The 115,343-nt window shown below is 62.8% G+C and carries 98 protein-coding genes, 3 tRNA genes, 1 pseudogene and 1 riboswitch (1 of these 103 cut by a window edge); of the genes and pseudogenes, 49 read left to right on the top strand and 53 right to left on the bottom strand.

Annotation, left to right across the window (positions count from 1 at the left end; genetic code table 11):
* A protein-coding gene (locus ACYG97_RS27635) for a quinone oxidoreductase family protein (protein WP_023732421.1) crosses the window boundary here: on the bottom strand, positions 1-45 show its start. 927 nt of this gene lie to the left of the window's left edge; 45 of the gene's 972 nt are visible here — the first part of the coding sequence; the start codon lies at positions 43-45; its stop codon lies off the left edge, out of view.
* A 95-nt stretch (positions 46-140) separates the two neighbouring features.
* Here ACYG97_RS27635 and ACYG97_RS27640 point away from each other — a divergent pair, with 95 nt between their 5' ends.
* On the top strand, positions 141-1,019 hold the full coding sequence (locus ACYG97_RS27640) for a LysR substrate-binding domain-containing protein (protein ID WP_023732420.1): 879 nt from the start codon (positions 141-143) through the stop codon (positions 1,017-1,019).
* A gap of 12 nt (positions 1,020-1,031) precedes the next feature.
* On the opposite strand, the gene ACYG97_RS27645 is transcribed toward ACYG97_RS27640, so the two are convergent.
* The 3 genes from ACYG97_RS27645 to ACYG97_RS27655 are packed head-to-tail and all read right to left on the bottom strand — an operon-like array spanning position 1,032 to position 5,629.
* Entirely contained in the window at positions 1,032-1,970 is a 939-nt protein-coding gene (locus ACYG97_RS27645; protein ID WP_023732419.1) for a dimethyl sulfoxide reductase anchor subunit family protein, read from the bottom strand.
* 3 nt (positions 1,971-1,973) lie between these two features.
* A complete protein-coding gene (locus tag ACYG97_RS27650; RefSeq protein ID WP_023681970.1) occupies positions 1,974-2,702 on the bottom strand; it encodes a 4Fe-4S dicluster domain-containing protein in 729 nt (242 codons plus the stop codon).
* Positions 2,699-5,629 carry a molybdopterin oxidoreductase family protein gene (locus tag ACYG97_RS27655; RefSeq protein ID WP_023732418.1) on the bottom strand — a complete coding sequence of 977 codons (2,931 nt, stop codon included), beginning with the start codon at positions 5,627-5,629 and terminating at the stop codon, positions 2,699-2,701. The genes ACYG97_RS27650 and ACYG97_RS27655 overlap by 4 nt, the downstream gene beginning before the upstream one ends.
* Before the next feature lie 278 nt (positions 5,630-5,907).
* Here ACYG97_RS27655 and ACYG97_RS27660 point away from each other — a divergent pair, with 278 nt between their 5' ends.
* The gene (locus ACYG97_RS27660) at positions 5,908-6,816 is read left to right on the top strand and encodes a LysR family transcriptional regulator (RefSeq protein WP_023732417.1); all 909 of its coding nucleotides are present in this window, start codon (positions 5,908-5,910) and stop codon (positions 6,814-6,816) included.
* Here ACYG97_RS27660 and ACYG97_RS27665 read toward each other — a convergent pair.
* The 4 genes from ACYG97_RS27665 to ACYG97_RS27680 form a co-directional block, all read right to left on the bottom strand.
* Complete coding sequence (locus ACYG97_RS27665) at positions 6,809-8,065, bottom strand: Hsp70 family protein (RefSeq protein ID WP_352913324.1); 1,257 nt, start codon at positions 8,063-8,065, stop codon at positions 6,809-6,811. The two genes, ACYG97_RS27660 and ACYG97_RS27665, sit on opposite strands and share 8 nt — an antisense overlap.
* A gap of 175 nt (positions 8,066-8,240) precedes the next feature.
* Positions 8,241-9,032 (bottom strand): TIGR02186 family protein, encoded by a 792-nt coding sequence (locus tag ACYG97_RS27670; RefSeq protein WP_023732416.1) that lies wholly within the window; start codon positions 9,030-9,032, stop codon positions 8,241-8,243.
* Complete coding sequence (locus ACYG97_RS27675; RefSeq protein WP_023669608.1) at positions 9,032-9,955, bottom strand: sulfite exporter TauE/SafE family protein; 924 nt, start codon at positions 9,953-9,955, stop codon at positions 9,032-9,034. Before ACYG97_RS27675 ends, ACYG97_RS27670 begins: the two co-directional genes overlap by 1 nt.
* A gap of 193 nt (positions 9,956-10,148) precedes the next feature.
* Positions 10,149-14,159, bottom strand: coding sequence for a peptidoglycan-binding protein (locus ACYG97_RS27680; protein WP_023732415.1), 4,011 nt, complete (start codon positions 14,157-14,159; stop codon positions 10,149-10,151).
* A gap of 480 nt (positions 14,160-14,639) precedes the next feature.
* Here ACYG97_RS27680 and ACYG97_RS27685 point away from each other — a divergent pair, with 480 nt between their 5' ends.
* The 8 genes and pseudogenes from ACYG97_RS27685 to ACYG97_RS27720 all read left to right on the top strand — a co-directional run bounded on the left by ACYG97_RS27685 (position 14,640) and on the right by ACYG97_RS27720 (position 24,077).
* The gene (locus ACYG97_RS27685; RefSeq protein WP_023669610.1) at positions 14,640-15,098 is read left to right on the top strand and encodes a MerR family transcriptional regulator; all 459 of its coding nucleotides are present in this window, start codon (positions 14,640-14,642) and stop codon (positions 15,096-15,098) included.
* 274 nt (positions 15,099-15,372) lie between these two features.
* On the top strand, positions 15,373-17,181 hold the full coding sequence (locus ACYG97_RS27690; protein WP_023715326.1) for an acyl-CoA dehydrogenase: 1,809 nt from the start codon (positions 15,373-15,375) through the stop codon (positions 17,179-17,181).
* A gap of 232 nt (positions 17,182-17,413) precedes the next feature.
* A complete protein-coding gene (locus ACYG97_RS27695; protein WP_023681961.1) occupies positions 17,414-18,583 on the top strand; it encodes an acyl-CoA dehydrogenase family protein in 1,170 nt (389 codons plus the stop codon).
* Between the two features lie 31 nt (positions 18,584-18,614).
* Positions 18,615-19,823 carry an acetyl-CoA C-acetyltransferase gene (locus ACYG97_RS27700; RefSeq protein ID WP_023669613.1) on the top strand — a complete coding sequence of 403 codons (1,209 nt, stop codon included), beginning with the start codon at positions 18,615-18,617 and terminating at the stop codon, positions 19,821-19,823.
* 23 nt (positions 19,824-19,846) lie between these two features.
* Positions 19,847-22,066 (top strand): 3-hydroxyacyl-CoA dehydrogenase NAD-binding domain-containing protein, encoded by a 2,220-nt coding sequence (locus ACYG97_RS27705; protein ID WP_023732414.1) that lies wholly within the window; start codon positions 19,847-19,849, stop codon positions 22,064-22,066.
* A 41-nt stretch (positions 22,067-22,107) separates the two neighbouring features.
* Positions 22,108-22,235 (top strand): annotated as a pseudogene (locus ACYG97_RS27710) (thioesterase family protein); the annotation flags it as partial.
* Between the two features lie 310 nt (positions 22,236-22,545).
* Positions 22,546-23,196, top strand: coding sequence for a S24 family peptidase (locus tag ACYG97_RS27715; protein ID WP_023715330.1), 651 nt, complete (start codon positions 22,546-22,548; stop codon positions 23,194-23,196).
* 8 nt (positions 23,197-23,204) lie between these two features.
* A complete protein-coding gene (locus ACYG97_RS27720; RefSeq protein ID WP_023732413.1) occupies positions 23,205-24,077 on the top strand; it encodes a thermonuclease family protein in 873 nt (290 codons plus the stop codon).
* On the opposite strand, the gene ACYG97_RS27725 is transcribed toward ACYG97_RS27720, so the two are convergent.
* Positions 24,040-25,689, bottom strand: coding sequence for a lysine--tRNA ligase (locus tag ACYG97_RS27725; RefSeq protein WP_023732412.1), 1,650 nt, complete (start codon positions 25,687-25,689; stop codon positions 24,040-24,042). The two genes, ACYG97_RS27720 and ACYG97_RS27725, sit on opposite strands and share 38 nt — an antisense overlap.
* Before the next feature lie 156 nt (positions 25,690-25,845).
* Here ACYG97_RS27725 and ACYG97_RS27730 point away from each other — a divergent pair, with 156 nt between their 5' ends.
* Positions 25,846-26,259: a tellurite resistance TerB family protein gene (locus ACYG97_RS27730; protein ID WP_023703444.1), complete on the top strand. Its 414-nt coding sequence runs from the start codon at positions 25,846-25,848 to the stop codon at positions 26,257-26,259.
* A gap of 60 nt (positions 26,260-26,319) precedes the next feature.
* Here the strand turns inward: ACYG97_RS27730 and ACYG97_RS27735 are convergent, their stop codons facing one another.
* Positions 26,320-27,135 carry a transporter substrate-binding domain-containing protein gene (locus tag ACYG97_RS27735; RefSeq protein WP_050590359.1) on the bottom strand — a complete coding sequence of 272 codons (816 nt, stop codon included), beginning with the start codon at positions 27,133-27,135 and terminating at the stop codon, positions 26,320-26,322.
* A gap of 296 nt (positions 27,136-27,431) precedes the next feature.
* On the opposite strand from ACYG97_RS27735, the gene ACYG97_RS27740 reads away from it, so the two are divergent.
* On the top strand, positions 27,432-28,163 hold the full coding sequence (locus tag ACYG97_RS27740; RefSeq protein WP_023669621.1) for a helix-turn-helix transcriptional regulator: 732 nt from the start codon (positions 27,432-27,434) through the stop codon (positions 28,161-28,163).
* 275 nt (positions 28,164-28,438) lie between these two features.
* Positions 28,439-29,077 (top strand): acyl-homoserine-lactone synthase, encoded by a 639-nt coding sequence (locus ACYG97_RS27745; RefSeq protein ID WP_023681954.1) that lies wholly within the window; start codon positions 28,439-28,441, stop codon positions 29,075-29,077.
* Between the two features lie 201 nt (positions 29,078-29,278).
* On the opposite strand, the gene ppk2 is transcribed toward ACYG97_RS27745, so the two are convergent.
* Entirely contained in the window at positions 29,279-30,184 is a 906-nt protein-coding gene (ppk2, locus tag ACYG97_RS27750; protein ID WP_023732411.1) for a polyphosphate kinase 2, read from the bottom strand.
* A gap of 102 nt (positions 30,185-30,286) precedes the next feature.
* On the opposite strand from ppk2, the gene ACYG97_RS27755 reads away from it, so the two are divergent.
* The 3 genes from ACYG97_RS27755 (at position 30,287) to ACYG97_RS27765 (ending at position 33,493) form a co-directional block, all read left to right on the top strand.
* Complete coding sequence (locus tag ACYG97_RS27755; RefSeq protein ID WP_023732410.1) at positions 30,287-31,552, top strand: ATP-binding protein; 1,266 nt, start codon at positions 30,287-30,289, stop codon at positions 31,550-31,552.
* Positions 31,553-31,667: 115 nt separating this feature from the next.
* Positions 31,668-32,390: a phosphate signaling complex protein PhoU gene (gene phoU, locus ACYG97_RS27760; RefSeq protein ID WP_023692535.1), complete on the top strand. Its 723-nt coding sequence runs from the start codon at positions 31,668-31,670 to the stop codon at positions 32,388-32,390.
* 95 nt (positions 32,391-32,485) lie between these two features.
* On the top strand, positions 32,486-33,493 hold the full coding sequence (locus ACYG97_RS27765; RefSeq protein WP_023669626.1) for a magnesium and cobalt transport protein CorA: 1,008 nt from the start codon (positions 32,486-32,488) through the stop codon (positions 33,491-33,493).
* 144 nt (positions 33,494-33,637) lie between these two features.
* On the opposite strand, the gene ACYG97_RS27770 is transcribed toward ACYG97_RS27765, so the two are convergent.
* Positions 33,638-34,156, bottom strand: a complete 519-nt coding sequence (locus tag ACYG97_RS27770; RefSeq protein ID WP_023669627.1) for a GcrA family cell cycle regulator — start codon at positions 34,154-34,156, stop codon at positions 33,638-33,640.
* A 358-nt stretch (positions 34,157-34,514) separates the two neighbouring features.
* Between ACYG97_RS27770 and ACYG97_RS27775 the strand changes: the two genes are divergently transcribed.
* From ACYG97_RS27775 to ACYG97_RS27785, 3 genes are all read left to right on the top strand, one after another.
* On the top strand, positions 34,515-35,714 hold the full coding sequence (locus ACYG97_RS27775; protein ID WP_023681950.1) for an aspartate aminotransferase family protein: 1,200 nt from the start codon (positions 34,515-34,517) through the stop codon (positions 35,712-35,714).
* A gap of 18 nt (positions 35,715-35,732) precedes the next feature.
* A complete protein-coding gene (gene argF / locus ACYG97_RS27780; RefSeq protein ID WP_023669629.1) occupies positions 35,733-36,644 on the top strand; it encodes an ornithine carbamoyltransferase in 912 nt (303 codons plus the stop codon).
* A 108-nt stretch (positions 36,645-36,752) separates the two neighbouring features.
* Positions 36,753-37,784, top strand: a complete 1,032-nt coding sequence (locus ACYG97_RS27785; RefSeq protein WP_031261895.1) for an Hsp33 family molecular chaperone — start codon at positions 36,753-36,755, stop codon at positions 37,782-37,784.
* 186 nt (positions 37,785-37,970) lie between these two features.
* Here the strand turns inward: ACYG97_RS27785 and apaG are convergent, their stop codons facing one another.
* The gene (gene apaG / locus ACYG97_RS27790) at positions 37,971-38,363 is read right to left on the bottom strand and encodes a Co2+/Mg2+ efflux protein ApaG (protein WP_023681948.1); all 393 of its coding nucleotides are present in this window, start codon (positions 38,361-38,363) and stop codon (positions 37,971-37,973) included.
* Positions 38,364-38,584: 221 nt separating this feature from the next.
* On the opposite strand from apaG, the gene ACYG97_RS27795 reads away from it, so the two are divergent.
* The gene (locus ACYG97_RS27795) at positions 38,585-39,736 is read left to right on the top strand and encodes a ceramide glucosyltransferase (RefSeq protein ID WP_023732407.1); all 1,152 of its coding nucleotides are present in this window, start codon (positions 38,585-38,587) and stop codon (positions 39,734-39,736) included.
* Positions 39,737-39,747: 11 nt separating this feature from the next.
* Here ACYG97_RS27795 and ACYG97_RS27800 read toward each other — a convergent pair whose 3' ends face one another.
* Positions 39,748-40,938, bottom strand: coding sequence for an O-succinylhomoserine sulfhydrylase (locus ACYG97_RS27800; protein WP_023669633.1), 1,191 nt, complete (start codon positions 40,936-40,938; stop codon positions 39,748-39,750).
* Between the two features lie 57 nt (positions 40,939-40,995).
* Positions 40,996-41,073, bottom strand: a riboswitch (SAM riboswitch).
* A 140-nt stretch (positions 41,074-41,213) separates the two neighbouring features.
* Here ACYG97_RS27800 and ACYG97_RS27805 point away from each other — a divergent pair.
* Positions 41,214-42,308: a 2'-deoxycytidine 5'-triphosphate deaminase gene (locus ACYG97_RS27805; RefSeq protein ID WP_023699517.1), complete on the top strand. Its 1,095-nt coding sequence runs from the start codon at positions 41,214-41,216 to the stop codon at positions 42,306-42,308.
* Positions 42,309-42,409: 101 nt separating this feature from the next.
* Entirely contained in the window at positions 42,410-43,180 is a 771-nt protein-coding gene (locus ACYG97_RS27810) for an ABC transporter substrate-binding protein (RefSeq protein ID WP_023681945.1), read from the top strand.
* Positions 43,181-43,197: 17 nt separating this feature from the next.
* Here the strand turns inward: ACYG97_RS27810 and ACYG97_RS27815 are convergent, their stop codons facing one another.
* From ACYG97_RS27815 to chvE, 5 genes are all read right to left on the bottom strand, one after another.
* A complete protein-coding gene (locus ACYG97_RS27815) occupies positions 43,198-43,647 on the bottom strand; it encodes a hypothetical protein (protein ID WP_031195624.1) in 450 nt (149 codons plus the stop codon).
* A gap of 25 nt (positions 43,648-43,672) precedes the next feature.
* On the bottom strand, positions 43,673-44,668 hold the full coding sequence (gene araD1 / locus ACYG97_RS27820) for an AraD1 family protein (RefSeq protein ID WP_023669636.1): 996 nt from the start codon (positions 44,666-44,668) through the stop codon (positions 43,673-43,675).
* A gap of 202 nt (positions 44,669-44,870) precedes the next feature.
* Positions 44,871-46,157: a multiple monosaccharide ABC transporter permease gene (mmsB, locus tag ACYG97_RS27825; RefSeq protein WP_023669637.1), complete on the bottom strand. Its 1,287-nt coding sequence runs from the start codon at positions 46,155-46,157 to the stop codon at positions 44,871-44,873.
* Positions 46,154-47,686, bottom strand: a complete 1,533-nt coding sequence (gene mmsA, locus ACYG97_RS27830) for a multiple monosaccharide ABC transporter ATP-binding protein (protein ID WP_023696689.1) — start codon at positions 47,684-47,686, stop codon at positions 46,154-46,156. Before mmsA ends, mmsB begins: the two co-directional genes overlap by 4 nt.
* Before the next feature lie 122 nt (positions 47,687-47,808).
* Entirely contained in the window at positions 47,809-48,879 is a 1,071-nt protein-coding gene (gene chvE / locus ACYG97_RS27835; RefSeq protein WP_023681943.1) for a multiple monosaccharide ABC transporter substrate-binding protein, read from the bottom strand.
* Positions 48,880-49,168: 289 nt separating this feature from the next.
* On the opposite strand from chvE, the gene ACYG97_RS27840 reads away from it, so the two are divergent.
* A complete protein-coding gene (locus ACYG97_RS27840) occupies positions 49,169-50,176 on the top strand; it encodes a LysR family transcriptional regulator (RefSeq protein ID WP_023681942.1) in 1,008 nt (335 codons plus the stop codon).
* A 4-nt stretch (positions 50,177-50,180) separates the two neighbouring features.
* Here ACYG97_RS27840 and ACYG97_RS27845 read toward each other — a convergent pair.
* A tRNA-Gly gene (locus ACYG97_RS27845) sits at positions 50,181-50,254 on the bottom strand.
* Positions 50,255-50,434: 180 nt separating this feature from the next.
* Here ACYG97_RS27845 and ACYG97_RS27850 point away from each other — a divergent pair.
* On the top strand, positions 50,435-50,698 hold the full coding sequence (locus ACYG97_RS27850; protein ID WP_023696688.1) for a DUF6460 domain-containing protein: 264 nt from the start codon (positions 50,435-50,437) through the stop codon (positions 50,696-50,698).
* Positions 50,699-50,766: 68 nt separating this feature from the next.
* On the opposite strand, the gene ACYG97_RS27855 is transcribed toward ACYG97_RS27850, so the two are convergent.
* A complete protein-coding gene (locus ACYG97_RS27855; RefSeq protein WP_023732406.1) occupies positions 50,767-51,669 on the bottom strand; it encodes a histone deacetylase family protein in 903 nt (300 codons plus the stop codon).
* Positions 51,670-51,884: 215 nt separating this feature from the next.
* Here ACYG97_RS27855 and ACYG97_RS27860 point away from each other — a divergent pair, with 215 nt between their 5' ends.
* Positions 51,885-53,222, top strand: coding sequence for an MATE family efflux transporter (locus ACYG97_RS27860; protein ID WP_023732405.1), 1,338 nt, complete (start codon positions 51,885-51,887; stop codon positions 53,220-53,222).
* Here the strand turns inward: ACYG97_RS27860 and ACYG97_RS27865 are convergent.
* Positions 53,219-54,289 carry a quinone-dependent dihydroorotate dehydrogenase gene (locus ACYG97_RS27865; protein ID WP_023732404.1) on the bottom strand — a complete coding sequence of 357 codons (1,071 nt, stop codon included), beginning with the start codon at positions 54,287-54,289 and terminating at the stop codon, positions 53,219-53,221. The genes ACYG97_RS27860 and ACYG97_RS27865 overlap by 4 nt on opposite strands.
* On the bottom strand, positions 54,286-54,636 hold the full coding sequence (locus tag ACYG97_RS27870) for a DUF952 domain-containing protein (RefSeq protein ID WP_023732403.1): 351 nt from the start codon (positions 54,634-54,636) through the stop codon (positions 54,286-54,288). Before ACYG97_RS27870 ends, ACYG97_RS27865 begins: the two co-directional genes overlap by 4 nt.
* A 105-nt stretch (positions 54,637-54,741) precedes the next feature.
* Here ACYG97_RS27870 and ACYG97_RS27875 point away from each other — a divergent pair, with 105 nt between their 5' ends.
* Both ACYG97_RS27875 and ACYG97_RS27880 read left to right on the top strand, forming a co-directional pair.
* Complete coding sequence (locus ACYG97_RS27875) at positions 54,742-55,176, top strand: hypothetical protein (protein ID WP_023732402.1); 435 nt, start codon at positions 54,742-54,744, stop codon at positions 55,174-55,176.
* A 133-nt stretch (positions 55,177-55,309) separates the two neighbouring features.
* Positions 55,310-55,969 carry a response regulator transcription factor gene (locus ACYG97_RS27880; protein WP_023688678.1) on the top strand — a complete coding sequence of 220 codons (660 nt, stop codon included), beginning with the start codon at positions 55,310-55,312 and terminating at the stop codon, positions 55,967-55,969.
* Positions 55,970-56,035: 66 nt separating this feature from the next.
* Here the strand turns inward: ACYG97_RS27880 and ACYG97_RS27885 are convergent, their stop codons facing one another.
* Positions 56,036-59,539 carry a PAS domain-containing hybrid sensor histidine kinase/response regulator gene (locus tag ACYG97_RS27885; protein WP_023730979.1) on the bottom strand — a complete coding sequence of 1,168 codons (3,504 nt, stop codon included), beginning with the start codon at positions 59,537-59,539 and terminating at the stop codon, positions 56,036-56,038.
* 252 nt (positions 59,540-59,791) lie between these two features.
* Between ACYG97_RS27885 and mscL the strand changes: the two genes are divergently transcribed.
* Positions 59,792-60,211, top strand: coding sequence for a large conductance mechanosensitive channel protein MscL (gene mscL / locus ACYG97_RS27890; RefSeq protein WP_023681933.1), 420 nt, complete (start codon positions 59,792-59,794; stop codon positions 60,209-60,211).
* Positions 60,212-60,368: 157 nt separating this feature from the next.
* Complete coding sequence (locus ACYG97_RS27895) at positions 60,369-61,535, top strand: pyridoxal phosphate-dependent aminotransferase (RefSeq protein ID WP_023696681.1); 1,167 nt, start codon at positions 60,369-60,371, stop codon at positions 61,533-61,535.
* An 18-nt stretch (positions 61,536-61,553) separates the two neighbouring features.
* Here the strand turns inward: ACYG97_RS27895 and hemA are convergent, their stop codons facing one another.
* A complete protein-coding gene (hemA, locus tag ACYG97_RS27900; protein ID WP_023732401.1) occupies positions 61,554-62,831 on the bottom strand; it encodes a 5-aminolevulinate synthase in 1,278 nt (425 codons plus the stop codon).
* Between the two features lie 279 nt (positions 62,832-63,110).
* Here hemA and galE point away from each other — a divergent pair, with 279 nt between their 5' ends.
* The 3 genes from galE (at position 63,111) to ACYG97_RS27915 (ending at position 67,285) form a co-directional block, all read left to right on the top strand.
* Entirely contained in the window at positions 63,111-64,106 is a 996-nt protein-coding gene (galE, locus tag ACYG97_RS27905; protein WP_023688672.1) for a UDP-glucose 4-epimerase GalE, read from the top strand.
* A gap of 98 nt (positions 64,107-64,204) precedes the next feature.
* Complete coding sequence (locus ACYG97_RS27910; RefSeq protein ID WP_023696678.1) at positions 64,205-65,455, top strand: D-amino acid dehydrogenase; 1,251 nt, start codon at positions 64,205-64,207, stop codon at positions 65,453-65,455.
* A 3-nt stretch (positions 65,456-65,458) separates the two neighbouring features.
* Positions 65,459-67,285 carry an alanine racemase gene (locus tag ACYG97_RS27915; RefSeq protein WP_023732400.1) on the top strand — a complete coding sequence of 609 codons (1,827 nt, stop codon included), beginning with the start codon at positions 65,459-65,461 and terminating at the stop codon, positions 67,283-67,285.
* Here ACYG97_RS27915 and ACYG97_RS27920 read toward each other — a convergent pair whose 3' ends face one another.
* From ACYG97_RS27920 to ACYG97_RS27950, 7 genes are all read right to left on the bottom strand, one after another.
* Complete coding sequence (locus ACYG97_RS27920) at positions 67,286-68,662, bottom strand: FGGY-family carbohydrate kinase (protein WP_023732399.1); 1,377 nt, start codon at positions 68,660-68,662, stop codon at positions 67,286-67,288.
* Entirely contained in the window at positions 68,659-68,976 is a 318-nt protein-coding gene (rhaM, locus tag ACYG97_RS27925; RefSeq protein WP_023681927.1) for an L-rhamnose mutarotase, read from the bottom strand. Before rhaM ends, ACYG97_RS27920 begins: the two co-directional genes overlap by 4 nt.
* Complete coding sequence (locus tag ACYG97_RS27930) at positions 68,976-69,971, bottom strand: ABC transporter permease (protein ID WP_023699530.1); 996 nt, start codon at positions 69,969-69,971, stop codon at positions 68,976-68,978. The genes rhaM and ACYG97_RS27930 overlap by 1 nt, the downstream gene beginning before the upstream one ends.
* Entirely contained in the window at positions 69,968-70,945 is a 978-nt protein-coding gene (locus tag ACYG97_RS27935; RefSeq protein WP_023699531.1) for an ABC transporter permease, read from the bottom strand. The genes ACYG97_RS27930 and ACYG97_RS27935 overlap by 4 nt, the downstream gene beginning before the upstream one ends.
* Entirely contained in the window at positions 70,942-72,483 is a 1,542-nt protein-coding gene (locus tag ACYG97_RS27940; RefSeq protein ID WP_023732398.1) for a sugar ABC transporter ATP-binding protein, read from the bottom strand. Before ACYG97_RS27940 ends, ACYG97_RS27935 begins: the two co-directional genes overlap by 4 nt.
* A gap of 84 nt (positions 72,484-72,567) precedes the next feature.
* Complete coding sequence (gene rhaS / locus ACYG97_RS27945) at positions 72,568-73,563, bottom strand: rhamnose ABC transporter substrate-binding protein (protein ID WP_023669661.1); 996 nt, start codon at positions 73,561-73,563, stop codon at positions 72,568-72,570.
* Positions 73,564-73,611: 48 nt separating this feature from the next.
* On the bottom strand, positions 73,612-74,415 hold the full coding sequence (locus ACYG97_RS27950) for a DeoR/GlpR family DNA-binding transcription regulator (RefSeq protein WP_023669662.1): 804 nt from the start codon (positions 74,413-74,415) through the stop codon (positions 73,612-73,614).
* Positions 74,416-74,598: 183 nt separating this feature from the next.
* Here ACYG97_RS27950 and ACYG97_RS27955 point away from each other — a divergent pair, with 183 nt between their 5' ends.
* The 3 genes from ACYG97_RS27955 to ggt all read left to right on the top strand — a co-directional run bounded on the left by ACYG97_RS27955 (position 74,599) and on the right by ggt (position 79,979).
* Complete coding sequence (locus ACYG97_RS27955) at positions 74,599-76,701, top strand: bifunctional rhamnulose-1-phosphate aldolase/short-chain dehydrogenase (RefSeq protein WP_023732397.1); 2,103 nt, start codon at positions 74,599-74,601, stop codon at positions 76,699-76,701.
* A 107-nt stretch (positions 76,702-76,808) separates the two neighbouring features.
* The gene (gene rhaI, locus ACYG97_RS27960) at positions 76,809-78,101 is read left to right on the top strand and encodes an L-rhamnose catabolism isomerase (RefSeq protein ID WP_023669664.1); all 1,293 of its coding nucleotides are present in this window, start codon (positions 76,809-76,811) and stop codon (positions 78,099-78,101) included.
* A 138-nt stretch (positions 78,102-78,239) separates the two neighbouring features.
* Entirely contained in the window at positions 78,240-79,979 is a 1,740-nt protein-coding gene (gene ggt, locus ACYG97_RS27965; protein ID WP_023711389.1) for a gamma-glutamyltransferase, read from the top strand.
* 17 nt (positions 79,980-79,996) lie between these two features.
* Here the strand turns inward: ggt and ACYG97_RS27970 are convergent, their stop codons facing one another.
* The 3 genes from ACYG97_RS27970 to ACYG97_RS27980 form a co-directional block, all read right to left on the bottom strand.
* Complete coding sequence (locus tag ACYG97_RS27970; RefSeq protein ID WP_032885862.1) at positions 79,997-80,344, bottom strand: hypothetical protein; 348 nt, start codon at positions 80,342-80,344, stop codon at positions 79,997-79,999.
* A gap of 185 nt (positions 80,345-80,529) precedes the next feature.
* On the bottom strand, positions 80,530-81,879 hold the full coding sequence (locus ACYG97_RS27975; RefSeq protein WP_023732396.1) for a sigma-54-dependent transcriptional regulator: 1,350 nt from the start codon (positions 81,877-81,879) through the stop codon (positions 80,530-80,532).
* Entirely contained in the window at positions 81,876-83,735 is a 1,860-nt protein-coding gene (locus tag ACYG97_RS27980; RefSeq protein ID WP_023732395.1) for a sensor histidine kinase, read from the bottom strand. Before ACYG97_RS27980 ends, ACYG97_RS27975 begins: the two co-directional genes overlap by 4 nt.
* Before the next feature lie 230 nt (positions 83,736-83,965).
* Between ACYG97_RS27980 and ACYG97_RS27985 the strand changes: the two genes are divergently transcribed.
* Both ACYG97_RS27985 and ACYG97_RS27990 read left to right on the top strand, forming a co-directional pair.
* On the top strand, positions 83,966-85,300 hold the full coding sequence (locus ACYG97_RS27985) for a dicarboxylate/amino acid:cation symporter (RefSeq protein ID WP_023732394.1): 1,335 nt from the start codon (positions 83,966-83,968) through the stop codon (positions 85,298-85,300).
* Between the two features lie 138 nt (positions 85,301-85,438).
* Positions 85,439-86,020 carry a histidine phosphatase family protein gene (locus ACYG97_RS27990; RefSeq protein ID WP_023703410.1) on the top strand — a complete coding sequence of 194 codons (582 nt, stop codon included), beginning with the start codon at positions 85,439-85,441 and terminating at the stop codon, positions 86,018-86,020.
* Positions 86,021-86,042: 22 nt separating this feature from the next.
* Here the strand turns inward: ACYG97_RS27990 and ACYG97_RS27995 are convergent, their stop codons facing one another.
* Positions 86,043-86,795 (bottom strand): pseudouridine synthase, encoded by a 753-nt coding sequence (locus tag ACYG97_RS27995; protein ID WP_023732393.1) that lies wholly within the window; start codon positions 86,793-86,795, stop codon positions 86,043-86,045.
* Positions 86,796-86,943: 148 nt separating this feature from the next.
* Between ACYG97_RS27995 and ACYG97_RS28000 the strand changes: the two genes are divergently transcribed.
* Together ACYG97_RS28000 and ACYG97_RS28005 are read left to right on the top strand one after the other, a co-directional pair.
* Entirely contained in the window at positions 86,944-87,105 is a 162-nt protein-coding gene (locus ACYG97_RS28000) for a hypothetical protein (RefSeq protein WP_023669672.1), read from the top strand.
* A 28-nt stretch (positions 87,106-87,133) separates the two neighbouring features.
* Positions 87,134-87,343, top strand: coding sequence for a DUF768 domain-containing protein (locus ACYG97_RS28005; protein ID WP_023732392.1), 210 nt, complete (start codon positions 87,134-87,136; stop codon positions 87,341-87,343).
* A 104-nt stretch (positions 87,344-87,447) separates the two neighbouring features.
* Here the strand turns inward: ACYG97_RS28005 and ACYG97_RS28010 are convergent, their stop codons facing one another.
* Positions 87,448-87,906 (bottom strand): hypothetical protein, encoded by a 459-nt coding sequence (locus ACYG97_RS28010; RefSeq protein WP_023696662.1) that lies wholly within the window; start codon positions 87,904-87,906, stop codon positions 87,448-87,450.
* Positions 87,907-88,096: 190 nt separating this feature from the next.
* On the opposite strand from ACYG97_RS28010, the gene ACYG97_RS28015 reads away from it, so the two are divergent.
* The gene (locus tag ACYG97_RS28015) at positions 88,097-88,360 is read left to right on the top strand and encodes a DUF982 domain-containing protein (RefSeq protein WP_023681913.1); all 264 of its coding nucleotides are present in this window, start codon (positions 88,097-88,099) and stop codon (positions 88,358-88,360) included.
* A gap of 60 nt (positions 88,361-88,420) precedes the next feature.
* Positions 88,421-89,020: an SOS response-associated peptidase gene (locus tag ACYG97_RS28020; RefSeq protein WP_023732391.1), complete on the top strand. Its 600-nt coding sequence runs from the start codon at positions 88,421-88,423 to the stop codon at positions 89,018-89,020.
* Between the two features lie 97 nt (positions 89,021-89,117).
* On the opposite strand, the gene ACYG97_RS28025 is transcribed toward ACYG97_RS28020, so the two are convergent.
* From ACYG97_RS28025 to ACYG97_RS28070, 10 genes are all read right to left on the bottom strand, one after another.
* Positions 89,118-89,193, bottom strand: a tRNA-Phe gene (locus ACYG97_RS28025).
* A 214-nt stretch (positions 89,194-89,407) separates the two neighbouring features.
* On the bottom strand, positions 89,408-89,599 hold the full coding sequence (gene yacG, locus ACYG97_RS28030) for a DNA gyrase inhibitor YacG (protein WP_023669280.1): 192 nt from the start codon (positions 89,597-89,599) through the stop codon (positions 89,408-89,410).
* Positions 89,596-90,222 (bottom strand): Maf-like protein, encoded by a 627-nt coding sequence (locus tag ACYG97_RS28035; protein ID WP_023681911.1) that lies wholly within the window; start codon positions 90,220-90,222, stop codon positions 89,596-89,598. Before ACYG97_RS28035 ends, yacG begins: the two co-directional genes overlap by 4 nt.
* Positions 90,223-90,241: 19 nt before the next feature.
* Positions 90,242-90,460 carry a translation initiation factor IF-1 gene (gene infA, locus ACYG97_RS28040; protein ID WP_006200926.1) on the bottom strand — a complete coding sequence of 73 codons (219 nt, stop codon included), beginning with the start codon at positions 90,458-90,460 and terminating at the stop codon, positions 90,242-90,244.
* Positions 90,461-90,645: 185 nt separating this feature from the next.
* Entirely contained in the window at positions 90,646-91,110 is a 465-nt protein-coding gene (locus ACYG97_RS28045; protein ID WP_084023671.1) for an arsenate-mycothiol transferase ArsC, read from the bottom strand.
* A complete protein-coding gene (locus tag ACYG97_RS28050) occupies positions 91,098-91,583 on the bottom strand; it encodes a UPF0262 family protein (protein ID WP_023669283.1) in 486 nt (161 codons plus the stop codon). Before ACYG97_RS28050 ends, ACYG97_RS28045 begins: the two co-directional genes overlap by 13 nt.
* A 6-nt stretch (positions 91,584-91,589) precedes the next feature.
* A complete protein-coding gene (hisD, locus tag ACYG97_RS28055) occupies positions 91,590-92,882 on the bottom strand; it encodes a histidinol dehydrogenase (protein ID WP_023732390.1) in 1,293 nt (430 codons plus the stop codon).
* A gap of 134 nt (positions 92,883-93,016) precedes the next feature.
* On the bottom strand, positions 93,017-93,451 hold the full coding sequence (locus ACYG97_RS28060) for a DUF2948 family protein (protein ID WP_023732389.1): 435 nt from the start codon (positions 93,449-93,451) through the stop codon (positions 93,017-93,019).
* A gap of 167 nt (positions 93,452-93,618) precedes the next feature.
* A complete protein-coding gene (gene murA, locus ACYG97_RS28065) occupies positions 93,619-94,911 on the bottom strand; it encodes a UDP-N-acetylglucosamine 1-carboxyvinyltransferase (protein ID WP_023732388.1) in 1,293 nt (430 codons plus the stop codon).
* 135 nt (positions 94,912-95,046) lie between these two features.
* Positions 95,047-95,241, bottom strand: coding sequence for a hypothetical protein (locus ACYG97_RS28070; RefSeq protein WP_023732387.1), 195 nt, complete (start codon positions 95,239-95,241; stop codon positions 95,047-95,049).
* A 150-nt stretch (positions 95,242-95,391) separates the two neighbouring features.
* Between ACYG97_RS28070 and ACYG97_RS28075 the strand changes: the two genes are divergently transcribed.
* Together ACYG97_RS28075 and ACYG97_RS28080 are read left to right on the top strand one after the other, a co-directional pair.
* Positions 95,392-95,466: transfer RNA gene (locus ACYG97_RS28075), tRNA-Thr, on the top strand.
* A 79-nt stretch (positions 95,467-95,545) separates the two neighbouring features.
* Positions 95,546-97,219, top strand: a complete 1,674-nt coding sequence (locus ACYG97_RS28080) for a DUF6538 domain-containing protein (protein ID WP_023732386.1) — start codon at positions 95,546-95,548, stop codon at positions 97,217-97,219.
* 24 nt (positions 97,220-97,243) lie between these two features.
* On the opposite strand, the gene ACYG97_RS28085 is transcribed toward ACYG97_RS28080, so the two are convergent.
* From ACYG97_RS28085 to ACYG97_RS28110, 6 genes are all read right to left on the bottom strand, one after another.
* Positions 97,244-100,465 carry a type I restriction endonuclease subunit R gene (locus tag ACYG97_RS28085; RefSeq protein ID WP_023732385.1) on the bottom strand — a complete coding sequence of 1,074 codons (3,222 nt, stop codon included), beginning with the start codon at positions 100,463-100,465 and terminating at the stop codon, positions 97,244-97,246.
* Complete coding sequence (locus tag ACYG97_RS28090) at positions 100,462-101,454, bottom strand: DUF4268 domain-containing protein (protein ID WP_023732384.1); 993 nt, start codon at positions 101,452-101,454, stop codon at positions 100,462-100,464. The genes ACYG97_RS28085 and ACYG97_RS28090 overlap by 4 nt, the downstream gene beginning before the upstream one ends.
* A complete protein-coding gene (locus tag ACYG97_RS28095) occupies positions 101,451-102,665 on the bottom strand; it encodes a restriction endonuclease subunit S (RefSeq protein WP_023732383.1) in 1,215 nt (404 codons plus the stop codon). The genes ACYG97_RS28090 and ACYG97_RS28095 overlap by 4 nt, the downstream gene beginning before the upstream one ends.
* A complete protein-coding gene (locus ACYG97_RS28100) occupies positions 102,662-104,233 on the bottom strand; it encodes a type I restriction-modification system subunit M (RefSeq protein WP_023732382.1) in 1,572 nt (523 codons plus the stop codon). The genes ACYG97_RS28095 and ACYG97_RS28100 overlap by 4 nt, the downstream gene beginning before the upstream one ends.
* Positions 104,234-104,315: 82 nt before the next feature.
* Positions 104,316-104,537, bottom strand: a complete 222-nt coding sequence (locus ACYG97_RS28105; RefSeq protein WP_023732381.1) for a hypothetical protein — start codon at positions 104,535-104,537, stop codon at positions 104,316-104,318.
* A gap of 97 nt (positions 104,538-104,634) precedes the next feature.
* Positions 104,635-105,156, bottom strand: coding sequence for a hypothetical protein (locus tag ACYG97_RS28110; protein ID WP_023732380.1), 522 nt, complete (start codon positions 105,154-105,156; stop codon positions 104,635-104,637).
* A 239-nt stretch (positions 105,157-105,395) separates the two neighbouring features.
* Here ACYG97_RS28110 and ACYG97_RS28115 point away from each other — a divergent pair, with 239 nt between their 5' ends.
* The 6 genes from ACYG97_RS28115 to ACYG97_RS28140 all read left to right on the top strand — a co-directional run bounded on the left by ACYG97_RS28115 (position 105,396) and on the right by ACYG97_RS28140 (position 115,210).
* Complete coding sequence (locus tag ACYG97_RS28115; protein WP_023732379.1) at positions 105,396-105,971, top strand: recombinase family protein; 576 nt, start codon at positions 105,396-105,398, stop codon at positions 105,969-105,971.
* 98 nt (positions 105,972-106,069) lie between these two features.
* Positions 106,070-107,380 (top strand): hypothetical protein, encoded by a 1,311-nt coding sequence (locus ACYG97_RS28120; RefSeq protein WP_023732378.1) that lies wholly within the window; start codon positions 106,070-106,072, stop codon positions 107,378-107,380.
* Positions 107,381-107,498: 118 nt separating this feature from the next.
* Positions 107,499-108,167, top strand: a complete 669-nt coding sequence (locus ACYG97_RS28125; protein ID WP_023732377.1) for a hypothetical protein — start codon at positions 107,499-107,501, stop codon at positions 108,165-108,167.
* A gap of 262 nt (positions 108,168-108,429) precedes the next feature.
* A complete protein-coding gene (locus tag ACYG97_RS28130) occupies positions 108,430-109,275 on the top strand; it encodes an Nmad3 family putative nucleotide modification protein (protein ID WP_198029669.1) in 846 nt (281 codons plus the stop codon).
* Between the two features lie 521 nt (positions 109,276-109,796).
* Positions 109,797-113,633, top strand: a complete 3,837-nt coding sequence (locus ACYG97_RS28135) for a caspase family protein (RefSeq protein WP_050590353.1) — start codon at positions 109,797-109,799, stop codon at positions 113,631-113,633.
* A 182-nt stretch (positions 113,634-113,815) separates the two neighbouring features.
* On the top strand, positions 113,816-115,210 hold the full coding sequence (locus ACYG97_RS28140) for a multicopper oxidase family protein (RefSeq protein WP_460221619.1): 1,395 nt from the start codon (positions 113,816-113,818) through the stop codon (positions 115,208-115,210).
* Positions 115,211-115,343 lie beyond the last annotated feature (133 nt).

Raw genomic sequence — 115,343 nt, forward strand, 5'->3', positions numbered from 1 at the left:
GAGCATATCTGGCCCGCCATGGCGGTGAACACGGATCGCTTTCATGGTTTTCTTCCCTGCGCTGTTTCTCTTGAGTGTGAGATAGCGCGTGGCGGGATATCATTGTAGACTGATACCGATGACATCAGAGTTCAAACAAAATGATATCTGAACAGATCGGCCTCGACCTTCTCCGCACCTATGTCGCGGTCTGCCGGCAAGGTAGCCTGAGCAGGGTCGCCGCGCAGACCGGCAAGACCCAATCGGCGCTAAGCATGCAGATGCGCCGGCTGGAGGGCCTGCTCCAACGGCACTTGTTCCAGCGCACCGGCCGCGGTGTCGTACCGACTGCGGCGGGAGAGCTCTTTCTGGGATACGCGACCCGCATCCTCGCTCTCGGCGATGAAGCAGTGGCGCGTCTGCAGCAGGCTAGCATTGGCGGCGGCGTGCGTATTGGTCTTGCCGAAGAGGTCACCACGGCCGCGCTTTCGGCCGCGCTTGGGCGGCTGCATCGCACCTATCCCGACATCAGCCTCGACGCGATGGTCGAGCACAGCGTCGCGCTGGGACGGCTGTGGAGCGAGGATGCGCTGGATGTCATGATTGCCCCGACATCCGTCGTCGCGGCCGATGCCGTGACGACATGGAACGTCGAACTGCAGTGGGTCTGCGCCCAGGACTATGTGCTGGACCATGACCGGCCACTCGATCTCGCCGCCTTCGGCGCAACCTGCCCTTGGCGCAGGCGGATGATCGAGGCGCTGGTCGCCGCCGGCCGGGAGCACCGGATCGTCCTGTCGTGCCAGAGCGTCACCGGCCTTCAGGCCGCGATCGAGAACGGACTGGGCGTTGGACTGCTTCCGCCCGAATCCGTGCGCACCGCTTCGATGCGGGTGCTGAAGACGTCAGCCGGCCTGCCCGAGCCGCTCACGGTCCAATACGGCCTTTACGCGCACGACCGCAGGACAGCTGTAATCGATGCCGCGATCGAAATCCTGCTTAAGGATTTGCCGGCGGCGCCACGAGCACGGGCCGCCTGACGGCGGGACGCTCTACCGGCCGTAATAGAGGGTGACGGTGTGCTTGGCCTCGGCGAAGAACAGCCAGCGCTCGACCAGCATGCCGGCGAACTGGACGATTGCCGCAAGCACCGACAGCACCGCTGCGAATGGCCAGGGCAAAGCGAATAAGACAGAAAGCAGCAGCAGGGCAGGCAAGGCGAAAGCCAGCAACTGCGTGATCAGCCGCAGCTTTGCGCCATGCTTGCGCGCAATCCGAAAACCCATTTCCTTGAGCAGGTAGTTCTCCTCGGTGTGCGGCCATTCCAGCGAGCGCACCGTCCCTCCGGCGAGGCCTGTCGCCGTGTTGGCGGTGGTCGCGATCTCCAGCGCGTCATTGTATCGCCACGTCGCCAGCTTCCAGCCCCAGCCGAGCAAGGTCAGCAGCAGGGCGGCTACCGCAACGGCGGTCGGGCTGATAGCGAAAGCCTGCAGCAGCGCGTTCAACAGCACGCTGCCGGTCATCGCCGAAAAGATGAGATAGCTCGGCAGCGTATACGGGCTATGCCACTGCGCGATCGGCTTCAGCGAGGCATAGATCATGCCGGTGGTGCAGACGGTGACGATTGCGCCGATAGTTGCGAGAAACCCGGCGATGGCCATCCAGCCTCCGGTGCGGCCAAAAAACACCCAGCCGATGCCGAACAGCCCGGCGGGAATGAAGGTTGCGACCGACGATACACCCTCGCGTGACAGCCAGGAGCTACGCCATTGCGAAAAGGCGCGCCAGGCGCGTTCGGGCCGGCCGAGATGGCCGGTCGACGACAAAAGGCCGGCGGCAATCAGGCCAAGCGCCAGCCCCATGCCGATAAGGCCGAGCCAGAAATGGGCCGGGATAAAACCCAGTCCGCCAAGCACGCCGAGCAGCGCCAGCAGTCCGTAGCCCGCTCCTGTAGCAGTGGTGAAGAAAACGACGGAAAAGGCTGGATGCATTGGTCAGTTCGAAAGCATGCGGTCGATCCAGCCAAGAAAACCGCCTTCGACCGTGACTGGCTCGAGCCTTGGCGCCGGCACCGATGCGGCGCGCTGGGCGCGCGGCGGCAGATATTTGTTGGTCGGCTTGTAACCCATCTCCGGCATCAGGTCGACGCCGCCACGCTCCGCCACCAGTTGCGATACCGCCGAGGTGGGATCGCCGAGGTCGCCGAAATGCCGGGCGCTGGTCGGGCAGGCGGCAACGCAGGCCGGCACGCGGTCTTCCTCGGCCAGATTGTCGTTGTAGATACGGTCGACGCACAGCGTGCATTTCTTCATCACGCCGACGTCGGTATCGAATTCGCGCGCGCCATAGGGGCAGGCCCAACTGCACAGTTTGCAGCCGATGCATTTGCTTTCGTCGATCAGCACGATGCCGTCCGACGCCCGCTTGTAGGACGCGCCGGTCGGGCAGACAGTGACGCAGGCAGGCGTCTCGCAATGCAGGCAGGAGCGCGGAAAGTTGACCGTGCGCCCGCCCGCCTCGGTCGTGTGCTCGTAGCTGTGCACGCGGTTGAACCAGACGCCGTCGACACGGCCGCCATAGGGGTCGATGTCGGTCAGTGGCGCCATGTGGCCGCCGGTGTTCCACTCCTTGCAGGCGGTGACGCAGGCCTGGCAGCCGACGCAGGTGTCGAGGTCGATGACTAGGCCAAGCTTCTTGTCTGTATGGGCGGGAAGGCAGGTCATTCCACGGCTTCCCTATGGACGCGGAACTCGGCGCCGAAGCGAAGGATGTCGGGCGAAGGCTCGACATTTGGCGGCTGGCTGAAACGCTCGAATTGCGGTTCGGTAAAGCCGGCTTCCTCATCAGAGCATTTGACAATGCGTACCCTGAGGTCGAACCACGCCGCCTGGCCGGTCACCGGATCGGAATTCGAATAGCGTTTGCCTTTCGCGTCAGCCGATGTCTGGTCGCCGATAATGTGGTTGAGCAGGAAGCCGCGGTTGCTCTCGGCAGCGTTGTCCTTCAGACCCCAGGCGCCGCGCCTTTTGCCGATGGCGTTCCAAGTCCAGACCGTATCCGCATTGACCCCGTCGACCAGCTTGATCTGTCCCTTCACTCGGCCGTTGATGCTTTCGATCCACACCCAGTCGTCGTCGGCCAGGTCGAGAACTGCCGCGGTCTGGTGGTGCACGAACAGGCGGTTCTGGCTGGTGATTTGCCGCAGCCACGCATTCTGCGAGCCCCAGGAATGATACATGTGCATAGGCCGCTGCGTCAGCGCATGCAGCGGGTATTTCTGCGGATCGACCGCGGCCTCTTCGAACGGGGTAAACCAGAACGGCAGCGGATCCATATAGGTCTCGATGCGCCGGCGTTCGCTCTCGGGCGGCTGGACGCGACCATGACCGCGCGCGGCGAGGCGAAAGCGCTGCATCGGTTCGCAATAGAGCTGGAACACGATCGGCTCGGCCTTGGGGATGAACCCCATCTGCTCTGCGAAGTCGAGATAGGAGCGGTTGGCCATCTTGTAATAGCGCTGGTCCTCAGCAAAATCCTGGTGCCAGAAGCCGCCATTGCCGATGTAGCGCTGCAACTGGTCGGGATTGACTTCGCCCTTGCCGACGGAAGTGCCGTCCTTGCCGCGCCAGCCGGCCAGCGGGCCGATGCCGGGCGTGCGTTCGTGATTGACGATGTAGTCGGCATAGTCGGCATATCTGGCCGAGCCATCGTCCTCGACGAAGCCGGGCAGGCCAAGCCGAGCGCCAAGTTCGATCAGCACCGATTGGAACGGCCTGACATCTCGGTCCGGTTCGACCACCGGATGGCGGATCGCGTCGCCCGGCCCGTCGGCATGGCTGATCGGCCGGTCGAGCAGGCTGATGCAGTCGTGACGTTCGAGATAGGTGGTGTCGGGCAGCACCAGGTCGGCGAACGGCACCGTCTCGGAATAATAGGCGTCGGAATAGATGATGAAGGGGATCTTGTAGTTACCCGCTTCGTCATGGTCGGTGAGCATGGCAATGGTCTCGACGGTGTTCATCGAGGAATTCCACGCCATGTTCGACATGTACATCATCAGCGTGTCGATTGGGTACGGGTCACCGGCCCACGCATTGCGGATGACCGTATGCATCAGCCCATGCGCGGCGAGCGGCGCATCCCAGGAATAAGCCTTGTCGATGCGCAAAGGCGTGCCGGCCTCGTCGACCAGGAGATCGTCCGGCCCGCAGACGAAGCCGAGCGGCATGCCGTCGAGCGGCGTCATCGGCCTGACCACCTTGCCGGCCGGCTTCGGTCCCGGCGGCGCCGAGCGCGGGTAGGGGGGCTTGAAACGGAAGCCGCCGGGCACGTCCACCGTGCCGAGCAGCACCTGCAGCAGGTGGATGGCACGGCAGGAGTGAAAGCCGTTGGAGTGGGCCGAGATGCCGCGCATGGCATGCATCGACACCGGCCGTCCCTTGATCGTCTCGTGCCGCCGTCCGGCCCAGTCGGTCCACGCAACCGGCAGTTCGATCGTCTGTTCGAAGGCGACGTGGGCGAGTTCGGCGGCGATCCGGCGGATGGTGTCGGCCGGAATGCCGCATCGTGCCGCGACCGCATCGGGTGCGTAGCTGTCGTCCATGTAGCGGTCGGCGATGAGCTGGAACACCGGCACACAGCGGCGACCGGCGAACGTGAAGCTGCCCGTCAGCGCCGGCTTCGCATCCGCATCGGCTCCGTTGACGGTTGTCTTCGCCACTCTGTCCCACGCGAGAAGATTGTTGTCGCTGTCGCGCAGGAACAGCCCGTCATCGGCCGCGCCCGGCTCCTGGATGACCAGCACATAGGCGTTGGTGTAGCGGAGCAGATAATCGAGATCGATGCGGCCTGCCTTGAGCAGTTCGTGGATGAGGGCGAAGACGAAGAGGCCGTCGGTGCCGGGCCGGATCCCGATCCAGTCGTCGGCAATCGCGTTGTAGCCCGTGCGGCACGGGTTGATCGACACCACCTTGGCGCCGCGCGCCTTGAGTTTACCCAAGCCGATCTTGATCGGGTTGGAATCATGGTCCTCGGCGACGCCGAACAGCATGAAGTATTTCGTATTGTCCCAGTCCGGCTCGCCGAACTCCCAGAACGAGCCGCCGATCGTGTAGAGCCCGCCGGCCGCCATGTTGACCGAGCAGAAGCCGCCATGGGCGGCGAAGTTCGGCGTGCCGAACTGGCTCGCCCACCAGCCGGTCAGCGACTGCGACTGGTCGCGCCCGGTGAAGAAGGCGAGCTTTTTCGGATCGGTTCGGCGGATATTCGATAGCCGCCCGGTCGCAATCGAAAGGGCTTCCTCCCATTCGATCTCACGGAATTCGCCCGAGCCGCGCGGGCCGCTGCGCAACAGCGGCTTCTTCAGCCGCGCCGGGCTGTAGTGCTGCATGATGCCGGAGCTGCCCTTGCCGCAGATTACGCCGCGGTTGACCGGATGGTCCTTGTTGCCGTTGATGTAGCGCACCTTGCCGTTCTTGATATGGACGTCGATGCCGCAGCGGCAGGCGCACATATAGCAGGTGGTCTTGGCAATGCTGTCGGAGACATCGGGCGAGGTGTCGACGCCGTCGCCTTCATCCGGCGCGCGCGTGTCGGCAAGCGGCCGTTGCGACGGTGCGGAATTGGCCCCGCGCGGCGCAGCTGGGTTCATGATGCCGGCGTGCTTTTGCTACCTGCGAATTTGGCCCGCGTCTTCGGTCCGGGGCCACGCATATAGTGTTCTTCAGGATGATAGCGGTCGCCGGCCAGCCGCCGCCTGAGGCCACGGGTCCAATGCGCAAACAGGGATCTGAACCGCCCGATCATTTTGTTGGCTGCGATTTGGTGGCGAATTTTTTCTAACTTTGGCAGAAAAAGTAGAATAAACCTATCGATCCGTCTAATCAGTTGTTCTTGTAAATTCGATCGGAATTGGTTCTTAATGCACACATGACGCTGGACCAGTTGCGCATTTTCGTTGCCGTTGCCGAACGCGGCCATATGACCAAGGCGGCGGAGCTTTTGGGCATCTCCCAGTCGGCGGCATCGGCCGCCATCCGCGCGCTCGAAGAGCAGCATGGCGTTCATCTGTTCAACCGTGTCGGCCGCAACATCGAGCTGGCTCAGACCGGCCACCGTTTCCTGCCCGAGGCCAAGGCGGTGCTGGAACGCGCCGCCGCCGCCCGAAATGTGCTGGAACATGTCTCGCAGACGGTCGCCGGCAGCCTGTCGATCGCCGCCAGCCTGACCATCGCCAGCTACTGGCTGCCGCGCAGGCTGGCCTCTTTCCACGAGGCCTACCCGGCGGTGCGCTTAAGCGTCAGCATCGGCAACACCAGGCAGGTCGAGGCCAATGTGCTCGACGGCACCGCCGATCTCGGTCTGGTCGAGGGGCGCACCGAGTCAGACATCCTCCGCCGCACCAAGGTCGACGTCGACAGGTTGATGCTGGTCGTCGCCGCCTCGCATCCCGAAATCGCCGAGATCGCGCCGGGCCGCCCGGATATCAGAGGGCTGCGCTGGATCATCCGTGAGGGTGGTTCGGGCACGCGCGAGGTGCTGGAGGACCTGGCCCGCCGCGAGGGGATATCGCTTGGCGACCTGCAGATATTTCTGGTGCTGCCGAGCAACGAGGCGGTTCGCCAGGCGGTCGAGGCCGGCGCCGGCGCCACCATCATCTCGGACCTCGTCGTCGGACGCGCCGTCGCCGAGGGCAGTCTCCGGTCGGTGCCGCTCGAACTGCCGAAGCGCGACTTCGCCATGATCACCCATCGCGACCGCCAGGCAAGCCTCGCCCAGATGGCGCTCAAGGCGCATCTCGGCGCTGAGGGCGGGAACCGAATCGTGAACTCTAGCTAAACTTCCGCTGCGCATCCAGCGCCAGGCCAAGGCCGACCGAACCGAACATGTCGCCCTCGATCACAGCCGCTTGCGGCACCAGCGACAGGATTTCACGCCGTGCCAGCGGGATCGCGGTCGAACCGCCGGTGAGGAATACGGCGGTGATCGCAGACGCCGTTATGCCGGCATCGGCAATCGTCTGCCGCACCGTCGCGGACACCCGCTCGATGTCGGCTGCAATCGTTTTCTCCAGGCCAGTGCGCGTGATCTCGGCTGCAAAACGCGCACCGGGCAGCGCCACCGTCACATCAGCCGAAGCCTGATCCGTCAGCGCGATCTTGGCTCGTTCGACGAGGCCGGCCAGCGCATGGCCGTAACGGTGCTCGACAATATGGATGAAGCGGTCGACAAGGTCGGCGCGGACGGCCTCGAAGCGGATTTGCCTCAGATGCGTCATCGCCTTGGCAGTATAGACGAGGTTGATGCGCTGCCACGTCGCGAGATCAATGAAATAGCTCGCCGGCAGGTTGCGCTTGCCGTCTTTTGTGGGCGTCAGGTAGCCGAGCTTGGGCATGACATGGGCAATGCTGAGCAGCCGGTCGAAATCGGTGCCGCCGATATGGATGCCGCGGTTGGCCAGGATATCGTCCTTGCGGTCGCGTGAGCGGGCGCGTTGCGGCGAAACCCGCACGATCGAGAAGTCGGACGTGCCGCCGCCCATGTCGACGATCAACGCCAGTTCCTCGCGCTTCACGTCCTGCTCATAGTCGAGTGCTGCCGCAATCGGTTCGAACTGGAAGGCGATGTGCTTGAAGCCTTGCGCGCGCGCCGCTTTTTCAAGCTCGCTTTGCGCCTTGGCATCGGCTTCCACATCGTCGTCGACGAACTGCACCGGCCGGCCGAGCACAACGTTCTCCACCGGAGCGCCGGCGTCTTCCTCAAGCCGCTTCTTCAAATGGCCGACGAACATGCCGACAATGTCGATGAAACCGATCTGCCGGGCCTTGATCCGCGTCTTCTCATGCGCCAGCGAACTGCCGAGCACGCTCTTCAGTGACCGCATCAGCCTGCCCTCGATGGCGTCGGTATAGTCGGCAATGGCGCGGCGGCCGAAATAGGTGTGACCGTCCTCGAAGTTGAAGAACACCGCACTTGGCAATGTCGGCTGTCCGCCTTCCAGCGCCACCAGCCGTGCCTGGCCGTTGCGGATCACGCCCACCGTGGAATTGGACGTGCCGAAATCGATGCCGCCAAATGCCTGGTGCATTGCAGCCTCCTGTCATTGGGCCGTCGCTGTGGCAGGCGTCGCAAGACGCGCGCCGTCCAGAGGCCGGACCGTTCTGCCGAATGATTGTGCGTGTAACCCGAGGGTTGGGAGGCGGCGGTCTATCGCAAGACTGAGAAAAGGGGAACCCCCTTTCCCCGGAAATGGGTCGTGCGCGTCAATCCCTGCGGAAGATCAGCCTGCCCAGCCAGCCGGTGATCATGGCCAGCGACACGGAGAAGACGCCGTAGAGGAAGGAGTAATCATGCGCGACGCGGAAGATCGACTGTTCGAAACCCGATTTGCGGATTTCGAGCTGGGCCGAGCTTTCCTTGAGGAACAGGCCGCTCTTGAACAGGAACGCGCGGGCTTTATGGGTTCCAACCGGGACGTTGGGCGCCAGCCGCACCGTGGCGCGAAACAGGTTCTGCGACAAGAACTGCACGCCGCCGACATTCTCGCTATAGAGGCCGGTCGCCGCCTTGCGCTCGCGCAGCGCCACGGTGAATTCCTCGATCGTCGCCGGACTGTCGGTTAGCTCGGCCGGCTGCATGTAAAGGTTGGAGGCGCCGAGCGACAGCTGCTTGTAGCTGTTGGGTTCGGTGATGTCCTGCAGCGGCCGCGTCGTGGCGACGGAGTAGGAGACCGGCACGTTCTCGAAGGTCTCGGATTCCAGGTTGACCCAGACGCCGAGCACCCGGTCCTTGCGGCGCACCACAACCGGCCGCGGCGGCCCTTCGAGCACGACGATGACGTCGTAGCGCCCCTGCCGCGCGACCAGCGGGTCGGGGTTTTCCAGCGAACCGAAAATGGTCAGGTCGGCGCCGGAAAAGCCGGCGGTGATCGACACCGCGTCGGTGGAGAGACCGATCTGGATGCCTTCCGGCAAGGGGTTCGGCGATTGCGCTGCCACCGGCAGAGCGAGGGCGAGAAGCAAAACGGCGGCCGAAAAAATCCCCCACCGCGGCATCAGTTCAGGCCCGCGGCGGTCAGCGAATAGAGGTTTGGCGGCGTGACGAAGAGATCGATGGCAAGCCGGATGGCAACCGCCAGCACCAGCAGCGCCAGCAGTGCCCTGAGCTGTTCGCCGCGCAGCTTCTGTCCTGCCTTGGCGCCATATTGCGCGCCGGCAACGCCGCCCGCCATCAGCAGGAAGGCAAGCATGACGTCGACCGTCTGGTTGGTGGTGGCGTGGACAAGCGTGGTGTAGGCCGAGGTGAAAATGATCTGGAACAGCGAGGTGCCGATGACGACGTTGGTCGGCACTTTCAAGAGATAGATCAGCGCCGGCACCATGATGAAGCCGCCGCCGACACCCATGATCGACGACAGGAAGCCGATGCCGGCGCCGAGCCCCAGCACCGGAATGACGCTGACGAACAGCTTCGAGGCCCTGAAGCGCATCTTCAGCGGCAGCCGGTGGATCCAGTTGTGCTGGCCGGATTTCTTCAAGACCGGCGCCGCACCGCTGCGCGTCGCGCGCAGCGCATTGACGCTCTCGACCAGCATCAGCCCGCCGACGGTGCCGAGCAGCACGACGTAGAGCAGCGAAATGAACAAATCGAGTTGGCCGAGCCGGCGCAGGAAGGCAAAGACAAAGATACCTCCGGTCGAGCCGACGATGCCGCCGGCCAGCAGCACCCCGCCGAGCTTGAAGTCGAGCGTGCCGCGCTTCATGTGCGACAGCGCGCCGGAGAAGGAGGAGGCGATAACCTGGTTGGCGCCGGTAGCAACGGCGATTGCCGGCGGGATGTTGTAGAAGATCAAGAGCGGCGTGATCAGAAAGCCGCCACCGACCCCGAACATGCCCGACAGGAAACCCACCGCCGCGCCCATTGCCAGCAGCACGAAGACGTTGACGGAAATTTCCGCGATCGGGAGATAGATGCCCACCCGTCAGTCTCGATCAGTTTGCCTGTCGGCGATTGCAGCCATTCCAGGGCATTGTCGCACCGAAAAGCCAATTCTTTCTTGCACCGCCGGGGCAGTGGGATCAAACCCCGCCGCCCTACCGAAACAAAAAACATCTCAAGCAGTTAACAGGCAAATGTATGGCAAGGGCGTCGCGTTAGCGACGCATCTGCCGTTATTTGTGCGCCAGCAGCGCCTTCACCAGCTTTTCGTCGATTTCGCCGGTCGCCTGCATCTTGTTGTCGGTCTGGAAAGCCATGATTGCGGTCTTGGTCTTGCCGCCCATCACGCCATCGGCGCCGCCGGCATCGTAGCCGTTCTTGTTGAGGATGAGCTGGATGTTCTTGACCGCCTTCTTCATGTCGACGCTGGCGGTGGTCTGCGGCGTGCCTTCCTGCCAGGATTCAGGAATATCGGCCGAGTTGGACGCCGGGTCGAGCGGCTTCGGCTTCCACAGTTCCGTGGCGGCGCGGGCCCGCTCCAGCTGTTCGGGGCGCAGCGCAGTGGCGACCTCGTCGCGCTTTGCAGCCGCATCCTTGTCGCCGGTCTTGGCGACGAGCGCGAACCATTTGTAGGATTCCTCCAGGCTCTGCTTCATGCCGACGCCCTTTGCCGCCAGGATGCCGAGATTGAACTGGCTGTCCTTGACGCCGACATCGGCCGCCGCCTGAAACCAGTGCGCGGCCGATTCATTGTCGGTCACGCCGTCGGCGGCCATGGCAAACAGAACGGCCAGATTGTGCATGGCGCTGGCATTACCCTGCGCGGCGGCGAGCTGGTAGAAGGTCTTTGCCTTCTTGACGTCGCGCGTGACGCCGATGCCCTTCTCGTAGAAATTGCCGATGCGGTATTCCGCCGGTGCGAAGCCGAGCTCGGCCGACTTTTCGTACCATTTGGCCGCTGCCGCCATGTCTTCCTTGACGCCGCGCGATTCAGCATAGCGCGAACCGAGTTCGAACAGCGCCTTGGCGTCACCGCCGGCAGCCGCGTCGCGCAAGGCTTGCGGGCCGGCATCGGCCGGAACGTCTATCTTGGCCACGACAGGTGTTACCGCGGCATCAGCCGGCGGAACGGCGCCGGTAGTATCCGAGGCCGTCGTATCCGAGGCCGAGGGCGCCATGACGGCGGCCGCAGGCTGCGCGTCGGCAGCCGCCGGTTCCGCAGTGGCGGTCCTCGGCAGCATTGCATTTGGCGCGGGGGCCGGATCGGCCAGAGCCACCGGCGCTGGCACGGGTTCCACGGCCGGCATTTCGGGCTCGGCGATCGAGGCCGCATTCATTGGCGCATCGTTGCCAGCTGCCGGTTCCGTGGGCTCCGCCTGCCTGACGGTCCGGGCCGGCGCGTGCTGCACGGCCACCTGCGCGTCTGCCTTGGGTTGGCTGGCAGCGTTGACCGAAGCAGTCTCGACCGGCTGCGAGGCGACGATCGGCGCTGTATCGTTGCTTGCGACCTCGACCGGGTCGGCGAAGAAGGCCTTGCCCAACTGGAGGCCGGCAAGCGCCAGCATGATCGCGACCGCTCCCATCAGTATCGGCTTGCGCCGCGCCTTGAGCAGGTCGCCGATACGAAGCGCCTTGACCGGGCCCTTCATGGTGGACTGGCGTTTCAACGCGTCGGCCTCGGCGGCCGCGGCCTGCGCCGCGCGCCTGGCCGCGGCGATGAAGTCGGATTTCGACGCATCGCCGGTGCTTTGGCGCGCCGGCGGACCGCGCTCGTCGCGTACGCGCTTCATGATGGCGTTGAGGTCGGGCGCGCCGGAGCCCGGCTCCAACGGCCGGTTGGCGAGCTTCGGATCGAGCGGCTCGTCGAGATCGACGCTCGGCAGGTCGACATTGGGCCCCGAGCCGGCAAGCGGCGGCATGTCAGCCGGCTTCTTGCCCCTGAAGGCGCGCGCAAATCCACCGAACAGCGACTTCTTGGCCGTGGCTTCGCCTTTCTCGGCAATCCTGTCGGAACCGAGCGCTGCCTGGGCAGCGGCCGCGGCAGCCTCGGCTGGCGAGCGCCGCACGGGTTCGCTGCCCATGACCGGGTCGCTACGCGTACCCGGGTCGCTACGCGTACCCGGGTCGGCGCGCATATCCGGCTCGCTGCGCATGATGGCGGCGGCGCGGCCGTCGAGATCGGCCATGTCTCCGGTCAGCGGCAGCGGCTGGTCGATATCCATCGATGGCGCGTCCTGCACCGAAATCTTGGAGGCGCGTGCAGCGCGGGCCCGCCGCGCCGGCTCGGCCTGGGCATCCAGAAGCTCGCTCACCGCCTCGGCCGGTTCGCTGGTCTCCAGCGAGCCCAGACGATCGACGATCTTGAGCAACGTGTCGTGGATAGCCTCGAATGTCCGTGAATTGCGCTCGTCCGAACGGCGCGTCAGCGCTTCCAGCGTCTTCAGATCCTGAGCAAGGCCGGTAACGGCCGCGGTGTTGGCGTTGGAATCTGCCAGCGAGCGCACGGCGCTCTCGGCTGCTTCGCGTGCCGCGCCCAGAATGGATTCGCGGGTTCCGGCCAGCGACTTCTCGATTTCGTTGAGGCGCGGGCTGATGTCCTCGAATTCCGGCAGCGGCGTGCCGGGCTTCGACAGATGCGCCGATAGGCTGGAGACCTGCGCCTCAAGGCTGCGGATCAGTGCCGGATCGATGCGGGCGACCTGCGCGGCCGACGATTCCAGCCGGCTTGAAATGTCTTCGAGCCGGCTTTCCAGGCCGCGGATCGCCGCCTCGTTGGCAGGATCGGGAATGCGCGTCTCCATGCGTTGGGCGAGCGCGGTGAAGCGTGCGTCGATGGCGTCCATGATGCCGGCGCTGTCAGCCTGCGGCTGGCGCTGGTCCAGCCGGTCGGCAACCTCGTCCAGCCGCCGCTCGAGATCGCGAAACAGCATGTTGCCCTGTTCGATGGCATCGCCCTGCCGACGTTCCATCATGCCCGACAGCACGTCGAAGCGCTGTTCCAGACCCTGGAAGATATAGTCGGCGTCGGGCATGGCCGGGGCGCGGTCGATCTTGTCGGCGATCATCGCGATCTGCTTGCCGAGGCGCTCCATCGCCTGTTCCGGCAGATTGGCGCGGCCGGCAAGCTCGTCGACCCTGTTCGACAGCGTGCTGAGACGGTCGAGAACCTCGCCGCTCGGACGAACCTGCACGACTTCCTCGATCTGCTGCGCCAGCGAGGCGATCCGCTTCTCGATGCGTTCAAAGGGTTCGGGGTCGAAGGAATTGGCCTGTGCGGCGACGGTCGAGGCGACGATGGCGCGCGAAATCTCATCGAGCCGTTCGTCGATCAGGCCAAGCGTGTCGCCGCCGCGGTTGCTCTGCTGGCTGACGAAATGATCGACGGCGCCGGCAAGCGTGCGGACCTTTTCTTCCATCGAGCGCAGCGACAGCGATTCCGGCAGATTGTGGACCGCATTGCTGATCTGTTCGAGCCGGTCGGTCAGGGCCGAAAATCCGGGGCCGTCGGCGCGGTTGCGCTGGTCGGCGTCGACACGGTCCTCGAACGCGCTCCAGCGGCGGTCGAAATCGTCCCAGCGGCGGTCGACCTTCAGCACGCTTTCCTCGCGCGCCAATGTGTCGAGCGCCGTCTTTACCTGCTCGAGCTCGAGCCGCAGCATGTTGACGCTTCGGTCGTCGCTCTTCTCGGCCAGCGTCTGGATGGCGCCGGACAGCCGCTCGAATTCGACGCCGAGTTCGGCGCTGCCCTTGCCGGGCAAGCCGCCTGCCTGACCACCCGATTGGTTGCTCGCCTGGAAGGCCCGTTCGATGTCCTTGCGCAACGCGGCGAATTCGCGCTGCAGGCCGGCCGTCATCTGATGGCGCAGTTCCTCGCGCAGGCCACGCAATTCGCCGGCGATCTTGCCGACCACGGCGACGCTGTCTTCCTGGCCGCGCACGCGGTCGATGTCGCGCGCGATCGCCTGATAGTTCTGGTCGAAGCCGGCCGTCACAGGGCTTTTCGGCCGCGGCGCGGGCTGCGGGTCCTCGTACCAGCGCGGCGGCGGGGCGTAGGGCTGGGCACTTGCGTAGCGCGGCTCCGGAGCGGGCCGGCGCGGATCGAAGCGCTCGGCGGCGTCCTCGCGCTTGCGCTCCAGCCGCTGCTCCAGCGTTTCCAGCGAGCGGTTCAATTCATCAAGTGTGGTGTTCGGCCTGCGCGGCCTGCCGGCGTTGAGTGTATCGAGATAGGACCGCTTGCTGTTCATCGATGCGTCCGTTTTTCAGAATGGCCGGCTTGCTGCCAGTTTCCCAAGTCCTTGTCGGGAACGAAGGCGGCCGCGCGGCACTGCTGCGGCGGAAGACGAGCTTCCCGGGCCAGGCCCGCTCTCCGAAAAACCGTGAAAAATTCGCTACAGGATAAACACGGGTGACCGACATCCGCACATTTCACCCATCGTGGTAAACAAGGTGTTAACCAAGCTTAAGAAGTTACGGCATTGCTGAAATACAGGCGGTGCCCGTTCGGACCCGGCGCCGGGGGGTGCGGCATAAGGTTTCGCAATCCCAGAACGCCCTTGCGTCATGCGGCGGCTATCGATATAGAATTGACGTAAACGTAAGAGGGGCGCCGTTCGTGCCTTTTGCGATGAATTAGTTGAAACCACGACTGGAAGCATGCCCCCGCTTCCACTCAGGCGTTGCAAGGTCCGAGACCGCGATGCCACGACAGGGGAAAGCCAGTGACTATGAAACTTGTTTCGCCCGGCGAAGCCGCGGCCAACACCAACAATATGTCTGCCGAAGCCAGTGAGGAGCTCGTGCGCATCGGCGAGATGGCCAAGAAATACGGCGTGACGCTGCGCACGCTGCGTTTCTATGAAGACAAGGGCCTGCTCAATCCAAAGCGGGATGGGGCGACGCGGCTATACACGCGTCGCGACAAGGCGCGGCTGAAGCTGATCCTGCTCGGCCGCAAGGTCGGGTTCTCGCTACGCGACGTCAAGCAGATGATGGATCTCTACGATCCGACGGGATCCAACACCAAGCAGCTGCGGCTGGCTCTCGACAAGTCGGAGAAGCAGCTTGCCCGCCTGCAGAAGCAGCGCGCGCTGATCGACGACGCCATCAACGAGTTGAGCGGCTCGATGTCGGCCGTGCGCCAGATGCTGTCCGAGCGTTCGGCCCCGGCCAGCGCCGCCAGCTGATTTTGCTCCGCAGCTCCCGGCGAAAGCTTTGAACTTAAGAGCCGCGCGCCCGCCCGCGCGGCTCTTTTTGTTTGACCCCCCTCGCTTTGCACAAAGCCATGCACCGCTCGTGCCGATAGGCTGGCATAGGTAAATTTTGTCCCGGCGACAAAATTGACGTTTACGCAAACGTCAATTTTTGCTATCCCGCTTTCAACATTGGCCCGCATGCCGCCCCAACCTCATGTTTCGGGGCCCGATCTCGCGGCCAAGACCCGCATGGTGGAGGAAACACATGCCGATCTACAGGGCGCCGGTCCAGGACACGCTGTTCGTGCTCAACGAGGTGCTGGGTTATCAGCGCTACTCTAACCTTCCCGGATTTGCCGACGCGACGCCCGACGTTGTCGAGGCGATCCTCGCCGAAGGCGCCAAGCTTGCCGAAAACGTTATGCATCCTCTGAACCGCGTCGGTGACATCGAAGGCTGCGTGCGCCATGAGGACGGCTCGGTGATTACGCCGAAGGGCTTCAAGGAAGCCTACGACCAGTATCGCGAAGGCGGCTGGATGGGACTGGCGGCGCCCGTCGAGTTCGGCGGCCAGGGGCTGCCCTATGCCGTGCACACCGCGGTTGCCGAATACATGGTTTCGGCCAACATGGCGCTGATGATGTATCCCGGCCTGACTCAAGGCGCTATCGCTGCGATCATCACACACGGTACCGACGAGCAGAAGGCGACATGGCTGCCGAAGCTGGTCGAGGGGTCCTGGACCGGTACCATGAACCTGACCGAGCCGCATTGCGGCACCGATCTCGGCCTGCTGCGCACCAAGGCGGTGCCGAACGGCAACGGCACCTACAAGATCTCAGGCCAGAAGATCTTCATCTCGGCCGGCGAGCACGACATGTCGGAAAACATCGTCCATCTCGTGTTGGCCCGCATCGAAGGTGCGCCGGCAGGCGTGAAGGGGATCTCGCTGTTCATCGTGCCAAAGCTGAAGCTCGATGCCTCGGGCAATCCGGGCGAGAAGAACACGCTCTCCTGCGGGTCGATCGAGGAGAAGATGGGCATACACGGCAATTCGACTTGCGTCATGAATTATGACGAGGCCGAAGGCACGCTGCTCGGTGAGGCCAATGGCGGCCTGAAGGCGATGTTCACGATGATGAACGAAGCCCGCCTCGGCGTCGGCCTGCAGGGCCTGTCGCTGTCCGAGATCGCCTACCAGAACGCGGTCTCCTACGCCAAGGACCGGCTGCAGGGCCGCTCGCTGTCGGGCGCCAAGGCGCCGGACAGACAAGCCGATCCGATCATCGTCCATCCCGACATCCGCCGCTCGCTGATGACCATGAAGGCCTTCAACGAGGCCGGCCGCGCGCTGGCGCTGTGGACGGCGATCAAGTCCGACATCGCCCACCGCTCCGCCGACGACAAGGATCGCCAGGCGGCCGACGACTATACAGGCCTGCTGACGCCGGTGATCAAGGGCGTGCTCACCGACAAGGGCTTCGACCATGCCGTCATGGCGCAGCAGGTGTTCGGCGGCCACGGCTATATCGAAGAACACGGCATGAGCCAATTCGTGCGCGATGCCCGCATCGCCATGATCTATGAAGGCGCCAACGGCATCCAGGCGCTCGACCTTGTCGGCCGCAAGCTTGGCCTGAATGGCGGCCGCGCAGTGCAGGCTTTCTTCAAGGACGTCGGCGAGTTCTGCGAGGAGAACCGTGCCGACGAGAAGCTGGCGCCGTTCACCAAGGCGTTGAAGAAGGGCCTCAACGATCTGCAGGCGGCGACGATGTGGCTGGTGCAGAACGGCATGGCCAAGCCCGACAATGCCGGCGCCGCATCCACCGACTACATGCATCTCTTTGGCCTTGTGGCGCTGGGCTACATGTGGGCGCAGATGGCCAAGGCCGCGCTCGGCAAGACCGGCGCCAATGGCTCCCAATCTGTCCACGAAAATGGGGCTTTCTACGACAACAAGGTGGTGACGGCGCGCTTCTTCATGGAGCGGATCATGCCCGAGACATCGGCACATCTCGCCCGCATTTCCAGTGGTGCGGACACGCTAATGGCGCTGCCTGCGGAAGCGTTCTAGAAATGGCTGGCGTCCCCCTCCCCCTTGAGGGGAGGGTGGCCCGAAGGGCCGGGAGGGGTCCTTGCGTGCAGTGCGCCGGCTGGTTGGCGCTTTGGTAGGAGATGATCGCAATGCCCCAAACCCGCGTCAATTCCGAAGATAAGGTCGAGCACGTCATCGGCGACCCCACCCGACCGCTTCGCGGCCACCCTCCCCTCGAGGGGGAGGGGGACGTTGGCGCGGGAGAAACGGCATGACAAATCCAGCCGAAGTGCTCTCCTTGCCGAAGCCCGCCTGGGCGGCGGACGAAGTCGGCATGCTCTACGACATGGCGCATCGCTTCATGTCGGAAGAGATCGCGCCGCGCTACGACGAGTTCGAGAAGAACGAGATGGTCGACCGCGAGAGCTGGCGCAAGGCAGGTTCCGCCGGCCTGCTCTGCGCCTCGATGCCGGAGGAATATGGCGGCTCCGGCGGCACCTTCGCGCACGAGAGCGCCATCATCGAGGCGATCGGCCATGTCGGCGTCGACGGTTTCGGCATCGGCCTGCACAATGCGATCGTTGCCCCTTACATCCTTCATTACGGCTCCGAGGAGCAGAAGAAGAAATGGCTGCCGAAGCTGGCAACCGGCGAACTGATCGGCGCCATCGCCATGACCGAGCCGGGCGCCGGCTCCGACCTGCAAGGCGTCAAGACGCGCGCCGAGAAGGACGGCAACCAGTACAAGATCAACGGCTCGAAAACCTTCATCACCAATGGCCAACTGGCCAATTTCATCATCGTCGTCACCAAGACCGATCCGGCCAAAGGCGCCAAGGGCACCTCGCTGATCGTCGTCGAGGCCGACGAGGCCGAAGGCTTCGAACGCGGCCGCAACCTCGACAAGATCGGCCTGAAGGCCAACGACACGTCGGAGCTGTTCTTCAATGATCTGCGCGTGCCGACCTCGAACCTGCTTGGCCACGAAGAGGGACAGGGCTTCATCCAGCTGATGCAGCAATTGCCGCAGGAGCGCCTGCAGATCGGCACCGGCGCGATCGCCATGATCGAGCGCGCGCTTGCTCTGACCATCGACTACGTCAAGGACCGCAAGGCCTTCGGCAAAGCGATCATCGAGTTCCAGAACACCCAGTTCAAGCTCGCCGAACTGAAGACCGAGGCCACCATCGGCCGCGTCTTCTACAATGATTGCGTCACCCGCCACATCAATGGCGGGCTGGATCCGGTGACGGCGTCGATGGCGAAATACTGGCTCTCGGACCTGCAGGGAAAAGTCGTCGACGAATGCCTTCAATTGCATGGCGGCTATGGCTACATGAATGAATATCCGATCGCCCGCATGTTCCGCGACGCCCGCGTCCAGCGCATCTACGGCGGCACCAACGAGATCATGAAATTGCTGATCGGCCGCTCTCTCTGAGAGCGACGTCGGCAAAGCAAGGAGCAAGCAAATGGCTGAAGCTTATGTCTATGACGCCGTGCGCACACCGCGCGGCAAGGGCAAGAAGGATGGCTCGCTGCACGAGGTGCCGGCGGTGCGGCTTGCGGCCAGGACGCTTGAAGCGTTGCGCGACCGCAACGGCCTCGACACTGCAAACGTCGACGACATCATCTTCGGCTGCGTCGATCCGGTCGGCGAAGCCGGCTCCGTCATTCCGCGTGCCGCCGCCTTCGAGGCCGGCTACGATAACAAGGCGCCGGGCATGCAGATCTCGCGCTTCTGCGCCTCAGGCCTCGACGCCATCAATTTCGGCGCCGCCAAGATCGCTCAAGGCGCCGACGAGATCGTCATTGCAGGCGGCGTGGAATCGATGTCGCGCGTCGGCATGGGCGCCTCGGGCGGCGCGTGGTTCATGGACCCGTCCGTCGGCCTGCCCGGCTGGTTCGTGCCGCAAGGCATTTCGGCCGACCTGATCGCCACCAAATACGGTTTTTCGCGCGACGACGTCGATGCCTATGCGGTCGAGAGCCAGAAGCGTGCGGGCAAGGCCTGGGCCGATGGCCGTTTCAAGAACTCCGTCATACCGATCAAGGACCAGAACGGCCTCACCATCCTCGATCATGACGAGCATATGCGGCCGTCGACCGACATGCAGTCGCTGGCCTCGCTCAACCCGTCCTTCGTCATGCCTGGCGAAATGGGCGGCTTCGACGCGGTCGCCGTGCAGAAGCATCCGGAAGTCGAAGAGGTCAACCACGTCCACCATGCCGGCAACTCGTCCGGCATCGTCGATGGTGCGGCCGCCGTACTGCTCGGCTCGAAGAAGGCCGGCAAGACGATGGGCCTGAAGCCACGCGCCCGCATCCGCGCCTTTGCCAACATCGGCTCCGAGCCGGTGCTGATGCTTACCGGTCCGGTCGACGTCACCGAGAAGCTTCTGAAGCGCGCCAAGATGAAGCTGTCGGATATCGACCTGTTCGAGCTCAACGAGGCCTTCGCCTCAGTGGTGCTGCGCTACATGCAGGCATTCGAAATCCCGCACGACAAGATCAACGTCAATGGCGGCGCCATCGCCATGGGCCATCCGCTCGGTGCCACCGGCGCGATGATCCTGGGCACGGTGCTGGACGAGCTCGAGCGCCGCGATTTGAACACCGCTCTGGTGACGCTCTGCATCGGCGCCGGCATGGGCACCGCAACGATTATCGAACGCGTCTGATTTTCGGCCGGAAGGAGAGAGACATGACTTATACAAACTTCACGGTCGACACGGACGCAGACGGCATCGCGATGGTCACCTGGAACATGCCGGACCGCTCGATGAACGTCTTCACCGAAGAGGTGATGAACGAGTTCGACAAGATCATCGACCAGGTGGTGGCCGACGCCGCCATCAAGGGCGCGGTGATCACCTCGGGAAAGGACAGCTTCTCAGGCGGCGCCGACCTGACCATGCTGCAGAAGATGCTGGCCGTATTTGCCAAGGAGAAGACCAAGGACCCGGAGAAGGCGGCACAGCTTCTGTTCGACAATGCCGGCCGCATGGGTGGCTTGTGGCGCAAGCTCGAAACGTCGGGCAAACCTTGGGTCTCGGCGATCAACGGTACCTGCATGGGCGGCGCGTTCGAGCTGTCGCTGGCCTGTCATGGCCGCGTTGCCGCTGACTCCGAAAAGGTCAAGATGGCCTTGCCGGAAGTCAAGGTCGGCATCTTCCCAGGCGCCGGTGGCACCCAACGCGTGCCGCGCCTGACCGACCAGCAGCAGGCGTTGCAGATGCTGACCACCGGCCAGACGCTGTCGCCGCAGAAAGCCAAGGCGATGGGGCTGATCCACGAGATCGCCGAACCCGGCAAGCTGATCGAGACCGCCAAAGCGATGATCAGGAACGGCCTGAAAGCCGTCCAGCCCTGGGACGAGAAGGGCTTCAAGCTGCCTGGCGGCCAAATCTATACGCCGGCCGGCTTCAATCTGTGGCCGCCGGCCATCGCCATCCTGCGCCGCGAGACCTACGGCAATTATCCGGCCGCCGCGGCCATCCTGAAATGCGTCTATGAGGGCCTGCTGGTGCCGTTCGACACCGGTCTGCGGATCGAACAGCGCTATTTCACCGAAATCATGCAGTCGAAGGAAGCAGCAGCGATGATCCGCTCGCTGTTCGTGTCGCTGCAGGAGCTCAACAAGGGCGCCCGCCGCCCGGCCGGCGTGCCGGAGACCAAGTTCAAGAAGATCGGTATTCTCGGGGCCGGCTTCATGGGTGCCGGCATCGCCTTTGTCACCGCCAAGGCCGGCATCCCGGTCGTCCTGCTCGACCGCGACATGGCGTCGGCCGAAAAGGGCAAGACGCATTCCGACAGCCTGATCTCCGATCAGGTCACGAAGGGCCGCGTCAAGCCCGAGGAGAAGGACAGACTTCTGTCGATGATCACGCCGTCGGCCGACTATGCCGATCTCGCCGGCTGCGATCTGGTGGTCGAGGCGGTGTTCGAGGATTCGGCCGTCAAGAAGGCTGCCACCGAGCAGGCCGAAGCCGTGCTGAAATCGTCGGCGATCTTCGCCTCCAACACCTCGACCATCCCGATCACCGCACTGGCCAAGAATTCGGCGCGGCCGAAGAATTTCGTCGGCATCCACTTCTTCTCGCCGGTCGACAAGATGATGCTGGTCGAGATCATTTTGGGCAAGAAGACCGGCGACAAGGCGCTGGCCACCGCGATCGATTTCGTGCGCGCCATCAAGAAGACGCCGATCGTCGTCAACGACACGCGCGGCTTCTACGTCAACCGCTGCGTGCTGCGCTACATGTCGGAAGCCTACAAGATGCTCATCGAAGGCGTTCCGGCGCCGATGATCGAGAACGCCGCCAAGGCCGCCGGCATGCCGGTCGGCCCGCTGGCGCTGACCGACGAGACGGCGATCGACCTTGCCCAGAAGATCATGAAGCAGACCATCAGGGACCTCGGCGACAAGTCTGTCGACCCCAGGCAGATGGCGCTGATCAACACGCTGGTCGACACCCATGGCCGCTTCGGCCGCAAGAACGGCAAGGGTTTTTACGACTATCCGGCCAAGCCTGCCAAGAAGAAGCTGTGGCCGGGCCTGAAGGATCTCTATCCGCAGCTGGAGGCCGAGAAGGTCGACTATGAGGAACTGCAGCAGCGCCTGCTGGTAACCATTGCGCTGGAAGCGGCCCGGGTGATGGAAGAGGGCATCGTCACCGATCCGCGCGAGGCCGATCTCGGCTCGATCCTCGCCTTCGGTTTCGCGCCATTCACCGGCGGCGCGCTGTCCTATATCGACGGCATCGGCGTCGGGGAGTTCGTCAGAATAGCCAAGGGCCTGCAGAAGAAATACGGCGCCGAGTTCAAGGCGCCCAAGCTGCTACTCGACCTGGCGGAGAAGGGCGAGACCTTCTACCAGCGCTTCGATCCCTATGCGAAAGGCGAGGTGCAGAAGGCCGCTTGAGCTAGCGCCCCATGTACGTCTGAGGGCGCCTTGCGCGCATGATGGCCACGGCAAGGCGCGCCGTGACCCTTTACGCGGTCGGCAGCGAAAGTCGGCTGGCTTTTCGCTGCCTGCCGACATCGACTTCAACCTCCATCTCAACAACGCCCGCTACATGATGCTCGCCGACCTCGCGCATGACCCCGAAAATCGGAATCGATTTTCGGAAAGGATCATGCGCCAAATCAAATGCTACTGCGTCCTTGGCGCGTCCAATAGGACGCTTGACCGCTCCGTTCAACCGCGGCCGCCGACCGAGGCCGAGCGGGTTTGCATGACCTCCCACCAAGGATTGCGCAGCCTTGCCAAGGCAGTTTGAGGCATCCATGACGACTTCGCCGCACACAGCTTTTTAGGGGATCGGGCCGCGCGCCGGTGGACAATCGGATGACCACGCGTTAGAAGGAAAAGGTATTTTTTCCTGTTTTGAGGAGAGCGAATTGCTCTCGCATGACCGAGTTTGGGCAGCCATCGACGCTCTCGCCGAGCGCTATTCGTTGTCGGCCTCCGGCCTGGCCCGGCGAGCCGGTCTGGACTCCACCGCTTTCAACAAGTCGAAGCGGCTGTCCTCGGATGGGCGACCGCGCTGGCCCTCGACCGAATCGCTGGCCAAGATCATCGAGGCGACAGGCGCTTCGCTCGACGAATTCACCGGACTGGTCGAAGGCCGTGCCAAGACAGCTTCGGGCTCGTTAGCCCCGCAGCGTTCGGCGGTGCCGCTGCTCGGCTTCGCCCAGGCCGGCGCCGGCGGCTTCTTCGATGATGCCGGCTATCCCTCAGGCCAGGGCTGGGACCTTGTCGAGCTTCCGGCACGGGCGACCGAAACCTCCTATGCGTTGAAGGTGCAGGGCGATTCCATGCTGCCGCTCTACCGCAATGGCGATGTGCTGATCGTCGAGCCGGGCGCCGCTACCCGCAAGGGCGACCGCGTCGTCGTCAAGACCAATGCCGGCGAAGTCATGGCCAAGGTGCTCGACCGCCAGACGACGAAATCGATCGTGCTGATTTCGCTCAACCCCGACCATCCGGACCGCGACATCGCGATGCGCGATGTCGAATGGGTGGCGCGGATCGTCTGGGCAAGCCAGTAGGTCTCGCGGTGCGTCTGCTTCAAATCCTCATAGCCCTCCTGGCGATCCCGGTGATGGTCGCCATTGTCGTCGCCGGCGGTCGCGCGCTACATCGCGACGGCCCCGCCATTACTGTCGACCAGATCGACCCGGACACCGAGGCCGTGCCCGAGGAGCCGGCGACGTCGGCGATCCCCGAGGTCCAGCCCGTCAAGCCTCCGATGCACTCGCCTCAGGTGCATTCGAGGGCGATCGATCCCGAGGCCATCGCTCCGCCGCCGCTGCTGGTAGAAGAACTTGAACGGGTTGAGCCACGCGCGCCGCTGAGCGACCTGGCGCTGGCCGGGCCGCCCAAGCCGCGTGGGCGCAGAGCGGTCGACGACTGGGGAGGAACAAAACTGTTCCAGCCGGTCGCGGCCGCCGCCGGCCTGATCGAAGCCAATGGTTATTCCGTGACGGTCTCCGGCATCGACATCGTCAGGCAAGACGAGACCTGCACCGAGGGCGGCAAGTCCTGGGCTTGCGGTATCAGGGCGCGTACCGCGTTCCGGTCTTTCCTGCGCGGCCGGGCCGTTGCCTGCAAGGTGCCGCCGGAGGCCGACCGTGCGCTGGTCGCCGCCGAATGCCGCATCGGCAAGCTGGATGTCGGCCAGTGGCTGGTCGAAAACGGCTGGGCGCGCGCCACGGCAGGCGGCCCCTATGTCGAAGCGGGCGACAAGGCGCGCGCCGCCAAGAAGGGCGTCTTCGGCGCCGCGCCCGATCTTGGCGGCCTGCCACCGGCGCCAACGCCTGTTGCGGCACCGACGGCGTCGCAACCGATCCTCGATGCCCCGGCGATAGACACGCCGCCGGCCGGGACGGAAATTACGCCGCCAGCTGACCAGCCAGCGCCCGCTCAATGAGCGCGCGGGTTTCGGCGATGCCGTAGAGGGCTGCGAACGAACCGAAGCGCGGTCCGCGTTCCTGGCCGATCAGCACCTGGTAGATCATCTGGAAGAAAGCGCCCGAGACACCAGGGCCGCCGTCCGGGCTCTTCTTCGAATGGTCCTGATAGCGTTCGATCTTGCGCGCCACGTTGAGCGAAGCGTTCTGGATCGCTTCGCCGTCGGCGCCGGCCGGCAGGCCAGCAAGCGCGTTGCCAAGCGCTTCCAGCGCCACGCGTTCGACATCGTCGGCCGGCCGGAAGGTCTTCGTCGGCTTCACGAAATCGTCGAAGTAGCGGATGGCGAAACCGACCAGCTGGTCGAGTTCGGGATGCGTCGCCGGCGTCACGCCAGATGCATGGCGCGAGATGAAGCCCCACAGCACATCCTTGTTTTGCGCGTTGGAGGCGCTGACCAGGTTGAGCAGCAGCGAGAACGGCACCGGCATGTCGATGGAAGGCGGCTTGCCGTCATGCATGTGCCAGACCGGATTGCCCAGCCGCTCCTTCCAGTCCTGGCGCGGATAGGCGTTGAGGAAGGTGTAGTACTCGTCGACGGCGCGTGGGATGACGTCGAAATAGAGCTTTTTCGCCTGCCTTGGCCGCTGATACATATAGAGGCCGAGGCTTTCGGTCGGCGCGTAGCGCAGCCATTCGTCGATGGTCAGCCCGTTGCCCTTCGACTTCGAGATCTTCTGGCCGTTCTCGTCCAGGAACAGTTCGTAGACGAAATGCTCGGGCGCGCGCCCGCCGAGAATGTTGCAGATGCGGTCGTAGATCACCGCGTTCGTCTGGTGGTCCTTGCCGAACATTTCGAAATCGACGCCGAGCGCTGCCCAGCGCATGCCGAAATCCGGCTTCCACTGCAGCTTGACCTTCCCGCCGGTCACCGAAAGCGTGGTCTCGGTGCCCTCATCGTCGAAGGTGATGTTGCCGGCCTTGGCGTCGACATGCTTCATCGGCACGTAGAGCACGCGCCCGCTCTTCGGCGAGATCGGCAGGAACGGGCTGTAGGTTGCCTGCCGCTCCGGCCCCAGCGTCGGCAGCATCACCGCCATGATCTGCTCATAGCGCTCGGCGGCGCGCACCAGCATCGCATCGAAGCGGCCGGCCTTGTAGTACTGCGTGGCGCTGGCGAATTCGTAGTCGAAGCCGAACGTGTCGAGGAAGCGGCACAGCATCGCGTTGTTGTGGTCGCCAAAGCTCGGATAGTCGCCGCCGAACGGATTGGGCACCGCCGACAGCGGCATATGCAGATAGGGCTCGAGCGCTGCGCGATCCGGCACATTGTCGGGGATTTTGCGCATGCCGTCCATATCGTCGGAGAAGCAGAGCAGCTTGGTCTTGACCTTGTTCCCGGTCAGCACGTGAAAGGCATGGCGCACCATCGAGGTGCGCGCGACCTCGCCGAACGTGCCGATATGCGGCAGGCCCGACGGGCCGTAGCCGGTCTCGAACAGGACGATCTCCGGGAAGTCGCCGCCCTTGTAGCGCTCGATGATCTTTTTGGCTTCCTCGAACGGCCAGGCCTTGCTTTCGGCGGCTGCCGCAAGCATTTCGGGGTTGAGATCGGCGATGTTTGATCCCGTCATGTCAAAGTTCCAGTCATGGCCGGCTTTCGCGGCTGGTAAGATTTTTCAACCGGGTCTCTAGGCGCGACAGGGCGGAGCGTCAACGATATCAGGCGTTTTCGTTGCGACGGCGCCGTGGCGTCCCTACCTTCGACCCTCACTATCAAGGAGTTTTGAATGCCGTTGCCGTCCACCCATGAAGCCCTGATCTACCTGATGGTCATCACCTCGGCTTCCGATCGCGACATGACCGATATCGAACTGGCGCGCATCGGCGACGTCGTCCGCAGCTGGCCGGTGTTCGAGGATTTCAAGCAGGACAGGCTGATCGCCATTGCGCAGGACTGCCAGAAGATGCTGCATGAAAAGGATGGGTTGGAAGGCGTGCTCGAGCGTGTCGCCGAGATTTTGCCCGAACGGCTGCACGACACCGCCTATGCCGCGGCCTTCGAGGTTGCCGCCGTCGATCTCGAAATGCGCATGGAGGAATTGCGGGTGCTGCAGTTGATCCGGCGTGAGCTCGATCTCGACACGCTGACCGCCGCAGCCATCGCGCGCGGGGCGAAGGCCCGCCTGCGCACGCTGACCTGATCCAGCCCGTAGAGGAAGCTGACCGGGGCCGGATCAGAAAAAGCTGGACCGAGAACCGGATCAGAAGAAACTGACCGGGAAATAGCGCAGGTAGAATTCGGCGAAGGTGCCTTTCACCGATATCTCCTGCAGCGCGTAGTCCATGGCTGCGGCCAGCGCTGGGTCGCTGGCCCGGGTGGCAATGGTCATGCCGGACCCCAGATATTCCGGCGCCAGGTAGGGTCCACCGGCGAAGCGGCAGCAACCGGCGGCGTCCGTGCCGCCCAGCCAGAAGGAAAAGCGCATGCCGTCGCCGAAGGCGGCATCGATCTTGGCGCTCTTCAAGTCGCTGTAGAGGTCTTCCGGCCGTTGAAAGCGGATGATCTGCACGGTGCCGAAATAATCGCGCAGCATCTTTTCATGCGCCGAGCCGGCCAGCACGCCGACCCGCTTCGAGCGCAATTTGTCGAGGATCGGCTCGGCGAAGGCCTTGGTCTTCGGCATGATGAAGCGCGCCGGAAACTGTAGATAGGAGCGCGAAAAGCTGTACTTCGCCCGCGTCTCCGGCGTTGCGGCGATGCCGGCGATGATCGCCTCGCCTTCGCCCTTCTGCAACGCGTCGTCGAGTTCGGCCCAGGGCAGCGCCTGGATCTGGCATTTGTCGGCGATGTCGAGTTCGGCGCAAATCGCCCGCGCCAGGTCGATGTGGAAGCCGGACAATCGGCCCGTGCCGTCGAGAAAATTGAAGGGCGGGAAATCGGTTGTGGTGAGGAACCTGAGCCTCGGCAGCGCCGAAAGGTCCGGTTTCGGCAGCCGCTCCTTGGCATCCCAAAGCACCGGTACCTGCGGTTCCGCTGCCCGCGCAGCGCCGGCAAACGGCTGCACTCCCATCAGCATCGACAGCAAGGCGATGGTTATCCAGCGTGATGTCACAAAAAACTCCGCCCGTCTTGGCCGTTGGCTTGTGATACGAAAACGGCGCAGGCACAATTGTTTTTGATTTCAACGGGCAAATTTCGGGTTATGCTTTGGCGAGGTTGCAAATAGCCGCACAGAGTCGGCCCGGGGTTGGCGGTCGCTGGCGTTAGAGAAGCTAAGGATGTGGCTTTGCAATCCGGGGTTGATGGCTAAGTGCGGGGCAGGCACGTAGCATCGGTCTCAAGAGCGGTAGGCAACATGGGGTAGATGTTGCGATGGGTTATTTTGACCGGACACTTGAATATATTGACCGGGTGCAGCGTGCCGACACGTCGGCTGCGGTGTGCGAGCAGCTACTTAGTGTCACCTCGAATTTCGGATTGACGGCCCTGATAGCCGCAACGGTGCCGCAGCCCGGTACACCAAGCAGCCAGACGAAGGACCATGTGCTGCTCTGCGATTGGCCTAGCGAATGGCTGGAGCGTTACTTATCGCGCAACTACGTCGACCACGATCCGGTCGTCAGCCATTTGAAGCAGTTTCGGGCGCCATTCCAATGGCGCGATGCCGTTCAAAGCATGCCCGCCGACAAGAGCAGCGCCGAGGTGATGCGCGACGCCCGCCAGTTCAAGCTGCGTGACGGCCTCGCCTTCCCGCTGATCACGCTCGAAGGCCAGATCGCGCTGGTCTCGCTGGGCGGTGAGGCGGTCGAACTGTCCGAAGCCGAATTCGCAATGGTCTCGCTGGCCTCCACCTATGCCATCGGCCGCGCCATGCAGCTTCAAACGACGGCCGGCAAATCTATCGATCACATTGAATTGACGCCGCGCGAGCGCGAATGCCTGCAATGGGCGGCGGTCGGAAAATCCGAGTGGGAGATTTCGCAGATCCTCGGCATCTCGGAGCATACCTCTGAGAAACACCTTCTCAACGCCAAGAGCAAACTAGGCGCCGCCAACCGTGTGCAGGCAGTCGCCGAAGCAGTCAGGCACGGCTATATCAGCTAGGCCGGTTCTGGCGGCCCGAAATTTATGGCCGCAGTGTTGGCGTCATATCTTCAGAAAAGACCGGCCCCTGTCGTCCTCTTGAGACGGCTAATGCTTTCTTAACGCCAAAAGCAGACTCGGCGTCGCCAACAGGGTGCACGCCATCGCGGAGGCGTTTAGACGCAGCTATATTAGCCATGTCGGCTGTGGCAGCCTGGAAATCCTTGCCAACACCTTCGCGCAATTTTTTCGGGAAAGCCCGGCCGTATCTTCCTCTTAAGCCCAGGAGACGGCTAATGCTATTTTCCCTTACCACTCAACAACTGATGGAACGTCCCGACCTATGGGAGGCCGTCCATCGCCTGCGTTACAAGGTCTTCGTCGATGAGATGCGGTGGACCGATCTCGATCGCCCGGACGGCCTCGAAATCGATCAATTCGACCATGATGAGGCCGAACACCACCTTGTCATACGCAATGGCGAGCTTGCAGGCTATCATCGGATGCTGCCGACCACACGGCCGCATCTCCTTAGCGATGTGATGCCGGAACTCTGCGAGGGAAAGCGCCCTTCGGGACCGAATGTCTGGGAGCTAACCCGTTACGCGGTGGCGCCAGGCTTTCGCGATGGCAAGCGCGGCGTGTCTACGGTCGGCACCGAACTGATCGCCGGCTTCGTCGAATGGGGCCTTGCTCGCAATGTCGATCAGGTCATTATCGAGGTCGAGCCGGTGTGGGTGCTGCGGACGCTGCAGTTGCACTTCCTGGCGACGCCGCTCGGTTACCAGCGCACCTATGGCAACCAGCAGGTCGTCGCCACACTGCTGACCTTCAACGAGCATACGCTGGATGTCGTGCGTTCGCGCCGCAACCATCACGCCCCGGTGTTGGCCAGGGGCACCCCCCACATGCTCGGCATGCGGCAGGCGTCGTGAGACTGTCTTCACCCGACGCGCTTTAATGCATGTCGCTCAAAGTGGCCCCGGTTTTGAGAGAACGACATGCATGAAACAAAGACCTAAAGCGCGTCGCGTGAATCCGTTCAAATGCGACGCGCTTTAGACAATGGCCACAGAGCCCACCTCCATGTGCGGGTGGGCTCTGTAATTTCAGCCTCTGCCTATCGAGGCCAGTCTCTACTTCTCGAGAAACGACGGCCCTTCGCCGACGATCTTTTTGTCTTCCTTGCCGATGGCGTCGAGATCGCGCCCATCATAGGGCAGTGACAACAGGATGCGCCGCATGACGGCCAGCCGCGAGCGTCGCTTGTCATTGGCCCGCACGATGATCCAGGGCGCGAACTGTTTGTGCGTGCGCTCGACCATCTGGTCGCGCGCCTTGGTGTAGTCGTCCCATTTGGTGATGCCGGCAATATCGATCGGCGAGAACTTCCAGTTCTTCAGCGGCGACCAGCGGCGGTCGTGAAACCGTTCGAGCTGGGTCTCGCGGCCGATGTTGAGCCAGAATTTGAAGAAATAGATGCCCTCATTGGAGATCATCCGCTCGAAATGCGGCGTCTCGTCGAGGAATTTTGCATGCCGTTCCGGTGTGCAGAAGCCCATCACCGGCTCGACGCCGCCGCGGTTGTACCAGGAACGGTCGAAGGTGACGAATTCGCCCGATGTCGGGAAATGGGCGACGTAGCGCTGGTAGTACCATTGCCCGACTTCGGTTGGGGTCGGCTTGGTCAGCGCCACGTTGCGCGCGGTTCGAGGATTGAGATACTGGCGCAGCACCGAGATGGTGCCGCCCTTGCCGGCGGCATCGCGCCCCTCGAACAGCGACATCACTCTGCTGCCGGTCGCCTGCAGCCATGCCTGCGCCTTGACCAGTTCGATCTGCAGCCGCTCCAGCGTCTCGTCATACTCCTCGGTCTTCATTTTCTTGTCGTAGGGGTAGTCGCCTGCCGTCAGTTTGTGGTCCTCGATCCAGCTGGGAAGCTCGGGGTTTTCGATGTCGAACTCCCGCTCCTTGCCGTCCACCTTGATCTTCAGCGGCCCCTTTGCCGGCTCTGCGGCGGGACTTTCCTTGGCTTTTTTCATCGAGAGGAACCTTTCCAGCTTGCGGACTCATGCTATGGGGGGCCTCAAACCCGGTCCAGCGGAAGTTTCGGCGGGACCGGCGCAGAAGCACGGAAAGCACGAATGGCTGACACCGGCGCAGAGCGGACAACCACGGGGCAGGCCGTCGCCGGCCGGCTGTGGAACAGCCGATGGCTGCTTGCCGCCGGTGCGATCGCCACCCTGGCCGTTTATGGTTTTGCCGGTATCTCCGCCTATGTCGTCCTGGCTGCGTTGACGGTGCTGCTGGCCGCCGCGCTTCTGCCAACCGGAGGCGCCAGCCGGTCCGCTGAGACCATTGCCACGATCGAGGCGAGTGGGCTGCAGCGGCTTTCCGGCGAATATCTTGCGGCTGCCGTTGCCGATCCGCTGATCATCTTCGACCGCACCGCCACCATCGTCCACGCCAATGCCGCCGCCTTTGCCGCCTTTGTCGGTATCGCGCCCGGCCTGTCGCTGTCGCTAAAATTCCGCGCGCCGGAAATGCAGGCCTTGCTGGACGGCGTGCTGTCGGGAACCGTCGCCTCCGATGCCGTCGACTACACCGAGAAGCTGCCGGTGGAACGGGCCTACCGGGTCAGCGCGTCCTCGGTCGGCCACGCCACCGATCTCTATGTGCTGGTATTCAAGGACCAGAGTGAGACGCGCCGCATCGACCGCATGCGCGCTGACTTCATAGCCAATGCCAGCCACGAGTTGCGCACCCCGCTTGCTTCAATCTCGGGCTTCATCGAGACGTTGCGCGGCCCGGCCCGCAACGATCCGGCGGCGCGCGAGCAGTTCCTGCAGATCATGCAGAACCAGACCGGCCGCATGGCGCGCCTCATCGACGATCTCCTGTCGCTGTCGAGGCTTGAAATGAAGCCTTACCTGAGGCCGGGAACCGAGGTCGATCTGCGCCAGACCATCGACAGCGTCATCGATTCACTAGGTCCGCTCGCAAGCGAGAACGGCGTCGTCATCGAACGCGACTACGCCGAGGGGCCGCTCGACGTGCCCGGAGACCGCGACGAGCTGTTCCAGGTGTTCGAGAATCTCTTGGAAAACGCCTGCAAATACGGCCAGCCTGGCGGACGCGTCACGGTGTCGATCGCGCGGGGCGAGGCCGGCCCGGAACCGGGCATCGATGTAACCATCAGGGACTACGGCCCGGGCATCCCGGAAGAGCACATACCGCGCATTACCGAGCGCTTCTATCGCGTCGACGTGGAGAGCAGCCGCACGCAGAAAGGAACCGGTCTTGGCCTGTCCATCGTCAAGCATATTCTGACGCGCCACAACGCCCGGCTTTCGATCAAGTCGGAGGTTGGCAAGGGCGCGGCGTTCACGGTCCATTTGCCGGCAGGCTGAGGCGGTACTATCTGCTAACTGCCTGTTTCTTCTTTCTGTCATCCGGCTAGCGTATCAGCACAGGGGTCGAGGAAACGACGCAAAAGGCCAAAGATTTAAGGAAGGCATTTCGCCCATGCAGTCCGTACACATTGTCAGCGCCTATGACGAAGAGCTGAAATACCTGGCGAAGCGCATCGCTGCGATGGGCGGCCATGCCGAGCGCATGGTCGAGCAGGCGATCCAGGCGCTGGTCAATGCCGATCCCGGCCTCGCCCAGAAGGTCATCCGCGACGACATCGTGCTTGACGATGGCCAGCGCGAAATCGACGACAAAGCCATCGTCATCATCGCCAAGCGCCAGCCCATGGCGACGGATCTGCGCGAGATCGTCGGCGCCATCCGCATTTCGGCCGACCTCGAACGGGTCGGTGACCTCGCCAAGAACGTCGCCAAGCGTGTGGTCAGCGTCATTGACGGCCGCCAGCCGACCAGCCTGTTTCGCGGCCTCGAGGCGCTGGCCGAACTCGCTTTGACCCAGCTCAAGGAAGTGCTCGACGTCTATGCCTCGCGCTCGGTCGAGAAAATAGGCTTCGTTCGCGACCGCGACGACCAGATCGACGCCATGTACACCTCGCTGTTTCGCGAGCTTTTGACCTACATGATGGAAGATCCGCGCAACATCACGCCGTGCACGCATCTGCTGTTTTGCGCCAAGAACATCGAGCGCATCGGCGACCACGCCACCAACATTGCCGAGACGATCTACTACATCGTCACCGGCGAGCAGTTGCCGGCCGAGCGTCCAAAGGGCGACAAGACCGACAAGGTTGCCCTGCCGGCGCTGCCGGTGAAGTGATCGCGCGCCCCTCGAACGCTTAATCATATTGCGCTAAACTGCCCGGATGTTAGCGTCTCGGTTCCTGGCCAAGGCCAGGCGCTCAGGAGGCTGCGATGGAATATGTCCGAGAGTTCAAGCCGGCGCCGGCATCGTCCGGCATCATCGCGTCGAGCGTCTACACCGCCGGCAAGCGGATCGCCGACATTCCGATCGAGGAAGCCGGTGAATGGGCCAAGAAGTCGGGCCATGTCGTCTGGATCGGGCTGCTCGAACCCGACCGCGAGCTTCTGCTGCGCGTCAAGGCGCAATTCCATTTGCATGAGCTGGCGATTGAAGACGCCGAACATCCGCACCAGCGGCCGAAGATCGAGCAATATGGCGATGCGCTGTTCATCGTTGCCCGCACTGCACAGCTGATCGACGGACGCGTCACCTTCGGCGAGACGCATCTGTTCGTCGGCTCCGGCTATATCGTCAGCGTCAGGCATGGTCCCTCGACCTCATACGCCGCCGTGCGCCAGCACTGGGAAAGCTGTCCGCACTCACTGGCCAAGGGCGAGGATTTCGTCCTCTACGCCATTCTCGACTTCATCGTCGACAACTACATGCCGGTGCTCGAGCAGATCGAGGACGAGGTCGAGGCGATCGAGGACAGGGTGCTGCTGAAGCCGATGACCGGTCCCGACATCGAGCGGCTCTACATGCTGCGCCGCGATCTGTTGCGCCTGCGCAATGCGGCGCTGCCGCTGGTCGAGGTCTGCCGCCGGCTGACCAGCGCCGACCTGCCGCAGATCCATACCGCCATGCATCCGCTGTTTCGCGATGTCACCGACCATATCCGCACCGTGCAGGAAAAGATCGACAGCCTGCGCGAGGTTCTGGCGTTCGCTTTCGAAGCCAGCCTGCTGGTCGGCCAGAGCCAGGAAACCGCGAACACCAAGAAGCTGGCCTCATGGGCGGCGATCCTGGCGGTGCCGACGGCGCTCGCCGGCATTTACGGCATGAATTTCGACGACATGCCGGAACTGAAGATGCAATACGGCTATCCCGTCGTATTGGTCTCGATCGCGCTGATCTGCTCGTTTTTGTATTGGCGATTTCGGAAGAGTGGGTGGCTGTGAGGGGGCAGGCAGCAGTAGGCAGTAGGCAGTAGGCAGTAGGCAGTAGGCAGTAGGCAGTAGGCAGTAGGCAGTAGGCAGTATAAGGTAGCGCCTCACGAGCGCTACCCCATTCCCTACTGCCCAGTCCCCAATCCCTATTCCTAACTACCGGCTCCTGCGCCGCTCTGAAGCTGGCTGGAACGCCACCCTTGCGTGGTACTTGCAGTAAGGTCCGGTTTCAGCCGCCTCGTTGCCGCAGAAGTTGAAGTCTTCCGACAGCGGGTCGCCATTCGGCCATTTGCAGGTGCGCTCGGTGAGATCGGTGAGCTGCAGATGCCGCGAGATCGGCACGACGACGTTTTCGACCGGGCGGATGTAGTGGCGCGCCACTGGCTCGGCGTCGAACTGCGCCTGCAGCGCGTTCGCCCCGATCGACGTCGTGACATGGCGCTGCGTGGTTGCGGCGCGAGGCACCGATTTCTGGATCGAAGATCCCTGCGTTGTCTTCTTCTGACGCGCCGGCGTCGCGGTCGAGCGTCCGCGGCCCGACAGCTTCAGCCGGTGCACCTTGCCGATGACCGCGTTGCGGCTGACCCCGCCGAGTTGTGCGGCGATCTGGCTTGCGCTCAAGCCCTCCGACCACAGTTTCCTGAGAAGTTCGACCCGCTCGTCAGTCCAGTTCATGAGACCGCGCTCCTGCTATGTGTGCGGCAGCCGGAATCCGTTCCCGACCCGGCAATCTTTGCCGGGGCAGACACCACATATATTAGGTGATTAGGTCCGCCGCACGAAATCTAGTTATTTCCCGACTACAATTACCTCATGTGTTGACTCGGTGACAAGAGTCCCAGGTGCAACACGAATCGGTTTTTTAGGTTTTCCCCAACTTGCCCGGTCGCTTATGAGCCGGCGTCTCGTCGGGAGCTTGCCGCGCGCCTCTGCGCGACGTTTTCGTTGACTTCATGGCCGAAAAACACGATAAGCCGCAAAGGCCGCCGCTTTGGCGGCTTTTTTGATTTTTCCGGTACCGGAGACGCATATAATGAGCGGTTCGGCGCTTTACGAGACCTTTGCCCGCGCCCCTTTGGCCTTCGACCATGGCGAAGGCACCTGGCTGGTTACCGACAAGGGCGAGCGATATCTCGATTTCGCTGGCGGCATCGCGGTCAATTCGTTGGGCCACAGCCATCCGCATCTGGTCTCGGCGCTGACCGAACAGGCGGCCAAGCTCTGGCACGTCTCCAATCTCTACGAGATCCCGGGGCAGGCCCGGCTCGGCGAGCGGCTGGCTGACGCCACCTTCGCCGACAAGGTGTTCTTCACCAATTCCGGCGCCGAGGCGCTCGAATGCGCGATCAAGACGGCGCGCCGCTACCAGTTCGTCAAGGGCCATCCCGAGCGCTTCCGGGTCATCACCTTCGAAGGCGCCTTCCACGGCCGCACGCTGGCGACCATCGCCGCCGGCGGCCAGTACAAATATCTCGAAGGTTTTGGGCCCAAGGTCGAAGGCTTCGACCAGGTCGGCTTCGACGACATCGACGCCGCCGAAAAGGCGATCACACCAGAGACCGCCGCGATCCTGATCGAACCGGTGCAAGGCGAGGGCGGCATCCGCCCGGTGCCGACGCAATCCTTGAAACGGCTGCGGCAGCTCTGCGACCAGCACGGCCTGCTGCTGATCTTCGATGAGGTCCAGTGCGGTATCGGTCGCACCGGAAAGCTGTTCGCGCATGAATGGACCGGCGTGACGCCCGACATCATGGCGATTGCCAAGGGTATTGGCGGCGGCTTTCCGATGGGCGCGTGCCTCGCCACCGACGACGCTGTCGTCGGCATGACGGCAGGCGTGCATGGCACCACTTTCGGCGGCAATCCGCTGGCCATGGCGGTCGGCAACGCTGTGCTCGACGTCGTGCTGGAAGACGGCTTCCTCGAAGACGTCCAGCGCAAGGCATTGCTGATGAAGCAGGGCCTGGCGGCGGTCGCCGACGAATTTCCTGATGTCATCGAAGGCATCAGGGGCAGCGGCCTGATGCTTGGCCTGAAATGCGCCATGCCCAACACCAAGGTCAACATGGCGCTGCGCGACCAGCATCTGCTGGCGGTGCCGGCAGGCGACAACGTCATTCGTCTGCTGCCGCCGCTGACCGTCACCGACGCCGAGATCGGCGAAGCGCTCGATCGCATCCGCGCCGGCGCCAAGGGCCTGACCGACGCCATCGCCGCGGCCGCCGCGAAGTAATCCCGAGAACCATTCCCGATGAGCCTTCGCCATTTCACCGATCTTTCCGCCGTTTCCGAAGGCGATCTGCGCCTGATGCTGGACGATGCGGTGGTGCGCAAGGCGCGCCTCAAGGCCGGCGAACGGACCAAACCGCTCGAAGGCAAGGTGCTGGCCATGATCTTCGACAAGCCGTCGACGCGCACGCGCGTGTCCTTCGACGTCGGCATGCGACAGCTCGGCGGCGAGACCATCATGCTGACCGGCACCGAAATGCAGCTCGGCCGTTCCGAGACCATTGCCGACACCGCCAAGGTGCTGTCGCGCTATGTCGACGCCATCATGATCCGCACCACGTCGCATGAGCGGCTGCTCGAGCTGACCGAGAATGCCACGATTCCGGTCATCAACGGGCTGACCGACGACACCCATCCCTGTCAGCTGATGGCCGACATCATGACCTTCGAGGAGCATCGCGGTCCGGTTGCCGGCAAGACCATCGCCTGGACCGGCGACGGCAACAACGTGCTGCATTCGCTGCTCGAAGCTTCGGCGCGGTTCCGCTTCAACCTGAACGTCGCAGTGCCGGAAGGCAGCGAGCCGGCGCAAAAGCATATCGACTGGTCGAAGAGCAATGGCGGCAAGCTGCACTTCACCCGCTCGCCCGAGGAAGCCGTCGACCAAGCCGACTGCATCGTCACCGACTGCTGGGTGTCGATGGGCCAGGAACACCGCGCCCGCGGCCACAATGTCTTCTCGCCCTATCAGGTCAATGCGGCGCTGATGGCGAGGGCCAAGCCCGACGCCCTGTTCATGCACTGCCTGCCGGCGCATCGCGGCGAGGAAGTCACCGACGAGGTCATCGACGGTCCGCATTCGGTTGTCTTCGACGAAGCCGAGAACCGGCTCCACGCCCAGAAGGCGGTTTTGGCCTGGTGTCTGGGCGCTTGATCTCCAGGCGCTTGATCTCCAAGCGCTTGATCCGGGGCGGCGCGATGCCTATTTGCGCCCCATCACGCAAATCAAGCGCGTTTGGACGCATGCACCCCTCCGGGCCGCATGGCCGCGCCCTGGAGCTTTGTCATGTTGGAAACGCATCAAGTGACTGAACATCACCCCAGACTCGGCGAGTTCGGCTATGCCGGCGACGATCATGTCGTACCCTTCGAGGTCGGCCCGCTCGACGTGCGCGGCCGCACCGTGCAACTCGGGCCGATGCTCGACGCCATCCTCAACCGTCACGACTATCCCGAGCCGGTCGCCCGCCTGCTCGCGGAAGCCTGTGTGCTGACGGTGCTGCTCGGCACCTCGCTCAAATTCGAAGGCAAGTTCATCCTGCAGACCCGCACCGACGGCCCGGTCGACATGCTGGTCGCGGATTTCTCCACGCCTTCGGCATTGCGCGCCTATGCGCGTTTCGACGCCGACCGGCTGGAGGCCCTGGTGGCCGCAGGCCAGACCTCGCAGCAGACGCTGCTGGGCAGCGGCGTTTTGGCGCTGACCATCGACCAGGGCGCGCACACGCAGCGCTATCAGGGCATCGTCCAGCTCGACGGCGAGACGCTGGAGGACGCCGCGCGCACCTATTTCCGCCAGTCGGAGCAGATCCCGACCGACCTCAGGCTGTCGGTGGCCAAGCTGCTGACGCCAGGTCCCGGCGGCGCTCGTGAGCAGTGGCGCGCCGGCGGCATCCTGGCGCAGTTCCTGCCGCAGTCACCCGAGCGCATGCGCGTGCCCGACATTTCGGGCGGCGACGGCGATCCGCGTGACGTGACGCAGGAGCCGGCCGACAATTCGTGGCGCGAGCTGGTGGCGCTGCTCGGCACCATCGAGCCGACCGAGCTGATCGACCCGACCATCGGCGCCGAGCGGCTGCTCTACAGGCTGTTCCACGAACATGGCGTGCGCGTCTTCGGCGGCGTGCCGGTCGCCGACCAATGTTCCTGCTCAAGGGACAAGATACGCGGCATCCTCGAGGGGTTTTCCGCGCAGGAGATCAAGGACAGCACCGAAGATGGCGGCATCCACGTCGCCTGCGAGTTCTGCTCGAAGCAGTACGACTTCGACCCGGCGGAGTTTGCAACTCAGTAGCATCTCTTCCTTCTCCCCGTTCACGGGGAGAAGGTGCCCGAAGGGCGGATGAGGGGCAGCGCGAACTTTGGTGAATGGCCGCGCATAGCCTACGTCATGTGCGTGGAAGATAACCTCATGAGTCCGGCGGCGCCCCTCGTTGCACTGCCGGGCATTTCTCCCCGTATAGAGATGGGGAGAAAACCCCTAATTCACCGTCCGCCGCGTCCCCGGCAGATCCAGCGAAAACGCGGGAATAGCGACGTCGAACGTCTCGCCCTTTTTGTTGCGCATGGTGTAGTGGCCGACCATGAAGCCGGAGGGCGTCGAGAGCGGGCAGCCTGACGTGTATTGATAGCTGTCGCCGGGATTGAGCTCAGGCTGGTCGCCGACCACGCCGGCGCCGCGCACTTCCTCGATCCGGCCGCTGCCGTCGGTGATGTGCCAGTAACGCGACATAAGCTGCACGAAATCGTCCGACTGGTTGTCGATCGTCACCTGGTAGCCCCAGACATAACGGTTCTCCGCCGGGTCCGAGCGGTCCTCCAGGTAGAACGGTCTGACCTGCACTTCGATGTTGCGCGTGACGGCGCGATACATGGGCTGCTCCGGTTGCGCGGCAAGGAACATTTGTCGCGCTATGCGGTTTGATACGCGCACAACGGCATGTCCTGCCAGCCTCAAAGCGGAGGTGCCGACAAACAATGTCATTTAAGTGACACATGACAGTGTTGGTGTGGGCAAACCTTGCCGGCGACTCAAGGCCCATCTGTCGACTGACAAAGCAGCCGCGAGCGGCCTTTCCGGAGTGACCAGATCTCATGGAACTAGCTCTCACAGCCGCCTTCGCTTCCTCCGCTTTGCTTCTTTCCAATCTCGCCAGCATCCTGCTTGCTTCGTCGAAACTGCAAGCGCGTCGCCTTATCCCTCCGCCGTCCGACGAGCAGCCACCGGTCTCGATCGTCGTACCGTCGCGCGGCGTGGAGCCGTTCACACAAGAGACGCTGCAGCGAGCCTTCTCGCTCGACTGGCCGCGCTACGAACTGATCTTCTGCGTCGCTCACGCCGACGATCCCGTCGTCAAACTGATAAACAGGGCGATCGTCCTGTTTCCCAACGTGCCGGCCCGGCTGCTGATCGGCGACGACCGCGTCAGCAGCAACCCGAAGCTCAACAACTGCGTCAAGGGCTGGGAAGCGGCGCGCTATCATTGGGTTATTCTGGCGGATTCCAACGTGCTGATGCCAAGGGATTACGTCCAGCACCTGATGGCGGCCTGGCGGACCAATACCGGGCTTATCTGCTCGACGCCGATCGGCTCTCGGCCGGATGGCTTTTGGGCCGAGGTCGAATGCGCGTTCCTCAACACGCTGCAGGCGCGCTGGCAATATGCCGGCGAGGCGCTCGGTCTCGGCTTTGCCCAAGGCAAGAGCATGCTGTGGAACAAGCCGATGCTCGATACCAGTGGCGGTATCCGTGCGCTGGCCGCCGAGATCGCCGAGGATGCTGCTGCAACCAAGCTGGTCAACGGACTGGGCCTGCACGTCAATCTCGTTGCCTCGCCTTTCGAGCAACCACTGGGGCAGCGCCGACTTCCCGACATCTGGTCGCGCCAGGCGCGCTGGGCGCGGTTGCGCCGCGTCACTTTCCCGCTGTTTTTCGCACCCGAGATCCTGACCGGCGTCGCCGTGCCGTTGGCGTTGGCGCTGGTGGCGGCCGCAAGTGCCGGCATCAGCCTGCCGGCCACGGTGTTGGCCGTGCTGACGGCGGCCTACATTCCCGAATGCGCGCTGGCCGCGGCCAAGGGCTGGCACCTGTCGCTGCGCATGGTCCCGGCGATGATGGTGCGCGACATGATGCTTCCCGCCATCTGGGCGCGCGGCTGGCTGAGCGGCGCCGTCGACTGGCGCGGCAACATCATGACCATCGGCACCAAGACGGCCGAACTGGAAGAGGTTTCGTCGGGAGCGTGACGCCTCGCGGCCTATCCGGCTGCCTTCAGCGCCTGCGCAACGTCCTCCAGCAGATCGTCCGTATCCTCAAGACCGACCGACAGCCTGAGCGTTCCCGGCCCGATGCCAAGCTCGGCGCGAGCTTCGTCGCTGAGGTTCTTGTGCGTGGTGGTCGCCGGATGGGTGATCAGGCTCTTGGCGTCGCCGAGATTGTTGGAGATCAGCACGATGTCGAGCGCGTTCTGCAAGGCGAAGGCCGCCTGCTTGCCGCCCTTGACGTCGAGGCAGATCAGCGTCGATCCGCCCGTCATCTGCTTCTTGACGATGTCGGCCTGCGGGTGGTCGGCGCGGCCGGGATAGATGACGCGGGCGATTTCCGGCCGTCCTGCCAGGAAATCCGCGATCTTGGCCGCGCTTTCCGTCTGCTGGCGCACCCGAACCGGCAGCGTCTCCAGGCCCTTGAGCAGCGTCCAGGCGTTGAACGGCGACAGGCTCGGGCCGGTGTGGCGGAAATAGTCGTGCAAATTCTCGTCGATCCATTTCTTGTCCGACAGGATGATGCCGCCGAGACAGCGTCCCTGGCCGTCAATGTGCTTGGTCGCGGAGTAGACGACGATATGGGCGCCGAGCTGCAAGGGCTTCTGCTGCAAGGGCGTGGCAAAGACATTGTCGACGATCAGCCTGGCGCCGATCGAGGTGGCGAGCGCCGCCACCGCTGCGATGTCGACCACTTCCAGCGTCGGATTGGTCGGGCTTTCCAGGAAGAACAGTTTCGTGTTCGGCCGCACCGCCTTTTCCCAGTTGGCGATGTCGGTGCCGTCGACCAGCGTTGCCTCGATGCCGTATTTCGGCGCCAGCGTCTCCACCACCCAGCGGCAGGAGCCGAACAGCGCGCGCGCCGCAACGATATGGTCGCCGGCCTTGGCGCTGCACAGGAGCGCTGCCGTCACCGCCGCCATGCCGGACGCCGTGGCGCGCGCATCTTCGGCACCCTCCAGCGCGCACATGCGCTTTTCGAACATGTCGACGGTAGGGTTGGCATAGCGCGAATAGATGAAGCCCGGCTCCTCGCCCTTGAAACGGGCCTCGGCAGCCTGCGCCGTCTCGTAGACATAGCCTTGGGTGAGGTACATCGCTTCGGACGTCTCGCCGAACTGGGAACGCAGCGTTCCCCCGTGCACGAGTGCGGTCTGAGGTTTCCAGTTACGCTTCTTGGTGCTCATCGCTTTTGTTCCAGACACAAAAAAACCGGCCGCGAAAGTCGCAACCGGTCCATATGGCCTTGCGGCCCGACGGTCCTTTAGCGACTTGTTTAACGTGGCTGCAAGCCGACCGGCCAAATCACCACGGGATAACGACCCTTTAGACCTCACCTGCGCTTGCGTCAATTGCCGGCTTCATTAAGAGGTTTGTACCAGGCAGGTTCCGCAATAATATCCAGCGGTTTTGCGGCAAGAACCTGCCACAAAGAGACCGACCTTGGAGCGGAGCCAGCCTTTTGCGGCAGACAGGCATTCTTCCCGATCAGGACATTTCCGCGCTGTTTCAGTCCGGCGCGCTGAAGTCGCCGCGCGCGCTCGATGTCGACCAGGTGCAGCCGGCGAGCCTCGATCTCAGGCTCGGCGACAAGGCTTTTCGCGTGCGCGCCTCCTTCCTGCCGGGTCCCGATCATCTGGTGGCCGACAAGCTTCACCGGCTGAAATTGCACGAATTCAGTCTCGCCGAGGGCGCGGTGCTGGAAACCGGCTGCGTCTACATCGTGCCGCTGCTCGAAAGCCTGGCGCTGCCCGCAAACGTGTCGGCCTCGGCCAACCCGAAAAGCTCGACCGGCCGCCTCGACATCTTCACCCGGGTGATGACCGATCGCGGCCATGAGTTCGACAAGATCGCCCCCGGCTATCACGGGCCGCTTTATCTCGAAGTCAGTCCACGCACCTTCCCGATCGTCGTACGCGCCGGATCGAGGCTGTCGCAGATCCGCTTTCGCACTGGCAACGCGCTGTTGTCGGAGGCAGAACTGAACGAATTGCACCGCGCCGAGATGCTGGTGGCGACCGAGCCGCCCAACATTTCCGGCGGCGGCATTGCGCTGTCGATCGATCTCGACGGCGACCAGAACGGCCTGGTCGGCTATCGCGGCAAGCATCACACCGGCTTGGTCGATGTCGACAAGCGCGCCGCCCAGGATGCCGTCGATTTCTGGGAGCCGCTCTACAAGAGCGGCGCCGGCGAACTGGTGCTCGACCCGGACGAGTTCTACATCCTGGTCAGCCGCGAAGCCGTGCACGTGCCGCCGCTCTACGCCGCCGAGATGACGCCCTTCGATCCGCTGGTTGGCGAATTCCGTGTTCACTATGCCGGCTTCTTCGATCCGGGCTTCGGCCATTCGGCCTCAGGCGGCACCGGCAGCCGGGCGGTGCTCGAAGTGCGCAGCCACGAAGTGCCGTTCATCCTCGACCACGGCCAGATCGTCGGCCGGCTGGTCTACGAACACATGCTGAAGCGGCCGCAGGCGCTTTACGGCACCGATCTCGGCTCGAATTACCAGGCGCAAGGCCTCAAGCTCTCCAAGCATTTCCGCCCCGCCGGCTGAACCTTCGATCACCGTCAGGCAAAATACTTGCCTGCGCTGCCTCACCATGCTTGGCTGCCTTTCGGTGGCCGGCAAGAGAACGGCGCGCAAGGGGAACCAAAATGCAGATTTCAAGATGGATCATATCGGCAGCGAGCGCTGCCATGCTGGTGATATCGGCCGGCTCGCTGGCTGAGGCGCAGGAGAAATTGAAGATCGGCACCGAGGGCGCCTATCCGCCCTTCAACACCATCACCGCGGACGGCAAGATCGAGGGCTTCGACATCGACATTGCCAATGCGCTGTGTGCGCAGATGAAGGTCGAGTGCGAGATCGTCACCCAGGACTGGGACGGCATCATCCCGGCGCTGCAGGCGAAAAAGTTCGACGCCATCATCGCCTCGATGAGCATCACCGAGGAGCGCAAGAAACAGGTCGCCTTCACCAACAAATACTACACGACGCCGCTGGCACTGGTGGCGCCGAAGGACAGCGACCTCACTTCCACCGAACCGGCAGCCCTTGCCGGCAAGACGGTGGGCGCGCAGGCCTCGACCACCCAGGCCGACTATGCGCAGGACGCCTATGGCAAGGCCGGCGCCGAGGCGAAACTCTACCCCACCCAGGAAGAGGCGATCACCGACCTGCAGAACGGCCGTCTCGATGCCGTCATCTCCGACAAGTTCGTGCTGATGGACTGGCTGAAGAAGGCGAGCGAAGGCTGCTGCAAGCTTGTCGGCGACGTCAAGGGCACCGAGACCCAAGCCGGCATCGCTGTCCGCCTGGAAGACACGGCGCTGCGCGACAAGCTGAATGCGGCGATAGACGCCATCGTCGCCGACGGCACTTACAAGAAGATCCAGGCCAAGTATTTCGATTTCGATATTTATTGACTTCCGGCCCGCCGGAGTCAGCCGCGAAAGAGATACTCTTTCGCGGCGCCAAGGCAGGCATGAAAATGGCCGATAAACAGCAGTTCGCGTGCGGCCAAACGTTTCCTGCCCCAAAAGCCTTCGGTCAGTTTGACCTCGTCGAGCGAAGCGTTTGAGCCGCGCTTCAACGGGAACAACTGCTTGTCGAGGCAACCGAGGACATGGGCCTTGGCGGAGTCGATGCCGCAGACCTTGCCATTGTTGTTCAGCCTGTCGGTGCGAAGCGCTGATGTCATGTGATCCGTGTTGCGCATCAGAAAGCTCACCTGGGCTTTCGAATAGCCGGTTGCCAGAAGACGGCTCGTCATCGCCAAACGGGCTTCACGATAGGACTTCGGGCTGCACTGGCCGGCGCTAAAGGCCACCGACGGTTGGGTCAGGAACAGGGCCACGCCCGTGAACACAATGACAAGCCGCATTCCGTTCATTCCGGCTCCCAAATGTGATGCTGCCTCAAAGCGCCTTCACCGCCACCTTCACCGGCTGCTCGATCTCCAGCGGGTTGCGCAGCGGCAGGCCGAAATCCCCGGCCTCGATCTCGAACACGTCGCCGGCCTGAGTCTTGATGCCGTCGGCAAAGGACAGCGTCGCCGTGCCGAACATGTGCACATGCACGTCGCCCGGCTGGCGGAAGGCCGAATATTTGAAGTGATGATGTTCGAGATTGGCGATTGTGTGCGACATGTTCGCTTCGCCCGACAGGAACGGCTTTTCCCACAGCAAATTGCTGTCGCGATAGATTCGCGATGAGCCCCTGACGTCGGCCGGCAGGTCGCCGATCAGGATTTCCGGCCCGAACGAGGCGTTGCGCAGTTTGGAATGTGCCAGGAACAGATAGTTCACCCGCTCGGTAACATGATCGGAAAACTCGTTCGACAGCGTGAAGCCGACGCGGAACGGCGCGCCGTCGTCGCCGATGACATAGATGCCGGCGATTTCCGGCTCCTCGCCGGCGTCCTGCGCAAAGGCCGGCGACATCAGTGCGGCGCCCGGCGCCACCGCCATGGTGCCGTTGCCCTTGTAGAACCATTCCGGCTGCACGCCGGTCTGGCCCTTGGCCGGCTTGCCGCCTTCGAGCCCCATGCGGAACATCTTCATGGAATCGGTAAGCTGCTCCTCGCCGCCATCGCTGAGCTTCTTGTGCATGGAATCGCGCGTCGCCGCCGAGCCGAGATGGGTCAGGCCGGTGCCGGTCAGATGCAGATGCGCAGGATCGGGATGGTTGATCGGCGACACCAGCCGGCCCTTCTTGTAGACGGCGTCGAGGTCTATCGCTTCACCGAACCCCTTGCGCTCGATCAGCGCGGCGAGGCCCGTTCCGGTGCGCGCGGCTTCCATGGCCAGCGAATAGACGCTGCGGGCGCCGTTGATGATCCTGGTCTTGCCGCCGCCATTGCGGGCGACGACGCGGATGGTCTCGGCGTCGTCGAGGATCTGGGAGATTAGCATGATGAAATCCTCTCTCATGTGCCTTGGCCGGGTTGCCCCTTGGCAAACCTTGACCTGCGCGGCTCGGACCTCGCCGCGCCACGGGTTGAACTCTTCGTCCGGATTGCGCTCGCGAGCTCCATCCCTCGGGGGACTTCTTATGCCGACAACTTGCCGGCTGCGCCGCGACCGTATGCCTCCTGCTTGCCTCGCCTGAAGCTTGTCAGGCCTTGTTCTTGTTGTAGACGTCGAAGATCACGGCGCCGAGCAGCACCAGGCCTTTGACCACCTGCTGCCAGTCGACATTGACGCCCATGATCGACATGCCGTTGTTCATCACGCCCATGATGAAGCCGCCGACGACCGCCCCGATGACCTGGCCGACGCCGCCCATCGCCGAGGCGCCGCCGATGAACACTGCGGCGATGACATCGAGCTCCGAGCCGAGACCCGCCGCCGGCACCGCCTGGCCGAGACGAGCCGCGATGATCAGGCCGCCAAGCGCCGACAGCACGCCCATATTGATGAACACCATCAGCGTCAGCCGCTCGGTGTTGATGCCCGACAGCTGCGCCGCCTTGGGATTGCCGCCCATGGCGTAGATGCGCCTCCCGATGGTCATGCGCTTGGTGACGAAGACGAACAGCGTGATCAGCACGCCCATGACCAGCAGCACCACCGGCAGGCCGCGGTAGCTGGCAAACTCATAGACCAGGAACAGCGCCAGCGCGCTGGCGACCAGCGTCTTGACCACGAACAGGGTGAAGGGCTCGGCCTCATAACCATGGCGTTCTCGTTTGCGCCGGGTGCGGACCCCGAAATAGGCATAGGCGAGCACGGCGATCAGCCCCAGCACGACCGTCGTCATGTGCAGGGTCACGCCGCTGCCCATGATGGTCTTGCCGGCTGCGTTCACGACCGGCGGGACGAGCGTCAGTGGGCCGATCACATCCGGGATGAAGCCGGAGCTGAGCATCTTGAAGTCGTCGGGAAGCGGACCCACCGACGAGCCGCCGCCAAGCAACGCCTGGCAAATGCCGCGGAAGATCAGCATGCCGGCCAGCGTGACAATGAAGCTCGGTATCCGGTGATAGGCGATCCAATACCCTTGCGCGGCGCCGATCAGGCCACCCGCGACCAGGCAGACGATCGAAACCACCAGGGGATTGCTCAGCGGTCCGAGTTGCCAGATGACCATCATGTTTGCCGCCAGCGCGCCAATGAAACCGGCGACCGATCCGACGCTGAGGTCGATATAGCCCGATACGATCACCAGCAGCATGCCCAGCGCCATCACGATGATGAAGGAGTTCTGCTGCACCAGATTGCTGAGGTTGACCGGCTTGAACAACGTCCCCGACGTGGTGAACTGGAAGAACAGCATGATGACGATCAGGGCTATGATCAGTCCGTATTCGCGTAAATTCGTCGCCAGCGCCGAGACGGCGATGCGCGGGCGCTGTTCGTCGGCGACGTTGCCCTGCGGGGCGGGGGCGCTTTCGGTGCTCATGCTGCTTTTCCTTCTCCCCGGACGATGGCGCGCATTATCTTTTCCTGGCTTGCTTCCGCCGCCGGCATTTCGCCCACCATGCGCCCTTCGTTCATGACGTAGATGCGGTCGGTAATCCCCAGCAATTCCGGCATTTCCGACGAGATGACCACGATCGCCTTACCCTCCGAGGCAAGGCGCGCGATGATCGTGTAGATTTCATACTTGGCGCCGACATCGATGCCGCGTGTCGGCTCGTCGAGGATCAGCACGTCAGGGTCGGCAAACAACCATTTCGACAGCACCACCTTCTGCTGGTTGCCGCCGGAAAGATTGCCGGTCATCTGATAGACGCTTGACGCACGGATATTGGTCTTCTTGCGATAGTCGTTGGCGACCGCAAGTTCGCGCATGTCGTCGATCACGCTGTGGCGCGACACGCCGTCGAGATTGGCCAGCGTAATGTTATGCTTGATATGGTCGATGAGGTTGAGGCCGTAGGTCTTGCGGTCCTCGGTGACATAGGCGATGCCGTGTTGGACCGCCTTGCTTACCGAGGAGACATCGACCGGCTTGCCCTTGAGCAGCACTTCGCCGGTGATGCGGCGGCCATAGGAGCGGCCGAACAGGCTCATGGCGAATTCGGTGCGGCCGGCGCCCATCAGCCCGGCGATGCCGACCACCTCGCCCTTGCGCACATTGATGTCGATGCCCTTGATCACCTGCCGCTCGGCATGGAGCGGGTGATAGACCGACCAGTTCTTCACCTCGAACACGACTTCGCCGATCTTGGGCTCGCGCGGCGGATAGCGGTCGTCTAGCGAACGGCCGACCATCGAGGTGATGATGCGGTCTTCGGAGATATCCTTCTTGGCCAGCGTCTCGATGGTGCGCCCGTCACGGATGACGGTTACCTTGTCGGCGACCCGGTTGATCTCGTTGAGCTTGTGCGAGATCAGGATCGAGGTCATGCCTTGCCGCTTGAATTCGAGCAGAAGATCGAGCAGCGCCTGGCTGTCTTTCTCGCTGAGCGACGCGGTCGGCTCATCGAGGATCAAAAGCTTGACGTCCTTGCTCAGCGCCTTGGCGATCTCGACCAGCTGCTGCTTGCCGACGCCGATATTGGTGATCAGTGTCTTGGGGTCCTCCTTGAGGCCCACCTTCTTCAACAGGGCAGCGGTGCGCGCCTCGTTGGCATCCCAGTCGATGACGCCGTATCGGGCGTTTTCGTTGCCGAGGAAGATATTTTCGGTGATCGACAGCATCGGCACCAGAGCAAGTTCCTGGTGGATGATGACGATGCCCTTGTGTTCGCTGTCATGAATGCCTTTGAACTGGCATTCCTGACCCTGAAAAATGATCTGGCCGTCATAGGTGCCGGCGGGATAGACGCCCGACAGGACCTTCATCAGCGTCGACTTGCCGGCGCCGTTCTCGCCAACCACGGCGTGGATCTCGCCTTCCTCGACGCTGAGGTTGACGTTCGACAGCGCCTTCACGCCGGGGAAGGTCTTGGTGATGTCGCGCATCTCCAAAATCGTCGAGGCCATGGGAACTACCGCTCCTTGAGAGGTTGGCAAACACTGCCGGCGAGGTCGGTAACAATACCGGGCTCGCTGGTGAACGAAAAGGGGCCCTGCGTTGCGCAGGACCCCTGATTTTGTAACCGGGATTACTTCAGTTCGTCGGCCTTGATGTAGCCGGAGTCGACGACCAGTGCCTGGTAGTTCGACTTGTCGACCTCATGCGGCGTCAAAAGGATCGAGGGAACGACCTTGACGTCGTTATTGTAGGTCTTTTCGTCGAGGCCGTCCGGCTTGCCGCCCGAGAGCACCTTGTCGACGAGCTCGACGGTGGCCTTGGCCAGTTCGCGGGTGTCCTTGAACACGGTCGAGTATTGCTCGCCCGTGATGATCAGCTTGACCGAAGCAGTCTCGGCGTCCTGGCCGGTCACGATCGGCCACGGCTGGGCGTCGGTGCCGTAACCCACGGCGCGCAGCGAAGCGGTGATGCCGCGCGACAGGCCGTCATAGGGCGAAAGAACGCCATCGACGCGGCTGCCGTCCGAGTAGTTGGCCGACAGCAGGTTGTCCATGCGCGCCTGGGCGGTGGCGGCGAGCCAGCGCAGCGTGCCGACCTTGTCCATGCCGGTCTGGCCGGACTTGATCTTGATCGAGCCGTCATCGATCAGCGGCTGCAGCACCGAGATTGCGCCGTTGTAGAAGAAGAAGGCGTTGTTGTCGTCCGGCGAGCCGCCGAACAGTTCGACGTTCCACGGCTTGGTGTTCGGGAAGCGCTCCTTGAGGCCCTTGACCAGCGAGTTCGCCTGGATCACGCCGACGCCGAAATTGTCGAAGGTGGTGTAGTAATCGACATTGGCGGTCTTCTTGATCAGGCGGTCATAGGCGACGACGACGACGCCGGCGTCAGCGGCCTTCTGCAGCGCGTCCGACAGGGTCGTGCCGTCGATCGAAGCGATGATCAGCGCCTTCGGGCCCTTGGTGATTTCGTTTTCCAGCTGGCTGAGCTGGTTGGGGATGTCGTCCTGCGCGTACTGCAGGTCGACCGTGTAGCCGAGAGCTTCGAGCTGGGACTTGACGGCATCGCCGTCATTGATCCAGCGCTGCGAGGTCTTGGTCGGCATCAGCACGCCGACAAGACCCTTGTCGGCTGCATGCGCCGAGTAGGTCATGGCAGCGATGCCAAGGGCCGCGACGGCGGCCAGTGTCTTGATGATTTTCACGTAAAACTCTCCCTGGTTGATGGACGCGACACCTCGGGGCTTCGCGGGCCGCGCAGTCGGGCGGATGCGCCAAAGCGCCGCCGCCGTCATAATCGATCTCCGGTATCCTCCCAATCGGCCCTCAGATTTAAATCGATACGATTTTGCTCGTCATCGACCGTCAAGTCTTGAGGACGCGCGAAAGTGTGACCCTTTGCCATAACTGTCAAATGCGATCTTCGGTGGTTGCTATACCAAAACCGGTATATGACTAAACCGGGCTGGAACAGCGGCGGAAGCGGGAAAAGGCATGGCGGCTTTACGAGGTCCTCAGGGAATTTCAAGCGGTTACGATGAATTGCCCGGCGATGGCGAGACACTTCTGCGCAGCGGCTTGAGCCTGCGTCACATGCGCATGATCGCAGCACTCGACGATCACGGTCGGGTGAGCGCTGCCGCCCAGGTGATGAACATCTCGCAGCCGGCGGCCTCGCGCATGATTTCCGAGATGGAAGCGGTGCTTGAGGTCAAGCTGTGCGAAAGGCTGCCGCGCGGCATCACGCTCACCCCTTACGGCAAGGCGCTGGCCCGGCGCGCGCGCTCGATCCTGCTTGAAATGCGCGAGGCCGACCGCGAAATATCGGAGCTCAAGGCCGGCAAGGGCGGCTCGGTGTTCCTTGGCGCGGTGACGGCGCCGGCGATCGAACTGGCGGTCCCGGCGATCCGCGAGATACGCCGCCTCTATCCGCGCATCGAGATTACCATGCAGGTCGAGACGTCGAATGTGCTGGCGCGCGAACTGATCGCCACGCGCCATGATTTCATCATCGCCCGTGTCCCCGAAGACCTCAATCCGCGCCTGTTCGAATCGCGCGTCATCGGCGTCGAGAAGGCCTGCCTGATCGTGCGCCGAGGCCACCCGCTGAGCAACGGCCATCCTCTAAACAATGGGAAGGCGGTGAGGCTGGAGGACACCGCCGCCTTTGACTGGGTGTTCCAGTCGGGCGGGTCGCCGCTGCGCCAGGCGATGGAGAGCAATTTCCTGAACCGCAACATCGCCCTGCCGGACCGCATCCTCAACACCTCGTCGCTGCTGCTCACACTGGTCATGGTGGCGCAGTCCGACGCCATCGCCCCGGTGTCGATCCAGGTGGCAAAATTCATCCAGAACCCCGACGGTCTCGCCGGCGCCATCGATGTCGTCCAGACCGAGTTCGACATCGAGGTCCGCCCCTACAGCCTGATCACGGTGAAGAACCGCGTGCTGTCGCCGGCAGCCAAGATGCTGCACGATTTTATCTTGCGGGAAGTGGGATAGGAACTGGAGCGGGTAGAGGGAATCGAACCCTCGCGTTCAGCTTGGGAAGCTGACAAGCTACCATTACATCATACCCGCGTCGGCCTCTCGATATCATGATGGGCATGCTTCGGGCAATCGCCCTTGGACAGCTCTTCGGAAACGGCTGTTGGAAACCCGACCGATTGCGCCGGTCCGCCTGCCTTGATGCGGGCGCAGCAAGTGCGTATTCGTGGGTTTGTACCCCGAATCCGGGCACACCAATCTGGAGGCAGCCCCTTGTCCACAGTGACGCGCTTTCTCGGTGACTCGCCCGTCAGGGTGATCGTCAAGCTGCTGGTCGTGTCGTTCCTCGTCGGCCTGGTCATGAATGCGTTCGGCTGGACGCCGATGGACGTCTTCTACCGCATCCAGGGTTTCTTCATCGATCTGTGGAACCTCGGCTTCAACGCGGTCTATCGCTTCTTGGGCTATATCCTGCTCGGCGCCGCGATCGTCGTGCCGGTGTTCATCCTGCTCAGGCTCGCGAACTACCGGAAGTGAAGCGGAGGCATGATCCCGAAAAGTGGCAACCGGTTTTCGGAAAAGATTGTGCTCAAACCGAAGGCCACTCAGGCAAAGTCCGACGCCACCTCGAACAGGATGGCGTGGCGCGCGGCCAGCGCTGCGACATCGGTCGAATAGCCGCCGCCGATGACACCGCAGACCGGGATGCCCAGCGCGCGGAAATGACCGATCACCATGGCGTCGCGGGCACGCACGCCGTCATCGCTGAGCGATAGCCGGCCGAGCCGGTCCTCGGCATGCACGTCGACGCCGGCATTGTAGAAGACGATGTCCCAGTGCGCCTTGGCCGAGAGCTCCGGCAGGAGGGCGCCCAGCCGCTCGAGATAGGCGCCATCGCCGGTGCCGTCCGGCAGCGCAACGTCGAGATCGGAGGCAATCTTGCGCACCGGATAATTGCGCTCGCCATGCATGGAGAAGGTGAAGGCGCGTGGTTCGTCACTCAGTATATCCGCCGTGCCGTCGCCCTGATGCACATCGAGATCGACGATCAGGATTTTTTGGGCGGAACCTTCGGCTAGCAGCACCAGCGAAGCGACGGCGACATCGTTGAAAGTGCAGAAGCCCGCGCCTTGCGCATGCCGCGCATGGTGGCTGCCGCCGGCAGTGTTACAGGCAATGCCGTTGATAAGCGCCAGCCGTGCGGCCAGCACCGTACCACCGGCGGCGAGTTGCGCCCTGAGCGAAACGCGCGGACCCACGGGAAAGCCGATCTCGCGCTCGATCTTTTCAGGCACCGAACACGTGATGACTTGGTCGACATAATCAGCCGCATGGGCGAGCTTCAGCCAGGAGGCCGGCGCCGGCTCCGGCATCGACAGCGCATCGGCGTGGATCAGACCACTGATATGCAAGGCCTGCATCAGCAGCGGATATTTGCTCATCGGAAAGCGATGATTGACGGCGAAGCCGGCATCGTAGTCGGGGTGATGGACGATCTGCAGGGGCATGGCTAAAGCAATTCCAGCAAAGTGTGCAGCGGTTTTCGCAGGAGAGCGCGTAGCGCTTCCCCTTGGGAATTGCTTAAAACCAATACTCGGGTCCGGCGGGCTCGCGCCAGAAGAACATTTCGGTTGGCCGTCACGGCAAGAGTGATTGCGCGGTGGCCGGAAAATGGGGCACATCGGCTGTTCGATCAAGCCGCAATCAGCAAGGCAGCAATCCCCTGGACACGGGTGCAACCCCAGCCGACGCGAGACCCTTCGCCGTCACCAACCGTTCGGTGCTCGCCATCGCCGTGCCGATGACGCTCGCCTATCTGACGACGCCGCTGCTTGGCATCGTCGACACGGCTGTGGTCGGGCAGTTCGGCGATGCCGCCCTGCTCGGCGGCCTGGCGGCCGGGGCGCTGGTCTTCGACGTCGTCTTCAGCACCTTCAATTTCCTGCGCTCCGGCACCACCGGCCTCGTCGCCCAGGCGTTCGGGCGCGGCGACGAGCTGGAGGAGCAGGCGGTGTTCTGGCGCGCCGTGCTGATCGCGGTCGCCGCCGGCATCGTGCTTGTCGTCCTTGCGCCGCTGATCGCCATCGGCGGCCAGAAATTCATCGGCGGCGAGGCGCGCGTCGGCGAAGCGATGGGCGTCTATATCCACATCAGAATGCTCGCCGCCCCCTTCACGCTGATCAACTACGCCATCCTCGGCTATGTCCTTGGGCGCGGCGAGGGCGGGATTGGGCTGATGCTGCAGGCGGTGCTCAACGGCATCAACATCGTGCTTTGCATCCTGCTCGGCCTGAAGCTTGGCTGGGGCGTCGCCGGCGTGGCCTGGGCGACCGTCACCGGCGAATGTCTGGCCATGCTGTTGGGTCTCGCCATCGTTGTCTGGCGGTTCCGGGCCGCACCCCGCCTGCCGCGGCATCGCCTGCTCGACATGCCCGCTTTCCTGCGCATGCTGTCGCTCAACCGCGATATCATGATCCGCTCGTTCTCGCTGCTCGCCGCCTTCGCGCTGTTCACCCGCCAAGGCGCGCAGTTCGGCACGCTGACGCTGGCCGCCAATGCCGTGCTGATGAACTTCTTTCTCGTCGCCGGCTATTTCCTCGACGGTTTTGCCACAGCCGCCGAGCAGTTGGCGGGACGCGCGATCGGCGCACGCGCCGAGACGGCGTTCCGCCGGGCGGTGCGTCTGACCTTGTTCTGGGGGTTCGGCCTCGCCGGAACCGCCACGCTGATCTTCTGGCTCGGCGGCGCCGGCCTGATTTCGTTGATCACCACGTCGCCGGATGTTCGTGCTGTTGCCGACATCTATCTGCCGTGGGCGGCACTGACACCGCTGAGCGGCGTGCTGGCCTTCCAGATGGACGGCGTCTTCATCGGCGCTACCTGGTCGCGCGAGATGCGCAACATGATGCTGGTGTCGTTCCTGGCCTTCAGCGCCGCATTGTTCAGCTTGGCGCCGTCTCTCGGCAATCACGGCCTGTGGGCGGCGCTGCACGTTTTCCTGCTGGTGCGCGGCTTCAGCCTGCTGGCCGTCCTGCGGCTCCGGTTGCGCACGGCGTTTTAGAGCGGCCTGGCAGCCCACTCATCGAGCCGGCTGTCGCGCAGTTCGCGCAATGATTTCAGCCGCTCCTTGTCGGCAAATCGCACCATCCCGGCAAGGATGCGCCCCGGCAGCGCCGGCCCGGCATAGATCATGCCGGTGTAGAGCTGGACGAGATCGGCGCCGGCGCGGATTTTTTCCAGCGCGGTCTCGGCCGAATCGACGCCGCCGACGCCGATAATGGCGCGCTCCGGCCCGAGCAATTTGCGCATCTTGGCCAGCACGATGGTCGAGCGTTCGAACAGCGGCTTGCCGGAGAGCCCTCCGGTCTCGCTGGTGGTGCTACGCAATCCGGTCCGCGCCAGCGTCGTGTTGGAGACGATGACCCCGTCGATCTGCTTTTCGCTGACCTCGGCGGCGATGTCCTCCAGCTCGGCCTCGACCAGATCAGGTGCGATCTTGAGGAAGATTGGTGGCTGGGCCGATGCCGAGGCACGCGCCGATACGACGCGAGCCAGAAGTTCGCCGAGCTGTTCGCGTGCCTGCATGGTGCGCAGGCCGGGCGTGTTGGGCGACGAGATGTTGACGGTGAGATAGCTGGCGTATTTCGCAAAACGGGAAACGCCCAACTCATAGTCACGGACACGATCGGCGCTGTCCTTGTTGGCGCCGATGTTGACGCCGACAATGCCGACGCGTCCTTTGCGGGCGGCAAGGCGCATCTCGGCCGCTTCGTGGCCCCCATTGTTAAAACCCAGCCGGTTGATCACCGCGTCATCCTCCGTCAGCCGGAAAATGCGCGGCTTCGGATTGCCGGCCTGCGGCAGCGGCGTCACGGTGCCGACTTCGGCAAAGCCGAAGCCGAGGCCAAGCAGCGCGTCAGGCACCTCGGCATTCTTGTCATAGCCTGCGGCCATGCCGAGCGGATTGGGGAAGGCGATGCCACAGAGGCTGAGCTTCAACCTGTCGTCGCGCACCGTCCGCGCGCCGACCGGCAGACCGCATCGCAGCGCCGCGATCGACATGCCATGCGCCGTTTCCGGATCGAAGGTGAACAGCAGTTTCTGGCCGATGCGATCGAACACGCTCATTCGGCCTCCAGCGCCGGAAACTGGTGCGGGCCGTCGGCGCCGAGCGGCAATGGCCGCACCCACAGCACGACGGTCATATCGAGCACGCCATAGAGATGCGGAAACAGCGCGCCGCCGCGCGAGACCTCGTATTTCAGCGCGTCACCGAGCAGCGCCCCGTCGATGGCGATCAGCAGCAAATCCGTCTGGCCGGCGAAATGCTTCGCCGCCGTCTCCCTGGCCTGATCAGCAGTGGAGAAATGGATGAAGCCGTCGGCGACGTCGATCGGAGCGCCGGTGAAACGGCCGTTTTTCTCGGCCTCGCGCCAAAGCGCTTCGGGCGCGATCTTGTAGATAATCTGAGACATGGTTGCGCTATAATCCGAACCGATCATGCGGGGAAGGGCAACTCGTCCGCATTTACGGCGCAAAGCTGTGATAGGTTGCGCACACTGGCTCGTGGAGGATGGAACATGCGTCTGCAGCACATACTGATCCCCGCCGCACTGGTCTCGCTGGTCGCGGCATCGGCCTGGTCGGAGGAGGCCGACCACTACCGGCTGGAAAAATCGGCCAACGGCTATGTCCGCATGGACACCCGGACCGGCGCCATGTCGATCTGCGAGGAGCGCTCCGGCCAGCTCGTCTGCAAGATGGCGGCCGACGAACGCGCCGCCTTCCAGGACGAGGTCGAGCGTTTGCAGGCCTCGATGAAGGCCATGGACGAACGCGTCGCCAGGTTGGAGAATTCGCTGTCGGCCCGTCTCGAGTCGAAATTGCCGAGCGAAGAGGATTTCGACAAGACGATGAGCTATATGGAGCGCATGCTGCGTGGCTTCATGGGCATCGTCAAGGAGATGGACAAGGACAATGGCGACGGCGCCAAGCTCAACTCGCAAAAGACCTGAGCTGCCCGGCGCAAAGTGCCGTCCGGCCATTGCCGCTTGAAAACAAAGCGCTTCGCCGCATAATCGTCCGATCCCGTAAAAGCCGTCAATCGATAACGAAGTTTGGGCAACAACGGGATTTGGGGAGGAACATTTGCCGTCGGGCTACACCTTCGTCATTGCCGACGACCATCCGCTGTTCCGCGGCGCCTTGAAAGAGGCGCTTGCCGGCGTCGGCGATGTCGCCGCCATTCACGAGGCCGGCGATTTCGAAAGCGCCAAGGCGCTGGTCGTGGCCCATGAGGATGTCGACCTCGTGCTGCTCGATCTGTCGATGCCGGGCGCCAGCGGCCTGTCCGGTCTGATCGCGTTGCGCGGCATCCACCCGGCGGTGCCGCTGGTGGTGGTGTCGGCCCACGACGACCCGGTGACCATCCGGCGCGCGCTCGATCTCGGCGCATCCGGCTTCATCTCCAAATCGGCCAGCATGGAGGAAATCCGCAGCGCTGTGCAATCGGTGCTGGCAGGCGATATCGCAGCCCCCGTCGGCATCGACCTCGGCGTCGAGCGCGACCCGGAAATATCCGACCTGATCAAGCGGCTGCAGGCGCTGACACCGCAGCAGACGCGTGTCCTCGGCATGCTTGCCGAAGGCCTGCTCAACAAGCAGATCGCCTACGAGCTCAGCGTATCCGAAGCGACGGTCAAGGCGCATGTTTCGGCCATCCTGCAGAAACTCGGCGTCGACAGCCGCACCCAGGCGGTGATCCAGCTGTCCAAGATCGGCAGCGATCCGCTGCAGCCGGCGGGCTAAAGCTATTCCAGGAAAAGTGCGTAGCGCTTTCCCTTGGGAATTGCGTAAAACAAAAAGATAGAAACTCTACTCGGCCGCCGACGCCAGCGGCCTGACCCTTGCCATCATCGAACGCAGCACCGCCGGCTTCAGCGGCTTGTTGATCACCGGCACGTCGAGCGCGGCGGCAGCGGCACGGACCTCGGTGGAGCGGTCGGCGGTGACCAGCACGGCCGGCAGGTCGGAACCATGGATGTCACGCAGGCGGGCGATGATGTCGAGGCCGCTTCTGCCATCGAGATGATAGTCGGCAAGCACGATGTCGGGACGATCGGCCCTGCCAATATCCTCCGAACCCGAAAACGTGCCGATGCTGCAGCCCCAGCCCTCGAGCAGAAGCCGCATGCCGTCGAGGATGCGGGCGTCGTTGTCGATGCACATGACGCGCAGGCCGGCCAGCGAATTCGCGGTGCGGGCAGGCGCCTTCGGCTCGACCTCGCGCCGCGGCGCCTCAACCGCCGCAACCGGCAGGATAACGGAAAAGCGCGTACCCTTGCCCGGGTTGGAAAAGATCTGGATCTCGAGCCGCAGCACCCGCGCGATGCGGTCGACGATGGACAGGCCAAGGCCGAGACCTTCGGCCTCGCGCACGCCTTCGTCCAGCCGGGTGAACTCGTTGAAGACCGTGTTCAGCTTGTCGCCGGCAATGCCGATGCCAGTGTCGATCACCTGGATTTCGGCGAGTTCGCCGCGCCGTCGCACGCCGACCAGGATGCGGCCATGGGGGGTGTATTTGATGGCGTTGGAGACCAGATTCTGGATCAGCCGGCGCAGCAGGTTGCGGTCCGTCAACACGCTGAGCGACGAGGCTATGATCGTCAGATCGAGTTTCTTTTCGGCGGCGAGCGGCTGAAAATCATTGCCGATCTGGCGCAGCAGCCCGTCCAGGCGGAAGGCGCTGTCGTCCGGCTTCATCGCGCCGGCGTCGAGGCGGGAAATGTCGAGCACGGCGCCCAGGATCGTCTCGACCGATTCGAGCGAGGATTCGATGTTGATAGCAGCCTCCCCGGCCGGGCCCTTGCCGGCCTTTTCGATCAGCGACGAGCAGTAGAGACGGGCGGCGTTCAGCGGCTGCAGGATGTCGTGGCCGGCGGCGGCGAGGAAGCGCGTCTTGCCCAGATTGGCCTCCTCGGCCAGCATCTGCGCCTGCGCCAACTCCTCATTGACCCGGGTCAACTCCTCGTTGACCCTAGTCAGTTCGATGGTACGCGTCTTGACCCGCTGCTCCAGCGATTCATTGGCCCGCTTCAGCGCCAAATCCTGTTCGACGCGTCCTGATATGTCGGCATAGGTGGCAACGATGCCACCGTCCGGCATCGGGTTGGAACGCAGTTCGAGGATTCGGCCACTGGTCGTCAACTCCATCTGCCATGGGCTGACGAAGCTGGTCAGCCGGTTGAGCATCGCCACGCGCTGGTCGGCCGGGATATCGCCGCGCTCGGCGAGGTGGCGCAGGATGCGGTCGAGCGAGACGCCGACCTGGCCCATCTCGTCGGGCAGGTCGAACAGCGCGCGATATTGTCTGTTCCAGCAGATCAGACGAAAATCGCGGTCGAATACGGTGATGCCCTGCTCCATCTGGTCGAGCGCGATCTGCAGCAGGTCGCGATTGTGCTGCAGCGCTTCGGTGGCGTCGTCGAGCAGGCGAAAGGCGTCCTTGGACTCGCGGTCGTTGCGGCGAAACAGCAGCGACAGGATCAGCCGCGCCGAAGACGAGCCGACCGCGCTCGCCAGCAGCTGCTCGGAAAAGCGGATGACATCCATGCTGGCCTGCTCATTGCCGTGCAGCGAGACGCCATTGCTTTTCTCGAAGGATTGGAAGGAGCGCTCGGTGCGCTCGACGCCGAGGTAGCGCGAGATGGTGTCCTTCAGCACGTTGACGGTGATGGCGGTGCGGAAGCGGCGCAGGCTGGGCATCGGGCCGGATTCGCGCGGCACGAAGATCGACGCCTGGATCCGCTCCAGCGGCACTGACGCACGCGACAGCGAGCCGAGCACGAAGAACAGCGTGTTGACCGACAGGCTCCAGAGCACGCCGTGGTTCAACGGTTCGGCGACGGTGCCGAACAGAGCCTGCGGCCGCAGCGCCTCGAAACCGAACAACCCCTGCACGACGATGTCCGCGTCGGCTGCCGAGAGCGACGGCAAAAGCAGCGTATAGCCCCAGACGAGGATGCCGGCGACCATGCCAAGGGCCGCGCCGCGGCCATTGGCGCCGCGCCAGATCAGCCCGCCGATCAGCGCCGGCGCGAATTGGGCGATTGCCGCGAACGACATCAGGCCGATCGACGACAGCCGCGCCGAGTTGGTGCTTTCGCGGTAGTAGAGGAAGGCGATGAACAACAGGATGAAGATGGCGCCGCGCCGCACGTTGAGGATCAGCGTCGACCAATCCTCATTCTCAGAGGTCGTGGTCTTGAGCAGGCGGCGCACGAACAGCGGGATGACGAGGTCGTTGGAGATCATGATCGACAGCGCCACGCTTTCGACGATCACCATGGCGGTCGCCGCCGACAGCCCACCGATGAAGGCGGCCATGGCGAGGAAGTCATGGCCGCCGAACAAGGGCAGCGCCAGCACATAGAGGTCACTGGTGGTTTTGGCGCCGACCAGCGCCAGGCCGGCGAAGGCGATCGGCAGCACGAACAGGTTTATCGCCACGAGATAGAGCGGAAACACCCAGGTCGCGGTGCGCAGTTCGGCCTCGCCGCGGTTCTCGACGATGGTGACGTAGAACTGGCGCGGCAGCATGATGATGGCAAAGCCGCTCAGGCAAGTCAGCACCAGCCAGGTGGCGAGCGAGGTGTTGTAGCCCATGGCTTGCCGCACCTGGCTGTTTTCGGCCAGCTTGTCGATCATGTCGCCCGGGCCACCGAAGATCAGGAAGGTGACCATCAGGCCGATCGCCAGGAAGGCGGCGAGCTTGACCACGGTTTCGACCGCCACCGCCAGCACCAGCCCGTCCTGGTGCTCGGTGGCGTCGGCATGGCGGGTGCCGAACAGCACCGCAAACAGCGCCAAGAGCATGGCCACCACCAGCGAGATGTCGCTGACGAAGGGATCGAAGGAGGGCGGCGATCCCGTATAATGCTCGACCATCAGGCCGACCGAACCGGAGATCGCCTTCAATTGCAGTGCGATATAGGGCACCGCGCCGATGGTGGCGATCAGCGTGGCGATCGCCGAGACGGCAAAGCTCTTGCCGTAGCGCGCGCCGAGGAAGTCGGCGATCGAGGTGATCTTCTCGCTCTTGGCCAGCCGCACGATGCGATTGAGCAGCGGAAAGCCGAACACGAACACCAGCACCGGCCCGGTGTAGATGCCCAAAAATTCGAGGCCGCGCTCGGACGACAGGCCGACCGAGCCGAAGAAGGTCCAGGAGGTGCAGTAGATGGCGAGGCTGAGCGCATAGATGAAGGGCCGGGCGCGGCCGGGTCCCAGCGCCGTTGAACGCCGGTCGCCGAGGCTGGCGATGACGAACAGCAGCGTTACATAGGCGACCGCAATGATGACGATGAACCAGCCCTGCACGGCCCGAAAATCCTCCTCGGCCAGCTTTCACCCCGGCCTGCCCAGAGGCAATCACAGCTCTAAGGTCAAGTCCATCGCGGCTTTCCGGCGCATGGCCGCGACGCGGCCCTGTCGAACCGTGACCCAAGGTAAGGAGAAAGCGGTGTTTTCCAGCTTTTGCTTCTGTTGCAACCGCAGGTTTTTGTTATGGTGCGCACGGGCCGACGCCGGAGGGACGGCGGCAGCGCGGTCCGTCATGACAAGGAGGGTCGAATGCTGAAAGAATTCCAGGAATTCATTTCCAAAGGAAATGTGATGGACCTTGCGGTCGGCGTCATCATCGGCGCGGCCTTCAGCAAGATCGTCGATTCTCTTGTCAATGACATCATCATGCCTTTCATCGGCGCACTTGGTGGCGTCGACTTTTCCAACTACTTCATAGGCCTCTCATCAACAGTGCATTCGACCAATCTTGCCGACGCGCGTAAGGAAGGCGCGGTGTTCGCCTACGGCAATTTTATCACCGTGGCGCTGAATTTCGTCATCCTGGCTTTCATCATCTTCCTTATGGTCAAGGCCGTGAACAACATGCGCAAGCGGCTCGAGCGCGAGAAGCCGGCCGCACCTGCGGCTCCGCCGCCGGCTGACGTCGCACTGCTCACCGAAATTCGCGATCTCCTCGCCAGGAAATAGACAAGGCCAGATTTCTGGACCAAAACCCCGGTCGTTCGCGGCCGGGGTTTTCTGTTGCCGCATCTGCTAAGAGCATCCGACAATGCATGTCGCCCATAAGTGCGCAGCGGTTCTGGATAATGACATGCATCAAAGCGGACATCAAAACGGACCTGTCATGACCCTGATCGATAGCTTGCGCGCCGAAGCGGTGGCCGCCCCCGAAAGCGGCATTGTCGCCGTCGTCAATTACGGCCGTACGCGCGAGGGCATGATCCCGCTCTGGGCCGGTGAAGGCGATTTGCCGACGCCTGCCTTCATTTCGGAAGCCGCCGCCAAGGGGCTCGCCAATGGCGAGACCTTCTATACCTGGCAGAAAGGCATTCCGGAGCTGAGGCAAGCGCTTTCTCGCTACTATGCCAGGCATTTCGGCAAGAGCTTCGCCGAAGAGGAATTCATCGCCACCGGTTCCGGCATGCATGCCATTCAGTTGGCATTAGCCGCGGTCGCCGGCAGCGGCGACGAGGTGGTCTATCTCTCCCCGGCGTGGCCGAATTTCGCCGCCGCCGCCGGTATTTCCGGCGCTACCCCGGTTGCGGTCACGCTCGACCAGTCGGGCAATGGCTGGTCCTGCGATGTCGACAAAATTGCGGCTGCGGTGACGCCGCGCACCAAGGCGCTGTTCGTCAACACGCCATCGAACCCCACCGGCTGGACGGCCGATAAGGAAACGCTGCAGGCGATCCTGAATCTCGCCCGCCAAAATGGCCTGTGGATCATCGCCGACGAGATCTATTCGCTGTTCCACTACGGCCACGGCCGTGCGCCGTCCTTCCTCGACATTTCGACCGCGGAAGACCGCATCCTGTTCGTCAACTCCTTTTCCAAGAACTGGGCGATGACCGGCTGGCGCGTCGGCTGGATCAAGACCCATCCCGAGCTGCAGCAGGTGTTCGAGAACCTGATCCAGTATTCGACCTCAGGCGTCGCCCAGTTCATGCAGCGCGGCGCCGTCGCGGCGCTGGACCACGGTGATGCCTTCATCGTCGAGCAGGTGGAGCGCGCCAGGAAAGCGCGCGACCTGGTCTGCGATATTCTCGGCGCAACCGGCAAAGCGCGCTTCACCGTGCCGCAAGGCGCGTTCTATTTGTTTTTCACGGTCGACGGCATCACCGATCCGCGCCGGGCTGCTTTCGACATCGTCGACAAGGCCAATGTCGGCCTGGCGCCGGGCACCGCCTTCGGCCCTGGCGGAGAGGCGTTTTTGCGCCTGTGCTTCCACCGCCGCCTCGACCAACTCGAGGAAGCGGCACACCGGCTGGCGGGATGGATGAGGACGGTTTGAGGTGAATGGGCGGCGGCTTCAGCCGCCCGACTTCGGCACAAGCAGCGGCACAATCCGGTCGCTCTTGGCGACAGTGGGCCGTCCGGCGGAGCCGTAGGGAATGCCCAGCGCATCCCATGTCTCGACCAGCGCGTCCTGCAGTCCCGCAATCAGGGTATCGGTATGGAACGGCGTCGGCGTGATGCGCAGCCGCTCGGTGCCGCGCGGCACGGTCGGATAGTTGATCGGCTGGATGTAGATGCCGTGCACGCCGAGCAGACGGTCGCTGGCCATCTTGCAGAGTTCGGGGTCACCGACCAGCACCGGCACGATGTGTGTCGGCGATTCCATCACCGGCAGGCCGGCTGCAGACAGAACCTCCTTGGTCCGCGACGCTTGGCGCTGTTGCGCATCGCGCTCGGCTTGCGACCGCTTGAGGTGGCGGATGGACGTGGTGGCGGCGGCGGCGATCGCCGGCGGCAGCGCCGTGGTGAAGATGAAGCCCGGCGCATAGGAGCGCACCGCGTCGATGACGGCGCTGTTGCCGGCGATATAGCCGCCCAGCGTGCCGAACGCCTTGGCCAGCGTGCCTTCGATGATGTCGATGCGGTCGGCCAGCCCCTCGCGCTCGGTGATGCCGCCGCCGCGCGGTCCGTACATGCCGACGGCATGGACCTCGTCAATATAGGTCATGGCGTTGTAGCGTTCGGCCAGTTCGACGATCTGCTTGATCGGCGCGATGTCGCCATCCATCGAATAGACGCTCTCGAACACGATCAGCTTGGCGCGTTCGCGGCCCGCCACCTGCAGCAGGCTTTCGAGATGCGCGACGTCGTTGTGGCGGAAAATCTTCTTTTCGGCGCCCGAGCGCCGTACGCCTTCGATCATCGAGGCATGGTTGAGCTCGTCCGAAATGATCAGGCAATTGGGCAAAAGCCGCGCAATGGTCGAGATCGAGGCCTCGTTGGAGACGAAGCCGGAGGTGAAGACGAGCGCGGCTTCCTTGTCGTGCAGGTCGGCCAGTTCCAGCTCGAGTTCGACCAACGGGTTCGAGGTGCCGGAAATGTTGCGGGTGCCGCCGGCGCCCGAACCCATCTTGCCGGCCGCGTTCTGGAAAGCGGCAATGACATCGGGGTTCTGGCCCATGCCGAGATAGTCGTTGGAGCACCAGACGGTGATTTCCTCGGCGCGGCCGTTGGAACGCCAAATGGCGCGCGGAAACTTGCCGACAATGCGCTCGAGATCGGCGAAAACCCGGTAGCGCCGCTCGGCGTGGAGCTGGTCGATCGCTTCCTCGAAGAACCGCTGATAGTTCATGTCGCCTTCCCAGTTTTGCGCGGGATCATAATCGTTGGCCCATTCGTCGTCCACCGGGCCGTTTTGGTCAAAATGCCACGCCCCAAGCCTGTTCCTAACGACCCCGGATCGTGGCCTATTCCCTTGATGTGGATCAATTTTGTTTCCGTACGATGCCGCAGGCCGGTGAGACTGTTACGGATTTAACATTCAGGCGTTTCTAATGGCCTTGCCGCAGGCTTTCCAGTAAGGCGGTGATTGAGACAGTTTCCGATAAATCATGAGTAAAAGAGGACACGGATGACGGTTTTGGTAACGGGCGGCGCCGGTTATATCGGCAGCCACATGGTCTGGGAACTGCTGGATGCCGGCGAGAGCGTCGTCGTTCTCGACCGCCTTTCCACCGGCTTCGAATGGGCGGTAGCGCCGGAAGCCAAGCTTGTCGTCGGCGATGTCGCCGATAGGGAATTGGTCGGCCAGATCATCCGGGATAACGAGGTCGACGCGATCATCCACTTCGCCGGTTCCATCGTGGTGCCGGAGTCGGTTGCCGACCCGCTCGCCTATTACGAGAACAACACCTCCAAGACCCGCACGCTGATCGAAACCGCGGTGCGCGAGGGCGTGCCGCATTTCATCTTTTCCTCGACCGCCGCCGTCTATGGCGGCGCCGGCCTGGAGCCGGTGCGCGAGGATGCCCGCCTGGCGCCGGAATCGCCCTACGGCCTGTCCAAGCTGATGAGCGAATGGATGCTGCGCGATGCAGCGCTTGCGCATCCCTTGCGCTACACGGCCCTGCGCTACTTCAACGTCGCCGGCGCCGACCCCAGGGGCCGGACGGGTCAGTCGACGCCTGGCGCCACGCATCTGATCAAGGTCGCCTGCGAGACCGCGCTCGGCAAACGCCCCTTCATGCAGGTGTTCGGCACCGATTATCCGACGCCGGACGGCACCTGCATGCGCGATTATATCCATGTCAGCGACCTGGCCGCGGCCCACCGGCTGGCGCTGCAGCGCCTGCGCGCCGGCGGCGGCAGCCTCGTCGCCAATTGCGGCTACAGCCACGGCTATTCGGTGCTCGAGGTCATCGACAGCGTGCGGCGCGCCTTCGGCCGGGATTTCGAGGTCAAGACGGGCGACCGGCGCCCCGGCGACGCCGCCGCCGTGGTTGCCAATTCGGACCTTGCACGCGCCGAACTCGGCTGGACCCCGCAACGCGACGACCTTGACCAGATCGTCGCCGATGCGCTCGCCTGGGAGCGCATCCTCACCGGCAAGAACTCCGCGCGAGGCTGAGCCGGGCACTTCCGAGGGCTCGCAAGGCGCGCGGCGAAGCGCTATTGAAGGCATTGGCGATGCGGCGTGGAGGCGCTGCGCCGCGAAGAGGGGGTGGCATGAAGATAACGGTGCTTGGAGCCGGTGTTGTCGGTACCGCGGCCGCGTATTATCTGGCCGCCGACGGCCATGAGGTCACCGTGATCGAGCGCCATCCGGCGCCGGCGCGCGGCACCAGCCAGTCCAATGCCGGTCTGGTGTCGCCGGGCGACGCCACCGCCTGGGCCTCGCCGGCGGCGCTGAAGACCTTCCTGCGCGCTCTCTGGAACCATGATCTCGGCATCAAGGTCAGGCTGCGCTTCGATCCTTATTTCCTCGCCTGGAGCCTGCGTTTCCTGCGCCAGTGCACCGTGGCCCGGCTGCGCGCCAACAGCCAGGTCAAACTGCGCCTGGCGCTCTATTCGCGCGACTGCATCAACGCGCTCTCCGACGCCACCGGCATCCACTATGACGAGCGCAAGAAGGGCATTCTTTATTTCTTCCGCTCGCAGCACAGCCTCGACACCGGCACCGACAACTACCAGTTTCTGGCGAAGCATGGCCTGCCGATCGAGATAGTGGGCCGCGACCGGCTGGTCGAACTTGAGCCCGGGCTCGCGGGCGTGAAGGAAAAGATCGCCGGCGGCGTTTATTCGCCGATCGACCAGACCGGGGATTCCAGGATATTCGTCGATGGGCTGGCCGCCTATGCGGCCGAAAAGCTTGGCGTCAGATTCCTGTTCGACACCACGATCGAGGGGCTCGACATAGAGGGCGACTGGGTGCGTGCGGTCATGACATCGGCCGGCCCGGTGACGGGCGACGCCGTCGTCATCGCCATGGGCCCCGAGAGCGGCCTGATCGGTCGCCGCTACGGTATCGACCTGCCCGTCTATCCAGTTAAAGGCTATAGCGCGACCATCCCGCTGGAGGACGAGAGCAAGGGACCGACCATGGGCGGCGCCGACGAGGACCGGCTGGTTGGCTACTCCAGGCTCGGAAACCGCCTGCGCATGTCCTCGACAGCCGAGTTCACCGGCTTCGACCGCAGCTTCAAGCCCAGCGACTTCAAGTCCATGCTGAGCACCGGCAAAGACCTTTTCCCCGGCGCTTTCGACGAGAAGAAGGCGCTGTTGTGGGCAGGTCTGCGGCCGATGATGCCCAACTCGGTGCCGGTCATCGGCAAGGCGAAATACAAGAACCTTTACCTCGACACCGGCCACGGCCATGTCGGCTGGACCATGGCCTGCGGCTCGGGCAAGTTCCTGGCCGACCTCGTCGCCGGCCGCAAGCCGGAGATCGACCCCCAAGGGCTGGTCTACGGGAGCTGAGCGATGTCGGGACCGCAAGTCGCTATCGACCTTGGCCGCATCGAGCGCAACGCCCGCACCATCGTCGAACGCTGCGCATTGTCTGATATCAAGGTATTCGGTGTCACCAAGGGCACATGCGGCATGCCGCAGGTGGCGCGGGCCATGCTGCGCGGCGGTGTTGCCGGCATCGCGGAATCGCGTTTTGAGAACATTCGGCGGCTGCGCGACAGCGGCATCAATGCGCCGGTCATGCTGCTGCGCAGCCCGCCCATGGCGCGCGTCGAGGAGGTCGTGCGCACCGTCGACATCAGCCTGCAGTCGGAACTGACCACCATCCGCGAGATATCGCGCATTGCCGAGCGCATGGGCCGCGTCCACGATATCATGCTGATGATCGATCTCGGCGATCTCCGCGAAGGCATCTGGCCAAGCGACCTGATCCCCACCGTCGAGCAGATCCTGGAATTCAAGGGCGTGCGCATCGCCGGCATCGGCACCAATCTCGGCTGCTTCGGCGCCATAATGCCGACGCCGGAGAACCTTGGCCAACTCGTCGCCCATGCCTACAAGACCGAGCGCCTGTCCGGCAAAAGCCTCGACTTCATTTCCGGCGGCGCCTCGTCGTCGCTGACGCTGCTGCTCGAAGGCAAGCTGCCGCCCGGCATCAACAATCTGCGCGTGGGCGAGGCGATCCTGCAAGGCGGTGTCGAAACCTTTCGCGACGTGCCGTGGCCCGAACTCGAACCCGATGCCTGCCGGCTGACCAGCGACATCATCGAGGTCAAACTCAAGCCTTCGCGGCCGATCGGCACATCCGGCTACGACGCCTTCGGCAACCAGCCGGTCTTCGCCGACGAGGGCGACCGGCTGCGCGCCATCGCCAATATAGGCCGCGAGGACGTGCTGGTCGAAGGGCTGACGCCGATCGCCAAGGGAGTGAGGGTGCTCGGCGCTTCCAGCGACCATCTGCTGCTCGATGTGCAGGATGCCGATCCGCGACCTACCGTCGGCGACCGTGTCGCCTTCCGCATGAAGTATGGCGCCATGCTTCTGGCGATGACCTCGGAATATGTCGAGAAGGCGCCGATGCACGACGTCGCGGATTTCTCCGGCCGCAAGATGGTGTCGATCTCGGCCGAACCGGAAGCCGGCGGGATTATCGCCCGCGAGGGAACCGGCGCGCGTCTGGAGGCGATGAATTTCGACGTGGTCGAACTCGCCGACGTCGAGCGGCCGCCCTCGGGCTTGATCCGGCTCGCTGCCGGCGCCGATCGCCGTATCGCCCACAAGGCGCTGACCGCAACGGCGCGCGCGACGCATTCCTTCGGCCTGATCTGGATCGATTCCATCGCCGCCCTGATGCCCGAGGACGAGGAGGCCAAAGACATGCCTGAAGTCTCGGTGCTGGCCCGCGCGCTCGGCCTCGATCACAAGCCCTGCGCACTGCAGCCGCAGCTGTCGCCGGAAAATGTCGTCATCGTCGGCCTGCGCCATGCCGATCCGGCGGAGGCAAGGGTGCTCAAGGATTCGCGTGTCTCGGCCTTCACCATGACCGACATCGACGCCATGGGCATGCGCGACCTCATGCACGAGGCGATCCGCATCGCCACCTCGGGCACGCAAGGCTTCCATCTCAGCTATTCGCCGACGGCGACCGAATTTACCGGCTGGGCTGCGGGCTCGGGCGGGCTGACGGTGCGCGAGACGCATCAGGCAATGGAGGCGATCTCGCTGTCCGGCGGTCTGCTGTCGATGGATGTTTCCGGGCTGACCGCCGGTCTGGAGCCGCGGATCGGCGCCGACGCCGTCAACTTCGTCATGTCGGCCTTTGGCAAGCGGATTTTGTGATCAGCCTTGCGCGTCGACTGCCGCGCGCCACGCGGTGACATAGGCCGCCCAGACCGGGTCGGTCTGCGGCTCAATTCTTTCGCCCTTGCCGTGCGTCACTGACTGATGGGATGCGAGCAGTGCCGCGCCGATGCTGGTGCCGGTGGCCGCCTCGGAGGCGATGACGATGCGCGCGGTCGCTGCCGCCAGCATGCCGACAAAGAGCCGGTTGCGGGCAAACGGTCCTTCCACGGTGGTCGGGCCGTCGGCGCCGATCAGCTCAAGGCAGGTCGCCGTCATCAGCGCCAGATAGAAGGAGATGGCGGCGAACCGCTCGCCTTTGCTGATGCCCTCGGCACCAAGCCATGCCGCGGCATGGTGCGGGAACGGTCCCGATCCCTGCTGGGTAGAAGGCAAAAGCAGCATCTTTTTTGTCAGAACGGCCAGCACCTCGCTGCCGCTGCAGTCCTGCGGCTTGTCCTTGGTCAGCTGGGAAAACTCACGGCCACCCATGAAACGCGCCGAGGGCACGGGGTCGCCCAGCGCGCTGACATTGACCAGCGTGTCGCGCGCAGCATCGAGCGCAATCTCTCTGCCGCCGACCGCCATCGATACCACCCAGGTGCCGGTCGAGACGACCGAGAAGGGCGGCTCGTCGGACAGAAGATGCGGCAATAGGGAGGCGTTGGAATCGTGCAGTCCGCAGAAAACCGGGGTCTGCGGATCGAGCCCGGTGCGCGCGGCAAGCGCCGGCAGGATCGGGCCGAGCTGGTCCCTGGCCGGCCGCACGGGCGCCATCAGCCTGCGCCAATCCAGTCTGTCGACCATCGAGGAAAAGTCCGCCTCCCAAGGGCTCCACAGATCGGTGTGGCAGCCGAGCGAGGTCACCTCGTTGGCGGCAACGCCGGTCAGGCGCAAGGCCCAGTATTGCGGATACATCAGCATCGCGGCGACCCTGGCGAACTCGACCGTAAAACGCTTCTGCTGCCAGAATAACTGCGCGCCGAGATTGAGACCGACCGGCAGGCGCGGTGTACCGGTTTCGGCGAAGGGCGGACGAACAGCATCATACTCAGCCGCCAACCTGTCGGGGCCATCGAACTCATAGTCTAGGACAGGCAGCACCAGCTCGCCCGAGGCGTCGACCAGCACGCCGGTCGCACCATGCGTGGTGATCGAAATCGCGTCGATACGCTGTTCGCGGTCGAGGCTGGCAAGGCTGTTGAGGATAAACGTCCACAGCGCCTCGACATCGTGATGCGGATAGGGCGCTTGTCGCAGCGGCGCGTTCGCCATGCGGCGCAACCCCACCTCGCTCAGCGTGACGAGATCGACCAGCGCCACCTTGGCGTTGGTCTTGCCGATGTCGATGACGGCGATGTGGCGCAGCGCACTCATGCCATATGGAACATTGTTTCCAGGGGGATGGCCACCGGTTGGTTGTCCGGCCTGGTCTCCATGATGTCGGCCATGTGCGCCCACCAGCGCTGCATCACCGGATGCTTCGGCAGGTCGGCCATGCCATGGTCGTCCCGCCGCCACAGCACGCCGAACAGGATGTTGGTGTCTTCATCGAGATGGATCGAATAATCGGCGACGCCGGCCTCTCTCAGCAGCGCCACCAGCGACGGCCAGATCTCATCGTGGCGCTTTTTGTACTCGGCTTTCATGCCGGGTTTGAGCTGCATCTTGAAGGCGTATTTCTCAGGCATCAGCTGTTACCACGCAGCTGTCGCCAGACGATCGGCAGCGCGATGACGAAGATCAAGAGCAGGCCGATGAAGATCGACATGACGATGCCGGGCACGTTGAGCAGGCCGAGGCCGAAGGTCACCAGCCCCATGATAAAGGCGGCGAGCACGACGCCAACAATGCTGCCGGAGCCGCCCAGAATGCTGACGCCGCCCAGCACCACCATGGTGATGACCTCAAGCTCGTAGCCCTGCGCGATGGACGGCCGCGTCGAGCCGAGCCGCGAGGTGATCAGCACCGAGGCGATGCCCGCCATCAGTCCGGTCATGCAAAACAGGATGAATTTGATGCGGCCGACGCGAACGCCGGAAAACTGTGCCGCGACCGGATTGTTGCCGATGGCAAAGACACGGCGGCCGAAGCTGGTGCGATGCAGCAGGAACCAGTAGGCGACGGCCGCGAGGAGGAAGAGCACCAGTTCGAACGACACCACCCACCAGACGTAACCCTGGCCCAAGAAAGCAAAACTCTCGGGATAGCCTTTGTAGGCCTGATCGCCCAGGATGATGAAGGCGATGCCGCGAAACAGGCTCATCGTGCCGATGGTGACGACGATGGAGGGCAGGCCGAGCCTTGTCACCAGGAGCCCGTTGAAGGCGCCGCAACCGAGCCCGACGACGATGCCGATAGCCACCAGCACCGGCGTGTCGGCGCCGGCCTGCACAGCCATGCCCATCATGGTCGAGGCGAGCGCTATGATGGCGGCGACCGACAGGTCGATCTCGCCCGAAATGATCAGCAGCGCCATCGCGAAGGCGATCAGGCCTTTCTCGGTGAAATTGAAAGTCAGATCCGACAGGGAGTAGGCGTCGAGGAAATAGGGCGAGGCGAAACTGTTGATGGCGAAGATGGCGACCGCCACGACGACCAGCAGCGCCTCCCAGGAAAAGATCGCCGAGGAGAGCGGCTTGTCGAGCCGGTCGGGAATGTGGCGCGGGGCGGGGGTGTCGGTCATGCCGCTTCCGCTTTCCTCAGGATAATCCGCCCCTGCTGACGTTCGCCACGCGCGTTGAGCACGACGGCCAGGATGATGGCGCTGCCTGAAATCGCCATCTGCCAGAAGGGCGAGATGTTGATGACGGGCAGCGCGTTGGAAATGATGCCGAGGAACAGCGCCCCTAACACCGCGCCCCCGACCGAGCCGATGCCGCCGGCAATCGAAATGCCGCCGATGACGCAGGCGGCGATGATGTTGAGTTCATAGCCGTTGGCGACCTCGACCGAGGCGATGACATAACGAGAAATCCAGAGATAACCGGCGAGCCCGCCGATCATGCCGGAAATGCAGAAGACGATGAATTTGGTTCGGCCGACATCGATGCCGGCATAGACCGACGCCGTCGGGTTGACGCCGATGGCATAGATCGAACGGCCAAGCGCGGTTCGCGTCATCACCACGAAGAACAGCGCGATGACCAGTATGGCGATCCAGGACAGAACCGGAATGCCCAGGAAAGCTGCGCGCTGGAAGCCGATGAACTCAGGGCTCATCTTGTCGGCGTTGACCCATGCGCCGCCGGACAGGACGAAGGTGGCGCCGCGATAGATGGTGAGCGTGCCCAATGTCACCACGATCGAAGGGATGTTCAGCCGCCACACCAGCAGGCCGTTGATGGCGCCGAGCACCAGTCCGACGGCCAGCGCAATGACGATCAGCAGCGGGATCGGGATCGCCGGATGCGCGGCGTTCAGCATCGCCACCACCATGCCGGTGAAGCACAGGTTGGAGGCCATCGACAGGTCGATCGAGCGGGTCAGGATGACGACCATCTGTCCCAGCGCCAGGATCATCAGGATCGAGGTGTCGTTGAACACCTGGGCGAGATTGCCGGGGTCGGCAAAGGCCGGGAAGCGCGTCGAGATCAGAGCAATCAAAGCGACGATCGCCGCTGCCAGCCAGATCTCGCGGAATTTCAGGAGAGCCTTCATGCCGCGATCCCCGCTGCCGTCCGGACCAGCGTTTCGGCGTCCAGCCCCTTATTATCGTAGACCGCCGCAACCAGCCCTTCGCGCATGACGACGACGCGGTCGGACATGCCCAGAATCTCCGGCAGTTCCGACGACACCATGATCACCGACAGGCCCTGCGCGACGAGCTCGGCCATGAAGCCGTGGACGGCGGCCTTGGAGCCGATGTCGATGCCCTTGGTCGGCTCATCCAGGATGATCACCTTGGGCGCCGTCGCCAGCCATTTGGCGATGACGATCTTCTGTTGGTTGCCGCCCGACAGCGTGCCGACATCCTGGCTGAGCGAGGAGGCCCTGAGGTCAAGCCGCTCGGTGTAGGAGCGGGCGAGCGCGAATTCTTCCGACAATCGCAGCAGGCCGGATTTGGAGGTGCGCTTCAGCGAAGGCAGCGAGACATTCTGGAAGATCGGCAGGCCGATCACCACGCCCAGCTTGCCGCGCTCTTCCGGCACATAGACGATGCCGGCTTCGATGGAATCCGCCGCCGATTTCGGCGTGATCGTCTTGCCTTCCAGCGTGATCGTTCCACCCGATATGCGGGTGATGCCCGATATCGCCTGCATCACCTCTGACCGCCCGGCGCCGACAAGGCCGTAGAAACCGAGGATCTCGCCCTTGTGCAGTTCGAAGCCGATGTCGTTGAATTCGGTCGGGTGCGAAAGGCCAGCGACCGACAGCACCGGCGCGCCGATCTCGGCCTTGCGTTGCGGAAAGATGTGATCGACCGAGCGGCCGACCATCATGCGCACGATCTGGCTCTGGCCGGTATCCTTGATAAGGCCCTCGCCAACCATCTCGCCGTCGCGGAACACGGTGTAGCGATCGGCGATCCGATAGATCTCGTCGAACTTGTGGCTGATGAACAGGATCGCCTTGCCTTCCTCCTTGAGGAATTCGATCAGCAGGAAAAGCTCCTCGATCTCCTTCATCGAAAGGGCTGCGGTCGGCTCATCCATGATGACGATCTGCGCATCGATCGACATCGCGCGAGCAACCGCTACCAGATGCTTGTTGGCGATGCCGAGGTCTTTCAGCCGCGCATCGGCGTTGATATGGCCGGCATGCATGGTGTCGAGCACTTCGCGCGCGTGTTTTCGCATGGTGCGCCAGTCGATGGTGCCTAGCCGCGTGCGCGGCGCATGGCCGAGAAAAATGTTTTCGGCGACGCTCAGATCGTCGAACAGCACGGTTTCCTGATGAATGGCGGTGACGCCGTGGCCGAAGGCGGCATGCGCGCTGGGCAGGGTGACGGCCTGGCCGTCAATGCTGATCGTGCCGGCGTCGGGCTGGTAGATGCCGGTCATGATCTTGACCAGCGTCGACTTGCCGGCACCGTTTTCACCGATCAGCGCCGTAACCTGGCCGGGGTAAAGCGACAGGCTGACATTGTGCAGCGCGCGCACGCCGGGAAAGCTTTTGGAGACGCCGGACAGCGTCAGGCGCGGGGCAGGACCCGTGGGCTCCTCCTTCGCAATGCCGTGCTGGGCTGTCGTGTCCATATCCGTATCAAGCCCTGAAACAAGGTCCGTTTAAAGTCGCGGCGGGATTTTGGTCCCGCCGCGCTTGGTCCGAGACGTCCGAGATCAATAGATCTTGGAGAACTTTTCGATGTTGGACTTGTCGAACTGGAAGGGCGGAGCCATCGCAGCCGAGTTGCTGTCATCGAGCGTGACCTTGCCGACGCGGCCGATCGACAGCGTTGCGCCCGGCTTTGCCTCTTCCTTCTTCACCGCCAGATCATGAGCGAGGTAGACGGCGGAATAGCCGAGGTCGATCGGATTCCAGAGGGCAACCGCCTGGCTGGAACCGTTGTCGATGAACTTCTTGAACTCCGACGGCAGCGCCAGACCCGTGACATTGACCTTGCCGATCAGGTTCGCGTCGGTGACGACCTGGGCAGCGGCAACGACGCCGACGGTGGTCGGCGCGATGATCGCCTTGAGGTTCGGATAGGATTTCAGCAGGCCCTTGGCTTCGTCGGTGCTCTTGGCCGAATCGTCATCGCCGTAGACGGTGGCGACGAGTTTGATCTTGGGGAATTTCTCCGGCAGGATCTTCTTGGCCGCGTCGATCCAGGCGTTCTGGTTGGTCGCGGTCGACGAAGCCGACAGAATGGCGACTTCGCCGCCTTCCGGCAGATAGTCGGCGGCCAGCTTGATGATGGTCTCGCCGATCAGGCCGGTGTCGGACGGGTTGAGATGCAGCTGGCGGCCTTCCTTGGCGACGCCCGAATCCCACGAGATGACGGTGATGCCGCGCTCCATGGCCTTCTTCAGCACCGGCACCAGCGCGTCGGCGTCATTGGCCGAAATCGCAATGGCGTTGACCTTCTGCGCGATCAGCGAATTGACCACTTCGATCTGCGCTTCGGCGGTCGCCTTGGTCGGGCCGGTGTAGATGATGTCGACATCGCCGAGTTCCTTGGCCGCCTCTTCGGCGCCCTTGTTGGCGGCGTCGAAGAAGCCGTTGCCGAGCGACTTCACCACCAGCGCGATCTTGACGTTCTCGGCATAGGCGGCATTCACGAACATGGCGGCCGAGAACGCGGCCGTCACCATCAATTTCTTCAGAAAGCTCATCGTATTTCCTCCCTTGAGCGTTGCATTCCATCGTCGCTGCGGTTGGCCTCAGGCCTGCAGCGAGGATTCTTCCTTTGCCGACTTGCGGGCGACGATCAGCGTCACACCCGCGGCCTCCAGCATGTTGGCTTCGCGATCCTCGATGCCGTCATCGGTGATGACGGTGGCGATGCGCTTGAGCCCGCACAGGATCAGGCTCGAGCGCTGGCGGAATTTCGATGAGTCGACCAGCACCACCAGTTCGTCGGCCTGGTCGATCAGTTTCTGCTCCGCCTGGATCAGCAGCGGGTCGCCTTCCATCAGGCCAAGCGGCCCGAGCCCTTGAGCGCCCATGAACATGCGGCGCGCGTAGAAATTGCGCGTCACGTCATTGTCGAAGGGCGAGAGGATGATGTTCTGCTCGCGGTAGATGGTGCCGCCCGACAGCATGACGGTGTTCTTCGAATGCTTGAGCAGGTGCTCGGCGATGGGGAACGAATTGGTGAAGATCGGCATGCGGCGTCCGGTCAGGAAATGCACCATCTGGAAGGTGGTGGTGCCGCCATTGATGATGATCGGTTCGCCGTCCTTGCACAGCTCCACCGCTTCGCGCGCAATCGCGCGCTTCTGCGAAGCGTTAAGCGTTTCGTTGACGGAAAAGGGCCGGCCGGCGAGGCCGATGAACTGCGGTGGCGAGATCGCCTCGGCGCCGCCACGCACGCGACGCAGGCGCTTTTGCACATGAAGAGCCGCGATATCGCGCCGGATCGTCGCCTCGGAGGAGTCCGTCAGGTCGACCATCTCCTGCACCGTCACCACAGGCTTTTCCTGGACGGCGGACAGAATGATCCTGTGGCGCTCTTTTTCGTGCATGGTTCCTCCCTGCATGGTCATGAGGCACTAGAAAACCACCAGTGTCAATCATTTCCGCTCATATAATTTCATTGTGCAGTGCAATATGATCGATCTTGATCGTTTATGATTGACAACCGAGATGCTTGCGTAGACATTTCCGGCAAAATGGACCGCGCCTTTTGCGTCCCAGGGAGGATAATCATGCTCGACAAGCGCTCCGGCTCGCGCCTTGCCAACCTTTGGGACGATGCTAAAGCCAAGGGGCTGAGCGAGCCTGAGCTTCTGGTCTATCGCTCCAACACGCTCGGCTCCGACAAGCGTGTCACCAATTATGGCGGCGGCAACACCTCGTCCAAGATCCGGCAGAAGGACCCGCTCTCTGGCGCCGAAGTCGAAGTGCTATGGGTCAAGGGCTCGGGCGGCGACAGCGCCTCGATCAAGCTGGACGGTTTCGCCACGCTTTACATGGACAAACTGCAGGCGCTGAAAGGCCTTTATCGCGGCGTCGCGCATGAGGACGACATGGTGGGCTATCTTCCCCACTGCACCTTCAATCTCAACCCGCGCGCGGCCTCGATCGACACGCCGCTGCACGCCTATGTGCCGAAGCCGTTCGTCGATCACATGCATCCCGATGCCATTATCGCGATTGCCGCGGCCAAGGATTCCAAGGCGTTGACCAAGGAGATATTCGGTGACGCCATCGGCTGGCTGCCGTGGAAGCGGCCGGGCTTCGAACTTGGCCTCTGGCTGGAGAAATTCTGCGTCGAACACCCCGAGGCCAAGGGCGTCATCCTCGAAAGCCACGGCTTGTTCACCTGGGGCGACACACCAAAGGAGTGCTATGAGACGACGATCTCGGTCATCAACCAGGCGATCGAATGGTTCGAGCGCCGCTCCGAGGGTCTCGCCATCTTCGGCGGCGAAGTCGTCAAATCGCTAGACGCCGCTGAGCGCCGCGCCATCGCGGCGAGACTGATGCCGAGGATCCGCGGCCTGATTTCGGAGAAGAGCCACAAGCTCGGCCATTTCGACGATTCCGCCGCCGTGCTCGAATTCGTCAACTCCAGGGATTTGCGCCCGCTGGCGGCACTCGGTACCTCATGCCCGGATCATTTCCTGCGCACAAAAATCCGCCCGCTGGTTATCGAGTTCGACCCAGCGAAGCCCGACGTCGAAGCCGTGATTGCGCGCCTCGCCGACGATATTGCTGAGTACCGTGTCGGCTACCAGGCCTATTACGACAGCTGCAAGCATCCGGACTCGCCCCCGATCCGTGACCCCAACGCCGTGGTCTACCTGATGCCCGGCGTCGGCATGTTCACCTTCGCCGGCGACAAGGCCACCGCCCGCATCTCTGGCGAATTCTACGTCAACGCCATCAACGTCATGCGCGGGGCCTCGACCGTTTCGTCCTATGTCGGCCTGCCGGCGCAGGAGGCCTTCGACATCGAATACTGGCTGCTCGAGGATTTGAAGCTGCAGCGCATGCCGAAGCCGAAGTCGCTCGCCGGCCAAATCGCGCTGGTCACCGGCGGCGCCGGCGGCATCGGCCGCGCCACCGCCAATCGCCTGCTGCGCGAAGGCGCCTGCGTCGTGCTGGCCGATATCGACGAGACCGCACTTGCCAACGCCAACGACGAACTGGCGAAAGCCTATGGCAAGGACTTCGTCCGGCCGGTGCTGATCAACGTCACCGCGGAGGAGCAGGTGATTTCCGGCTTCGCCCAGACAGCCGTCGAGTTCGGCGGCATTGATATTCTCGTCTCCAACGCAGGCCTCGCCTCCTCGGCGCCGATCGAGGAGACGACGCTGGCGCTGTGGAACAAGAACATGGACATATTGTCGACCGGCTATTTCCTGGTCTCGCGCGAAGCCTTCCGGCTGTTCCGGGCCCAGAAGATCGGCGGCAATGTCGTCTTCGTCGCCTCCAAGAACGGTCTTGCCGCGTCACCCAATGCCGCCGCCTATTGCACCGCCAAGGCGGCCGAAATCCATCTCGCCCGCTGCCTGGCGCTGGAAGGCGCGGAAGCCCAGATCCGGGTCAACGTCGTCAATCCGGACGCCGTGCTGCGCGGTTCGAAGATCTGGACCGGCGAGTGGAAGGAACAGCGCGCCGCCGCCTACAAGATGTCGACCGACGATCTGGAAGAACACTACCGCTCGCGCTCGATGCTGAAGCGCTCGGTGTTTCCCGAAGACATCGCCGAAGCGATCTATTTCCTGGCGTCCGACATGTCGGCCAAATCCACCGGCAACATCATCAACGTCGACGCCGGCAACGCGCAGAGCTTTACGCGCTGAGTTAAGGGCGGAGCGCTTCTCTTCTCCCCGTCACTATACGGGGAGAAGGTGGCCCGAAGGGCCGGATGAAGGGCAGCGCTGACTGAACGCATTGGGAGGAATAGCACTTGTCCGAAACCATCATCGCCGCCGATCTCGTCTCCAGCCACAACGCCCAGCGCAAACCCGACCTCGAGCGCGACTACGCGTCGCTCGGCGAACGCCTCGACCGCCGCGGCATCGCCATCGATGCCATCCGCGACAAGGTCGAGAAATTCGCCGTCGCCATTCCGTCCTGGGGCGTCGGAACAGGCGGCACGCGGTTTGCCCGCTTTCCCGGCGCCGGCGAGCCGCGCGACATTTTCGACAAGATCGAGGACTGCGCCGTCATCAGCCAACTGACACAGGCGACGCCGACCGTCTCGCTGCATATACCGTGGGACAAGGCCGATCCGAACCGGCTGAAGCAGGCGGCCTCGCGCTTCGGCCTCGGCTTCGACGCCATGAATTCCAACACCTTCTCGGATGCCAGGGACCAAAAACTGTCCTACAAGTTCGGGTCGCTGTCGCATGCCGATGCCGGCACGCGCCGCCAGGCGGTCGAGCACAATCTGGAATGCATCGAGATCGGCAAGACGCTGGGGTCCAGGGCGCTAACAGTGTGGATCGGCGACGGCTCGAATTTCCCCGGCCAGGTCAATTTCGCCAAAGCCTTCGAGCGCTATCTCGACGCGATGAAGGAGATCTATGCCGGACTGCCCGCCGACTGGAAACTGTTCACCGAACACAAAATGTACGAGCCGGCTTTCTACTCCACGGTCGTGCAGGACTGGGGCACCAACTACCTCATATCCAAGGAGCTGGGCGACAAGGCCTACTGCCTGGTCGACCTCGGCCACCATGCGCCCAACGTCAACATCGAGATGATCGTGTCGCGGCTGATCCAGTTCAAGAAACTCGGCGGCTTCCACTTCAACGATTCCAAATATGGCGACGACGATCTCGATGCCGGCTCGATCGATCCCTATCGGCTGTTCCTGGTCTTCAACGAACTGGTCGATGCCGAGCTGTCCGGCGCCGAGGGTTTCGATCCCGCCCACATGCTCGACCAGAGCCACAACGTCACCGATCCGATCGAAAGCCTGATGCTGTCGGCGGTCGAGGTGCAGCGCGCCTATGCGCAGGCGCTGCTGGTCGACCGCAAGGCGCTCGAGGGTTTCCAAGACGGCAATGATGCGCTGATGGCGACGCAGACGCTGAAAGCTGCCTACCGCACCGATGTTGAGCCGATCCTTGCCATGGCGCGGCTGAACACAGGCGGCGCCATCGATCCAGTCGCCGCATATCGCGCGGCGGGCTACCGGGCGAAGGTCGCGGCGGAACGGCCGGCGGTTGTGGGCGGTTCAGGCGGGATTGTTTGAGATTGGCTAATCTCCACCACAGGGGGGAGATCAGCTTGCCTCTGCCGGCAGGCGAACATCAATATGTGTTCGCTCATATTGATGATGGACTCGGCCGCTCCATGTAGCTCTTCTAGGCACCGCACTTGGAGCACCGCCATGCCCTTGACCCGCCGGACGCTGATTGGCGTCACCCTTTCGCTCGCAATTGCGCTCGCGCCATCCGGCGCGCTCCATGCCGCCTCGCCACAACCGGCGAAGGGCGAGCACGGCATGGTCGTCACCGCCCAGCATCTGGCGTCGGAAGCCGGCGTCGAGGTGCTGAAGAAGGGCGGCAATGCCGTCGATGCGGCGGTCGCCGTCGGCTATGCGCTCGCCGTCGTCTACCCTAATGCCGGCAATATCGGCGGTGGCGGGTTCATGACCATCCGCTTCAAGGACGGCAAATCGACCTTCCTCGATTTCCGCGAGCGCGCGCCGCTGGCGGCAACCAAGACCATGTATCTCGACAAGGACGGCAATCCGGTGAAGGGCGCCAGCCTTGATGGCTACCTTGCGGTCGGCGTACCGGGTTCCGTGGCAGGGTTCGAGATGGCTCGTGAAAAATATGGCACGCTGCCACGCCAGGATTTGATGGCGCCGGCAATTGCCTATGCCAAGGATGGCTTCATCCTCGACCAGGGCGACGCTGCTTCATTCGCGAGCAATGCCGCACGGCTGGCGAAGGACCCTGCCGCCGCCGCCATCTTCCTGAAGCCGGACGGCAAACCCTATGGCGCCGGCGAGCGTCTCCTCCAGCCCGATCTTGCAGCCTCGCTCGCCGCCATCTCCGAAAAAGGCGCCGACGCCTTCTACAAAGGCGCCATCGCCGACGCCATCGTCAAGGCGAGCGGCGCCAAGGGCGGCATTCTGGCCAACTCAGACTTCGAGCAATATAAGGTACGCGAGCTGCAACCGGTGAGCTGCACCTATCGGGGCTATGAGATCACGTCCTCGCCGCCGCCAAGCTCCGGCGGCGTCATCATCTGCGAAATCCTCAACGTGCTGGAGGGCTACCCGCTGTCCTATCTCGGCGCCGGCTCGGCCGAGACGGTGCATGTCATGGTCGAGGCGATGCGTTACGCCTATGTGGACCGCAACTCGGCGCTCGGCGATCCAGATTTCGTCGACAATCCGGTCTCGAAACTGCTCGACAAGGGTTACGCCAAGGAGATCCGCGACAAGATCGACCCGTTCCGCGCCGGCGTCTCGCAGGATTTGATGCCGAAGGGCTTCGGCGAGTCAAAGGAAACGACGCACTATTCGATCATCGACGATGACGGCAATGCGGTCGCGGTCACTTATACGCTGAACGGCTCGTTCGGCGCCGGCGTGGTCGCGGACGGCACCGGCATCCTGCTCAACAACGAGATGGATGATTTCACCCAGAAGCCTGGCGTGCCCAACCTCTACGGTCTCGTGCAGGGAGAGGCCAATGCCATCCAGCCGAAGAAGACCCCGCTGTCATCGATGAGCCCGACTATCGTCGCCAAGGACGGCAAGCCGTTCATGGTTATCGGCAGCCCCGGCGGCTCGCGCATCATCACCATCACGCTGGAAGCCATCGTCAACGTCATCGACCACGGCATGAACATCCAGGAGGCGATCGACGCATCGCGCATCCACCATCAATGGCTGCCCGACACGATCTATGTCGAACCCTTCGGCCTGTCGCCCGACACTGAAAAACTGCTGGCCGGCATGGGCTACCACCTCGATCTCGCGGATTCTACCTGGGGGCAGGCGGCCGGCATTCTTGTCGGCGGCAAGAGCCTGGCGGAAATCGAGAAGGGCGGCGGCGCCCGTTACAACGGCGCCATCGACAGCCGCGCCGCATCCGGCGAGGCGATTGGCTACTGATCAAAACAAGAGATTGATCAGAGGACGAGCGTAAGCGTCGACCCGACGAGCATCAGCGCCGCGATCACGACGAACGCCGCGTAGATGCGGGGACGGTCGAGGAGCAGCGCATTGCCCGATATCCAGGCCGCGGTTGCGCCGCCAAGCGCAAACAGGAAGCCGTTCCGGTGACCAAAGGTCATGGAAGCGGCCATCAGCCCGCCAATGATCAGCGCGCCGAAGACGATGATCACGGCAACGGCGTATTTCTCGAAGTCGTTGCCGCCGCCCATGGCCGGGCCGATCGCGTTCAAATTCGTCAGATCGTCCGGATCGAACGGGTTGGTCGATCCATATTCATCTTGACCGACAGGTTCTCGCATCATTCATTCTCCGCTGACCGGCAACAAATCATCAACATCTGCCGAGCGCAACCGGATCGCGCCGTGCCAAAGGCCGCCGATGCGGTCTTCAACACTTTCTGATGCCGACTTGCCACGGTTTTTTTGCGCCGGTTCACAAAATCTACCCTGCTTTCGGGTCCACACGCCTGAATTGCCTGGAAAATGAATCACCTGGAAAAATCGCTGCGCACGATGCCGTGCCGCTGCAGCTTGTCGTAGAAGGTCTTGCGCGGAATGCCGAGCGCTTCGATCGTGCGCCGGACATCGCCGTCATTGCGGCCAAGCGCCTCGCGGATGACATTGCCTTCATAGCGTTCCAGCCGTTCCGGCAGTGAGCTGGCGTCATCCGGCTCCGCCGGGGCGGAAGGTGGCGCTTGCGCCGCTTCCTCGAGTCCCAGCACGAAACGCTCGGCGAAATGCGCGAGTTCACGCACATTGCCCGGCCAGTCGTGCTGGCTCAGATGGCGGTGCACTGAGGCAGGCACGGCTGGCATTTGCCGGCGGAAGCGGGCGGCTGCACGCTCTGCGAAGTAGAAGAACAGCAGGGCGACGTCGTCGCGGCGTTCGCGCAGCGGCGGGATCGAGATCGTCACCACATTGAGCCGGTAGTAGAGATCCTCGCGGAAGGCGCCGCGCCGGCTGGCATCGCCGAGATCGACCTTGGCGGCGGCGACGACGCGCAGGTCGACCGGCCGGATTTCATTGGTGCCGAGCGGCGTCACCTCGCGCATTTCCAGCACCCGCAGCATCTGCACCTGGGTCGAGGCCGGCATGCTTTCGATCTCGTCGAGAAACAGCGTGCCGCCGCTCGAATGCTCGATGCGGCCGATGCGCTTCTTCTGTGCGCCGGTGAAGGCGCCGGCCTCATGGCCGAACAGTTCGCTTTCGATCACCGTATCCGGCAGCGTGCCGCAATTCAGCGCCACGAAATTGCCCTTGGCGCGGCGGCTCCAGCGGTGCAGCAGGCTCGCCACCACCTCCTTGCCGGAGCCGGTCTCGCCAGTCACCAGCACGTCGACATCGGTGTCGGCGATCTGCCGCAGCGTGCGGCGCAGCCGCTCCATCGCCGGCGTCTGGCCGATCAGCGGCAGGCCGTCCTGCGCCTGTTCGGCGCTTTCGCGCAGCGCGCGGTTCTCCATCACCAGTCGGCGTTTTTCCGCCGCCCGCGCCACACTTTGCGCCAGCCGGTCGGCGGCGAACGGCTTGGTGATGAAGTCGTAGGCGCCGTCCTTGATCGCCTTGACCGCAACCGCGATGTCGCCATGTCCGGTGACCAGGATTACCGGAATGTCGGCATCAAGCTGCAAGACGCGGTCGAAGAGCTGCAGGCCGTCAATGCCGGGCATGCGGATGTCGGACACCACCACGCCGGGAAAATTGGCGTCGAGCCCGGCCAGCGCCTCGGCCGCCACCGCAAAGGCCGAGACGGAAAAACCAGCGAGTTCCAGCGTCTGCCGCGTGGCCCTCAGCAATTCGCTGTCGTCGTCGATCAATACGACCGGTGCGGTGTCCATCATGCTGCCCTGGCGAGGTGAATGGTAAAGCGCGTGCCGGCCTGGCCGCTCGCCACCTCGATGCGTCCGCCATAGTCGGCGACGATGTCCTGCGAGATGACGAGGCCGAGCCCGAGGCCTTTTTCCTTCGAGGTGTTGAACGGCGTGAACAATGACTTGAGGATGGCAGGCGAAATGCCCGGCCCATTGTCGGCGACGGCAAGCGCCACGCCGTCGGCCGTCTCCTGGGCCGAAACCTCCACCCTGGCGCCGTCGCGACCGTCCAGCGCTTCCAGCGCATTCTGGAACAGGTTGATCAGCACCTGTTCGAGCCGCAGACGGTTGCCCATCACCTTGAGCGTTACCGGCGGCAGTGTGATATCGAGCGCGTCCAGCCGGCCGGCAAAGCGGCTTCTGAGCAGCACCACGGCGCCCTCGATGACGCCGCGCAGTTCGACCGGTTCGGCTGCCGTGCGCCCCTTGCGGGCAAAGACCTTCAACTCTTCGGTGATGCCGCCGATGCGCTCGGTCAGCGCGGCAATCGCGCCAAGGTTCTCCTCGGCCGAGGCGGTCTGCTTGCGCTCCAGGAACACACGCGCATTGTCGGCATAGGCGCGGATCGTCGCCACCGGCTGGTTGATCTCATGCGCGACCCCGGCGGCAACCTGGCCGAGGGTAGCAAGACGGTTGGCCTGCACCAATTCCTGCTGCATGACCTGCAGTTTGGCTTCGGTGCTGCGGTGATCGGTGATCTCGGCCTGCAGCCGGTCGCGCGCCAGGCTGAGGTCATGCGTACGCTCGACGACGCGGCGCTCGAGCTCGATGCGCGCTGCCTGTTCGGCAGCGATGCGCATCTGCGCCGACTGACGGCGCCACAGGAGATAGCCAGCCAGCGCCAGCAACGGCACCACGACGCCCAGCGCCAGCAGCCGCATCTCACGCACCGCAGCCGCGATTGGCGCTTCGACCGGCACGAGATAATCGAGCCGCCATGGCGTCGATTGGACCAGTGTCGAAAGCCTGAGATATTCGGCATCGCTGCCGCCCGGTGTTATCGCATGCACCATCGACACGTCAGGGCTCAATGCCTCGGGGCGTGTGATCGGCAAGGGAATCAGCGGCGCGTTGCCGAATTGCTGGCTGCTCCGGATGGCGGCAGCCACCGGGCCGGCCAGCGGCGCGGTGGTCATGAAGCGCCAGGACGGCACGCTGGTGATCAGCACGACGCCGTGGTCGTCGCTGACATAGGCCGGCCGGTTGGCCTCATGCCAGTCGGCTTCAAGCTGGTCGAATTCCATCTTGACGACGACGACGCCGAGCGGCGCCGCCGCATTGCCGACGCGACGCGAAATGTAGAGGCCGGGGCGCTTGCTGGTGTTGCCCAGCGCAAAATATTCGGCCGTTCCCGATTGCATGGCGCCGGAGAAATAGGCGCGGAAGCCATAGTCGTTGCCGACGAAGCTGGTTGTTTCGCGCCAGTTGCTGGAGGCGATCGCAAACCCGTCGACGCCGGTGACGTAAAGCACCGAAGCCTTGGTGCCGGAGACCAGCCCTTCGAGCTTGCGGTTGAGCACGTCGATCGTGACAGCGCCCTTGTTCTGCAGGGCGTCATGCACCTGCTGGTCCTCGGACAAGAGCAGCGGCAGCGCACGCGGGCTTTCCAGCACGGCGCGCAGCAACGCAACCTTCAGATTGGCATCGGTGCGGCCTTGCGCCGCCAGTGCCGCGACCTCGGCGCGGCGCGCGTAGAGGCCGGCGCCGGTGAGCGCCGTGGCAACGATCACCAGCGCGATCGCCGCAAACAGCAGCCAGGCGCGACGCGCGCGTTTGCCGAGTTGCTCGGGCGTCGGCGACAGGACCGCGGCAGGGCGTTGCAGCATTCCCTATTTGTGCATGATTTCGCACAAAGCACAATTGAGTCATGCGGATGTCCGCACTTGCGTTGAGCGGCAGCAGCCTCGATCGGACGAATACCCAACAAAATCAATGGCTGCGGTATGCCGCACAGTCTGGCACGGCAGTTGCAGTGACCAATACAGCAGTCGCAAGGCTGCGGAAAACAACTGCCCCGGGAGGTCGAGCTTTCGATCGGGGCGCCATGGAGGACGTCATGCAGCCAGCATTCGCTGCCGCCGAACCGCGCGGCAAGCTACCCTTTTACCGTCATCTCTACGTGCAGGTCCTGACGGCGATCGCCGCCGGCGTGCTGCTCGGTCATTTCTATCCCGAACTCGGTGCTTCGCTGAAGCCGCTCGGCGATGCCTTCATCAAGCTGGTCAAGATGGTGATCGCGCCGGTCATCTTCCTGACGGTGACCACAGGCATTGCCGGCGTCTCCGACCTGAAAAAGGTTGGCCGCGTCGCCGGCAAGGCGATGATCTATTTCCTGGTCTTTTCGACCCTGGCGCTGGTCGTCGGCATGGTCGTCTCCAACGTCGTCCAACCGGGCGCCGGCATGCACATCAATGCGGCGACGCTCGACCCCTCGAAGGTCGCCACCTTCACCGAGAAGGCGCATGACACGACCATCGTCGGCTTCCTGCTCAACATCATCCCCGACACCATCACCGGCGCCTTCGCGCAAGGCGACATTCTGCAAGTGCTGTTCTTCTCGGTGCTGTTCGGCATCTCTCTCGCTCTGGTCGGCGAGCGCGGCCGCCTGGTCGTCGATTTCCTGCAGGCGCTGACCTCGCCTATCTTCCGCCTGGTCGCCATCCTGATGAAGGCCGCCCCCATCGGCGCCTTCGGCGCCATGGCCTTCACCGTCGGCAAATACGGCATCGGCGCGATTGCCAACCTCGCCTTTCTGATCGGCACCTTCTACCTGACGTCGCTGCTCTTCGTGCTGGTCGTGCTCGGCGCTGTCGCTTGGTACAACGGCTTCTCGATCCTCGCCTTGATCCGCTACATCAAGGAAGAGCTGCTGCTGGTGCTCGGCACCTCGTCCTCGGAAGCCGCTCTTCCCGGCCTGATGGCCAAGATGGAGCGCGCCGGCTGCAACCGCTCGGTGGTCGGCCTGGTCATCCCGACCGGCTACTCCTTCAACCTCGACGGCACCAACATCTACATGACGCTGGCGGCGCTGTTCATCGCCCAGGCGACCGACACGCCGCTCACCTATGGCGACCAGATCCTGCTGCTGCTGGTTGCCATGCTGAGCTCCAAGGGTGCCGCCGGCATCACCGGCGCCGGCTTTATCACGCTGGCCGCCACGCTCTCTGTCGTGCCTACGGTACCCGTTGCCGGCATGGCACTGATCCTCGGCGTCGACCGCTTCATGTCGGAATGCCGAGCGCTGACCAATTTCGTCGGCAATGCAGTGGCGACGATCGTTGTGGCGCGCTGGGAAGGCGAACTCGACCAGACCAAGTTCGCCGCCGCCATGGCCGGCACATTGTCCGAGGAAGCCGACCTGGCGCTGTCGGGCGATCTGCAGCCCGCCTGATTACTGAACGCAGACGTTCGCCACAAGGCCGCAGCCGGTTCGCCCGTTGCGGCCTTTTGTTTTGGCGCGCATGGCGGCTGGTGTTGGCCAAAGCTTCCCGGCTAGGATGTCGGCGGTTTTCAACCGAAAGGCCGGCGAATGAGCAGTGCATACCCCGAGATCTATCTGGTCCGTCACGGCGAGACGGAGTGGAGCGCTTCGGGAAAACACACCGGCCGCACCGACATACCGTTGACGCCAAAGGGCGAGGCGGCGGCTCGCGGCGTGGCGGACCGGCTCAAGGATCTGTCCTTCCAGGCGGTGTGGTCGAGCCCGTCGCAGCGCGCCTTCAGCACCTGCACGCTTGCCGGCTTCGGCGCTGCTGCCGTCAAGAAGGACGACCTGCAGGAATGGGACTATGGCGCCTATGAGGGCGTTAAGACCAAGGAGATTCTTGTGCAGCGCCCCGGCTGGCAATTGTTCCGTGACGGCTGTCCCGACGGCGAGTCGGTAGCGGATGTTGGCGCCAGGGCCGACAGGATCATCGCCGGGCTGCGGGCAATCGAGGGCAATGTGCTGGTGTTTTCAAGCTCGCATTTCCTGCGCGTGCTGGCCGCGCGCTGGCTCGGTCTGCCACCCGAAGGCGGTGCGCACTTCGTACTTGATACCGCGAGCCTCAGCATCCTCGGCTATGAGCACGATCTGAGCGAGCCGGTGATACGCAGGTGGAACCAGAAGTAGGGTTTCGCGGCAAGCCTGCCTCTTAACGCGCGAGCACCGCCAATTCCTCCGATGTCAGATGCCGCGCCTTGCCCTTGGCGAGCTCGCCGAGCTGCAAACCGCCGATCGCCACCCGAACCAGCCTCAGCACCTCGATGTCGAATGCCCGGAGCAGGCGGCGGATCTGGCGGTTGCGGCCCTCGTCGAGCACGATTTCCAGCCAGGCAGTGCGGCCGCCGCTGCGCAGCAGTTCGATCGAACTTGCGGTCAGCAGTTCGCCGTCGACGATCGCTCCGTCGCGAAAGCGCGCCAGCATCGCTTCGTCGGGCGCGGTGCCGATCTGGACATGATAGGTCTTGGCGACATGCGAGGCCGGATCGAGCAGGCGGTTGGCCCAGCGCGTGTCGTTGGTCATCAGCAACAGGCCTTCGCTGGCCTTGTCGAGGCGGCCGACCGGCGACACGAAAGGCAACTCCAGTTCCACCAGGCAGTCATAGACGGTGCCACGATCCTGCGGGTCATCGCGCGTGGTGACCTGTCCGCGCGGCTTATTGATCATCAGGTAGACTTTTGCCTCGCCGACGATCTGCTCGCCGTCGACAGCGATGCGGTCGCGGCCGAGATCGACACGCAGCGACGGATCGCGCACCACCTTGCCGCCAACCTGCACGCGCCCTTCGGCGATCAGCAGCTCGGCCTGCTTGCGCGAACACAGGCCGAGTTTGGAAAGCGCCCGGTTCAGGCTGACGCCTGCGCTCGGGGCCTGGTGTTGGGCGATGTCTGGTGGCCGTGCCATGTCCTGCTTGCCATCCCAATGATCGGCATCGACAAATGCCACGCCCCGCATTGGCTTCGCAACCTGCCGCGGCACCAACATCACGGGTCGCGGGAGCGGGGCTGTTCTCAAATACGATGTGTCAGGGGGTCGGGCTCAACAGCCCGCCATGGAACGCTGCCCCGCGACGGACGTTGTTGCCGACGAGCGATTTGTCGCGAAAGGCACCGCCATGAAGAAAATCTACCAAAAGCCGACGCTCGTGAAGCGAGGCAGGCTCACCAGCCTGACGGCTCAGATCGTCGCTTCTGGGGTCATTCTGGGGGAATGATCCCCCAGATAACGGAAGGGATAAATCGATGAGCGAGCGCGGCGTTGATTTCCTGCAGGGCTGGATCCACGAGCACCTGCCGGGCGAACTGCCTGCCGACAAGGCAACGGCTCGAACCCTAACCACGCGAGCTGCCCTGGATGCTCGGCATTTAGGCCTTGAGGTCAGCGAGATCGAAGAGGATCTCGGTCCGCTGGAACGGGTGATTTTCGAGGCGCTGGATCAGTCCGATATCTGAGCCCCGACATCTGAGCCCCCGATATGAGGCCATTGCAGGCGATATTGGCCCATCGCCATCTTGGCGGGGGGCTTTTCCGTGATGGCATCCGTGGGTGCGCAGCCCTAGGCAGCCCGCGCAGCTGACGCTCCCCGTGCCGGCGGCAATTCGAACACAGTGGCGCCGTTCTCCCGGCCGCGTTCGACATAACCGATGACACGGAACCATTTGCCGACGTCGGCCCGCTGCAGCCAGCTGCGCGAGTGGATGGGCAGGTTGCCGGCCAGCGCCTGAATGTGGCGGATGTGGCGCCTGCAGAAGCGGACCGTCGCGGCGCTGAAGAAACCCTCCTGCGCGGCAAACAGCGTGTCGGCGGCGTCGCTGTTTTCGTGCCAGGCGACGATCGCCACCGTCTTGTCGCCGTCGACCAGCGCGTGCGCCCGGCCTTCCTTCAAATTCATCATCAGATTGTCGTAGGCGACCTTGCTGTCCTTGCCGGCGGCCACATACTCGTCCGACATCCGCGTGGACAGATCACGGAAGACACTTTCGAGATCGCCGATCGTAGCTGCGCGTGCTCGCATTTCTCCTCCTGCAGCCCCGGCAGGCAGTTTGCCCCAGGGAGAGGGGATCACCAAGCAAATCAAATCCGCCATTTGGCCGATGCGCGCAAAGTGATTTCAGAAGGCGGGTTTATTGCGTTGGCAAATCGCTCCCGTGGAACCGAACTTGCCTCCCCCGAATTGACTCGCGATCGCGTTCGGGAGGGGAAGCATGCAAGATCAGCATTTCGATGAGCCGGTTCGCGTGGCGCTCGGCAGGTCCAGAAACACGATCTACAAGGTGGAGCGTGTCGCGCAGGCCGCTGACATCCTCATGAACCGATGGCCCGTGAAGACAGGCGGCTATCACGTCGCCGCCCGCAAAGCCTGCCTTGGCGTTCTGGAAGGCCTTCAAGAGGCGCGCTATGCCCGCGCCGCCTTCGTCAACGCGGCGATCGAGGCCGATATACTGCTCGAGCGCGACCGCGAGGGTTGAGCGGTCCATCGCCTCTTTGTTTGGCGTGAGGTAAACTGGCAGACCGGTCGGGAGCCTTCCATGTGCAACGACTATGAGCAGCATATTCTCTGGGCTGAATATTGCCGGATGCTGGAGTCGCTGGCACTCGAGATCCCGACCCATCAGACCGAACTTGACCTGCCGCGGGTTGATGACATCCATATCAACGATCCAGCCCCGATCATGCGCGCCGCCGGCGACACTGGCGTTGTTGAACTGACGTCGATGACGTTTGGATTTCCGCCGGCCGGCCCGAAAGGCGGACCAGTGTTCAACTTCCGCTCCGAAGGCCGGCAATTCGCCGGCAGCAAACGCTGCCTCGTGCCGGCATCCGCCTTCTTCGAGTTCACGGGCACGAAGTATCCGAAGGCAAAGCATCGCTTCACGCTCAACGGCTCGCCGTTCATGGCCATCGCAGGGCTTTGGCGTGAAGCTGCCGGCAACAAGCCGCCAACCTTCACCATGCTGACAACCGAGCTTGGACCGGATATTGCGCCCTATCACAGTCGGCAGGTCGTGGTGCTTCGGCCCGGCGATTGGGCGGCTTGGCTCAGTCTGACGAAGCCGGAAGCCGAACTGCTGCAGCCGCTTCCAGCCGGCTCGCTGCGCGTGGAGACCGTGCGCCCCGAAAGTTCATAACTTGGTTGCGCAGGCTTGCCGGCACAGCCGGCAGGCCGAAATCAGGAATCCGTCGGTGCGGCGCCAGGAAGTCAAGCCCTTGATGTTCAGAGAAAACTGGTGCCCAGAGGCGGATTCGAACCACCGACACGCGGATTTTCAGTCCGCTGCTCTACCAACTGAGCTATCTGGGCCTCGCCGGCAAACGAGACATCGCCTGACCGGATTTCAGGAAAGCGCCGTGGGGCACCCCTTGAAAGCGCGTGGGTTATAGCACGGGAATCCGGCCTGTCCAGCGCCTAAGCGCTGATTTTCCGGGGCAATTGTCGCAGACAATACCGACGCCGGCAAAGCAGCAATTGCGTAAGGTCGGCGAAGTGGAATTGCGCGGCCGGCACCGCCCAAACCCTACTTCGGCTCGTCGCTCTCGTCCTCGTCATCCCGCGCGGTGATGACATAGGCGCCCTTCAGCCAGCGGTTGAGGTCGATGTCCTTGCAGCGCTTAGAGCAGAACGGATAGGTCTCGCGCGCCGACGGCTTGCCGCATTCGGGGCAGGGGCGCTTCGGGCGCAGTGGTGTGACCTTATCGTCCAGGCTCATGGCCGCGCGGTATGCCAGCTGGTGTGGACCTTGAAGCCTTCGCCCGAAAGCAGCGCCACCGTCTCGTAGAGCGGCAGGCCGACAATGTTGGTGTAGGAGCCGACCAGCTTGACGACGAACGAACCGGCGAGACCCTGGACGGCATAGCCGCCGGCCTTGCCGCGCCATTCGCCGGAGGCGACATAGGCGTCGATCTCCTCGCGTGGAAGCCGCTTGAAGCGTACCCTGGATTCAACCAGCCTTTGGCGCAGCTTGCCGCCCGGCGTAATCAGGCAGATGCCGGAATAGACCCGGTGCGAACGGCCCGAAAGCAGTCCAAGGCAATTGGCGGCGTCGTCCAGCGTCTCGGCCTTGGGCAGGATGCGGCGTCCGACCGCGACCACCGTATCGGCGGCCAGCACGAAACTTGGCGCATAGTCTTCCTCGCTTTTCAGCGAGGCCAGCGCCTTCTCGGCCTTTTCCTTCGACAGCCGCTTGGCCAGCGAGCGCGGATGTTCGGCGCGCAGCGGCGTTTCGTCGACATCGGCTGGCAGCACGCGGTCCGGCTCGATGCCGGCCTGTTGCAACAGTTCGATCCGGCGCGGCGAACCAGAGGCAAGCACGAGCTTCTGCAGGATGCTCATCGCGGTTCGCGCCGGACTGTTACTTGAAACGGTAGGTGATGCGGCCCTTGGTCAGGTCATAGGGCGTCATCTCGACCAGGACCTTGTCGCCGGTCAGCACACGGATGCGGTTCTTGCGCATGCGGCCAGCCGTATGGGCGATGATCTCGTGTTCGTTTTCGAGCTTCACCCGGAACATCGCGTTGGGCAACAATTCCGTCACGACACCCGGAAACTCGAGGACTTCTTCCTTCGGCATTCGATACCTTTGCTTGGATTGCAGTTCCGGCGCCCTGGAGCGCCCAGGCCGGAATTTCGGCGGAACCTATATGATAATCGTGCGCTTGTGAACACGCTTAGATCGCGTCATATGCGACGCGCTCCAAGGTTTCGTTTTATGCATGTCGTTGTCTCAAAACCGGGACCGCTTTTGAGCGACATGCATCAATCCGCCGCGTTTTTTACCTCCGGAAGCAGAAAACGTCGGCTGATGCGCGCTTTCAGCCGTTCTCTCACGTCGCGATAGCTGGCCATGATCTGCTCGCGCCTGCCGCCGACATCGGTCGGATCCGGCATCGGCCAGTATTCGACGTCGACGGCAAGCGAGCGGGTGAGTTCGAGCGCGGCGTGGTGGGCTTCCGGCGCCAGGGTGACGATCAGGTCGAAATAATCGTCCTCGAGATCGTCCATCGAGCGCGGCTGGCGCTCGCCCAGCGTCAGGCCCTCTTCGGCCAGCACCGCGTCGACGAACGGATCGCGCTCGCCCCTGTGCACGCCGGCAGAGGCGACGAAAGTGGCCGGCGGCAGCATGCGCCGCGCCAGCTGCTCGGCCATCGGTGAGCGCACGGCGTTCATGCCGCACAAGAACAGGATCGAGCGGGGCGCCCCAGTCAGGTCTAACCTCGCCAGTGCAGCACGCAGACCAGCGTGAACAGCCGCCGCGCCGTGTCGAAGTCGATGTCGATCTTGCCGGCCAGCCGGTCCATCAACGTCTGCGAGCCTTCATTGTGCAGGCCGCGCCGGCCCATGTCGATCGCCTCGATATGGCTCGGTGTCGAAGAGCGGATGGCGTCGTAATAGCTTTCGCAGATCAGGTAGTAGTCCTTGACGATGCGCCTGAGCGGCGTCAGCGACAGGATATGGGTGACGACATCAGCACCATCCTCGCGGGCGACCGCAAACACCAGCCGGGATTCGGCCAGCGAGAGCTTCAGCCGATAAGGCCCGGCGCCGTCATCATTGACCGGCTGAAAGCTGTTTTCTTCGATCAGGTCGAAGATCGCCACCGCGCGCTCATGTTCGACATCGGGCGTCGAACGGCCGATCGACTCGTCGAGCTCGACATCGATCAGCCTTGCGCGGGTTTGATCGCCGTCCGCCATCGCCGCCTACATGTTCAGCCGGATGGCGACGGAGCGGCCATGCGCGTCGAGGCCTTCCGCCTTGGCCAGCGCAATCGCCGCCGGCGCAAGTGCTCTCAGCTGCTCCGGCCCGAGCTTCAGGATCGAGGTGCGCTTGACGAAATCGAGCACCGACAGGCCCGAAGAGAAGCGCGCCGAACGCGCCGTCGGCAGCACGTGGTTGGAGCCGCCGACATAGTCGCCGATGACTTCGGGCGTATGGCGTCCCAGAAACACAGCACCCGCATTGCGCATCCTGGCCAGGAAGCCTTCGGCATCGTCGATAGCAAGCTCGACATGTTCCGCGGCGATGCGGTCGACCAGCGGCAGCGCGGCCTCGATGGTCTCCACCAGGATCACCGCACCGAAATCGCGCCAGCTGGCAGCCGCCGTCTCGGCGCGCGACAGGTTCTGCAGCTGCCGCTCGACCGCCTGTTCGACGGCCTTGCCGAAGGCCGGATCGTCGGTGATGAGGATCGACTGCGCCGACACGTCGTGCTCGGCCTGCGCCAGAAGATCGGCGGCGATCCAGTCGGGATCGTTGCTGCCGTCGGCCACCACCAGCACTTCAGACGGTCCGGCAATCATGTCGATGCCGACCGTGCCGAACACCTGGCGCTTGGCGGCGGCGACATAGGCATTGCCCGGTCCGACGATCTTGGCGACCGGCCGGATCGTCTGCGTGCCATAGGCAAGGGCGGCAATCGCCTGCGCGCCGCCGACGCGGTAAATCTCCGAAACGCCTGATATATCGGCTGCCACCAGCACCAGCGGATTGATGATGCCGCCCGGCGCCGGCACGACGATGACGATGCGCTCGACGCCCGCCACCCTGGCCGGCACGGCGTTCATCAGCACCGAGCTTGGATAGCTTGCCGTGCCGCCCGGCACATAGAGCCCGACCGCCTCGATCGCCGTCCAGCGCGAACCCAACTCGACCCCGGCGGCATCGGTATAGCGATCGTCCTTGGGCATTTGTCGCTCGTGATGGGATCGGATGCGGTCGCGCGCGAACTTGAGCGCATCGACCGTCTGCGGATCGGCGTCTTTGTAGGCCTGCGCGATGTCGTCCTTCGACACGGCAATGCCGAGGCTATTGAGGTCGGCCTTGTCGAATTTCAGCGTGTAGTCGACCAGGGCAGCGTCGCCCTCGGCACGAACCCGCGCAATGATGGCGCGCACGGCAGTGTCAACGTCTTCCGATACCTCCCGCTTGGTGGTCAGGAAGGCGGCGAAACGCTGCTCGAAACCGGCATCGGACTGGATAAGCGTAATGGCCATCGGCTGCGTCTAGATCGTGATGAGACTTGGTTGAAATCTCATCACGATCTAACCCTTTGTTGGAGCAAGATCTCTGGACAAACGATTCCCGTTTTGTCCAACAAAAACCGGCACCCACTTTTGGGGATCATGCTCTAGACCCTGTGCACCGGACGCGAGGTGGCTTCCCAGGCGCCGCCTATGTCGGCAAGCCGCGCCTCGATGCATTCGACGTCGAGCATGATCGCGCCGCCGCCGGAAAAGACCAATTCGACGATGCCGGCCGGCTTGCTGATTTCGATAAAGCTGATTGCCAGAAGCGACAGCACCTCGGTCGGCCGATCGCGGGCAATGCCGCTGGTCTTGGCGCCGAGCACGCGGTCGAAATGCAACACCGCCTGGCGCCGCTCATTGTGCTGGCTGAACAGCCCGGACTTCGCCTCCCAGACGAAGCGGTTCATGGTCAATATGAAACGCTTGGCCGAAGGCAGGTATTCGAGATCCGAGACCTTCATCACGGCGTCCTGGACGTGAGCCGAGACGATGCTCAGATCCTGATCGTCGAGCGCAACGAGTTTGAGGGCTGCCATGCCGAATGCACACCTGAAAGTTGGTTTCAGCCTTCTGTTAGGCGGTCTTTCCGGTCCGTGCAACCGCGACACAAACTCAACCCGAGGCTAGGGCCTCGGGTTTGAAGTGTTGGTAGCGAATGAAGGCAGCACCAGACGCCTGTCTGTCTGAAGCAACTGCCGTGCGGTCAAGCCGAAATCCGCTCGATCACCGCGCCGCAATTGGAGAGCTTTTCTTCCAGCCGCTCAAAACCGCGGTCGAGGTGGTAGACGCGGTTGACCGTCGTTTCGCCTTCGGCCGCCAGACCGGCGATGACCAGCGACACCGAGGCGCGCAGATCGGTCGCCATCACGGGCGCGCCCTTCAGCTTGGAGACGCCGTCGACGATCGCCGTTTGGCCGGACAGCGTGATGTGGGCGCCGAGCCGGGCCAGTTCCTGCACATGCATGAAGCGGTTTTCAAAGATGGTCTCGGTGATGCGCGACTTGCCTTTGGCCATGGTCATCAGGCCCATGAACTGCGCCTGCAGATCGGTCGGGAAGGCCGGGAACGGCGCCGTCGTTACGTCGACCGGCGAAATGCCGGCGCCGTTGCGCCGGACGCGAATGCCGGAATTGGTCGGCGTGATCTCGGTACCGGTCTGGGCAATCACATCCAACGCGGTCTGTAGCAGCTCGGGGCGGGCGCCTTCGAGCACGACATCGCCGCCGGTCATGGCCACAGCCATGGCATAGGTCCCGGTCTCGATGCGGTCGGGGATGACGCGCACTCGCGCGCCCGACAGCGATTCGACGCCATCGATGGTGATGGTTGGAGTGCCGGCGCCGGAAATTTTTGCGCCCATGGCGTTGAGGCATTCGGCGAGGTTGACGATTTCGGGCTCGCAGGCGGCGTTTTCCAGCACCGTCTCGCCCTTGGCGAGCGCCGCCGCCATCATCAGCACATGGGTGGCGCCGACGGAGACTTTCGGGAACACATAGCGATTGCCGACGAGGCGGCCGTTCCTGGTCTTGGCCAGCACATAGCCAGTGTCGACATCGATGTCGGCGCCCAGCGCCTGCAGGCCTTCAAGGAACAGGTCGACCGGCCGCGTGCCGATGGCGCAACCGCCGGGAAGCGACACTTTCGCCTCGCCCATGCGGGCCAGCAGCGGGCCGATCACCCAGAACGATGCCCGCATCTTCGACACCAGCTCGTAAGGCGCGGTCGTGTCGACGATGTTGCGGGCCGAGAAGTTGATGGTGCGCGAATAGCCCTCATTCTGCTTCTCGCGGCGGCCGTTGACCGAATAGTCGACGCCGTGATTGCCGAGAATGCGGATCAGCTGCTCGACATCGGCCAGATGCGGCACGTTTTCCAGCGTCAGCGTGTCGTCGGTGAGCAGCGAGGCGATCATCAGCGGCAAAGCAGCGTTTTTCGCGCCCGAAATCGGAATGCTTCCGGCGAGCTTGTTGCCGCCGACAATTCTGATGCGATCCATGAGAGAAATGTCCCCTCGGCCCGAAAGGCCGGTTTTCGTCAGTTTGAGTATCGGCCCGTCTAGACCATTGGCCGGCTTGGTTCAAGATTCCTGAGCCCGTTGGCCAAGTTGGCCGGCCAGTGTGGCTGATATCGGTCAGTCCTTGTGCATTTTTTCAGCAGCCGCCAGGCCTTCCGGGCGCTGGTCAGCGTCACCGGTGCGCCGCGAACGCGCTTGCGTCTTGCGCTTCATGAGATTGGCGCGCAGCTGCTCGGCCAGACGGTCCTTGCGGTCAGTCCCGTCCTTTTTTTCCGGATCAGCCTTTTTCGGTGGAATTGTCTTCTCGTCCATCGTTCCGTCCCGCCCGCGACTGGCAGGGCCTGCCGTTCAAGGGATAGCTAGCATTGTGGCGCCGCCGTGTCAGCGAAACTTGTCTGGCAAAGCCGTTCACAGACGCCTTGCGCTTGCCGGTTCTATATGGCAGAAGCCCCGCCATCAGCGGCTGCGGTAGCTCAGTGGTAGAGCACTCCCTTGGTAAGGGAGAGGTCGAGAGTTCAATCCTCTCTCGCAGCACCAGTCTATCCCATTGATTGGGAACAACTATCTGACTTTCTTGGTCTTTTTGCCGCCTGTCTGGTACACAGGGGTGGTACACATGAGCTTGAGAATGCCTGGACCTTGGCAGCACAAAAAGACTGGCGTCTATTACCTTCGGCAACGCGCACCTTCCGATTTGAAGAACTTACCACTGGATGGACGAGTGGCCATTCCCGTTGGCGACACGGTAAGAACGGTCAAAGCGGGGGAAATCGTCAAGGTTAGCCTCGATACGAAAGACCCCGCAGAAGCCAAGAGGCGCTACCGGGAGGCTGACGCTGCACTCCATGACTTCTGGCAGCGGTTCAGGGAAGGGCCTCGGCCGCTTTCCAACAAACAAGTCCAAGCGCTTTCCGGCATCCTCTACGCCCGGTTGGTCGACATGATGGATAGTGAGCCGGGCGAGGAGGGGATTTGGAAACAGGTCCTCCGGTTAAACAAAAGCAAGGAAGAGCGCGGGGAGTTGGACAGTTGGTTCGGCCCCACGGTCGACGAGTTGTTCACTGAGCAGGGCGTCAACACCGATCCCTTCAGTCGGACTCGCGTCGTCCATGCGGCGTCCAAGGCAATCCAGCTTGCGGCTGAGACCACTCTCCGAAAGGCCGAAGGCGACTATTCGCCCGATGAGGCGCGGAAGCGGTTCCCCAACTGGGAGACCGAGCACGGTGAAGCCAAGCCAGCCCCACGAGCAGCGGGAGACCTGGACCTATTCGCCCTACTGGACCACAAGTTCGCGACACAGAGCCTCAAGGAGAAGACCAAGAGCGACTACGCGCGGGACCTCGCCAAATTCGTCAAGAGCAGCGGGCACCGGAGTGCTCAGGACGTGACGAATGAGGACGTTCGGAAGTGGCGTGACGAATTGATAGCCGAGGGGCTATCGCCATCGAAGGTCAACGGCAAGGCCCTTGCAGCGTTGAGCGCGGTCCTCACCCATGCGGTCAGGGAGTTCGGCCTATCGACAAACGTTGCCAGCGACATTCGAGATCGCAGGGACGGCCCTACGCCGGGCAAGAAGGGCTACGGCTTGGAGGAGGCCAAGGCTATTCTCAACGCCACATTTGACGGCACGTCTAAGGACATCTCAACGCCCCACAGGCGTGCGCTCTTCTGGGTGCCATGGATTTGCGCTTACACAGGGTTGCGGGTGACGGAGATCACTCAGCTTCGCGGCGTGGACGTCCAGGCGGATGGCGACACACCCTATTTGCTCATTTCGCCCCAGGCCGGCTCAACAAAGAGCGGCAGGGCGTGGATGACAGCCATTCATCCGCACCTCGTAGAGCTGGGCTTGTTGGATATGTTCAGGGAGGTGGGCGACGGTCCCGCCTTCTATGTTCCCTATCCCAATGAGGCCGACCTCACCAAGCTGACAGGCAAGCCCCGGTCGGCAGAGGCGGGCGTCCGGGTCGGAAATTGGATCACAGAGGAACTGGGCATACCCGCACCGGGCGGCAAACCCAACCACGCTTGGCGGCACCTGTTCACGTCGCTTACGCGTGCCCATGACATGGACAAGCAGGCTCGGGATTACATGCTTGGCAGTGGTGCCCAAGATGCGCGCGAAGGGTATGGCGATTGGCCGCCCAGCGCCCTCGCGAGGGAAATCAAGAAGCTACCGCGCTTCGACATCAAGGCATCGGCATGGAGGCCGTCAAACCAGGTCGTAGCGCCTCAACCCCAACGCGAGCGCCGGATAGGCAAAGCGAGAGCCCAGCGGAAGGCTGCGTGAGGTGGCGGGCGCAATTGGTGCCCCCTATAGCGCCACATGTTCATTTGAAGCTCCCATCCGCTCGAACACGAACTGATAGGTCCGCTGGACCTTCTCCTCGAACAGCTTGCGGTCGTAGACATCGGGCAGATGAGCGTCGAACTCCTCGCCGATCGTCTGGCGTACCCCTGCCTTTGCAGTTTCCTTGATCCGCCAATCAAGAACGAGCTTATCTTTCCTGAGCTTGGCGAGCAGTTCGCGAGCCAGCTTCTTGACCTCGATCTCCTGGGTCTTTGTCAGCTTCGGTTCGGGCTTGGTCAGGATGTCGAAGATCGCGAGTTCTTCCTCGCTCAAGCCCTCGCGAATGTGGCGCTGCTCTTCCTCGTCGAGATCGCCGACAAAGGCCATCAGTTGCTGGAACAGCTCCTCGATATCCATGCTGCCGGTGTTGTATTCGTCGATCAGCTTCTGCAGCCGCTCCAGAAGGCTGACACGGGCGGGGTTCTTCGCGGCGAGATCTTTCGCCCGTTTCTCCGCCGTGCCCCTCAGGACTTCTGTAGCGGTCTTCTTGGAGCCTTGGGCGAACAATGCGGCGAGCTTGTCGAAATCGATCGTCGACAGGTCGAGCAACTTCTTCAGATCACCGCCCTGAAGGATCGGAGCCCGGATCGCGATTCCTGAAATCGCCTGATCGACGAGCCGTTCGATTTCGGCAAGCACGGCTTCGAGGTCTTTCGACGGCCCGGCTCTCGTGAGGCTGCGCATCGTCTCCGCAATGACCTGAAGAACCACCATAGCGCCCCGATAGGGAAGCACGGCAGGGTCTGGCAGCACCGCCTTGAAGAGCTTCCATGCCGTGCCTACCAGCCCAAGAAACTCGCGCTTGTCCTCGTCGGTGCCGAGCAAGGCTTCGGCCGCCTGTCTGATCTTTGCAGCGCGCTCGAAGCCCTGCGCGGCGATTACCGCATCGGGATCAACCCCTCGCTCGGCGGCAAAGGCCAGCGCCTTGTCTAGCGCCACCTTCAGTTCGGCGAGCAGTTGCGCCTTCTCCTTGATCGGATCGGTCTCCACACCAGGGCGGGGCTTGGCATAGATGGCCAGCGCGTCCTTGAGGTTCCGGAACACACCGACATAGTCGACGATGAGACCCGCCTGCTTGCCTGGCGCGACACGGTTCGCCCGCGCGATCGTCTGCATCAGCGTGTGGTTCTTCATCGGCTTGTCGAGATAGATCGTCGAGCAGGTCGGCACGTCGAAGCCGGTGATCCACATGGCGCAGACGAAGACCAGCCTAAGCGGATCGTCCGCCGCCTTGAAGCGCTCGTCGAGTTCCTCCTTGACCATCCGTTGGCGGTGCGGCCGGATATCGGCTCCGCGCTTTGCGATGACCTCGATTTCATTCTGCGACTGGCTGACGATGACGGCCATGTCGGTCGCCTCCAGCCACGCCAACTGCTCCTCCAGCGCCTCCCGCTCGACAGCATCGGAGATTGCTGCAACGCGGGTCCGCTCTTGCTTCAGATGCGCTGTCCAATGCATCTGCACCTTGTCGTACATCCGCACGGCGGTCGCCTTGTCGATCGCCACGAACATCGCCTTGCCGCGATAACCGCGACCAGTGAAATGACGCACCAAATCGGCCGCGATCTTGTCGAGCCGGTCATCGTTGGTGATGAGGTGGTATTGTTTGGCGAACCGCTTCGCCAATTGCTCCTCCGCCTCGGGATCGAGCCCGGCATCGTCGAGAACCTTGGCGATTTCCTCATCGAGATCGGCGCTCTTGAGCTGTAGTTCCGGCAACCGGCTCTCGTAATAGAGCGGCACTGTCGCCCCATCCGCGATCGACTGGGCGAAGTCGTAGATCGAGACATAATGGCCAAACACCGTGCGTGTGCGGTGGGCTTCTTCGGCGATCAGTGGGGTTCCGGTGAAGCCAAGAAAGGCCGCATTGGGGAGTGCAGCTCGCATGTTCGCGGCAAGCACGTCGTATTGGCTGCGATGCGCCTCGTCGGTGATTACGATGACATCCGACCGCGTGGACAGGATCGGATAGACCTCGCCTCGCTCGGTACCGAACTTCTGAATGAGCGAGAAGATATAGCGCTCGTTCCCGGTCAGAAGTTCCTGGAGATGCCTGCGTGATCCTGCCTGAACCAGTTGACGGTCTTTGGTCAGTACACCGCAAGAGGAGAAAGTGTCCGCAATTTGGTCATCGAGTTCCGTGCGGTCCGTGACGATGACGAAGGTCCAATCGCCGGGGCGTTTCCTCATCACCTTGCGGCTGAAGAACATCATGGAGAAGCTCTTACCTGAGCCTTGTGTGTGCCAGAACACGCCCAGACGCCCCTGGTTCTCCTTGAGCCTGCCGACGGCTTCCATAGCGCGGTTAACGCCGAGATATTGATGGTTCTTGGCGAGAATCTTGATCAGGCCTTTGTCGCCTTCCTGAAACGCAATGAAGTTCTCGACGATGTCGAGAAAGCGTTGGGGGCGACAGGTGCCTCGGATCAGGGTCTCCAGCGAGACGACGCCCTCTTCCTCTTCTTCGTCGATCTTCTTCCAGTCGGCAAAGAACTCGAAGGGTGCAAGCGACGCTCCAAGCTTGGCTTCATGGCCGTTGGAAAGGATGACGAAGGCGTTGGGGACGAAGACCTGCGGAATTGCTGTTCGATAGTCCTTTAGGTTGCCGTCATAGGCGTCCGCGATCGAGTGGTAGAGCGCCTTCAGTTCTATGAAGAGCAGCGGGATGCCATTGACGAAACCGACCAGATCGGCGCGGCGCGTGTAGAGATCACCCGAGAACCAGACTTGGTTGGCGAGCAGGAAGTCATTCGCGCCGGCATTCTCCCAGTTGATCGCGCGGACCGCCTCATCGCGCAGCGAACCGTCCGGCGAGCGAACCTTCACCTTCACCCCGTCGCGCAGCATTCCGTACAGATCGGCATTGGCGCGGGCCGGCTCCAGCGCTGTCCTTTCGCTTGTCAGCAAAGCATAGGCCTCATCAAGGGCCGATTGTTGCAGTCCGGGGTTCAGCGCGGAGAGGGCCGTTCGCAGGCGATTCGGGAGAAATGCATCACGGCGCGATTCGCGTCCCTCTGGGCTCGGTCGTGGCGTAGCCGGAGTGCCAAACTCGCCGTAGAGATTTGCGGTCTGCCAGCCGAGGACCTTGAAGAGGTCGATGGCGGGTTGCTCGATAAGCTCATCTTCCGAGAAACCGCGATAACTCGTCGTCTTCTGTTCATAGATGAGCTCGCCCCCTTCGCTCATATATCTTCGTCTGGCTCCCCGCCCACGCCGTCACCACCAAGATCTAGCAATTTCACTCGCGGGGTGAATGCCAGCCGGAACCTCTGCATCTTGTCGAGCATCCATGCATGGAGGGCATCATAGCTACCCGAATTGGCAGGATCGACACCGTCCTTGTACAAGGCAATGCGGCTGGCCTTCTTGGTAGGCAATTCTTGCCAATCGAGAGGTTCGCCAATCTCGGTCTCAATGGCCTGTCGCTGGAGAGCGAGCTGCCTTATGCCGATCTTCAAAGGATCGTTATGGTTGTATAGCTCGACGCCGATCCGGCTCTTCGTGGTGCTGATCGTGCAACTGATCGCGAAGCCTCTGCGGCCGATCCGGAACTCGAACCAGTGGTCCTTGTTCTGTCGCTTTATCGCAAAGGAAGGATCGTTCTTGCGGAGATATTCAGCGAACGACGCCCAATAGGCCAGCCGTATCTTATGACGGGCAGCGAGTTCGCCATCACTCGACACCTTGGCGTCGACAGCCCGTACCCAATTGTTCGGTTGGGCGACTACGCGAAAGAAAGGCGCTGGGTCGCTGTCGCCAATCTTCAGCGCTTCGACTTCCACCGCGAAGAAGTTGAAGCCCTCCTTGGTCGTGCTGTTCAGCCAGTCGATTGCGGCACGATGGTCCTCCCGGATCGACTCGGCGATCCAGATTGCGGTCGCGTCGCTTCTCTGGCTGGCAATGTAGGTGATAAGTTGCCCGAGGTGTCGGTGATCAGTATTTCCGAACTGGTTCTCGATCAGCACAGGATTGCCGCTTTCGTCCTCGGCGAGGATATCGAGACGAAACTCGCCGGCCGGCAGCTCAGTCGCCTTCAATTCCAGGTCGCCGATTTGCAGAGCCTCGCCGAGAAGGTCGAGATTCTCAGCAAGCCATGGCGTGAAGGTCTGGGCTTCGTGGAGCCATACAGCCTTAGCGGAAATCGTGGTCAGCCGTCCAAGCTTGGGAAAGCTCACTCCGCCGCCTCCAGAAGCTGTTCGGCCTCTGAGACATCGATCTCTCCGCAAATCAGTTTAGGCAGCAGAAAGTCGCGTTGGGCGCGGAGGTTCTCGACTTGCCTTCCCAAGTTCTTCTCCAGCTTGAATACGGTAGCCGCAATCTGATCAAAATCCTTGATAGTGCCTGTCGGCGGAACGATGATAGGAAGCCTGTGAACATCGTTGCGATTCAGCGTCGGGACGGCAGCCCCTCCATTCATAGACTTCAGATCAAGCCTCTGCAGCACGAAATAGGCAAGATATGTCGACCCTGCGGGAAACGCTGTGCCCCATAGTGTCGTGTTCAGCGGCCAAAAATCGACATCCATGTGAACCACAGTGCCGAGAGAGCCTGACCGGCCCGTTACAACTCCGGGACTCGTCACTTTGGCAACTGCATGTGTTCCATGAATCCCGGTCGCAGCAACGACAGGATAGGCACCGTCCGTCCGGTCGTTCTTGGGCAGATCGAAACCACGCTGCAATGTCACGATATCCTGCAACTTACCGACTTCCCAACCTTGCGGGATCGGCCCGAGTGGGCTGTCTACGAGCGGTAGTCCTTTGTGACCGGGGGCGCGGAAATGAACGAACCATTCTTCGAAGATGCGGCGCGCCATCTCCCCCAGAACCGCGATCCGCCGGGTGTTGTTCGCGATCAGATCGTCATATGTGGACAGGATCGAGGCGATACGGCGCTGGACGTCTTCGGGTGGTAACTGAAAGCGAAAGGCCTTGATGTCGCCAGGGCTGATGTGCGGTACATTAACCCCTGTAGTGATCGCCAGAACATGATGGGTGAAGCTCGGCCCCGCCACTATGCAGCGAAGATAGCCCGTTAGAAGCCCTCGTATTCCGCGCATACGAGCTACCCGCTGGACGAGCAATGCCGGGAGATCAGTCTGGCGTATATGGGCGTACTTGAGACCGGCAGAAATCCAGGGTCGGTCCATCGCGAGAACGACGTCGTCACGTCGCAACTGAAATTTCTCGAGAGTGGCAAATTCCCCAGACGGCCATCGCTTCACACCTTCCCACCGAAGCGTACCTTGGACCACGTTGTCGCCGCGAACCAACCGAACATCATCGGGAGACTCGGTAAAGCCAGAACTCTGGAACGGGTGACCCGTGAGGAGATCGACATGATCGCCAAGCTGGACTTCCGGCCAAGGCTGGGAGAACGATTTCATGCGGCGTCACTCAACAACGTCGCGACGTTCCGCCCAATAGCTGCCTCCAGCGCCCGCGCCTCGGTTGTCAGGCGTTCGAACTCTTCCTGCAATTCCTCCAGTCGATCGGCAAAATCAATGTTGTCGACGCTACCAGCCTTCGACCCGACATAGCGCCCTGGATTGAGGCTCCAGCCCTGCGCCTCGATCTCGGCGCGTGTCGCCATCTTGCACAGGCCCAGCACGTCGACATAGCCGCCGCCGAGCCCGTTTGCCGTCAGCATCTCGTGGCTGTCCCAATTTGCCTCGATCTCCTCGCCGCGCCACAGTCGAACGATATTCGCCAGGAACTCGACCTGCGCGTCAGTGAAGTCTCGGTGCGCCCGGTCGATTTGGCGGAAGATGTGCCGCGCATCGATGAATAGCACCTGGCCTGCACGGTCGCCCTTCCCCTTGCCTCTGTCGAGGAACCAGAGCGTGCAAGGCAATGTAACCGTGTAGAAGAAATTCGGGCCGACCGAGACGATCACATCGACGCCGCCGCTCTCGACAAGCCTCTGCCTAATCTCGGCTTCAGAGCCGCGAGCATCAGCCGCTGAATTGGCCATGACGAAGCCAGCGCGACCTGTCTCGTTCAGCGCCGACCAGAACAGTTCGATCCACAGATAGTTGCCGTTGTCCGCCCTCGGCAGGCCGAAGGGGAAGCGATCGGGCCGCTTGGCGATAGATTCCTTGTCCTTGTCGACACCAGTGACGTTGAAGGGCGGATTGGCCATGACGAAATCGAACTTGCCGAGCACGCCGCCGAGATCGGGAAAGGGTTCGTCGTAATAGGCGTTGGCATCCATGATTGTGCCGCCAAGCCCATGCACGGCAAGATTCATCTTCGCGAGGCGCAGCGTCTCGCTGACCTTCTCTATGCCGTAGATCGAAAGCTCCTTCTCCGGAGCGGCTTGGTGCGACCGAACGAAATCCGCCGAATGCACGAACATACCACCCGAGCCGCAGGCAGGGTCGAGGATGCGCCCACGATAGGGTTCGATAATCTCGACGATCAGCCGGACTATGCTCGATGGCGTGTAGTATTCGCCGCCCTTCTGCATTTCCTGCAAGGCGAACGAGCCCATGAAATATTCGTACACCTTGCCAAAGGCGTCACCGGCGATCTCGACCGGGGCAAGAAGCTTTATCAGCTCGCGCAGGATGCCATCGCCCACCGCCCCGTAGTTCTTCGGCAACGCATCGGCCAAATCCGGATTGTGCTTCTCGATATCCTCCATCGCATGATTGAGTGCCCGGCCAAGGTTCGACCCATCGGGCAATTGCAGAAGATGCGAGAAGCGCGACTCAGGCGACAGATAGATGACGTTGCGGGCCTTGTAGGCATCAGCTCCGGGCGGCCCCAGGCGGCTGCCTTCGCGCGGCTGCAATTCCTTCTCGACCGCAGCAAACCTGCTTTCCGCATAGCGGAGGAAGAGCAGCCCGAGGACCGGTCGGGAATATTCGGACGGCTTGAGCCCGGAGTTGGCGCGAAGCTGATCCGCCACGCTCCACAGCCGCTTCTCGATCTCGGCCAGATCAATCGCCATCGGATACACTCCCCCTACGCACCACGAAGCAATACAGCCCTTGGGTTAATGATGGCAACCTGACCTTCAGGCATCGAGGCGCTTACAGCTCGATCTGGATGCCATTGTAGATGATCGCCGAGCCGGGGTTCATTCGAATACCCCAGCCAGGGTTGCTGATCATGAAGATCGCAGCCTCCTCGATTGTGGCAAACTCCCTCGCGTTCGTGACCTCATTATCGCTGCGCGGGAAACATTTGTAGTGAGTTCCGGACAGCCGGTAGGCTTCCTTCTCGACGCCGTTCGTGACCGCATAAATGCGCATGTGAACCTTTCATACCGAAATATTTCACCAAAAAATCCGTCTGGCCGATCGGATAATCGGCTGCCGGACAGTTCCCCCCGTACCCCCGCCTTTGCCTCTAGGCCATGTCGGAGTTCAAGTTGACAACCGTTATTGGATAATTTGCCTTGCCGACCTTCGTCGTTGCTCTCGCGGCCATGGTCGCCGATGACACGAAATAGAAGCGCTCTCCCGGCATGTTTGCCAACTTGCACAGCGTTCGCCTCATTCTCTGGTCGATGACTCCATCGGGGTTGGCCCAGGTAGTTATCTCTGCCGAAATTAGCGCGACCTCTCCTCGGCATCCTAGCAAGTCAGGTTCTGTCGCCGTTCCCGTGGATGTGGGATGCCAAGTCCATCGCGTCACACGGCCATACGCGGGCCGCTCTTTCAACCAATCAAGCGCGCGGATGATGAGGAACTCATGCTGCAACTGATTGAGCAGTTCGTAGCTTTGGGAGCGAAACTGCTGCAGGAGCTTCATTTGTTGGTCGAGATTGCCGATGTCACCTGAAAAGAGTTCTCGCGCACGTGCGGCAAACGTGGATGCTCGCCGCTCCAAATCCGCCCGAAGCTGTCCTAAATCGTTGATGACCGGCATAGACCTGCCCTCCGCAGGCTCACGTACGCGTCTTGCGATCGACTTGTCCAGATGGGCAGGGTCTATTACGTCCAGTTTAGCGCGCCCTTTGGCGTCAAAAGAAATCGGCGGCGCGGCGAAGCCTCGTCCGACGGCTTGTCTCAAAATGTATAGCTTCCGAGATCAATCGTTGACACGTCTCATTTCATGTCTCATAAATGATGTCTCACAAACTCTAGACATTTCGGAGAGACCCCGCCATGGCCGACCTCGCTTACATCCGTGTTTCCTCCATCGGCCAGTCGCTGGACGTGCAGCGCGACAAGATGCTCGCGGCTGGAGTAGAGCCCAAGAACATCTTCGAGGAGAAGCGGTCAGGGCTTGACACGGGAAGGCCGGAGCTGAAGGCGTGCCTCAGAGCGCTCAGACGAGGCGACACCCTCCTCATAACTCGCATCGATCGCTTGGCTCGTTCCGCCACCGACCTCCTGAACATCGTCCGGGGGCTGGACAAGGATGGAGTGTCCTTGCGCGTTCTCGACCAGCAGATCGACACCAGCAGCCCGGCGGGTCGTGCGATGCTGCAGATGCTTGCGGTGTTCGCCGAGTTCGAGACAGCCATACGGGCAGAGCGCCAGATGGATGGTATTGCCAAGGCAAAGGCAGACGGGACCAAGTTTGGCAGGAAGCTCAAGGCAACACCGGAGCGTTCCGCGGAAATCAGGCGGATGCGCTACGATCAGGGCAAGACGGTTCCCGAGATCATGAAAGCGACAGGGCTCAGCAAGGCGTCGGTCTATCGCGTGCTGTCGCCGCAGGACGTGGTAGCGCCGTAGAGCGAACCGCTTCGCCGCCCCGCGACACCTTGCCTCCTTATAGCTGTTAATGTGCCCGCGTATGCGGGGTGGCTATTTCAACCATTTGAAGTTTGTAGATGGACCAGATCACGCCGGCTGTGATCGAACTGGGCGACGAAGAGGATGAACGGGACAGGCGTTTCAATGCCTATCGGTTCGCCGCCTCGGAGAATGGCAAGGCCATCGTCAAGGAAGCGATCGGACTGCTGCTGAGTTGCGAAGCCTATTTCGGCCTCAGGACGAACAAGCGACGCGCCCGTGACCAGGAGACGTTCGACCTGACGGTCGATGCTGTACTGTCAGACCTCATGCACCATCACCTGGCTGGAACGTCGGGGGACATCTACGTGACGCGCTCCAATCGTGTACTGGGCAACAAGAGCCGCTATCGATCACGCGCCTACAGCAAAATGTTCCCGTACATTCTCGACCTCATGGCGAAGCCGGAAATGGCCCATGTCGAACAGCTCATCGCTGCTCCGGTGGAGGGTGCCGCGAGAGCGACGGTTATCCGACCCGGTCCCTGGCTGCTTGATCGCATCGCTGAACACGAGATCGGGATCGACGACCTCGATGAATACCCGCACGACGAGTCCATTGTCCTGAAGCGCATCAAGGACCGCAAGAACCACTGGGACGAAGGCGGATTAGAGGAGTACGACGATACGCCGGACACGGAGCGATACCGGGCTGAACTTGACGGGATCAACCAGTGGATCGCGGATGCCGAGCTGCGGTTCGACTCGGAGGGCATTCCATGGCCAAGAACGCAGTTCAGCATCCGTGACCGAAGGCTCCGACGCATCTTCACTCAGTGCCGTTTCGACAGCGGAGGCAGATTGTTCGGCGGGTTCTGGCAGAGCCTTCGCAAAGATGAGCGCCGACAGGGACTATCGATCAGCGGCGAGCGCGCAGTGGAACTGGACTACGGGCAGGTCGGGCCACGCATCCTCTACGGCATGGCAGGTCAAAAGCCGCCATTTGAGGACCTCTATGACATCTGGGGCTACGGCTTGAACCGGCCCGGGATCAAGAAGGTCATGAGCGCCATGATCTTCGCTTCAGACACGTTGATCCGCTTCCCGAAGGGAACGCGCCGGCTCTTCTCCCGGAGCTACAAGGTCGGGGATGTGGTGGAGGCAATCGAGGCGAAGCACCCCCTGATCAGGAACTGCTTCCACCGTGGTCTTGGGCACGATGCTCAGTTCATAGAAAGCCAGATCATGATCGAGGTGCTGCTCACGTTGAAAGATCAAGGCATAGTGGCACTGCCGATCCACGACGCTGTGATGGTCCCGGCCTATGCTGTCTCCACTGCCAAGGAAATCATGCTCGATACCTTCCATCGATATGCCCATGTGGAAGGCACTGTAACGGTGGAAGCATGAAGGGGATGACTCGAAGAGGGATGATCTCTTGATCTCTTCTCTCCCTGATCTCCCCAGGTAAAGCCTTGCCTATCCCCTTCGGGTGTAAACCCACAGCTCACCATAGAGGGACTCGAGATTGAGCACGAATTGGATCAGGAAGCGAGAGCGCAAGAGCGAGGTCAAAGCCCGTGCCGCCGAGCCCAGCGGAATGTTCACGCGCTGCCGTGTCGTTGGATGCGACAGGCCCGCGAGAGCTGGCACCGACGATGGTCTGGACACGCGCTTTTGCCGTCGGCACTCCGATCACTATTCTCGCCACGGCAGCCCGTACAAGCGTTCCTTCACCGCCAAGGAACTCGCGCCATACCGCAAGGCAGCGGTCGCGTGGCTGGAGGCGAACGCCGAGGACCAATGGGTGCGCAATGCCGTCGACCGCGTGGAGACGCTCTACCGGGCTGCAGGGCCGCACGTAGAGGCGTTCAGGCTTCGTGGGCTGTCACCGGAGGGCCGCGCCAAGGCCGCCTGGGCGAGGCTGCGCAAGGAGAAGGTCGACCCACGCCGGGTCGTCGCCATTTGGCTTGCTGTTGAAATGGCGCTCGCGGCCGATCCGCAGGCAGACCGCAAATCGGAATACAAGCGAGTTCAAGCGGCAAAGCTCGTACACCGCCTGGCATCAGGCACGCACAAGCGATGGGAAAGCGGTCCCGGTGGGCCGCAGGAAATCCATGTTTATCCTCGCTCTCGGGGGCGCGTCCTCCGGCACATCGGCAGCGACATCGAGAAGGCATGTGAGCTTTTGCGGTAGCCAACCCTGGCTGACCCAGGCATTAGTCGCTGCGCCTCAGGCAATTGGTTGGTCTAAGTATCTGGAGATCGTTTTTGCGTGCTTTTAATAGAGCGCAAAGACATCTAGGCTAACGCTGCTGGTTCTAATTGGGGAGAGCTATGAGCAGCTATGTGAAAAGAAATGGGAAGACGCGCGTCAAGAGTCACAAGGAGATCGCAAGAGACGCTGGAAAGAAGGGAAATAAGGGGCTTTCGCCAAATAAGAAATACGGAAAAAAGAAGTGAGGGTTATTTTCAGTCGTAAAGGGTTTGACTCATCGGCTGGAGGGTGTCCGAGCCCTATTATAGACGGAAGGCCTACGTCCCTTCCTATTCCATTCGACGGGCCAGGAGAACTACGCTACTGCGATCTTCCGGACCCAATTCCATCAATCGTGTCCGATTTGACTGGCAAGCGGATCGATGTGCGGAATAAATGTCACCTTGATCCAGACATCAACAGCGCGAGCTTAGGAAAGACCAGGCCACGAAGTTGGCGCGGAGCGCTTGGACAGATTGGTGCTGCCCAATCTCACTTGAACAATCACTGCGTGGGCGCTGGAGATGTGTTTCTATTCTGGGGCCTCTTTCAAGACGTGGAAAGGAAAGTTGGGCGCTGGCGATTTGTAGGGCGGCCTCACCATCGAATTTTTGGTTGGCTTGAGATTTCCGAAGTGCATCGCGTTGGTGCAGACGGCTCTACATTGCAGAAGCGGCATCCTTGGTTGGTCGACCATCCTCACGCGAGGCCTGGCTGGGGCGAGTCGGGCAGTACCAACAACAATAACACCATCTACATCGCTGCCGACCGAATGACTATTTGGGCGGATGCCCATCTGGCGGGCTATGGAGCCCTGAAACGTGGCCACGTTCTCACGTCAGAAAGTTCCACACTCAAGTCGGTTTGGAACGTGCCGCCTTGGCTTGATGTTCGCACCAAGGGAACTGGCATGACTTACCATCCGATCAAGCGATGGCTCGGGACCGGAAAGCTCCTTTCGGCTGGCCGAGGTCAAGAGTTCATCGCAGATATTGGAAGTCGTCCCGACGCATTAGCGTGGCTTCGCGGTGTGATCGGGACTGGTTGATCGGGGCTTGTCTTGAAGACATGGAGGTGGTACACAAATCGAATTGGCGGCCAAAAATAACACAATAAATTCAGATAGATACTTGGTCATTGGGTGAGTTCAATCCTCTCTCGCAGCACCAGTTCATTCCCTTTGATTTAAAAGATGCAGTCGCGAAGTCGGGGTCTCGTTGCGGACCAAAAAAGCCGGCTGACGCAAAAGTGCCAATCCCGCGCATCCAACCGTGGCCCCCTCGCCCGGAAACATTGAGAGAAAGAGGCTCTACGGGGCCGGACGACTGCTCAACAAGTCCGGACCTGTCAACTCATGAACAGGCCGGACTGGCCGTATCCGGCATGCTGAACACTACCGCTCGCACGCTGAAAGCCAGCCGCCTCGTACGCATATCCACCACAAGAACACAGCTCGCCCAAGGACTTGCCATCAGCCGGCCATCATGATGCCATCTCGCCTGCGGAAGATAGCGTTGGGTTTTGGGGTAGAGAATGCTCTTTGGGCGAACGGCAGGTGCGACAGGGCGCATGTGCGCGGCAATCGCTGCGGCACTGGCGCTGTGCCTATGCGCGTTTGGCCCCGCTTTGGCTGAAGAGCCGAAGGCGCTGAAAGGCGTCGCGCTCATCATCGGTCAGTCCGACTACCAGCATGTCGGCAAACTGCCCAATCCGGAAAACGACGCCCGCGCCATCGAGGAGATGTTCGACAAGCTCGGCTTCGAGACAAATGTCGCCACCAATCGCGACGCACGCAAATTGCGGCGCGATCTCGAAGGCTTCGTCGACGATGCCGAGGGCGCCGATGTCGCCATCATCTACTATTCCGGCCACGGCATCGAAGCCGGCGGCGAGAATTATCTAGTCCCTGTCGATGCCGATATCTCGGCGCTCGACAATGCCGGCGAAAAGCTGGTGCCGCTGTCGTCCATCGTCGCCGAACTGAAGGCCAAGGTGCCGGTCACCATCGTTCTGCTGGACGCCTGCCGCAACGATCCGTTCCCGCCGGGCACGCTCCTGAAGCTGGCGCCGGGCGACGAAGGCAAGCCGATTGGCGCCGGCGGTCTCGGGGAAACGCGCGGCGTGGTTTCCCTGAAGGGCGGCGCCGACGCCAAGGGCTCGGTCGACGACAGCCTCGGCCAGGTCATCGCCTTTGCCGCCGAGCCCGGCAAGGTTGCGCTGGACGGTCCGGCCGATGGCAACAGCCCCTATGCGGCAGCGATCCTGCGCCACATCGACACGATGGGCGGCGAGGAATTCGGCACCGTTTTGCGCATGATCGGCGAGGAGGTCTATCTCAAGACCAACGGCCAGCAGCGGCCCTGGGTCAATGAGAGCCTGCGCCGGCTGCTCTATTTCGGTACCCCCGCCGAGGCGCCGAAAGGCGACGAGGGGGAAATCCTAAGGGAGCGGCGCCAGCTCCTGCTGACTATCTCGACGCTACCCGATCCGGAGCGCCGCCAGATCGAAACCATAGCGCGTGACGGCAAGGTGCCGATGGATGGGCTCTACGCCATGCTGAAGGCGCTCGGGGTCGACATACCCAAGGATCCGGCTGAGCTCGACAAGCTGCTGCGTGGCCAGACCGAACGGCTGAAACACGTGTTGGCTGAACGCGAGACTTTGAAAAACCCGGACCCCGAAATTGCCAGGCTATCGAAACTCGCCGAACAGGCGGTTCAGGAAGGCGCGCTCGAAGCGGCGCAGAAATTCAACGAGCACGCCAAGGCCCGCATCGGCGAACTTTCGTCTACGGTCGACCAGGCCGAGGCCGAGCTGAAGGCAAAGCGGCTGGAATTCGCAAAGGTCTTCGCCAGCAGTGCCAGGACTTATGAAATCTCCTTCAACTTCAAGGAGGCGGCGCAGGATTACGCCAAGGCCTTCGAGCAGGCTGCCAAATGGAGCGACGAAGACGCGTTCTACTACAAGGCGGCAGAGGCCAACGCTCTGTCGGAACAAGGGGACTTCTCCGGCGACAATGCGTATCTCGCCCAGGCCCTGACAGCCTATGAACAGGCATTGACCTATGTCACCCGCGAAAAGTTGCCGCTGCTTTGGGCGGCCACCCAGAACAATATGGGCGCCACGCTTGCTACGTTGGGCGAACGGGAAGCCGGCCGCGAAAACCTCGACAAGGCAGCTGCCGCCTATGAGCAGGCGCTGACCGTCTATACGCATGATGCCTACCCCGACGACTGGGCGTCGACCTATGGCAATCTGGGCACGGTCTACTGGCGGCTCGGCCAGCGCGAGAACGGGACGGCACTGCTTGAGCGGGCAGTCGCGGCCTTCCGCTCGGCGCTCGAGGTACAGTCGTTGAAGAAACTGCCGCTGGAATGGGCGGCGACGCAGAACAATCTCGGCATCGTGCTGTCCGAGATCGGCGAACGCCAGACCACATCGGACAGTTTTCGCGCCGCAATCGAAGCGCATCGTGCGGCGCTGACCGAATACAGCAGGGAGCGCGTACCGCTCGACTGGGCGCTGAGCCAGGTCAATCTGGGGGCAGCGCTCTACCGCCTCGGTGAGCGCGAAAAGGATATCGCGACCATGCAGCAGGCGGTTGCTGCCTATCAGGCGGCGACCCGCGAAATGACCAGGGAACGCGCGCCGGCGCAATGGGCGACAATCCAGAATAATCTGAGCACGGCGCTGGAATCGATCGGAACCATTAACGGCGATGTCGCCACGCTTGAGCAGGCGCGCGACGCCGCCCTTGCATCGCTTACGGTTTGGACGCGCGAGCACGCCGCGGCGAGCTGGGCCAACGGCCAGCTGACGCTCGGCAACGCCTTGCAGCGCCTCGGCGCCAAGCAGAAGAACAAGGAACTGCTGCTGGAGGCAGCCACCGCGTACCAGGCCGCTCTGTCCGAATATCCGCGTGAGAAACTGCCGCTCGACTGGGCTTCGCTGCAGCAGAATCTGGGATCGGTCAACGACACGCTCGGCGATCTCGATACGGGAACCGATTACTACATTCAGGCGGTGACCGCGTATCGTCAGGCATGGGAGGTCTATACCGCAACCGCCGCGCCGGGCGAGTTCGCTTCGATTGGTTACAGCCTTGCAGGCACGCTATCGAACTGGGGCGAACGCGCGGGGGACATGTCGACCCTGCGGCAGGCGATCGATGTCTACGGTCAGGTGCTCAGGGTTCGCACCCGCGACAAGGACCCAGTCAATTGGGCCAAGACGGAATTCCGCCTCGGCTGCGCGTTGATGATGTCAGGCAAGCTGGCCTCTGACGATCAACTGCTGCAGCAATCGGTCGACGCGCTGCGGGCGGCGCTCGACGGGCAGACGAAAGGCGGTGATGTCACGGAGATCGGCCAAACGCGGCGCGTGCTCGGCCAGACCCTGTCGATCCTGGGCGACAATACATCCAACCTGGACTTGCTGGCGCAAGCAGCCGACATGCTGGAAGCCGCGCTCCCCGCCTACTCCAAGGACGCCGACCCGGAGGAGTGGGCCAATATCAATTACGACCTCGGCTTTGCCCTCTACAGCCAGGGCCGGATTGGTGGCGACGCCACGTTCTACGCCAAGGCCGTGGAGAGCTTCGAGAGGGCAGCGCGGATCTACGACGGTTTTCCCGACCGCATGCAATGGGCGCGCACCAAGGGCGATATCGGCAATGCCTTGCTGATGGCCGCGGACGGCAAGGACGTCGAGTTGCTCACCCGCGCGATTGCCGCCTATGACGCAGCGCTCAGCGTGGTAACGCGCGAGAATGCGCTGGCTGTCTGGGAGAACAATCAGAACAATCTCGCCGGCGGGCTGTCGAGTCTTGGTTACTGGGCGAACGATGTCGGCAAGCTGAAACGAGCCGCTCAGATCTACCGCGACCTCGCCACGGTGCGAACGATCGCCCGCGATCCCGATCTCTGGATCACCAACCAGACCAGTCTCGCGCAGACGCTGAGCATGATCGCGGCCCGCGAGCCTTCGGCTGAATTGTACGAGGAGGCGATTGTCGTCAATCGGGCGCTTGCCGAGCAGCTCGGTCGCGACCGCGATCCCGAACGTTGGGCCAATGCGCGCAACGAGATGGGCTATGCCTTGACCATGGCCGGCCGCGCCGAAAACAATGTCGCGCATTTCGAGGAGGCGGTGTTGGTCCTGCGCGAGGCGATCGTGGTGCAAAAGAAGATCAATTCGGTGCCGGCCGTCGCCTTCACGCAGGACAGCCTGTGCGACGTGCTGGTCGATCTGGGCGCCGCCCACAAGGACAAGGCGATGGCACAGGAAGCGATCGCCGAATGCCAGGACGCGCTCATTGTCTTCCGCGCGCGTAAGATGGACGATCTCGCCGCCGGTTCCGAAAAGAACCTCGCCGAGGCACAGGCGTTGCTGGCCGAGTTGCATTAATCCGAGCCCGCGCTCCCGGATGCGGGCGAATGGTGGGCACGCCAGCGTTCACGCTGTTGCGCAAGCAGATGTCACCGGCTCGCCATGGCATGACAGAGATGCGATGTGGCAGTATCGGCTTGTGCGCCGGTCGCCCCCCGTCATTCACGGCGGCAGGTAATCATATTCCGTTGGAGCGCCAGATGACCTCACTCACCCGCCGCAGGGTTTTGAAAACGGCCGCGGTTGCCGGCGCTGGTGGGATCGGCCTTGCAGCGATGGCCAGGCTTGGTGGCTGGGCCGCGGCCGCACCGGAGCCGGTGGTTCTCAAGACGGCAAAGATCCAGGCCTGGTTCATGGATATCGGCCAGACCCGCGATGTGCTGACTTATGGAGAGGCCGGAATGCCGCCGGTGCTCAGGATGAAAAAGGGCGAGCCTTTCGCCGCCCGCCTCGTCAACGGCATCGACGATCCGACGACGATCCACTGGCACGGCATTCGCGTTCCAAACAAGATGGACGGCGTCCCCTTCCTGGTTCAGCCCTACGTCTACACCGGCGATCATTTCGACTACGCCTTCACCCCGCCCGACGCCGGCACCTTCTGGTATCACCCGCATTGCAACACGCTGGAGCAGATGGGCCATGGCCTCACCGGCGTGATCGTGGTCGAGAACCCCAACGATCCAAAATTCGACGCCGAAGCCGTCGTCAACCTGCGCGACTGGCGCCTCGGCGACGACGCGCAGTTCATCCAGCAATTCCGGCCGCGCGATGCCGCAAAAACCGGAACCTATGGCACGGTGCGCACCGCCAACTGGCTCGACCAGCCGCAATTCGACGCGCCGGCCGGCGGGTTGGTGCGGATGCGGGTCGCCATCACCGATGTCACCCGCATCTACGCCTTTCGCGTCGAGGGTGCGGAGGCCGCGGTCATCGCGCTCGACGGCAATCCGGTGCCGCAGCGTTTTGCGCCCGATGCCTTGCTGCTCGGACCGGGGCAGCGCATGGAGCTCGCCATCCGCATGCCTGACCAGGAGGGCGCGATCGTCAGCCTGGGCGACATCAGAGGCACCAAACCCAAGGTCCTCGCCACCTTGCGCGCCACCGGCAGCTCGCTCAAGCGCGATTTGCGAGACCTCGCACCGCTGGAGGCCAACCCAGTGCCGGAGGTGGATCTCGCCAGCGCGAAACACATCGCGCTCTCGCTCAGCGCCACGGCGGAAAACGTGCCGAGCGACAGCATATGCGGCACGCTAGGCTACTCCTTCTGGGCCATCAACAAGGTACCGTGGCCGGGCGACACGCCGGACCCGACCGCGCCTTTGGCCGAGCTGAAGCTCGGCAAAAACTATGTCATCGACATGGAGAATTTGACGCCGCAAGCGCATCCGATGCATCTGCACGGCATGAGCTTCAAGGTGCTGTCGTCGTCGACACGCCAGGTTCAGCCGGTCATCTCCGACACCTATCTCATGCAGCCCAACGAGAAGGTTCAGCTCGGTTTCGTCGCCGACAATCCCGGCGACTGGCTGCTGCACTGCCACATCATCGAACATCAGAAAACCGGCATGACGAGCTATATCAGGGTGGTTTGACGCCGAGGCGGGTCAATCAGCCTCTACCGGGGTTGGCCTCACCGGCCGGGCCTGTTGCCGGAGAAATTGCCGGTGTTCGCCGGTTTCGTTGGCAAAGCGGGGCCGTTCCCTGCTATTCCCGCCTGCAATCAAG

This window comes from Mesorhizobium sp. W067, assembly GCF_054719525.1.

Coding starts and splice junctions, on each gene's coding strand:
- ACYG97_RS28120 (WP_023732378.1), top strand. CDS start 106,070: ATGGACCAGATCACGCCGGCTGTGATCGAACTGGGCGACGAAGAGGAT.
- ACYG97_RS27990 (WP_023703410.1), top strand. CDS start 85,439: ATGAGCAGTGCATACCCCGAGATCTATCTGGTCCGTCACGGCGAGACG.
- ACYG97_RS27655 (WP_023732418.1), bottom strand. CDS start 5,629: ATGAACCCAGCTGCGCCGCGCGGGGCCAATTCCGCACCGTCGCAACGG.
- ACYG97_RS27865 (WP_023732404.1), bottom strand. CDS start 54,289: ATGAGCGTGTTCGATCGCATCGGCCAGAAACTGCTGTTCACCTTCGAT.
- ACYG97_RS27955 (WP_023732397.1), top strand. CDS start 74,599: ATGCTCGACAAGCGCTCCGGCTCGCGCCTTGCCAACCTTTGGGACGAT.
- ACYG97_RS27725 (WP_023732412.1), bottom strand. CDS start 25,689: ATGACGGGATCAAACATCGCCGATCTCAACCCCGAAATGCTTGCGGCA.
- ACYG97_RS27735 (WP_050590359.1), bottom strand. CDS start 27,135: ATGCTGATGGGAGTGCAGCCGTTTGCCGGCGCTGCGCGGGCAGCGGAA.
- ACYG97_RS28070 (WP_023732387.1), bottom strand. CDS start 95,241: ATGGACGAGAAGACAATTCCACCGAAAAAGGCTGATCCGGAAAAAAAG.
- ACYG97_RS28010 (WP_023696662.1), bottom strand. CDS start 87,906: ATGCGAGCACGCGCAGCTACGATCGGCGATCTCGAAAGTGTCTTCCGT.
- hisD (WP_023732390.1), bottom strand. CDS start 92,882: ATGGCCATTACGCTTATCCAGTCCGATGCCGGTTTCGAGCAGCGTTTC.
- ACYG97_RS27980 (WP_023732395.1), bottom strand. CDS start 83,735: ATGCTGCAACGCCCTGCCGCGGTCCTGTCGCCGACGCCCGAGCAACTC.
- murA (WP_023732388.1), bottom strand. CDS start 94,911: ATGGATCGCATCAGAATTGTCGGCGGCAACAAGCTCGCCGGAAGCATT.
- ACYG97_RS27730 (WP_023703444.1), top strand. CDS start 25,846: ATGCCGTTGCCGTCCACCCATGAAGCCCTGATCTACCTGATGGTCATC.
- ACYG97_RS28000 (WP_023669672.1), top strand. CDS start 86,944: ATGGAACGCTGCCCCGCGACGGACGTTGTTGCCGACGAGCGATTTGTC.
- phoU (WP_023692535.1), top strand. CDS start 31,668: ATGCAGTCCGTACACATTGTCAGCGCCTATGACGAAGAGCTGAAATAC.
- ACYG97_RS27770 (WP_023669627.1), bottom strand. CDS start 34,156: ATGAACTGGACTGACGAGCGGGTCGAACTTCTCAGGAAACTGTGGTCG.
- ACYG97_RS28135 (WP_050590353.1), top strand. CDS start 109,797: ATGTGCGCGGCAATCGCTGCGGCACTGGCGCTGTGCCTATGCGCGTTT.
- ACYG97_RS27650 (WP_023681970.1), bottom strand. CDS start 2,702: ATGACCTGCCTTCCCGCCCATACAGACAAGAAGCTTGGCCTAGTCATC.
- ACYG97_RS27800 (WP_023669633.1), bottom strand. CDS start 40,938: ATGAGCACCAAGAAGCGTAACTGGAAACCTCAGACCGCACTCGTGCAC.
- ggt (WP_023711389.1), top strand. CDS start 78,240: ATGCCCTTGACCCGCCGGACGCTGATTGGCGTCACCCTTTCGCTCGCA.
- ACYG97_RS27840 (WP_023681942.1), top strand. CDS start 49,169: ATGGCGGCTTTACGAGGTCCTCAGGGAATTTCAAGCGGTTACGATGAA.
- ACYG97_RS27775 (WP_023681950.1), top strand. CDS start 34,515: ATGAGCGGTTCGGCGCTTTACGAGACCTTTGCCCGCGCCCCTTTGGCC.
- argF (WP_023669629.1), top strand. CDS start 35,733: ATGAGCCTTCGCCATTTCACCGATCTTTCCGCCGTTTCCGAAGGCGAT.
- ACYG97_RS27695 (WP_023681961.1), top strand. CDS start 17,414: ATGACAAATCCAGCCGAAGTGCTCTCCTTGCCGAAGCCCGCCTGGGCG.
- ACYG97_RS28085 (WP_023732385.1), bottom strand. CDS start 100,465: ATGAGCGAAGGGGGCGAGCTCATCTATGAACAGAAGACGACGAGTTAT.
- ACYG97_RS28015 (WP_023681913.1), top strand. CDS start 88,097: ATGCAAGATCAGCATTTCGATGAGCCGGTTCGCGTGGCGCTCGGCAGG.
- galE (WP_023688672.1), top strand. CDS start 63,111: ATGACGGTTTTGGTAACGGGCGGCGCCGGTTATATCGGCAGCCACATG.
- rhaS (WP_023669661.1), bottom strand. CDS start 73,563: ATGAGCTTTCTGAAGAAATTGATGGTGACGGCCGCGTTCTCGGCCGCC.
- ACYG97_RS27685 (WP_023669610.1), top strand. CDS start 14,640: ATGAAACTTGTTTCGCCCGGCGAAGCCGCGGCCAACACCAACAATATG.
- ACYG97_RS27970 (WP_032885862.1), bottom strand. CDS start 80,344: ATGATGCGAGAACCTGTCGGTCAAGATGAATATGGATCGACCAACCCG.
- ACYG97_RS27740 (WP_023669621.1), top strand. CDS start 27,432: ATGGGTTATTTTGACCGGACACTTGAATATATTGACCGGGTGCAGCGT.
- ACYG97_RS27975 (WP_023732396.1), bottom strand. CDS start 81,879: ATGATGGACACCGCACCGGTCGTATTGATCGACGACGACAGCGAATTG.
- ACYG97_RS27935 (WP_023699531.1), bottom strand. CDS start 70,945: ATGAAGGCTCTCCTGAAATTCCGCGAGATCTGGCTGGCAGCGGCGATC.
- ACYG97_RS27640 (WP_023732420.1), top strand. CDS start 141: ATGATATCTGAACAGATCGGCCTCGACCTTCTCCGCACCTATGTCGCG.
- ACYG97_RS28140 (WP_460221619.1), top strand. CDS start 113,816: ATGACCTCACTCACCCGCCGCAGGGTTTTGAAAACGGCCGCGGTTGCC.
- rhaM (WP_023681927.1), bottom strand. CDS start 68,976: ATGCCTGAGAAATACGCCTTCAAGATGCAGCTCAAACCCGGCATGAAA.
- hemA (WP_023732401.1), bottom strand. CDS start 62,831: ATGAACTATCAGCGGTTCTTCGAGGAAGCGATCGACCAGCTCCACGCC.
- ACYG97_RS27690 (WP_023715326.1), top strand. CDS start 15,373: ATGCCGATCTACAGGGCGCCGGTCCAGGACACGCTGTTCGTGCTCAAC.
- araD1 (WP_023669636.1), bottom strand. CDS start 44,668: ATGCTAATCTCCCAGATCCTCGACGACGCCGAGACCATCCGCGTCGTC.
- ACYG97_RS27985 (WP_023732394.1), top strand. CDS start 83,966: ATGCAGCCAGCATTCGCTGCCGCCGAACCGCGCGGCAAGCTACCCTTT.
- ACYG97_RS27680 (WP_023732415.1), bottom strand. CDS start 14,159: ATGAACAGCAAGCGGTCCTATCTCGATACACTCAACGCCGGCAGGCCG.
- ACYG97_RS27670 (WP_023732416.1), bottom strand. CDS start 9,032: ATGCCGCGGTGGGGGATTTTTTCGGCCGCCGTTTTGCTTCTCGCCCTC.
- ACYG97_RS27700 (WP_023669613.1), top strand. CDS start 18,615: ATGGCTGAAGCTTATGTCTATGACGCCGTGCGCACACCGCGCGGCAAG.
- ACYG97_RS28035 (WP_023681911.1), bottom strand. CDS start 90,222: ATGAGCATCCTGCAGAAGCTCGTGCTTGCCTCTGGTTCGCCGCGCCGG.
- ACYG97_RS28060 (WP_023732389.1), bottom strand. CDS start 93,451: ATGGCAGCCCTCAAACTCGTTGCGCTCGACGATCAGGATCTGAGCATC.
- ACYG97_RS27950 (WP_023669662.1), bottom strand. CDS start 74,415: ATGCACGAAAAAGAGCGCCACAGGATCATTCTGTCCGCCGTCCAGGAA.
- ACYG97_RS28080 (WP_023732386.1), top strand. CDS start 95,546: ATGAGCTTGAGAATGCCTGGACCTTGGCAGCACAAAAAGACTGGCGTC.
- ACYG97_RS28095 (WP_023732383.1), bottom strand. CDS start 102,665: ATGAAATCGTTCTCCCAGCCTTGGCCGGAAGTCCAGCTTGGCGATCAT.
- mscL (WP_023681933.1), top strand. CDS start 59,792: ATGCTGAAAGAATTCCAGGAATTCATTTCCAAAGGAAATGTGATGGAC.
- ACYG97_RS27930 (WP_023699530.1), bottom strand. CDS start 69,971: ATGACCGACACCCCCGCCCCGCGCCACATTCCCGACCGGCTCGACAAG.
- ACYG97_RS27765 (WP_023669626.1), top strand. CDS start 32,486: ATGGAATATGTCCGAGAGTTCAAGCCGGCGCCGGCATCGTCCGGCATC.
- ACYG97_RS28050 (WP_023669283.1), bottom strand. CDS start 91,583: ATGGCGGACGGCGATCAAACCCGCGCAAGGCTGATCGATGTCGAGCTC.
- infA (WP_006200926.1), bottom strand. CDS start 90,460: ATGCCGAAGGAAGAAGTCCTCGAGTTTCCGGGTGTCGTGACGGAATTG.
- ACYG97_RS27660 (WP_023732417.1), top strand. CDS start 5,908: ATGACGCTGGACCAGTTGCGCATTTTCGTTGCCGTTGCCGAACGCGGC.
- ACYG97_RS27815 (WP_031195624.1), bottom strand. CDS start 43,647: ATGAACGGAATGCGGCTTGTCATTGTGTTCACGGGCGTGGCCCTGTTC.
- apaG (WP_023681948.1), bottom strand. CDS start 38,363: ATGTATCGCGCCGTCACGCGCAACATCGAAGTGCAGGTCAGACCGTTC.
- ACYG97_RS27940 (WP_023732398.1), bottom strand. CDS start 72,483: ATGGACACGACAGCCCAGCACGGCATTGCGAAGGAGGAGCCCACGGGT.
- ACYG97_RS27755 (WP_023732410.1), top strand. CDS start 30,287: ATGGCTGACACCGGCGCAGAGCGGACAACCACGGGGCAGGCCGTCGCC.
- ACYG97_RS27810 (WP_023681945.1), top strand. CDS start 42,410: ATGCAGATTTCAAGATGGATCATATCGGCAGCGAGCGCTGCCATGCTG.
- ACYG97_RS27795 (WP_023732407.1), top strand. CDS start 38,585: ATGGAACTAGCTCTCACAGCCGCCTTCGCTTCCTCCGCTTTGCTTCTT.
- ACYG97_RS27895 (WP_023696681.1), top strand. CDS start 60,369: ATGACCCTGATCGATAGCTTGCGCGCCGAAGCGGTGGCCGCCCCCGAA.
- ACYG97_RS27870 (WP_023732403.1), bottom strand. CDS start 54,636: ATGTCTCAGATTATCTACAAGATCGCGCCCGAAGCGCTTTGGCGCGAG.
- ACYG97_RS27910 (WP_023696678.1), top strand. CDS start 64,205: ATGAAGATAACGGTGCTTGGAGCCGGTGTTGTCGGTACCGCGGCCGCG.
- ACYG97_RS28020 (WP_023732391.1), top strand. CDS start 88,421: ATGTGCAACGACTATGAGCAGCATATTCTCTGGGCTGAATATTGCCGG.
- mmsA (WP_023696689.1), bottom strand. CDS start 47,686: ATGGCCTCGACGATTTTGGAGATGCGCGACATCACCAAGACCTTCCCC.
- ACYG97_RS28110 (WP_023732380.1), bottom strand. CDS start 105,156: ATGCCGGTCATCAACGATTTAGGACAGCTTCGGGCGGATTTGGAGCGG.
- ACYG97_RS27855 (WP_023732406.1), bottom strand. CDS start 51,669: ATGCCCCTGCAGATCGTCCATCACCCCGACTACGATGCCGGCTTCGCC.
- mmsB (WP_023669637.1), bottom strand. CDS start 46,157: ATGAGCACCGAAAGCGCCCCCGCCCCGCAGGGCAACGTCGCCGACGAA.
- ppk2 (WP_023732411.1), bottom strand. CDS start 30,184: ATGAAAAAAGCCAAGGAAAGTCCCGCCGCAGAGCCGGCAAAGGGGCCG.
- ACYG97_RS27785 (WP_031261895.1), top strand. CDS start 36,753: ATGGCCGCGCCCTGGAGCTTTGTCATGTTGGAAACGCATCAAGTGACT.
- ACYG97_RS27875 (WP_023732402.1), top strand. CDS start 54,742: ATGCGTCTGCAGCACATACTGATCCCCGCCGCACTGGTCTCGCTGGTC.
- ACYG97_RS27920 (WP_023732399.1), bottom strand. CDS start 68,662: ATGAGTGCGCTGCGCCACATCGCCGTCATCGACATCGGCAAGACCAAC.
- ACYG97_RS27745 (WP_023681954.1), top strand. CDS start 28,439: ATGCTATTTTCCCTTACCACTCAACAACTGATGGAACGTCCCGACCTA.
- ACYG97_RS27995 (WP_023732393.1), bottom strand. CDS start 86,795: ATGGCACGGCCACCAGACATCGCCCAACACCAGGCCCCGAGCGCAGGC.
- ACYG97_RS28105 (WP_023732381.1), bottom strand. CDS start 104,537: ATGCGCATTTATGCGGTCACGAACGGCGTCGAGAAGGAAGCCTACCGG.
- ACYG97_RS28100 (WP_023732382.1), bottom strand. CDS start 104,233: ATGGCGATTGATCTGGCCGAGATCGAGAAGCGGCTGTGGAGCGTGGCG.
- ACYG97_RS27645 (WP_023732419.1), bottom strand. CDS start 1,970: ATGCATCCAGCCTTTTCCGTCGTTTTCTTCACCACTGCTACAGGAGCG.
- yacG (WP_023669280.1), bottom strand. CDS start 89,599: ATGAGCCTGGACGATAAGGTCACACCACTGCGCCCGAAGCGCCCCTGC.
- ACYG97_RS28005 (WP_023732392.1), top strand. CDS start 87,134: ATGAGCGAGCGCGGCGTTGATTTCCTGCAGGGCTGGATCCACGAGCAC.
- ACYG97_RS27665 (WP_352913324.1), bottom strand. CDS start 8,065: ATGCACCAGGCATTTGGCGGCATCGATTTCGGCACGTCCAATTCCACG.
- ACYG97_RS28115 (WP_023732379.1), top strand. CDS start 105,396: ATGGCCGACCTCGCTTACATCCGTGTTTCCTCCATCGGCCAGTCGCTG.
- ACYG97_RS27705 (WP_023732414.1), top strand. CDS start 19,847: ATGACTTATACAAACTTCACGGTCGACACGGACGCAGACGGCATCGCG.
- ACYG97_RS27915 (WP_023732400.1), top strand. CDS start 65,459: ATGTCGGGACCGCAAGTCGCTATCGACCTTGGCCGCATCGAGCGCAAC.